Below are 115,343 nucleotides of genomic sequence, written 5' to 3' on the forward strand. Positions count from 1 at the left end.
CGGAGTCCGTCGAGGGCGTCTGGCCGGAGCCCAGCGCCGCGAGCACCCGCAGGCCAGCCCACCCGTCGACCTCGTCAAGCACGATCTTGGCGAAGTCCACGGTGCCGTCACCGCGACCGCGCAGGTGCGCGGCCCCGCCCGACCACCTGATGCTGGCTATGCCGGGGCGGGCTCCCGAGCTGACCGTGGCGTCGGGGAACAGCCGCGTGACCTCGGCCGTGACGAAGGCGAGCGCGCCCACCGCCCGGCCGGTTCGGGCCGTGCGCTCCTGCCAGTCGGGGAGCGCACGGCTGCGAATCCACTCGGCGATGCCCTCGACGTCGTCCACAGCGCGGGTCGTTCCGATGTAGGGGCTGGTGGCCTGTTCGAAGCTCGACCGGGCCTCGAACCTGATGCTGCCGCGGCTGCTGGCGCTGGAGCGGATCTCGCCGTCCAGACACAGCCCGTCCGGGCCTTCAAGCCCGGCGCGGGCGGCGGAACCGGTAGCTACACCGGTCCAGCCGTCACCGAGGAGACGAACGACAGCTCGCGTGATTTGCAGAGCGGTACGGGCCATGATCAAGGGTCCTTCTCTCAGTAGGGGGAGACGGCCGGCCAGGCGGCGCCCGGTCGGCCGTCGAAGCGGGGGTGGTCAGGCAGCGAGGCCGTACCAGAGGCGGTAGGCGTCGGCGGCGGCCGGACCGACGTACCGGGTGAGGACGTCGCCGATGCGCCAGTCGGTCAGCGGGCCGCGTCGTACGGCCTCCGCGTACACCTCGGCCATCGACACGTCCGGCTTGAACTGGTGCTGCACGGCTGCCTCCAGGGCGACGTACCGGGCGGCCAGCGTCAGGCGCAGCCGGGCGGCACGTACCAGGTCCTCGAACCCGGCCAAGATGCAGAAGGTGCACGACAACCTTCGATTGCCCATGTCGTACGCGGGGTGGTACTCGGCGCCGGCCGCCGCGATGCTGCGCCACACGCTCGCCGTGTCGTACGCGTGCACCGGGTTCCACTGGAGTACGATCCGCTTGCCGTTACTCGCGCGCCGGTCGATCGACAGCACTTCCCGCTTCGCGCGGGCCGGCGACTCCTCGGCCCGGAAGCCCATCACCGTCAGCAGCAGCGCGGGCCGGCCGAGGTCCCCGAGGGCAACGGTCACCTCGGTAAACACCACGGCCAGGACGTCGCGCTTGAGCGATGAGGTGCACAGGCGCCGCTTGGCGTCGGGGAACATGCCGCGCGCCTCGACCATGCCGATGAAGCCGCCGGCCCGGGCGCGGACGGTTAGCGGGACGCCGAAGAACGCGGCGTGCCGCTCGACCAGCTCACGGGTTCCCGGCCATTCGGCCTCCCCGAGGTCGGCGTGAACCATCATCACCTGGTCGACGGTGCCGGTCTGCCGGGCCGCGTTCATGACGACGATCGCGGCGGCCAGGCTGTCCTTGCCGCCGGACGTCTGGATCATGGTGCGGTCGGCCAAGGCGAGCAGCACCGCGCCGGCGGCGCGGGCCTTCGGGCAGCGGCGGCACACGGCATCCCGGGTGCCGAGCGCCGCGGCCGCGCCGAGCGCGGTACGCCCGCACAAGGACCGGGTGGGGCCCTGTCCGGGGGAGGGCAGGTGCAGCACGGCGGAGCCCGGGCTCCGCAGCAGGACGGCACAGTTCATCGGAGGTGTCCTCTCGGTGGCCGGGGGTGCTCTCCCCACGGCGGGTTCGTGTCGACGCTGCTCAGCCGACGAGGTAGCGGGCTTCCTCCCGCGCCCACTCGACAGCCTCACCGGCGCCGGGGAACACGAGGCTGCTCGTTTCCAGGCGGACGTCGTCCTCGTCGACTCGGCGGGCGCCGGCGGTGGCCACGTACAAGGTGTGGCCGCCGCCGTACACGTACTCGTCGACGCTCGACCAGTACCGGTCGCAGTTCTCCGCGTCGTCCGCAACGTCCTCGTCGTGGACCCGGACAGCGCGAACGAGCTCACGGTGCGCGCCGTCGTGCAGCAGAGCGGCCCGCAGGCCGTCGACGGGCGGGGCCTCCGCCGGGGCCGGCGTGTACGTCCACCCCTTGGTCAGGTACGCCTCGGCGAGGAACTCGCTGCCGTGCACCCGGCCGGCGACGGCGGGCGGCGCGAGACGGGACAGCGGGCGGACACCAGCCCACAGGCCCGAGGTGGTGACGCCATCGGACCAGCACTGCCACCCCGCCCCGACATGGGTCACGGTGGCGTCGGGAACGACAAGGACCTGCCCGCCCAGCCGGTCGCACTCCTTCGGATGATCGGTGACGATCACGCCCATCTGGCAGGTCAGGACGTAGCGGGCTGGCACGAAGCCCTTGGCGCGGTACATCAGCGGGGCCTTTCAGGATCAGGTGATTCGGGGTGCCCCGAACGGGCGGGGCACCCCGAGCGGTCGACGGACGGTCAGTTGGCGGGGAGGAAGTCGCCGCAGTTGTGGGAGCAGCTGACGTGGTGTTCGCGGGCCCACAGGCCGCAGCGCTCGCACGGCGTGTGGCCGTCCGCGTCGGCGGGCGTCGCCAGGAGTGCCGGGCGCGGTTCGACGGCGCCGTGCCCGTACGGGAACGTCAAGCGGATCGAGCCGTCCGGCTCCAGCGCGGCCGCGCTGCCGAACTTGCCGATCACGGTGCGCAGCTCGGCGGCGAGCCAGGCACCGGACCGCAGCACGCGCCCGTCCACCCGGGGGTGCGGGTGGTCCACGAGGTAGGCCACGGCGGTGGCTTCCTCCGGCCCGGCCGGACGGCCGTCGCCGGGCCGGTACGGATGCAGCGGCAGGTAGCGCGCGGCCAGCGCCCCGGTGGAGACGTACACGGCCCCGGTCTCGGTCACCGCAGCCCGGGTGAACGGTTGCTGCCTCATCTGCTCGCGCACGATGCGCAGCACCAGGCCCCGGGAGAGCATCTGAGGCTCGTCGGCGGCCGGCTGCTCCCAGCGCAGGCCGTTGCGCACCTCGATGAGGAAGTCGCCGAAGGGCAGCTCAGCGGGGACAGGCCACAGTGCGTTCGGGCTGAGCTGACGGCCCGGCATGGAGTCGTAGACGGTGCTCCCGGCGGGGATCGGGTCCGTCTCGGCCGGCGGCGGGAAGGCGGGCTCCGGCTGTCCGAGCCGACCCACGACCCCGGGCAGCGCCCGTTCCGGCTTGCCGGACGTCGTCCTGGTCGGGTCGTGGTAGGGCTCGTTGGCGAGGCTGTCCAGTGCGGCCCGGGCCCGGTCGAGGGCCTTGCCCGCACCGACGACCTCGGCCCGCGACGCCTCCCCGCCCCCGGCGATGTTGAGGAAGTTGGTCGCGTACTCGGCGATCATGCGCATCACGGTCGCGCTCCCGGTGACGACCACCGACCGGGCCCGGCCCCGGGTGACCTCCTCGCTGCTCTCGTACGCCAAGCGCAGCGCCTTGCACATCGGGTCCACGTCGTCGTCACCAAGGATCGCGCCGGTGCCGCTCAGCCACTCGGCGAACGCGCCGGGCAGGCTCACGGCCCGGGTGGCGCTCGCCAGCGCGGTGCGGGCGATCTCCGCGAGCTCCTGGCTGGCCGTGTCCACCGGCGTCCACAGGACCACCGGGTCCTCGTCCTCGTTCGGCTCGAAGCGCCGGAGCAGCCACTCGCCGGTCGGCTTGCCGCCAGCGTCGACGTCGATGTTCATCATGCCGGAGTCGTGTTCCTCCTCGTGGCTGCCCTCGATGCGCACCCGGATGCCGGAGGGGTGGGCGAGGTAGGCGGCGCCGTGCTGCTCGCTGGCGACCCACGCGGGCCCGAGGGCGGCCGACGTGGCACGGACGAGGTCGACCAGGTCGAAGGGCGCTTCGACCCGGTAGAACGGGGCATTCGGCTTGATCAAGCTCACGATCATGGTGCGGGTGTCCTTTCGGCGGGGCGCCGGGGTGCTCTCCCCGACGCTCATAACTGTAACATCGACAATGATTAATTGAACAGGGTGTTGTACGTCACAACACCCCACGCCGTGATGGGAGTTACTCCTCCGGCGTCCACGTGACCAGGCCACCCCCGAGGCGCCACGACCGCACCGCGCCGGCCCCGTTCACCTCCACCCGGGCGAAGTCGAACGACAGCAGCCCCTCCACCTCCAAGGCCGCCCACCTCCGGTCCAGCACCTGGTCGGCCTCCACGCCCCCGCCGGGCAGGGTGACCACCGCCCGCCACCGCGCCCCCCGGCTCGACACCAGCGCACGCGCGCACTGCCGGGCCACGCCTTCGTGCTCCCGCCGCAACTCCAGGAACTCGTTCGGCACCGCGTACGGCGTCCACCGCTCCGCCTCCGGCCCGCCGGCCTGGCGCCGGTACACCTCCCGCTCCCCGAACCACAGCGAACCGTCGCCCCCCATCACCACCGGGATGCGCCGGCGCCCGGCCAACTCCACAGCCTCCGCGACGTGCTCCGCCAGCACGAAGCCCCCCATGCTGGCCTCACCCATGATCCATACGCCGAAGTTCCAACGGCCCAGAATCGGCACCGGCACCGGCAGGACGCTGCGGTCCGCCGCCGTGATCACCCCCGTCTCCCGGTGCTGGGCCTTCCCGCCTTCCACCCGCTGCTCCACCGGGCTGAGCAGCAGCAGCGTCGACCGGTCCGGGGCGTAGCGCACCGCGTACCGGTTCACCACCAGGAACCGTCGCAGCTGCTCCGTCATCGCCAGCCGCTCGGCGGCGACCACGGACGGGTTGTCCTCCAGGGTCGTCGGCCGGAACCACGAGACCCGCACCGTGGCGCCCTCCACCCCGGTCCCCGCCTTCACCGGTTCGGCGAGGAAGCCCGGCCGGCCGCCCCCCTCCCACCGTAGGAACTCCCCCTTCTCCTCCAACAGCCGCGTCGCGGACCGGACACCCGGCCTGACGACGGAACCACCCACAACGACATGATTGGGGAACATGCGGCCTCCAAAACCCCGCCAGAAGCGGGGATCAGCAGTACTTGGGAACGCCCCAGCGCGCGGGTGCGCGAGGGGCCGTGAGCCTGCGGGGGGACGGCCGGCTGGCGGTCGACGGGCCGTCCCCGGCGCAGGCGCCGACCTAGGCGGCGGAGATGGGAGTCAGCTTGCGGGGGGCACCGGGCATGATCGGCGCGGAGTGCGCGGGGGCGTCGGGGTCGGCCTGCGCTGCGGCGTGCTCGGCGAAGGTGGGGTAGACGCGGCCGCAGCCGCCAAGGCACAGGGCCTCGCCGGCGGCGATCAAGCTCTCCTCCTCGAACATCGGCGCGCCGCCGTGGTGGATGAGCGCGGACCAGTGGTCGCAGCAGCCCTCGTGCTGCCAGATGAGCGGGCCTTGCTTGGTCAGGTTCACGGCCATGCGGATGTACCACCTTTCGGCGGGCGCCGGGGCCTGCCCCGATGCCCATCAGATGTGAAGAACGTGTGCTTTTTGCGACTTTTGCGACCGCCCCAACGCGCGCACGCGCACGCGCGAGGCGGTTCGCGGTACGGCGAACCCGGCTGCGGCCAGCGCGAGCGGCAGCAGCCGGTAGAGCGGACCTACGCGGGCAGGCGCAGCAGGTAGCAGTAGAGGTCGCCGTTGACGGTCGGCCCCGCCCACTCCGTGGCCGGCGCGTACCCGAGCTGGTTCAGCACGTTCTCGGCGTCCGCGAGCGTGGCGGCCGGGTGGTCGCCGAACGGACCCGAGACACCGCCGCGTACGTCCCGCAGGATCGTGACCTCGTGTTCGGCCGGGTTGAAGGCGGCGCTGTACCGGATGCCGTCGTGATCGAAGTAGCCGGAGCCGTTCGGGATGAAGGCCGGCCGCCGGGCGTTGAGGGCGTCGGCCAGCGCGGCCGCCAGGGGCGCCGGGTCCAGCGACGCGCTCTCCCCGCACTCGGGCAGTCCGCATGCCGGGTCGGTGCAGCGGTGGAAGACGACCACGACATCGTCTTCCTCGTTGGGCGCGTACAGCTGGCAGTGCAGGGCTTCCAGCTTCTCCCCCTTGGCGGGGAGAACCTCGTCGCAGCCGATCAGCGCGTACGTGATGCCGGGGCCCGATACGAAGATCTGGTCGCCGCCACCGTCCGCCGGTGCCACGGAGGCCGGAAGGCCGGCGGCGTGCTGGGCGGCCAGGATTTGAGCGGTCGCGGGGTGGAGCTGGTCGGGCATTGGGTGTCCTTCCGGTGGCGCCGGGCGCTGCCCCGGCGGGTCGGGGATTGCGCCCCGGGGCTGGATGCCGCCCCAGGGCGCAGCGGGGTTGGTCAGCCGGTGGTGGCGGGCAGCCTGGTCGGTGCGAGCCAGGCGTGCAGGGTGGTGAGCGCAAGCAGCGTGCGGTCCAGCGGTACGCGGTCGAGGCTGACGCGAGCGGTGCCGTCGCCGAGCCGGAGAACGTGGTGGGCGGCGGGGGTGCCGTCCTCGTGGCACACGAAGTGGATGTGGCCGGAGTAGGAGTCGGTGATGCTGCCGGTGCGGCCGTTTGGGCTGCTGGGGCTCTCGTAGCGCCGGGGGTCGGGGTCGAGCGCCCCGTTCACCAGGGTGTCGGCGTCCTGCTCGGGCAGGAGGGCACTGATCCACACGTCGTGGCCGTTGGTGATGACGGTCTCCAGGGAGCGGCCGGGGCCCTCCCACTGGAGGCAGACGCGGCCGGCGATCGGGCCCTCGTACGGGTTGACGATGCCGCCGGGGAAGCGGTCGAGGATCAGCTGCGTGACCGCGTAGTCGAGGTGGGCACGGGCCTCGCTGACGGCGCGTTCGAGGGTGCGGCCGGTGGTCTGCTGCGTCGTGGGCATGGGTGTCCTTTCGGTCCGGCGGGTGCTGCCCCGCCAATGGCCATAACTGTAACAATGAAAATGATCAGCGCAAGACATGCGAGCAAAATCAATGAGATTCATTGTTTGTGTTGCAGTTATGGCGGCTGGGCCCTACGGTGGGAACCACACCGACCGAGCACCACCAGCCCCGGCGGGAGAGCACCCGCCGCCACCGAAAGGACACCCCCGATGCGCAGCACCACCACGCCCGAACCCACCCGCAAGACCCGCCTTCGCCGCCGGCTGCGCCACCTGCGCGAAATCCGACGCGCCATCAAGGCCGTCACCACCAACCCCGTGCGCTCCCTCTCCACCCACCTCATCGCACGCGGCATGCACCCCGACCACGCCCACCGCTACAACGGCGCCGCCACCCGCAAGGCCAACCAGCACGGCCTGCCCTCCGCCGGCATCCTCACCCGCACCATCAACACCCCCAAGGGCCCCCGCCCCCAGGACGTCACCCTCTACACCCCCAACCAGGCAGACGCCCTCCTGGCCATCTACCGGCCCGCGAAGAACCGCCAGAACCGCGACGCGATCAACGCCTTCGACCGGATCGCCGGCGGCCCGCTGCGCCCCGCACACGCCCTCGCCGCCTAGCCCATACCGACCGCCGACCGTCGCCCCAGGGCCGGACACCACCCGGCCCCGCCCCGCCCCGGGAGAACCCCCTCGTGCTGCTGCGCCTGCTCACCATCGCCCTGCTCATCACCCCCACCCCGCTCGCCGACCAGCCCATGCGCGTCGCCATCCACGTCGACGCCGCCGGCGCCATGGCCGTCGTCCGTGTCCTCCCCGAACCGCTCTGCGTCACCGCCAGCGACGCCCTGACCGTCACCCTCGAACACCAGGGCTTCGAGTCCTACGGCGTCAACGCCCCCACTTTCGCCAAGGCGGCCGCGATCGTCCGCCACCTCTACGCCGCCGACCAGGCCCCCGGCCCCGACGACTACCCGCCCGCCGCCGACTGCTGACCCACCCCTCGGGGCCCGGGCCCGCAGCCCCAGGCCCCGAGGGGCGCGACACAACGCCCCGCGGCGCAGCACCCTCCACCCTGCGCCGCCCCGTTCGGAGAGCACCGAACACCCCAGCGAAAGGGCACCCACCATGACCCCGGCCAACGAGATCCAGCCCGGCGCGGTCGTCGAGTACCACGACAACGGCCTGATGCTGATCGCCACCAGCAAGACCGTCAGCAGCCGGTGGGCCGGCCGCCGCCACTACCTCCACGGCGCCGTCCTCACCCTCCCCGCCGCCGGCCCCGGCCTGTGGCGCGTCGGCGGCCCGGCCGACCGCGTGACCACACCCCGGGCCCGCATCGCGGTGCACGAGCAGCGCACCGCCCCCGGCCGATGCCCCTGCACCGCCCACACCCGCTGAGCCGAAGGAGACCGCCCGTGCCGGACTGGACGCGCATGCAGCCCGCCGACTTCGACGCCGACGTCGCGCCGCCGCTGTTCACCGCGCCGGCCGCCGACCGCCCGGTGCCCGCCGTCGCCGACGACTTCGGTACCGAGGCCCTGTTCGGCGCGTCCGTCCCGCCCCGGCCGGCCGCCGCCCCGCCCAAGCCCCGCCCGACCCCGACGCCCGACAACCCGTTGTTCTGACTACCCATCACCCCGAGGACCACGCCATGTCCAACGCCCTGCCGTCCGACCTCGCCAGCCTGGCCGCGCGCCTGCTGCCGTCCGAACTCGCCGCCCTGGTCGAATGCCTGGCCCCGGCCGGCCCCCGCACCGCCAACCCCGGCCCGGACCCCTCGGCGGTCCCGCGCATCGATATCGTCTTCGACCAGGACGACGACGCGGGCGAGACGAACGTCCGGGTGTTCGTCAATGGGTCGCCGATCCACTGGCGAAACCACACGCACAGCGACACCGAACCGCTCGTCCGCTTCCACGTCCTCGACTCCGGGCCGTATGAGGAACTCCAGCCCCACGCGTGGGCGCAGCAGGCTATGGCGGCCGCGCGCCGCGCACCCGAAGCCGTCCGCTCCCACATCGCCGCCCGCGTGCTGGAGTACCACCAGCCCGAGCAGGACGGATGCCCCCTCTGCGTGACCGACGACCCCGGCCCGGCCGGCGCGGGCCTCAGCGCCTTCGGCCTGGAGCGGCTTCCCGTCCCGGAGCTGCGCCGCTTGCGCTACTTCGTCAACGAGAAGCTGGAGGCGTACTACCTCGACGACGTGAAGGCCGCCATGCGCGACGCGTTGAAGGGCATCGAGGTCGCCGGCGTGCCGGTGACGGAGGTCGACATCCCGGCGGAACGGGTGGGCGGCCCGGCCGGCAGGCTTGCCTACGACCGCTCGAAGATCCGGTTCCGGTGCGGCGGCGGCTCCGCCTGGCTGACCATCAACCTCAGCGACTTCCAGCCCCTGCGGGACGCTCTGGGGGCGCTGGTCGGCGTCGCGCCGATCGAGGACGACGAAGACACTGATCCCGATCTGACCTTCGACCTCAGGTGATCGCGGCCGCCGGCTGCGCCCCGCACCTCAGAGCGGGGGCGGGGTCGAGACCTAGGCAAATAATCATTGTCAATGATACAGTTATGCTCGTTGGGGAGAGCACCCCACACCACCGAAAGGACACCCGAATGCCCACGCCCAAGGCCACATCCCAGACCTACAAGCTGCTGATCGACGTCAGCGAGTTCGGCCTCTCCACCACCTCGGACGGCCCGGTCAACCCGCTCAGGCTCGCCCTCACCTACGACGGACAGCCCGGCAAGGACTACAAGCTCACCGCCCATCTGGTCGGCCTCGACGCCGCCGGCGAACTCGTCTACCTCGACCTCCTCAGCCGCCATCCCTACAACCGGCCCGACTGGCTCAACCCGATCCTGCGCGACTTCCAGCCGCACGGATGGGACATCCCCGAGCACCCGGCCGTCTACGGCCCGCTCGCGACGAAGAACTGAGCCAGCCCCGCCCCGGGTGCCCCGCCCCAAGCGGGGCACCCTCCCACCGCTGAGGACCCATCACCGTGAGCACCCACCACGTCGACTTCCACCCGGTCATCGTCGCCAAGACCACCGAGTACCTGCTCGCCCAGCCCGCCCTCACCAGCGAACTGCTGCGCGTCGTCCGCGCCGACCAGGTCAAAGCCGGTGACCTGATCGTCTCCGCGTTCCAGCCCGCCGGCGGCGGCCGCATGCCGGTCGCCGACTACTTCTCCGGCGGCGCCTACGTCGCCCTCCCCGGCCCATACGACCCGACGTGCGGCTGCGGCGTGTGCTGCCTCGACGAGGTGAAGGGCCCCGAAGGCACCGTCGTCCTCACCAGCGGCTACCCGTGGAACGCCTGCGACCCGTGGCCCGCCCACGAGCCGGTCCTGATCCTCCCGTACCCCGGGCAGGCGCTCACCCTCGCCAATCTCGAACGACTGGTCTGCGTGCTCCCGCTCGACCCGATCGACTTCCGCAGCCCGGCCTCCCAGAGCCACTACATGACCAACGGCTGGTACCTCACCGAAGAGGAAACCGCCGCCCTCTGACCCCCGCGCCGGTGCTGCGCCCCGCCCACCCCAGGCAGGGCGCAGCACCGGCCCCGAGGGGCGCGACGCAACCACCCGTGCCCCCGTACACCCATGCCGACGCCCCGGCCCGCCGACGAGGCGACCCCGCCCCCGGGCCGGGCGCCCGGCCCGCACAGCAGAAAGACCACCACCGTGAACACCCACGTCATCGACGCCGCGACCACCACGCTGGCCGACACCCACGCCAAGGGCGAGCCCTACAAGGTCCGGGTCATCTACCGGATCGGCGACGACCCGCAGCTCCACGAACAGCGCTCCCGCATCACCCCCGGCTACTCCACCCTCGCCGACCTCCCGGTGATCATCGCCAACCCCCGCAACTTCACCGCCGCCGACGTGCACGTCGTCGCCGTCCACCACGCTCCGGAGCACACCCGATGACCACCACCCCGGCAGCGCCCGACGCCCGCCTGAACGCCGCACTGCGCGCCGCCGGTGACGAAGCCCTCGCGCTGCTCACCACCTGCCGCCCCGGCCTCACCATCGACCCCACCCGTTCCACCATCACCACCTGCACCGTCGCGACGTGGGACAGCGGCGAGCACAGCGGCACGGTCGCCGTGCAGGCCGGCTGGGACGCGGGGGTCGACGTCATCGGCGTCGACGCGGCCACCGCCGACCGCCTGTGCGCCGTCTACTTCGAGGACACCGAGCACCAGCACCACGACGACGGGCGCGACGGCAACCCGGACCCCGACAGTGTCCGCTACCTGGCCCCCGGGGCGTACGAGCTGCGGCAGTTTGACGACCATCCCGCCGCCGACCTGACCGTCCGCCCGGACGGCCGCTACGACCTGAGCTTCACCGAGCGCAGCATCAGCGGGGCCGCCGCGCTGCTCGCCTGCCTCGACCGGCCGGAAGGCGAACCGCCCACCTCCTGCGTGTGCGACCGCACCGGCCTGTGCATCTGCTGCTGCGACGACGCCCCATCCTGCCCCACCTGCGACCGTTGCCCCTGCGCCTGCTCCTGCACGGCCAGCACCCAGCAGCCGCAGCCGGCCGCCGCGTTCCGCGAGACCATCACCCGCCACGGCCCCGCCCAGCGACCGCAGAGCAAGCCGCTGACCGAACCCGCCGCCCGCGGCCTGGTCGTCCAGGCCGCCTACTGGAACTTCGGCATCGAGCTGTACAGCAACGGCAGGATCGCCCTGAGCCGCCTCGACCGGAAGGGCGCGCCCGCTCTGACCGCCGCGATCGAACCGGCCGCGCCGCTCCGCCGCTCCGCCAACGCCGCCGCCGACCTGCGGCAGATCATCGACAGCAGCGAGACGGGCTGCCGAGTCGACCGCTTCGGCCGCCCGCGCATCGCCCTGCGGGCCACCATCATCGGGCCGAAGCAGACGGCGGTGCTCCTGGAACGGGGGCTCATCGCCACCACCGGCGAGGCGGACGCGCCCGTCGAGGTGACGTTCCTCGGGCACCTCCTCCTGGCCCTCCACGAGCACGACACCACCACGGTCAGCAGCACCACCGGCCACGTCACGGTGACCTGCTCGTGCGGCTGGGCGACGGCCGGTTCCTCCACCGTCCTCGCCCACACGGCCGCCCGCGCCCACCGAGGCGCCCGCCTCGCCGCCGCCATCACCCGCTGACCAGCCGCGAAGGAATAACCATGACCACGCCCACCACGCAGCCGCCCGCCGGCCTTCAGACCGCCGTCGACGTACTGCGCGCGCTCGGCATCGAAGCCCGCATCGACCCGACCAGCGACGGCGGCCACCAGATCACCAGCACCGCGCCCGCCCCCGACTGGAGCAGCGAGGACATGCAGGAGTGCGGGACCTGCGGCTGCTGGCGCAAGGAACACGAGCCGCTGCACGCCGTCGTCGACGCCTGCGACGACTTCACCCCCGAAGACGAACACCGCCACCAGCACTACCAGGACGACGCCGAGTTCGTGCCCGCCAACGGCGAACCGGGCGGCATCCCCGTCCTGCGCGTCGGCGGCGTCGGCACGGCGGCCTTCATCGACCCGGACGGCACCTTCACCATCTCCATCCACACCGACGAAGCGGACAGCGCGCTGCTCACCCAGCCCGGCGACGAACTCCCCATGACCCTGATCGTCAACGGCGTGACCGTCGCCTCGTACTAACCCCTGGACACCACCATGAACCTGCTCGACGTGATCACCTACGACACCATCGCCCAGCACACCGGGTGCACCGCCTACGCGATCACCCCCGGCATCCCCAGTGCCACCGCCACGACGGAGGTGTCCGCGATGCGGCTGCGCCGCTTCCTCGCCGACAGTCTCGACGCCGGCGGCCAGGCGGTCCTGCTGCGTAACTGCGCCGTCCGCTACACCACCGGCGCCGGCCCGGACGCCCAGGAGCACACCGCCACCCCCACCGACACCGACAAGCCGCTGTGCGCCGAGTGCCTGCACTGGAAGAGCGAGCACACCGGCCGCCCCGACGACGACAACACCCCCGGCCACCGCACGAGCTGCACATCGGGCTTCCGCCCGTTCACCCGCCCCGACCGAGTGATCTGCACCCGCTGCTCCCAGCACCGGGCCGAGCACATCGACGCCGGGGTTCTCCAGCCCGAATACGAGGAACTCACCGTCGCCTGCGGCAAGTTCACCACCGAAGACCGGACATAGCCCCGCTCCGGACGGCGACCCGAACCGCCACCCCGCTGCGCCCCGGCCCATCCGCCGGGGCGCAGCAACGCGCCCGCCCCCAACGTCTCGGCCAGCGGCCGCCGGCCGAGACGCAAGCGCCCCCGGACTGCTCCCCTGCACGGACACCGACCAGCAGGGAGCCCCCTTGACCATGCCCACCCCCACCCCCACCGTGACGCCGACCGCCGCCGCGCCGAAGCCCGCCCAGGCCCCCGGCACCGCGCCGCTCACCCTCGGCCTGACCGTGATCGAGACGACCGTCTACGCCCTGGACCTGCCCCTCGACGAAGTCCCGATCGAGCTGATCGAGTTCTACGACGACGAACAGCACGACCTCTCCGACGAACAGCACACCCTCACCGGCTGGCTCAACGACTACCCCGAGCTCTGGCACGACCACCTCGACCCCGCCAAGCACACCCAGACCACCGAGAACCCCGAGGTCGTCAACGTCGACGTACACGGCTGGCCGACCAGCGGGTGACACAAGACGCCGCCGGCCTGCACTCTCCCCGTCACCTCGGGCCGCCCGCGCCCGAGGTGAACGGAGCCCCCACCCTCGTGACCGCGCTGCGCACCCGCCCCCGCAACACCGGCCCCACCCCGGCCGTCCGCACCCTGGTCTACGCCCGGGATGGCCACCAGTGCGTACGGTGCGGCACCGGCAACACCCTGACCATCCAGCACCGCACCAACCGGGCCATGGGCGGCAGCAGCGACCCCGCGATCAACCACCCGACGAACCTCGTCACGGCCTGCCAGGCCTGCAACATGTGGTTCGAGGCGAACCCCGCCGCCTCGTACGCCGCCGGCTGGAAGGTCCGCCGACCCACCGACCCCGCCCACGTCCCCGTGCGGTACCCCACCGGGGAACTGCGCACCCTGGAGACGGACGGCACCTCCCGCACCCTCGGCGTGCCGGTCGTCCTCACCGCCAGGGCCGCCCGGTGAGCGTCCTGCCGTGCATCCGCGCCGCCCACCCGGACGGCGAGTGCCCCCGCCACCAGCTCTGCCCCGGCTGCGGGGAACCGTACGCCGACTGCGCCTGCCCACCCGCCCGGAACAGCGCCGCTACGCTCAGCACCGGCTGGCCATCCCTCGGGCGCGGAACGTCGAACCAGGCACCGGGAAAGGTGAGTTGAGGTGGATGATGCAGCGGCCGCGATGACGGCCGCGTGGGGGATCGGCATCGTGCTGCTGACGCTGGCCGCGCCCGGGGCCGTCCGCCGGACGCCCGCCCTGGCGCTCGCCGTCGACTTCCGGCCCGTCCCGACGTTGCTGCTGCTCGCGATCCTGATCGTGTTCTGGCCCGTCGCCGTGACGGCCCATCTCCTGCCCGGCGGCGCCGACCGTACGCGGCCGCCGCGCACGTAGAACTGTCCGCCACCGACCCGAGGAGCCCCCGCTGCCCGCCACCCGCCTTGCCGCCCGCGCCGCCGCCGCGCTCGCCATCACCGCCACCTGCGCTATCACCTCCCCGCCGGCCGCGCCCCTCACCGACGACCAGCGACTCGTCGCCGCCCTCCCCGCCGCCGTCACCGCCCCCGCCCCCGGCTACGACCGCGACCTGTTCGGCACCTGGGAAGACCTCGACGGCGACGGCTGCAACGCCCGCCAAGCCGCTCTGCTGCGCACCCTCACCGAGCAGGTCACCGCCCCGCAGCGCCCCGCCGAGTGCACGATCGTCCTGTCCGGCCGCCTCACCGACCCCTACAGCGGCACCAGCGTCGTCACCGGCGTCGAGCACATCGACGTCGACCACCGAGTCGCCCTCCAGGACGCGTGGGCGTCCGGCGCGAACACCTGGACCGAGCAGTGGCGCCACCAGTTCAGCAACGACGACGACAACCTGGTCCCCACCCTGCCCGCCGTCAACCGGGGCAAGGGCAGCCGCGGCCCCGATCAGTGGAAGCCCTCGGGCGGCAAGGCCGCCGAGTGCGCCTACGCGGCCGGCTACGCCCGCACGAAGGCCCGCTGGGAGCTCGGGGTCACCGACGCGCAGCGCGCAGCGCTCATGAAGGCCCTCGCCGACTGCCCGATCTGACAGCCCGCCCGGCAGGCCCGCGACACCAGCCAGGGGCATCATTGCTGGTGTTACAGTTAACGGGTCGGTGATGGGGATGCCCCAGCCGCACACTCCACCGTGACTGTGCAGGAGCTCCCACCACCATGACCAAGGTCCCGTTCGTCTACCCCGAGCGCCCCGACTTCGAGCAGGCCCGCAAGGACGCCGCCGACGCCGCCGCAGCCGACCTCGGCGCAATCGCCGACCCCCTGACGCGAGCCCGTCGCGCCGTCGCCATCATCGACCAGGCCGACACCGACATCCCGAAGAACAAGAAGCGGCGGGACCGCGCCGCGCTGTCCCTCTGGGCGTACGAGGGGCACCGCACCCGGGGCCTGGAGCAGAGCATGGGCTGCACCCGCATGCAGTGGAGCCGCATCCAGGCCAGTGCGTTCGGCTGGAAGATCACCGGCGCCGCCACCCCGCCACCCACCCCGAAGGCCGGCCCCGACCGCGTCGAAGCCGCCCGGACCGCCGGCATCGCCGAACTCCCCGTCGACAAGGCGCTCAACGAGGTCGCGAAGTACGGCGTGCTCACCGTGCGGGCCCAGGCCCGCCGCGACGAAGCCGTGAAGTTCCGCGACGCCGCGATCCTCGTGCTCAGCCGCCCCCCGTACTCGATGGGCCACGAGGCCATCGTCGCGGAAGTCGGGATGAGCGCCACCGGCACGGTCGGGGAACGAACGAAGCGAGCAGCCGACGAAGCCAAGCAGGCCGACGCCGAAGCCGCCCACCAGGAAGCCGTCCGCCTGGTCGCCGCCGAACTCGACGGCCTCGCCCCTGCCGACCGCGCCCGCCGCGCCGCCGAGATCGCCCGCACCGCCCAGCAGGAGATCACCGAGTACACCCAGCTGCGCCACCAGGCCGCGCTGTCGCTGTGGGCCTACGGCGGCGGCCGCATCCGCTCAATGCCCCGCGCGCTCGGCTACACCCGTGAGCAGTGGGACGAGGTGTGGACCGCCGCCCTCGGCCAGCACCACGCCGCCGGCCAGGACGCCCCGGAGCCGCCCGTCAACGGCCCCACCCGCGCCCGCATCGCCCACGAGCACGGCATCGCCCAGCTGCCCGTCGATAAAGCGCTCACCGACCTGCAGACCTACCGCCTGCTCATCGAGCAGGCCCGCGCCCGCCACGACGAAGCACAGCGCGCCGGGAAGACCACCGACCAGGTGTAACACTTCCCGCCCCCCGCTCGTACACCACGGTGTGAGGATCACTCCACTCCCTCACCCCTGCTGCTCCTGGGCCACCGCACACCGGTCCGGGAGCAGCAGCGCAACAGCCAGGCCGCGCCCGGACAGCGCCGCCGAGGCAACGGTAAGCAGCACGCCGAAGCCCCCCGGGCAGGGACGCAAGCCGCAGTCGGCGGCAACAGTGCCCGCCATGTCGACCACCGCCGCGCCGCCGCCCACTGCCACCGCCACCGTGCTCGCGGAAACGGCCCGCACTACCAGCCAGGGCGTACGCTCCCGCGACGCCGCGAACATCGCCGGCCTCCTCCTGGACGCCCCCATCACGGCCCGCCGCACCACCGTCAAGACCCTTACCGCGCGCGAACTCGGCTACGTCGTCCGTGAAGTCCGGCGCGAGCAGGGCACCCTGTACGGCCTCTGGCACGACAGCCCATCGGCCTTCGTCGAAGACGTCCTCGGCGAGACGATCTGGTCCAAGCAGCGCGCCGTCCTCGACGCCGTCGCCCGCCACAAGCGCACCGCCGTCCCCGCCGGGTTCGGCGTCGGTAAGACCTGGCTCGCCGGCCGCCTCGTCGCGTGGATGGGCTGTGTCAACCCGCCCGGCAGCGCCGTCATCGTCACCACCGCCACGAGGTTCCGACAGGTCCGGAACCAGCTCTGGCCGCATATCCGCAAGGTCGTCGCCCGCGGTGCCCTCCCCGGCTGGTGCGACACCACCCAGTGGAAGATCCCGGACAGCTGGGGCAACGCCGTGGTGGTGGCCTACGGCTTTACGGCGCCTGAGAACGACGAAGCCGCGATGCAGGGCATCCACGGCACACCGAAGCTGCTCATCGTGGTGGATGAGGCCGGCGGCATCGCCCGCACGATCGGTAACGGCACCAACAACCTCTTGACGGGCGACGCGAGGATGCTCGCCATCGGCAACCCGCCGGCCGACGACCCGCGGAGCTGGTTCGAGCTGCTCTGCGAGGAAGGCGACGACCCCGAGGAGCCGACCACCACCACGATCCCGATCCGGGTCCTCGACTCCCCAGCCATCACCCTGGAACGCGTCCCCTACTGCCAGGACTGCCCACCCGGCGGCGCCCGCCACTCCCTCGCCGAACACCTCCCGAACAACGACTGGGTCGACCGCACGGTCCGCGAGTACGGCGAAGACCACCCCTACGTCCAGGCCAAGGTCTACGCGCGCTTCCCCCGGGGCGGCGCGAACAAGGCGATCCCGCTGTCCTGGATCGAAGCCGCCCAGGACACCGACGACCCCGAAGGCCCCGACTGGGTCCGCCCCGTCGACCTCGGCCTGGTCGGCGAAACCGCCACCCACACCGTCCGCTACGGCTCCTGGGTACGTCTCGGCGTCGACGTCGCCGCGGACGGCGGCGACGAGTGCACCATCTACCGCGCGGTCGGCGACACCCTCGAGCACCGCCACGCCTCCAGCGGCCAGATCAACACCAACCAGGTCGACGTCGCCGAACGCGTCCTCGAAGAGATCCTGAGGGCGCAGCGCCTCGCCGCCGCGCTCCGCTCCCGCGCCCCGGTGCGCGTCAAGGTCGACCGCAACGGCCTCGGACACGGCGTCACCAGCATGCTCCAACGCTGGGGCGAAGAAGGCCGCCACGAAGCCGAGATCGTCGGCGTCATGGTCTCCGAGTCCATTGACCCGGACCGCGAAGACCCCGCGCAGCTGATGCGCCCCCACCGCAAGCGCGACGAGATGTGGATCGCGGGCCGCAGCCTTCTCCAGCCCGACCCCGCCACCGGCAACGCCAAGCTGCGCCTGCGCGTCGACCACGCCTGCGCCGTCCAGCTCTCCTCGCCGAACATGACCACCAACAGCAACGGCGCCGTCGTCATCGAGTCGAAGAAGAGCATGAAGGCCCGAGGGGTCTCCAGTCCCGACCGCGCGGACGGCGCGCTCATGACGGTGTACGAGCCCGAGGATCTGTTCGGCCACCGCCGCATGGGCCTCATCGCGTAGAGCCAGCGGGAACGGCCTCACCGGACGGGCTCGAAAGCCGCTCCGCGCGCTCCGAGCACGGAAGAGCCGCCGGGGCGAGGGCGTGCGCCGATGCGCCGTTGCCTGCGCAGCGGCATCCAGGAGGCCGGTGCGCGCATGGTCATCATCTCGGTGGTCACCAACTCGTATTGTCCGTCGCGGTCTTACCTGCGTCGTGGCTCGTAGCCGCGCGTTGCTGCCTGGGGGCGGCCGACTTGTGGGCACCCCCAGGGTCGTGATCTTGGATCAGCCCGCGGCCAGCAGGTCGCAGACCATCACGGCGTAGAGCGGGGAGTCAATGAAAGGACGGTTCTCGCCGACCTTGCGGTATCCCCAGGACTCGTACAGCGCCTGGAGCCTGGGCCGTACGGTGTCGACGGTCAGGACGGTCATCGCTTCGGTCCGGTCGGCCAGCAGCGCTTGGTGGAGCCTTGGCGAGATGCCTTGCTTCCGCCAGGCGGGGCGCAACATCAATTCGGACACGCCGAAGGTCGCGGTCCGCTCGGGCGTGGGCATGTGGCCGCGCCACCACTCCCGGCCTTCGGCGAGCGGGGCACCGTAGGAGAAGCCGATCGGCTCGTCTCCGTCGTAGGCCACTACGCAGACGAACCCGGCCTTCTCACTCCAGTGGTCAACGAACCACGGGAACTTCTGCACGAACTCCTCGTTGCGTCGGTCGTAGTACGCCTCGGCGTGGACGTCCAGCAGCACTTGGCGCAGGCCCGCGGGCAGGCTGCCCTGTTCGAAGCGGCGGATCTCTATCACGATTGGTGGCTCTCCTCGATGGCGCGGATGGTCTCTCTCCATTCCAGCGTCTCGCGGGAGTCGGGCGCCACTTTGATCAAGCCACGGTGGAAGTCGCCGAGCAGGGAGCGCAGCCGACCTGGTAGCGGATCGTTCCCCATCAAGGCATGGGCTTGAATGGCCGTTGCACAAGCCGGTTCGATCTCGCGCTGGTGGAGCTGCGCGAGTGCCATCCTGGCGGTCACCATCGCGATGTTTCGTCGGAAGCGGGTCGGTGTGCCGGCCAGTGAGCGATGGCACGCGCTCTCAGCCTGGGCATATTCGCCGAGGTGTTCGTGGATGATCCCGCTCAGGCCGTCCAGCTCCGGGCTGCCGAAGAACGCTGCCCAGGATGGGCGGGGTGCGTCGCCAGCGGCGCGGGAGAGGGCGTCGTTCGCGTGCCCGAGAGAGCGCAGGGCTGCCTGCCGGTCGTGGAGGGCGGCGTGGCCGACCGCGACCCGCATGTGGGCGAGCGCGGCGAAGAACGGGTCGCGCCTGACGATGCCGCACGACTGAGCGGCCTGAGCAGCGGCCAGGGCAAGCGGGTACCGGCGCTGCTGGTAGGCCATTAGCGCGGTCGCGTTCCACAGCCGCAGCTGCGCGGTGCTGTCGCCGGACAGCCCAGCCAGAGCCAGCGCCCGGTCCAGATACGGCTGAGCCTGGTCGAACCGGCGGGCGTCCACGCACGACCATGCGGCGGTGGCGGTGTAGTCGGCGGCGACTGCGTACAGCGCGCTGCGTACTCGCTGGCTGGCCGGGCGTTCCTGGAGCTGGGCTGCGGCTTCGGCGCCGGCCAGCGCAGCGCGTTCCAGCTCTTGGTGGCCGCCGCGTTGGTGGTCCAGTTCGGCGAGCGTCCGAAGGCCGGCCCTGAGTCGTTCGACGTCGGAGGTGCTGACGGCGCTGGGCCGTGAGGACAGCCCGGGGATGCCCGCCGCTGCTGCGGCGGCAGGTGCGATGGAGAGGAATCGACGGCGGAGCACGGGGGCCTCCGGCGGGTCGGGGCGCTTAGCGCCCGGGTGGGGTGTGAAGCCGAGCTCTTCGCTCGTGCACCCGAATATTGCCTCTAACGCGGCGCGGGTCTTCGCCTGGGGCGAGCGGGTTTTTCCGGTCACCAGGTTGTGGACCGTCCGTTCGCTGAACGAGCCCAACGTATCTGTGCGCGCGGCGACGTGGTCGTTCATCAGCTTGGCCAGGTCGACCTGCTGCAGTCCTTGCTCGGCCATCCGCTGCCGCAGTAGAAGGTTCTCCCCCATGTACTCACCGTAGCGCCGCTGTCACCTGCGACGCTGCCGCTCCGGCGAAACCCGAAGCAGATTTTCCGGTTCCTCGCGAGCGGAAACCCTGGGCTTTTTCCTGTCCTGCATGGCACAGACGGTCGTTCACTGAGGGTCGGCCGCCACGATCAGCGGCACCCCGAGCGAGCGAAGGCGTCCCCCATGGAGCCGAGACCACGCACCATCAAGTTCACCTTCCCCGCAGAGCGGGAACGTGTCCGCGACGTTCGCCGCTGGGCGCGGAAGGCCCTGGCTGGGCTGGGCCTGGACCCGGACGAGGAGCAGGTGGCCGACGTGCCGCTGGTGCTGTCCGAACTCTGTGGCAACGCCATCGTGCACGCCTGCGGGGGCGACTGCCCGGATGTAACGCTGACCGCCGGCCTGTCGCTGCTGCCCGCTGGCGGACTGCGGGTGGAGGTCGCGGACCCGAGTACGGTGCGGCCCGAGCCTCGGGACGTGGACAAAGACGCCATCAGCGGACGGGGCCTCACCCTCGTCATCACCTACACCGACCGATTTGGGGTGGACGACCTCGGGCCGGACGGCAAGTGCGTCTGGGCCGAGGTCGCCCTCAATGTCGCGTCGCAGACCGCCGAGCCCACGGACACGGCGGCCGCCTGCGTCGGTCAGGACGTCGCTGTGATGGTTGCAGTCCTACGCGCGCACACCACGGTACGGGCCATAAGACCCCAGCCGGAGGTCGGTACGCTGCCCGCCCGCCTCATCCTGCGCCGCCAGATACCGGCGGCGTGAACACCCCCTAGAACCGCCGGTGGCGGCCTGGGTTCCGCCGGACAGGCCGTCACCGGACACCACCCCCCTCTCCGACCCTGGGGGAGGCGGAAGAGTAACGCCGCAGCTCCAACCGGCGTCTTGCTCACCGCTGCCGGCCGCACGCCCATGCCGAGGCGCCGGCCTGTTCGGCTGGTCGTCCATGTCGGGTGGATGGCCGGCGAACCCCGGTGGCCCCGTTGGCGAGGGGGGTCACCGGCGCGAGGGTCGTCCCGGCCTTTTCATTGGGCCGGGACGACCCTCACCTCAAGGACCGCCTGCTGCTGGAGGCGGGCGTGGCCCCGGGGTGGTGCGGCGCACACCCCCTTCGTCGCACCACCCCGGGGCCGAACCCGGGCGACCGGGGTCGAGGGGCATGCTGCCCCGGCTCGCTCGTACCGGCACGTGCCACCCGGCACGGGGCCGGCTTGGTCCGGGACAGGCCAACGGGGGCCTGCCCCGGACCACCCCTACGACTTCGCACCCCCGAGGACTCGCAGTGACCGTTGGGCCGCGCACCGGCGCGTTAATCACCTTCACCCGTGACACCACGATTCGAGCAGGTGTACGGGCTGCCTACGCGGCCCTGACACAGGCATGCCGGGACTCCGGGGACAACGCCCACCACGCCGAGCTGGTGGGTGAGCACCCGCGATACGCCTGGCTACTGCCCCATTCGAACGCCCTCGCCGTCATCCACGACTCCGAGCAGGAGGCGTGCGAGCTTCTTGCCTGCGCCGACCTGCTGCGCGAGTGCAGGGTCCCCGTCGTGCCGGCCTACTACGGCCGTCCCCTCGTGGTCGGCCGCGGCCGCGCGGTCACCTTCTGGCACAACCCCGGACGGTACCGTCCGGCCCCGGGCGCAGCCGCCCGGGTGACGGCCGCCGTGCACGGCATCAAGCCCGCCGGCGCATTGTGGCTGCGCGAGCACCACCCCTTCAACGACCTCCTGGACGGCCTCGAACAGGCCCCGTTGAACGACAGCACCCGCGACTTCCTGTACGAGCACACCGCCAGGGTGCGCACCGACTGGCAGCACGTTAGGTGGCCCACCACCCCCACGGTGATCCTCGCCACCACGGGGCCGGCGCGCTGCCACGACGACGGGGACTACCGCCTGCTCCTGCGCACCCCGCTGCGCCTGGGCCACCGGGAGTGGGACCTTGTCGCGGCCCGCTGGCGCAGCGAGCTGCTGTACGGCCACCTGGAGAACCAGCGCACCTACACCGTCACCTACGCCAGCTGCTCGGGCTCCGCCCTGGCACGGGAGCCGATCGGCTCGTGGCCGGACTACCAGGTGGTGCGCGACGCCGTGGTGCTCACCGAGGTGATGGAGACGGTGCGCGGCGCTCACCAGGACGACCGCACCCGCCAAGCCGCCGAGCATCAGGTGGCGTGCCTGCGCGGTGCCCACCAGGCCCCGTGGCGCTGGGGTACTCGGTGAGCGCCGCCGTGCCGGTGCTGCGCCCGACCAAGCTGCGGCGGCTACCGATCGTCCAGGAGCCGCGGGTCCGCCTGTGCCGCCACTACATCGACCTCACTGAGCGGGAGACGAAGGTGCTGGCGATGCTCGCCGGTGACCTGGACGCCATCGAGATCGCCGACCGGATCGGCGGCAGGCCCGATACCGTCCGCGCCACGGTGTTCACGCTCCGGGAGAAGACCGGCGCCCGGACATGGACGCAGATCGTGGATACGGCCTGCCGCACCGGCCTGCTCATCCCGCCGACCGCCACGTTGATCAGGCCGTTCCCGGAGGAGGTCCTGGAGGCCGTCCAGCTTCTCGCCCAGGGCTTCTCTCATCAGCAGATCGCCAACTATCAGGGCATCCGCAGCCGTACGGCCTGCACCCGTTTGTCGACGGTCCGCTCCCGTACCCGCGTCAGGCACAACCCGGCCGCCGTCTACCTCCTGCACGGCGTTCCCAACTTGCTCGACAGCACCCGCCCCCCTTGCCCGACCTGTACCCGCGAGGGCGCATCGTGAACGAGACCACCCGCCCCGGACCCACACCGGCCCTGACCGCCCGCGATACCTCCCCGGTGCGGCCTGGCTACCCGACCGCCAGGGTTCACCGGCCCGGCGAGCACCTACTCTCCGCCGCTCAGTTGTTCAGAGCGCCCGCGGCCTGCACCGTCGGCTCGCTGTGCGAGGTCTGCCTCACTCCGGTCACCCTTACCCCGTCCGAGGCGAAGCAGTTGACCTGGCTGGCCGCCGACCTCTCCACCCGGCAGATCGCCCGTCACGCCGAGGTCGGTGTCTCGACCGTTCAGGTCTACCTCAGGCGCCTGTCGAGGACGCTCGGTGCCTCGACCTGGCCGCAGGCCGTCGACCACGCATGCCGGACCAACCTCCTCACCCCGCAGCCGACCCGCCTGGCGTACCCCCTGCCCGCCAGGGACCTGGACATTTTCCAGAGCCACGCCAACGGGCGCGCCACCGCCGAGATCGCCGCACAACACGACCTGAACGAATACAGCATCAACCGCTCCCTCGCCCGCACCCGCCGCCGCCTGGGCGCCTCCGGCAGCCCCGCGACCGTCTACCGGCTCCATGCTGCCAAGCTGCTCACCAGGGACCCGGTCTGCCCTGACTGCACGGCAGGAGGGCCTTCGTGACCATCCCGAAGCGCCGGGAGCGTCGATGACCTGGCCGTCGCTGTTCGTGATCGACCCGGCCCAGTACCCGCGTCCACGCAGAACCCCGGCCAGGCGCCCCGTACGCCCCGGCCGTCTGCTGCCGCTGATGATCGCCGGCGCCCCCTGCCCGGCCTGCGGTACGCGGCTCCTGGCCACCCAGCCTGAGGCCCGGCTGCTCGCCCTCACCGCGCACGGGCGCACCCCGTACATGATCGGCCGCCATCTGCGCACCACCAAGGCTGCGGTCGAAGGCGACCTGGAGGCCCTGGCCGCCGCGTTCGACGCGGCCAGCTTGGCGCACATGGTCGACATCAGCTACCGGGCCGGCCTACTGCGCCGGGACCCGGGCTTCCGGCGGCTGGTCTACCCGCCGGCTGACGGCGCCCTGACCGCCCTGCGAGGCATGGCCACGGGCCTGAGCGACAGCGAGATCGGCCGGCAGACCGGGCGCACCGCCCGGGCGGTCAACGAGGGTCTGCGACGGTTCCTCCGCACGCACAGCCTGCATACCCGTCCCGAGGCCGTCCGCCTACTCCACGGCGTCCGCCTGCTGGACGACACCCACCCCTGCCCCTGCCAACACGATCTCAAGGCCACCACACCATGACCCTCACCCAACCCGGACAGGCCATGCTCAAGGGCCTGCCCTGCCCGGACTGCGCCATCACCCTCACCCTGACGCACGGCCAGCACCTGGTACTGACCGAGGTAGCCCACGGCACCCCGACCGAGCGGATCACCCAGCGGCTGCGCGCAGGCCAGAACGCCGTCCGCACAAGCACGGATCGGGATCGCGCCGGCGCCGACGCGATCCGCGACGTCGTGCAGGCGCTCGGGGCCACGGGACGGCCCCACGCGGTCGACGTCGCCTGCCGCACCAAACTCCTGGTCCCGCCCCGGCTGCGCCCGCCGGAGGACGGCATCCCCGAACCGCTGCGGCGTACGGCAGAGCTGCTCGCCGATGGCCTGGAGGTCCGGCCCATCGCGCGCAAGCTCGGCCTCGCCGTGGAAACCGTCAACGCCCGGCTGAAACGCCTCCGCAAAGCACTCGGTGTGGAGAACAGCCCCAACCTGATCTTCTGCCTGCACGCCATCGGAGAGCTCCCGGTTCATCACCCCTGTCCATGCCGTCCGCGCAGGGCCAGGAATCGGTGACGGGTGGCCGCCCCTGCTCCTCCGGGGCGAGCTCGGCGGCGACCAGCTTCGCGCCCACCGGCACCGCCACCCGACGCCGTGCCCAGACGCCGCGGCCGCCCCGCAGGCGGGGGCCGGACCTCGATCCTCACTGAACAACGCCCCTGGCGCCTCCGCCCCGGCGGAGACGAGGTCGTCCCTACTACCGGCGAACCACCACTTCGACCACCACCAAGGACCAGGACCATGTTCTACTCCAAGATCGACCCCCTGTACGCGCCGCGCCGGGTCATCTACGCCCACGCGATGGTCCGAGATGAGGACGGCTACGTCCTCCAGGCGACGGACAGCCCGGTGGCTGACGACAACGCCTGGCACCTGCTGGTCCAGGCCGTCGAGCCCAACCAAGCGCCCCACGAGATCGCGAGGAGCGTCGCGGAGTCGCAGACCGGTCTGACGATTGGCACGTCCACGCTGCTCGTCCTCGACCTCGTCCGGCCCACCAAGGAATCGGCGCAGGCCCTGCATCTCGTCTTCGACTGCGGCCGGTGCACCGAGGACCAGGTCCTCGAACTGGGCCTACCCGAAGGCACGGAGCGCGAGGGCAACATGCGCTGGGTCCACCCGGACACGCTGCGCCGCGGTGACGACCGTCTGCACGCCGCACTGGAACGCCTCACGGACCCCTTCGCCCCGTTCTTCCTGGCAGACGGACAACCGACCACCTGAATCAGAGCGAACAGCCACGTCGAGATCATCCAACTAGCCATCCACAAAGAGGACTTGATGACCGAACCGAATGGTGCTCGTGAGACGCTGCCGCTCGACGTCGTCGCGGCTGACGCCGCGGTCCGCCGAGCCGACGAGATCGCGACCCAGGCCCAGCAGCACCGGCCGCCCGACGATCAGGCCCTCGCCCTCCTGGCTGAGGAACTGATCGGCCACCTCATGCTGCTCCTCACCGCCGCCGCAGCCGAGTACGAGGCGCTGCCCCCGGGCGCGCGGCTACGTCCCGTGGTCGATGGGGCGGCGCGCGCCGCTGGCAGTCTGCTGGCCCGGCCGGGCCCCGCGACCGTCGCGAACGTGCTCGTGCTCGCCGGTGCGTGCCGGTTGCTGCTGGTGTTGCACCTTGCGCGCCAGACCGTCGCAGCTCCGAGGAGGTCGTCGTGATCGCCGATCTGTCCATGCGCGAAGCCATCCGTTGGCTGGGTAAGGAACTCGAGGGTGCGGGATTCCGTGCTTGGGACGCCACGGAGGACGGGGTCCACTACAGGCGGGTCACCGAGGGCGCCGGGTGGTGCTCACCGGCCGGCTGCTGGCCGGAGTCGTGGCCGCCCGGCGCCCTCGGATGTCTGCGCGTCTTCTGGCACCCCGACCCGGCGTACCAGAGGGACTACCGCAACAAGACCATCCCGGCCGGTGCCGCCGAGCACTGGCAGGCGAGCACCGAAGCGCTGCTCGCCGCCTTGCACGGACTCGGCCTCGGGGCTGCGCTGACCGGGCCGCCCCGGACCCCGGACAGGCACAGCTCCGCGGACCTGCTGGTCTGGGAACCGGGGCCCGAAACCCCCTCCGAGTGGCCGCCGCCCGGCGCCTGGGAAGGCGTACCGCCGACCCGCCCGAACTTCGTCGACGGCTGGCGCGGGTGGAAGGACCCCGGTCCCGGCGACGAGGTCGGCCGGGTCCTGCGAGGGCTCACCCGGCGGCGGGAGGCCGAAGGCAGGACGGAGACCGGTCGGGTGTCGGTCGGGGACCACGACAGCGTTCTGTGGCCGCCCGGCGCGCACGCCTGTGCCCGCGTGCTCTGGCATCCGGACAAGGAGTACGCGCGTGCTGTTGACGGATCGCTGACGGCCGCCGCCTTCGAGTACTGGTGCGAGGGCACCCGCCAGCTTCAGGACGACCTGACCACGTTCGGCTACCAGAGCCGTACCGCCTGGACGCACCCTGCGGCGGTGAGGGACTTCGCCGTGGTCGTGGCCTGGCGGGGCGAGCGCCCCTCCTCCTGAGCCCGCGAGGTCCTGCCCGTCCCGGTCCGCTCGCGTCTCGGGCGAGCGGGACCTCGCGGTTGGCGTCGGCGGGTCTCGCAAGGCGAGCCCGGCGGCCCGGCGGACACCGGAAAGCGACGGCGTCGGCACGCTCCGTACGGGTCGGCGTGGGCCGGAGACACGCGCCACGCCGTGTGGCGAGGCCGTGAGCTGCTCGACTCGGAGGATGGGGGTCGACGCCGGTAGGGTCGAGTACTCGATCGCCGCCGTCTGTACCGTCGAGGAGTCCTCCCCGTGGCTGACCAGTTCGCCCACCTGCACGTTCACACCGAGTTCTCGATGCTCGACGGTGCGGCGAAGAACAAGAAGATGCTCGCGGAGGTCGAGCGGCTGGGGATGCCGGCCATCGCCATGTCGGACCACGGCAACATGTTCGGCGCCTACGAGTTCTTCCACGTCTTCAAGGACAGCCCGGTCAAGCCGATCATCGGTATCGAGGCGTACGTCGCGCCGGACACCCGGTTCGGCCGCAAGCCGGTCTTCTGGTCTCCCGGCGGGCGCCGGCCCACGGAGGACGGCGAGGGCGGCAAGGACATCTCCGGCGGCGGCCGGTTCACCCACATGACCATGTGGGCCGAGAACACCGAGGGCCTGCACAACCTGTTCAAGCTGTCCACCAAGGCGTGGAAGGAAGGCCAGTACCCGGCCGGCAAGCCCCGCATGGACCAGGAGCTGATCTCCGGGCTCTCCAAGGGCATCATCGCCACCACCGGCTGCCCGTCCGGCGCCGTGCAGACCCGCCTGCGCCTGGGCCAGCCCGAGGAGGCGCTGCGGGTCGCCTCCGAGTACCAGGACATCTTCGGGAAGGACAACTACTTCCTGGAGCTGATGGACCACGGCCTGGACATCGAGCGGGAGGTCCGCCAGGGCCTGCTCGACATCGCGAAGAAGCTCGGCATCCCGCCGCTGGTGACCAACGACTCCCACTACGTCACCGAGGACCAGGCCGACGCGCACGACAACCTGCTGTGCATCGGCGTCGGCAAGGACAAGGCCGACCCCAACCGCTTCCGCTTCAACGGCTCCGGCTACTACCTCAAGTCCGCGGCCGAGATGTACGGCCTCGACGCCTCCGACGCCTGGCAGGAGGGCTGCGCCAACACCCTGCTGATCGCCGAACGCGTCCAGCCCTACGACGACGTGTTCAAGTACGTCGACCGGATGCCCCAGTTCGACGTCCCCGAAGGCGAGGACCAGGAGTCGTGGCTGCGCAAAGAGGTCGAGCAGGGCCTGGTGATGCGCTACGGGTCGCCGCTGCCGCCCGAGGTCACGGAGCGGTACGAGACCGAGATGAAGGTCATCGGTCCGATGGGCTTCTCCTCCTACTTCCTCGTCGTCGCGGACATCTGCAAGTACGCCCGTGACAACAACATCCCGGTCGGCCCGGGCCGTGGCTCCGCGACCGGCTCGATCGTCGCCTACGCGACCCGCATCACCGAGCTGGACCCGCTGGAGCACGGCTTGTTGTTCGAGCGGTTCCTCAACCCGGAGCGCATCAACCCGCCGGATGTCGACCTCGACTTCGACGACCGCAAGCGCGACCAGATGGTGCGCTACGTCACCGACAAGTACGGCGCCGATTACACCGCGCAGGTTAATACGTTCAGTACGATTAAGGCCAAGGCGGCCGTGAAGGACGCCGGCCGTATCCTCGGCTACCCCTTCGCCATGGGCGACCGGATCAGCAAGGCCATGCCGCCGGACGTCATGGGCAAGGGCGTCCCCCTCAAGGACCTCTTCAACCCCGAGCACTCCAGGTACAGCGAGGGCACCGAGATCCGGTCCCTGTACGAGTCCGAGCCGGACGTCAAGAAGATCATCGACACCGGCCTGGGCATCGAGGGCCTGATCCGCGGTACCGGCGTCCACGCCGCCGCCGTCATCCTCTCCTCCACCCCGTTGGAAGACCTCATCCCGCTCCACATGCGAGCCAAGGACGAGGTGATCATCACCGGCTTCGACTACCCATCGTGTGAAGACATGGGTCTGATCAAGATGGACTTCCTGGGTCTGCGGAACCTGGGCATCATCCAGCACGCGATCGAGACAGTGGAAGCCAACCGCGGCGTCAAGCTCCAGACCGAGACCATCCCGCTCGACGACGTCCCCACCTACGAGCTCCTGGCCAAGGGCGACACCCTCGGCGTGTTCCAGCTCGACGGCGGCCCCATGCGCCAACTCCTGCGCCTCATGGAGCCCACCCGATTCGAAGACATCGCCGCTGTCCTCGCCCTGTACCGGCCCGGCCCGATGGCCGCCAACGCCCATACCAACTACGCGCACCGCAAGAACGGCCGCCAGGACATCACCCCGATCCACCCGGAGCTGGAAAAGGCCCTGGAGCCGATCCTCGGGACGACGTTCCACCTGCTCGTCTACCAAGAGCAGATCATGGCCATCGCCCGAGAGCTGGCCGGCTACTCCCTCGGCGGCGCCGACCTGCTGCGCCGCGCCATGGGTAAGAAGAAGCCGGAGATCCTGGCCAAGGAGTTCGCGAACTTCCAGGCCGGCATGCGGGCCAACAAGTACTCGGACGAGGCGATCCAGGCGCTGTGGGACGTCATGCTGCCGTTCTCCGGCTACGCCTTCAACAAGTCGCACACCGCCGGCTACGGACTCGTGTCCTACTGGACGGCCTACCTCAAGGCGAACTACCCGGCCGAGTACATGGCCGCCCTCCTGACCTCTGTCGACGACGACAAGGACAAGATGGCCGTCTACCTCGCCGACGCCCGCGCGGCGGGCATCAACGTGATGTCGCCGGACGTGAACGAGTCCGTCGCAGACTTCACCGCGATCGGCGAGGACGTCCGCTTCGGCCTGAAGGCGATCCGCAACGTCGGCCTGCCGGTCATCGACTCCCTGGTGGACACCCGCAGGTCCAAGGGCAAGTTCGCCTCGTTCGCGGACTTCCTCGACAAGGTCGAGCTGCCGGTGTGCAACAAGCGCGCCGTCGACTCGCTGATCAAGGCCGGCGCGTTCGACTCCCTCGGCCACACCCGCATGTCGCTCACCAGTGTCGCCGAGAGCGCGATCGACGCGGTGACCGGCGTGAAGAAGGCCCAGGCCCACGGCCAGGACGACCTCTTCGGCAGTCTCGACGCCATGGACGCGGGCCCGACGATCGGCCTGGACTTCGAGCTCACCGACAAGGAGTGGAACCGCAAGCAGCTCCTCTCCCTGGAACGGGAGATGCTCGGCCTGTACGTCTCCAGCCACCCCCTGGACGGCGCCGAACACATCCTCGCCCGCAACCGCGACATCTCGATCGCCGAACTCCTCGGCTCCGGCCGCACCGAGGGCGAGGTCAAACTCTCCGGCCTGATCTCCGGTGTCCAACGGCGCATCAACAAGGCCGGCAACGCCTGGGCGAGCATCGTCCTGGCGGACCGCGACGCCACGCTCGAGGTGCTGTTCTTCCCCAAGACGTACCTGCTCGTCGGAGAACTCCTCGCCGACGACACCGTTGTCACCGTCAAGGGCCGCGTCAACGAGCGCGACGGCGCACTCAGCCTCTTCGGGAGCGAGGTCACCATCTTGGACGTATCGTCCGCTGAGCACGGCAGCAAGCCGCCAGTGATCATCACCGTCCCAGCCGCGCGGATCAACCCCAAGCTGGTCGCCGAGATCAAGCGCTCCCTCCAGGCCCACCCCGGTGACACCCCGATCCGGCTGCGCACCACCAGCTGGGACAAAGACACGGTGTACGAGCTCGGGTTCCTGGTGAACTCGGACAACGCGTTCGCCTCCGAGATCAAGACCCTGCTCGGACCGTCCGCGTGGAGCACCCTGTGAGCACGATCGACGTCCACCTCGGTGACGAACCGCCGCAGTGCATGCGCTGCTTGAGCGATGGCCTGCTGACGGTGAAGTTCCCGCAGACCCGGCCCGGCAGCCTCGGCGCGCACACCGGCGGCAGCATCAGCCACGTGCTCTGCCCCGCCTGCGACCACGACGTGCCCCAGGCAACCGAGCTTCTCGCCCTGTTCACGGTCGACGACCGGATCACCGGGGCGAACAGCCTGCTGTTCACGGAACTCCTCTTGAAGTGGACCGAGCACCTCAACACGCTCACTGTCGACGAGGACCAGCTCGACCGTGAGATCGAGCAGTGGGAGAACGGCGAGCTGTAACGCGTCGGGCTGGTGCCCGCCGGAACGATCCCGGCGGGCACCAGCCCTTAGACGGTGACCCGGTGTACGGGTCAGGCCGCGGCCGACCCCAGGCTCACCCGGGTCTCCGGGCGCAGCGCGAAGTTGTCCTGGACCGCGTTGCAGCCGTTGGCGTCGCCGCCGAGCAGGCCCGCCGCGGCCGCCGCGAGGAACGCGTCGGCGCCCTCGGGGTCGACGCCCAGCGCCGGCGCCTCCACGGTCAGACTCTTCGGCTCGACGACCGGCGCGTCGATCACGGTGGTGCCGGTGACGATGGTGTCGCTCATCTCGGTTCCCTTCTCGAACAGGATGGGTGGTTGGTCGTCACGGTGCCGAGGTGGCCACCACGACGGTGATGCTCTGGCCTTCCTCCACCGGCTGGACCGCGTTGGTCAGCCAGCCGGGGACGATGGTCAGGTTGCCCGGGCGCGGCCGTACGGTGAGCTGCCGCCCCCAGGGCAGACCGGGCATGGCGGTCATCGCGGACCCCGCACGGGGGTCGTAGACCGCCACGGTCCCGGAGTCGATGTGGTTGGGCTCGGTGGCCTCCAGGAACAGCCAGCCGATGAAGTCGCCCGGGGTGCTGCTCTGCGGCAGCTCGTAGCCGGCGTTCCAGACCTGCAGCGACAGGTCGATGCCGCCCGGGCGGCGCCCGCTGAACCCCCCGCCGGTGCCGGCGTCGGACAGGACGCCCATACCGGTGCGGAACAGCTCGTACAGGCCGGCCTCGTCGGCGATCAGGTCGGTGAGCGGCAGCTGCGTCCACGGGCCGTCGCCCTGGTGCAGGGCGCTCGCGGCCGGCCGGACGAGGCCCGCAAGGCTGTGCTGGTGGGAGAGCACGGTGCAGCCCCAGTGCCGGGTCACCGTGGGTGTCTCGACGATGGCGGTCACCGCGGGCCCTCTTCCTTGTTGTAGGCGGCGTTGAAGGCGATGCAGATGCGCAGGGCGTCGCCGTGCAGGGTGGAGCGGACGCTGTGGGGCGCCCAGGACGGGAACGCGACGAGCAGGCCCGGGGTGGGCTTGATCATCTCGATGCCGGGCGAGACCCCCCGGGCGATCGCGCCCGGACGCGGGTCGAGGAGCTGCAGGCAGCCCGCGTCCTCGCCGGCCGCCCCGACGCCGCCGGTCTCGATGTAGTACACGCCGGACCACACCGAGTCGTGGTGGGTGTGCTGGCGGTGGCTGCCGCCGGAGCGGTAGACCACCGCCCAGCCCTCGGCCAGGACCTCGTAGCCCTTCACCGCGCCGGCCGCTTCGTCCCCGAGGTTGGCGCGCACCTGGTCGGTGATGGCCTCCACGATCCGGCGCCGCAGCCAGTCGATCGCCGGGTGCTGCCACTGCAGGATGTTCAGCGACGACTTCTTCGCGCCGATGACCGCGAACTCGTGCGCGGCGCTGTCGCGCTGCTCGGCGGCGAGGATGATCTCCCGCAGCTCGGCGTTCCTGCGGGCCACGGTCTCGGGCCCGTACTCGTCGCCCGCGCGCTGGGTCAGGTCGCCCTGGTAGATCGTGGTCTGCCAGGTGCTGAACGTCGATGCCGCCAGGGCCTCGGCGGTCACGCTGCTCACAGTGCCTCCCGTAGTCGGTTGGTGATGGTGCGGCCGGTGCCGGTCAGGTCGCTGCTCTGGTCGAGGAGCGCGATGCAGCCGCGGCCGTAGTCGCGCAGCGGGCCGAGCTGCTGGTGCTCGCCGGCGGCCGCGTAGAGGCGGATGGTGGCCGCCGCGACGTGGGCGGCGCCGATCACCTCGCGCGGGGCACGGTTAGCGGTGCCGGACGGCAGGACGTGCCGGGCCGCGCCGGGCACCTCGAGGTCCCACAGCTCTTCGATCAGGTAGAGCCACTGGTGGCACATCTCGTGCACGACGAACTCGCGCAGCGCGGCGGTGCTCTCGAAAGCGGCCGGGGCGAGGAAGACGTGCTGCGGCCACAGGAAGGAGGACGCCGACACGGCGCCGTTGCCCGTGGACAGCAGCAGGAACCGGGTCGGCAAGGCCTCGAGCAGCACGGACCAGGCCGGCATCTCGGCGACGATCCCGTCGACCGTGGTGCGGACCGCCTCCTCCTGCCCAGCGGTCAGCGGGCCCGACGGCACCGGGGTGGCGTTGCGGCGCACCCGTACGGCTTCCTGCGGGTCCAGCCACTGGCCGGCCGCCGGATCGGGGGCTTTCGCCAGGCCGCGGCGCGCGGCGTCTCCGGCCCGCCGGGCGCTGACGCCCGCCAGCAGCAGTTCGGCCTGGAAGCCGTCGTCGACGAACGGCACGCCCGCCAGGACATCGATGCTGGGCATGGTCACCGGCGACCACCCACGAGGAACGGCTCCGCGATCGGCCAGGACGGCATGAGGACCTCGGCCGTGAGCGGCAGCAGACGGAACATGTCGGACGCCGCCAGCAACGCGGTCGGCAGGTCGGCGGCGATGTAGCCGACCCCGCGCCGGCGGCCGACCTGGAGGCACGGCAGCGGGTAGGAGCCGTACGGGTCGGAGACGTACATCTCGCTCAGGTCCCGGCGCGCGGCCCGGACCAGGGCGGGGCCGCAGTCCACCCCGTCGTAGCTGTCGTAGCCGAACCGCGGATGGCCGATGTTGAAGTCATCCACGGCGATCACGCCGCGCTGGACGGCGCGCAGTTCCGCGACGAGCGGCCAGCTCTTGCCCCAGTGCGCGTCCAGGTAGACCAGGGGCCGACTGAGTCCGATCATCATCTGGGGCAGCAGCTCGGCGGAGTCACCGACCAGGACCCGGACATTGGGGTGCGCGCGGCAGCGTTCGGCGGTCAGCGCGGCACGACCGGGGTCGACGTCGCAGGTGATGACCGGCAGGTCCGGGTACATGCGGGCCAGGTAGACGGTGGTGTCGCCCAGGCAGCACCCGGTCTCCACGATGCCGTCGACCTGGTACCCGCGGATCAGGTAGTCCAGCTGGAGGGCGACCTGGATGTCGAAGCCCAGCGGGCCGCCTCCGTCCGAGAGCAGCTCAGAACCCGCGCGTTCGACGGTGTAGAAGGTGCGCAGCAGCGTGTTGGTGTCCATCTCGCCTCATTTCCCGCCGAGTTGACGTGGGAGCCAGTGGTTGAGGCCGGCCGGGACGAGCGGGCCGGGGGACCGAGTACAGGGCAAATCCTCGGCTGCGGCAAGTAGTTATCTGTCACCTTGGTGTCACCGCCTGTGGGGTCTTGTGCCGCCCGCAACTCAGTGGTGTGATGGCGCGATGACACGCGGTAGTGAACATCCGCTGGTGTCGGCCCGAAAACTCGGCGGCTGGTCGCAGGACGACCTCGCCCGCGAGATCCGAAAGCGCAAGCAGCAACGCGGACTTGCCTCCAACATGGGGCGCCAGCGTGTCTACTGCTGGGAGAACGGGCACGACCCCACCGACGAATCGCAGCTCTACCTGTCCGAAGTCTTCGACGTCCCCTGGAGCGACGTGAAACGCTACGGCTGGCCCCACTGGCTCCCCGGACAGCACCAGCCCGTCGACCTGGGCTCTGCCCCCGCCGCGACCGTCCTACGCAACGCCATCGACAGCAACCTCACCCGCCGCTCGGCGATCGCCGCCAGCTCGAGCGCCCTCATCGCCCTGTGCACCCAGTGGTCCCAAGACGCCCAAGCCCACCAACTCGACCAAGCCCTCACCGGCGATACCCCCTGCGACACCGGCCTCGTCGACTGGCTGGAGGAAGCCTCCCGCACCCTCACCACCCTGCCCACCGCCGACCGCCAACACACCGTCGAACTGATCGACGCCCACCTCTCCACCGCCACCACACTGATCGAAACCAGCCGCCACGACGCCCCCACCACGCTGCGCCTGCACGCCCTGGCCGCTCGGCTCGGCCAGACCGCCGGCTGGACCCGTTTCGACGTCGGGGAGCACGGCTCCGCCGGACGGCTGTGGGAAGGCGCTCTCCACGCCGCCCACGCCGCGGGCGCCACCGACCTCGGCACCAGCGTCCTCGCGGACTTCGCCTACCAGGCGATCTGGCTGCGCGACCCCAGCACCGCGATCGGGCTTCTCGACCGCACCCTGGACTGCACGACTCACCCCCGAGCACGGGCGCTGCTGCACATCCGCAAGGCTCGAGCCCACGCCATCAGCAGCGACGAAGGCCTCTGCTACCGCTCCCTCCACGCCTGCGAGGAACTCCTCGACACCTCCAGCCCCGACCCGGTCCCGGCCTGGTGCTCCTGGATGTCACCGGCCGACTACCTCATCGATGCCGGCCGCTGCTTCCTCGACTTCGGCGACCTCCGCACCGGGGTGAGCTACATCGACAACGGCCTCGCGGAACTCCAGACGCCCCGCGCGAAGACCAGCGCCATCTTCCAGACCTACCAGGCGGAGGCCCTCGCCCGCGCCGGCGAACCCGAGCACGCGGCCGCCGTCCTCACCGCCTCCCTCGACACCGCCAAGCGCATCGGCGCCACCCGGTGCGTCGAACTCGCCCGCCAGGCCGCCCCCGCCTTCAACGCCTACCGGGACCTCAAGCCGGTCAGCACCGTCCTGGCCCGTCTCCAGAACCCGTAGGACCCCGGCCCCGGGAGCGCTAAGCCGGTCAGCACCGTCCTGGCCCGTCTCCAGAACCCGTAGGACCCCGGCCCCGGGAGCGCTCACCGCCCGGACAACAACTCGCACAACGTCGACCTCGCGACACCCAGCTCCGCGCGCGCACGGGCCTGCGAACCGTGATGATCAACCAGCAACTGCGCGGCGATGCCACGTTGGGCCCGCACGTCCCCGGCGACGGTACCGCGCAGCAACTCGGTCACGGTCGCAGCCGCCCGCGCCCCGGCAAGGGCCTGATCGGTGCCGGCGCCGCCAGGGACGGCGAGGGCCGCGACCAGACGGCGAGCGTGCCGGGCGGCGAGCAGCACCGGCGGCAGCCCGTCCTCACGCACGTGAGGGAGCCGGTAGACGAGCCGGGCGGCGGCGAGTTCGCTGATCTCCTCCAACTCCCCACCCCCGTCGACGCTGAGGTAGCGCCCGCAGCGGGTCACGAACAGCTCGACGCCCGGGCCAGCGACCCGTACGGCGCCGTCGAGGTCGACGACCCGGGCCTGACGCCAGGAGTACTGAGGGCCGACGACGACCTGGAGGCCGCGGCCGGCGGCCGCACCGTCTACCCGCCAGGAACCGGCGGCATCGAGCAGCGTGGTGAAGGTGTCGCCGGCGGCGAGCCGCTCGTGGAGGGCTTCGGCATCGATCGCGACCAGGCCGTCCAGCCGCCGGTCCGGCACGCGGCGGCCCAGGGCCCAGCCGCGGCGGCCAAGCCGCAGGCAGGTGGCGGCCGCTCGCTCGACCGGGGTACGGGCGAGCGATTCGAGGTCGGAGGAGGTGAGCGTGAGGCGCACGGGTCGGTCCTGGTTCGTCGGCGGGTTCGGGGCGGCCCGAACGTAGCTACACCAAGACCGTACGGTCGCGGGGATCTTGGCCGAATCCGACTGCAGACGTCGGCTCGCGCGGCATAGTGCGAGGGTGACCACGACACCGGACCGCACCGACCTGCCCGCCCGCCGACGCCGCCACGCGCGGCTGATCGCCGCCCTGACCACGCTGATCGGCGCCTGTGTCGAGGCCGCGGGCGCGGTGTACGGGCCGATCGCCGGCGCACCGCCCGAGCAGGAGGCCGTGGAGGTGACCCGCCTGCCGTGCATTCAGGTCAGCCTCGCCGCCGCCACCCTGCTTGAGATCGCCCGCAACGAGGACGACACCCGCTGGCCGGCCTCCGTCGTCCGGGAGCGGGAGGAAGCCCGGCGGACGTTCGCCGCGCGGTGCGCCGTGGCACAGGCCCAGGAGCACATCGAGCAGGACGAGCCGCCCGGTGAGCACGGCGTGCAGCTGGCGTCCGCGGAGCAGTTCGCCGCGATGGAGCTGGTGAACGCCGGCGACGAGGTCGCCGCATCCTGGCGGCGCGATCCGGCGGAGGCGGTCGCCCTGGCGCGCGAGCTGGTCGCCGGCGGCGAGCTCACCGTGGAGGAGATCCTTGACCAAGCGGTCGACTCCACCATCGCGACCGGCCTGCTGGCGCTGCAGGAGGCCGCCGCGACGTCCGACCCGAGCATGGCGGCGGAGCTGTGCCTGAGTGCCATCCCCTACATCGTGCTCGCGGTCACCCTGGCCTCCGCCGACCTGGACTGACCAAGGCCCCCGGCTTACCCGAGGAACGGGTTGGGGGAGTTGGCGAGGCCGTCCGCGGTGAGGGTCTCGGTGAGGTGGGCGAGTTGGGGGTGGGTGGAGGCGATGGCGCGCAGAAGGTCCCGGGGGCTGTTGTAGCTGTCGAGGCGGCGGCCGCGACCGCTGGTGAGCAGGGGGCCGGCGTCGGGACGGCTGTACGGAGCTGCCGTACGGCGGTGGAGGAGGTAGTCCTCGACGGCGTGGGCGACGGCGGGCGGAACTTCGCGGGGGCCGCTGAGACCGCCGCCCTTGAGGGTGGCGCGCAGGGTCGTGCGGTGCTGCTCCCTGATCCAGTGGCCGTCGAGGTTGAGGGCGACGGCCTGGTGGGCCCGCAGGCCCATACCGAGGACGAGGTAGCCGAGCGCGCGGGCGCGGTGGGGCAGGAGCGCGTCCGGGTGGCGGACGTAGGCGTCGAGGGCAGCGACGAAGTAGGTGGACTCGGCGCGGGTGAGCGCGGGGCGGCCGCGGGGCAGACCATCGACGGCCGGGCGCAGCCCTCGGGGGACCGGGTTGCCGATGGTGGGCTCGATCTTGCGGGCGTGCCGGTAGAAGCCGCGCAGGACGCTGATGCGCCAGGCTTCCGTACGGGGGCGGTCGGGCGTCTTGGTCCAGGTGCGGATGTCGTCGGAGGTGAGATCCCAGACCTTGGCGGGGCCGAACGCGTTGATCAGGTCGGTGACTTCGCGCTCGTAGTCCTCGCGGGTGGTGTCGCCGTACGGGTTGCTGAGCAGCCAGTCGGCGAGGATGGCGGAGGGGTCGAGGGCACGGGCCATGTGCTTCAGGGTGCCATACGCTGGATCGCGGTGGTCCGGGCTGGGTGCTACGGCGTGCTCTGGGCTTCGGCACGCGGCTGCTGCAGGCCGGGGCCGGCGACGTGCATGCCGTCCTTCTCCACGAGCAGCTTCGGGCAGGCGGGGCAGGAGTAGAGGTTCAGGGAGCCGAGCTAGCGCCAGCCGGCGGCCCACTTGGACTTGCGCCAGGTGCAGGCGGCCTTGTAGGTGGCGCGCTCGTCGTCGGGGTCGACGAGCGCGGGCGGCAGCACTTCGACTACCTACTCCCGAGAATGACTTGTGATAACAGCCCTACTCTCGCCAATTGCCCTGGTGAGCCTTCCGCATCACCGTTCCTACGTGTACGTGAGGGGCGCGCGCGACTCCGGCTGAGTGGGTGGCTGAGGTCCTGGGCTGTTATCACAAGTCGCCTGTGGTGCCCTAGGAGCCGTGGTGGGTGTCCGGCGGGCGGCTCCCACGTCACCCACCGGACACCCCCACCCTCCTGTACGACGATGTGCCCCAAAGCGTTACACCCGCCCGCCGTCCCGAGCGGCACCGCCATGTTCTCGGGTGAGCCCGGTGACCGAGGGCGGCCCGGCTCGTTGACCCTGACGTGGACCACAAGGGACTGGCCGCGGTACGAGGAGTAGCGGTTGTGTCGGCGGCGAAGCTGGCGCTGATCCAGGGCGAGCAGAAGCTGTACTACGAGGAGATGCAGGCCGAGCTCGCCGCCGCCGGCATTGACGAAGAGGCCCTCGACCGCGAACTCGACACCATGCTCGCCGCGGCTCAGGCCGACTACGAGGAGATCAAGCACGTCCGCGCGGCCGTCGACAACGGCACCATGACCCCGCACGAGCGGGACGTCTTCCTCCAGGGGTACCGCGAGCGCGAGGCCGCGCGAGACGAACAGTTGCGCAGGCGCGACGAAGCCCTCGCCGTCATCCAGGAGATCAAGACGCGCTACGGCTGGTCAGAGAGCACCGCCTGATGTCCACCCAGCACGGCCGCTTCGACGCTACATCGGCCCGTTGATGATCATCGACTCCCAGCAGGATGGCGAACACCGGTCCTCCGCCACCTGACTCGTCCCGCGGGCGCACCGGGCTCGGCATCGTGTCGGGCCCGGGCTGACGGCTCAGGCAGCCAGCTTGCGCCCGCGTGCCTTCGCGAAGCGCTCCGCTTCTACACGGTGCACCAGGATGCGTCCGCCCTTGGGGCCCAGCCGCACCGGGCTCGGGCCGTCCGGCCGGCCGACCAGCCCGTAGACGGTGTTCGCCGGCATCCCCGTGGAGTCGGCCAGCTGCTGCACGCTGAACCACTCCACCCCGTCCGCCTGCGGCACACCTACCTCCCGCTGCGGCGCCGGGGCCAGGGCCGGAACCGGGATCTCGGTTCGGGCGAGCTCCACCAGCTCGGTCAGGAAGTCGCTCACCGACACGCCTCGCTCCAGCGCCGTGCTCAGCAGCCACTCCGCGAGCGAGGCCGGCAGCTCGTACGTCATCTGCACCAGCACGCCGGAGGCCGCGCCGTCGTCCAGCCCGTACTGGCGCAGCAGGGCGTTCTTGCTGTCGAGGAGCTGGCGCAGCACCTCCAGGTGCTCGTCGGTGACGGAGTTCGCCGAGAGGGTGGTGAGAGCCATGTCGTCGTGTCCTTCGCAGGTCGTGGGCGCTTACCTGGAAGTACGACAAGTACCGATGATGTGTTACACCGCCCGCCGTCGCCGGGGGTTGCAGGAGGAGTTTCGTGAGCCGGTCGCTTCGGTCGCTGCCGCCCCGACGCCGTAGCAGCCGCACACCGCGGTTGACCCCGGCCAGGCCCGGAGCCGTCTGAACCGGGATCTCTGTGGTTACGAGGTCGTGTGTCCGGCCGAGGCTAGGCTCCGTGTCCATGGACGCTTCTCTCTACCGTATCCGCCCGTTGCACGCAGCCGACATCGATGCGGTTCTGGAGCTGATGCGGATGGCCAATCCTGCCTATGCCACGCAGGACTTGCGGGCGAATCGGCATCTGCTGGAGATCGCCTGTGCGCCGCCGGGTACCGGGCTTCCGGACGACGCCTTGCGGGTCATGGCCGAGGAGATGGCCAGGAGCGCCGCCGGGGTTTCCGTTGACGCGGACACCGTGCACGCCATGCTGAGGAAGGGGAACGCCTCGGGTGATCTGGTGGCGAACGGGCTGATCAGTACGGTGGCGGAGGAACTGGCGGCCGGTTCCGTTGTCGGGGTGGTGAACGCCGGCGCTCCCGGTAAGTGGTCCCACTACGCCTTCACGCAGTTGCCCGAGTCGATGGGCCGCCAGTTGCGCGAGCGGGTGGTGGAGGTGAGTGACATCGCGGTGGCGCCTGCGGCACGGCGGCGAGGGATCGGCCAGGAGCTGATGAACGCCGTCCTCGAAACGGACAGCGAGCGGGCGCAGCGGTGGCGAGTCGCGATCTGGTTCTTTCCCGAGGGAGAGACTGCGGGTGGCTTCCACCGTGCGATGGCCCCCGAGTGGCCGGCCGGGCAGCCGATCGCCTTCCTGGACTCCGCAGGCGGCTATGCCGAGTTCCGCAACATGACCAGAGATCTTCGTGCGTGCGTCGCACCGCTGCACCCGGGTGTGGGCCTGGTCGTAGACCCTGTCACCGGGCGGGCTGCGATCAAGGGTGTTTTCGATCAGCCGTGGCCGTGGGCGGCCACCGGCGGGCACGGAGCCGGGCCGTCGACCCGCGGCTCCAAGGCGGACAGGAAGCGGGAGAAGAAGCTGAGGGGCCGCGCCCGGGGGTAGGGGTTGGTGGTGGCGGGCACCGCGGGGAAGGCCCGGTTCACCCGCCGCCGCACTCCCGGCAGGCCTACGCTGGAGAGCGTGACCACCTCCACCGTCGACACCGTCTCCGCCGTCGCCCGCGAGGCCTGCCTGAGCGCCCTGGCCACCCACACGGCACGGCCGGACGCCGACCCGGGCCGGCGCATCGAGCTGCTGGCCGCCGCTTGGTGGGCGGGTGTGCGGGATCTGGTGGTGCTGGGCGCAGCCGCCGGTTGTACCGTCGACGAGGTCCGGGCCGGGCTGCGGGTCGTCGGGGTCGACCCGGTCGGCGCCAGCGTGCTCGGGTCCCCACGCCCTGCGTACGCGCCGCTTCGTGCCGGGCAGGTGCGGGAGGTGGCGGAGGTGGTGGGCCGGATCGTCGGCCCGGCGTCGCTGCGCACCGATCCGTCGCCAGAGGCGCTGCTGGCGTGGCATCTGCACATCGCGTTGCTGCGTCTGGCCGTCGTCCTGGACGACGCCGCGCCGGTGGAGCGGAGGGCGGAGATGGCCCACGACCTGGTGGAGCGCCTGCGTACCGTGCTGGCCCTGGCCGAGGAGGTCATGGCCGGTCTGCACGGGCGTGAGGAGCTGGCGGCGCTTGCCGAGCGCGATGACGAGGCCGCGGTCGCGGTGGAGGGGCAGGCCGTCGCGGAGGGCGCGACGGTGACCCTGGGGCTTCCGGTCGGGCATTCGATCACCGTCACGGTCTCCCGGCAGCCGTACGGGCGGCCCGGCGCCGGGTACACCACGGTGACGAGCTCCAGCACATTGTTGGACACCCTCTCGCGGGTCGACGGCGCCGAGCACCTGCAGTTGCGGCACGCTCTCGACACGATCGCCCGGGTGTTCACCGGCCGCCTGGCCGCCGATGCCCGCGAGCCGGGCTGACCGGAGCGGGACCGGCACCTCGGTGTCCCGCCGGTCGTTGAGCGGGTCATGGGTGCACAGGGACTCGGCCGGCGGCTGGATCTGGCGGTGCCGCGCGGTTCGGCAGGCGCGCGGCGTACGGCGGCCGGGCGCCTCGAGGACGTTCCGGACGAGCAGGTGCCCGTCGACCGGTTGCTGGTCCGGGCCCGCGAGCGGCGTCTGCACCGCGCCGCGCTGACCGCCGCCGCCCGGCTGCTCCCCGTGGTCCCTGACCGGGACGGCGGTCGCTGACTGCGGCCGCTCCGGGTTCGGGCACGGCGGGTGCCCCGGGGTTCCCGGGGCACCCGGGTGGTCAGGTACCGGTGGAAGGGCTGGGAGGGGCCGCCGGGGGCTCCTCCTGCTCCTGCCTGCGGGCGGGGGCCGGCAGGTCTACGGGGAAGTCGAAGTCGACGATGCGGCTCCGGCTGTCGTAGAGGGCGAGGCCGGTCCGCAGGTCGATGCTGGCGGTGGTCTTGTCCTCGCCCCCGCGCGTGAGCGGGACGACGACGTCGGGAACCGGCCCCCTGGTGGCCGCTTGCGTCGGTGCGAGCCAGTCCTGGACCCGCCGGGCCAGGTCCGGGTCGGTGCTCGTGGCGGCGCACAGGTCGTCGTCCGCGAGGTGTTCCCAGCCGCCGGCATCGGCTGCGCCGGAGACGACCTGTGCGAGGTGGTGGGCGACGGGGGTGTAGCTGCCCGCCAGCTCGGTCCAGCAGGACAGCCCGTCGTACAGCTCGTCCACGCTGGCGGGATCCCACCGGGTGGGGTCGGCGGTGAGGCCGGGGCCCAGGCCCCGGATGAGGTCGCGCATCTCGCGGGTCTGCCGCAGGTCCTGCGGTGCGGCGTACAGGGTGGTCGGCGTGGCCCCGCCCCAGTCGCGCGCGGACTCCTGGTGCTCGGTGTCGAGCCGGTGCAGCGCCACCAGCAAGGAGGCCACCGCCCGGCGCCCGGCCCTCGCCAGCGCTTGGACGATCAGCTCGACGCTCCCGGCCTCGGGGTGCACCACCGGGTCCAGCGGACCGCGGACACCGGCCAGGACGTCGTACTCCTGGTCCTCGAAGGCGCCCTCGGCGTCCGGGTCCACGGCGTAGCGGCCGTCGCCGAGGTGGTGCCAGCCCTGGCCGTGGGCGTCGATCAGCCGGTGCGGGAAGCCGCCGTCGTAGGTGGTGAAGGCGCCGTGCGGGTCGGGGAGCAGGGAGGGATGGACGTCGTTGCGGACCAGCGCGTGGACCGGGAGCCGTTCCATCAGCCCCTGGGCCATGCCGGGCGGGGTCGGGACCCACTGGACCCAGCGTCCGGTCTGCGGGATGAGAGCGCGCCGGGTGAGCTCGGCGCGGATCGAGCGGTGGGCGTCGGTGATCATCAGCTGGGGGTCGTCCCACGGGCGGCGCACCCCGAGGGCGACCAGCCAGGTGGCGGTGACGTGGCCGGGCGGGGCCGGCTCGTCGTGGTCCAGCGGCATGATGATGGGCAGCGGGCCGTAGACGTCCGCGGTGGCGCGGTACCAGTGGCCGTCGCGGACCAGGAAGCGGCAGCCGGCCTGCACCGCCTGGGCGGCCTCGCGGGGGCCGTCGCGCCAGCCCTCCGGGGCCTCGGGGACGACGGCGGTCAGCAGGAACGGCACCGTGACGGCCTCGTGCCGGTGGCCGTAGGGGTCGTCGGCCGGGCGGGCGCCGGCGGGCGGGATGTGCGGGTTGCCGTAGGTCGTCCACTCCAGGCCCGCGTACCGGCCCGGCGCCGGTTCCCAGGCCGCCGGGGTCTGGGCGGTGGGGTCCGGGAGGAGGTCGGTGTAGCGCTCGGTGGCGCCGGCATCCTGCTTCGCGCGGGCGCGGCGGGCGCCGTAGCTGCGGGTCTTCTTCGGGGACATGGTGGTCTCGATCCTGGCGGGCCTGCCCACGCGCTCCCCGCCCGGTACCAGGGCACACCACAGGAGGCACGGGCGTCCAGGAAGCAGGTCCCTGATGACCCCTTCGTCGTCGGCGCCCGGCGTCCCGGCGTGGGCGGGGATCGGGCAGCGACTGGGCGGTGCGTGTCCAGCCGACGGCAGACTATCCCCTCCAAGGCCGGTATGCGGTCTCCTCGGGTGAGTTCAGCGCCGGGGGCGCGCGGTGACCTGGCGCAGCCAGGACTCGGCGCCGGCCGCGGCGGCGCGTTCACGGTTCGGGTAGTGGTCGTGGCGGTTGGGGGTGTTGCCGTGGGCCCAGGCGTTCCAGCCGTTGCGGCGCAGGTGCCGGTAGGCGGGGTGGAGGTGGCAGATGACGGTGCCGTCGGCGGTGACGAGGTGCCAGGTTCCGTTCTCGCGGTAGTCCGCGTCCTTGACGAGGTCGGCGGTGTCCAGCAGGGCGATTGCCTTCGCGCGGGTCAGCCGGGGCCGCTTCTCGTTCTTCGCTGACACGGTGGTGGCCGGATCCTGCGAGGTGGAGGCGTCACGTGACGGCTGCTTTCCGCCGGGTGGACGCCGGTCCGGGTCGGGGCCGTCCGCACCGGTGGCGTCCTTGGCCATCCGCACCCAGTCGTCGCCGAACACCCCGCCGGACTGTTCCCAGCGGGTGATGGGGGCCGCGCCGCGCAGGTTCTCCGGGAGACGGCCGACCTCTTCGAGGGGCGGCGGCACGGTCCGGGAGGTGTCACGTGACGGCTCGACCAGGGGCAGGACGGCGACGGTGGGGACCGGGGTGGTGTCGTCCCAGTCGGTGTCGGGATGAGCCGCGCGGGCCCGGGTTACCAGGGCCCGCGCGTTGACGGCGATCACGTCCAGGTCCACCGGGTCGGCGGCCACCCCCGCACCCAGGGCGGTAGCGGTGCGCCCGGCCGCCAGCGTGAGGGCATCGGCCAGCTGGCGGGCCGGGATGTCGACGGTGCGCTGGTCCTCGCGCCCGGCGGCGGTGCGCCGGCGCCAGGCCGCCGTGCGGTGCGCCTTCGAGCAGTACCTGCTGTCGCTGCGCACGCCCTCGGGGATCGGCCCCTCGCAGTACTCGCAGCGCCTCTCCTCGTACGACACCCGACACCCCTTCGCCTATGCGTCTCGTGACGGCTAAGCGTACGGCCCGGTTCCCCGGGCCCTGGCCGGCTTTCGGTACCGCGATGCGCTTCGGCGCGGGGCATGCTCGCTCATCCGGGTGACATCCGGACGACCGGCTGGCGGGAGCGGCCTGCCGTGTGGAGTACTGGGCCGGTGTGAACGCTCGCGCGGCCGCGCGGGCCGATACGGTCCGGGACGAGGGGGAGGCGGCATGCCCAGGAGGACGGTCCTGGCCGTCGTCGTGCTCGCCGTGCTGACCACGGCGGCCCTGCCGGCCGGCGCCGTCCACGGCGAAGGCGCACTACCGGTGGGCCGGGAGGTGGTGCAGCGTCAGGAGGCCCTCGATCGGCTCGCCGACCAGATCACGGCGGCGGTGCCGGAGAACCGGCGCGCCGACATCCCGGGCTACGCGGGCCTGACCGTCGACCCGGAGCAGGGGCTGCTCACGGTGTACTGGCACGGCGACGTCCCCGAGCGCGTCACCCGCCTGATCGCGCACCCCCCGGCCGGGATCACCGCACAGGTCCGGCCGGCGCCGTACACACTCGGCCGGCTGCGGGCGGCGCGGGACCGCCTGGTCGCGGCGGCCACCGCCGGTGAGCCGGGCGCGGACTGGAACTCGGCGGCTCCGGTACCCGACGGCACCGGACTGGCCGTCACCTACGCCCCCGCAGTGGGGGCGGCCGCCGTCCGGACGCCGGGCGGTGCGGCCGAACGCGAGCGGGTCGCGGCCCGGGCCGCCGACCTCGCCGGGCTCCCCGTGGCCGCCATGCCCGCCGTCACCCCGCAGGCCACCGGGACCCGGCACAACGACGCCAGCCCCTGGAGCAGGCGCGGGGCATCATCAGCGCGGGCGGCGGCAGCACGGTCACCTGCAAGTGGGGTACCGACACGGCGGCGAGGAACGTCACCTGCTGGGACACGGTCGTCTTTGTGCCGATCGGTCCGGTCGTCGACAAGTTCGGCCTCTCCCTTGCCTGACACCATGCGGAAGGACGGCACCATCATGGTGAACGCGATCACCGGCCGGCTCACGGCCACCCTCGGCGTGCTCGCCCTCGCCTGCGGCGCGGCCGCCGCCGTTCCCGGACCAGTACCCAGGGGCCAAGCCCTGCGCGAGCTCCAGCAGGCCATCCACCAGGCCGGTATCGGCCCCGCGACCTGGCACGTCGACACCGTCTCTGCCCAGCCCGGCGATTACGTCCAGACCGTCGAGGTCATCGGCAGCGTGGACGACGCCCGCCGGGCCCTCGACGCGCGCTTCCCCGGCCAGACCCGGGTGGTCCACGGGCACGTCACCTCGGACCTGGTCTGGCGCAACGGCCACGACTACCCCCTCGAAGGCGAACTCCAGGCGCTGAATCGACCCGACTTCCAGATCTTCAAGACCGGTGCGGCGCCCGACGGCCGCACCACGGTCGGCGTCGTCGGCGACCTCGACGCAGCCCGCGCCTACCTCACCGCCCACTACCCGGGCCGCACGAGCGTCCACGACAACACCGCGCGCTGAACCCTCTTCACCAGCCGTCCGGCCGAAGCCCGCCGCGCGACGGAGGGTTTCGGCCGGACGTTGACCGGCCTGGTCAGTCGAGCACGCGGATCTCCCGCCACGTGCGGGGCAGGATCAGCACGTCGATCTCGTCCTCGTAGCCGACGTCCTCACGGTCGAAGCGCAGCACGGGCGTCAGCTCGCCGGGTGCGGGCAGCGGCTGTTCGGCCCGGATCCGCCCGGTGATGCTGTACTGCTCGCCGAGGAACTCCACCCGGCGGCCGAGCAGCGCCGCCCAGTCGTAGTCGGCGGGGATCACCGGCAGCGTCCGGCAGGTCGGCGGGTTGTGCCAGCGGGCGCTGAACCGGCCCTCGGGGTAGGGGGTGCCGCACGTCTGGCAGCGGGTGTAGTCGGCGCTGAGGTCCTTCTCGCGCTCGCACCAGCCACAGCCGGGGCGGTGCTCGTCGTGGTCGTGGTAGTGATCCTGCTCGCGGCGCTGGTCGGCGCCCGACCAGTCGTCGCCTTCGGCGCAGTAGCAGGCGTCGCACGTGGTGCAGGAGCCGCAGCCGCTGCACTGCGAGCGCAGGTGGTGCCCGCAGACGTGGTTGACGTCGTCGGACGGGTCGCCGGTCCAGGCGGGCACTGCCGGGCCGTCACCGGGCAACGCGGCAACGCGCCGGTTGTTGGGCGTGGGCATATCCGATCTCCGTTCGAAGGCGGGACACGGTCCGGGCCGGCGGCCGCACGGTACGCGTGCGGCCCGCGGCCCCGGGAAGTAGGCGCTGGCGGCAACCAGGTGCTTCCAGGTACCACGCAATGACAGGGCCGGCGTCTGGTGGGGACGGTGGGGATGCCGTTGCAGCACCCCCGGGCGCCTACTCGGTGACGGCGCGTCCGGCATCCCAGGAACGGCGGCAGTACCGCCCGTCAGTCCCGCAGGTCGGTAGGGGCGCCGCGGCCGGGACTGGCCTCCCGTAGGCCTACGGCCCCCTCCAACGCCTCGGCGGCGAGCGCTGCGAACGGCTTGCCCGGTGCCATGTGGCGAATCACCGTGGACGGCGAGACCCCCGGCCACGAACCCGGCCGCGGCAGGACCGCGCGGGCCTCCGCACCTACGCGCGGCTGGACAACCAGACCCAAGCTGCGGACGAGGCCCTGCTCGGCACTGGGGGTTCAGGTGTAGGCGCTCACCGGCCCTCCTCCGCCCGCAGCATCAGCCAGACGATCCGGCCGATCTCGTGCAGCCCGTGGTGGAGCTCCAGGCGGTCACGGCCGGACAGCCGCAGTACCCGGGTCTCCTGACCCGCCTCCTCCAGCTCGACGCTCTGGTAGGCGTCGCCGTCGGTCAGCCGGACGGTGATCCGGCGCCCGGGGCCGAGCACCAACTCCGCGGTGAGCGAGGCGACGACCGCCAGGCCCTCCCGGCGGCAGGAGTCGACCATCCCCCGGTGCCTGGCCTCGCGCTGCGTCTTGGGCACGTTCTCCACCAGGTGCTCGCGCACGTGGGTGGTCGTCCGGTGCAGGTGGTCCAGCGCGTGCTCGGCGTCGGCCAGCCGGTTCGCGCGCGCGCGCGGCGTGAGCAGCGCGCTGAACGCGCTGAGCGCGATCGACAGGTGGGCTCCCGCCTCCGCCAGCGGCGGCGCATCCTCCATCCGGCCGGCGGGCGAGAACACCTCGCTCGCGTGCCGGGACAGCTCCCGCAGCGCGGCCGGGTCGAGCGGCGCCGGCGGGGACAGCTTCCCCGGCACCGCGGTGGTCTGGTAGGTCGTCATCGGCTTCCCTTCGATGGTGGTTGGTGGTGGTGGGTCGATACCTGTCTCTAACGGTGCTGGGGGTTCAGAAACAGGTGCTGGCCAGCGGTCAGCACGGGGTAGTGCGCGGGGTCGGTGGTGGTGAAGCGTTCGGCGAGCGCCTGGACGACGGCGGCCACGGCCTGGTTGTCGCCGGTGATGCGAGTCCGGGTGATGCCCGGCAGCGGGGCCGGGTGGTCGTGGCGGGGTCGGCGTTCAGACATGGCGGGTCACCGGGATGTTCGGGCCGAGGGTGTCCAGGCGCTCGTCCACCCGCCGGGTCGCCTCGGCCAGCCGGCCCTTGTGCGGCTGCTCGGTCAGGCGGCCGGTGCTGGTACGGCACGGCTGCCCCTCGCCCTGGCCGCACGTGCTGTTGTCACAGGCGACCAGCAGCACCTCGGCGCGGATCGCCGCCTCCCGCTCGACGGCCCGGCGCTCGGCGGCCGCCCGCGACTCCACGAAGTGCACACCGTCCATCCCGGCCGGGAAGGTGGTGGTCTCGGTGCGCAGCCAGCGGGCCATGGGGTGGTCGTCGGGGACCTGGCGGCCGCGGTGGGCGAGCAGGAGCAGCTGCTTGTAGGTGGGGACGACGGCGGGCGGGTAGGTGTTCGGGGACGGGGCGGGGTTCTCCTCCTGGCGGGCGGCCGCGCCCCAGGCGCGGCCGTCGTCGAAGCGGGTGGCGAGGGGGAGGTCGCCGGCGGTGATGGCGGCTAGGCGTTGCGCGGTGGCGGCGTCCCCGTCGAGTGTCTTGGCGGTGCGGCGCAGGTCCTCGATGAGGTCGGCGAGTTCGACCGGCGCGTCGGGGGTCTCGGCGGCGTAGGCGATCTGGCGCAGGAGGACGGCAGCGGAGGAGACGTGTCCGGCGATCTCCTCCAGGGTGATGCGGCGTCCGGCGCGCAGGTGCGCGGTGTCGGCCGGGTCGGTGCTGGACTGCTGGGCGGAGGTGGTGGTGGTCACGGCGGGCTCCGTCTCGTCGGCCGGAAGGGCAGGGTGGGGACGGGTCACATGAACCTCGCCCGGGCCACGACCGCGACGGCCCGGGCTTCAAGGCTGCCGTCCTCCGGGCTGCCGGGGCCGGCGACCAGGACGTGCTCCGTACGGTCGATCAGGTCCCACCAGCTGTCGGGCAGGCTCACCTGCTCGGCGGCCCGCCACAGCACCTCATCGTCGAAGCCCTCGTCGTCGACGAGGACGAGTTCCTCCAGCGAGCGGGTGGGGATGTTCAGGCGCAGGCGCCAGCTGGTGTCCACCATCGGAAGGCGGGAGCCGTCCCAGGCGTTCCAGCCGGTACGCTCGCGCAGGTCGGCCAGGCCAGCGGCCGGGGACTCGGGGTAGAGGGTGAGCATTGGCAGCGGGGGCTGCCCGGGCAGGGTGATTTGGCCGAGCATCACGCCGTAGAAGGCGTTGGCGGGTTCGCCGTCGTCGTCCAGGCCGAGGTCGTCTGGGGTGACGATCTGGAGGCCGGGCGCGCCGTTCCCCTCTCCTTCGACGTGGTCGACGCCGGCTGCCCAGTGGTCGAGAGCGTCGTCGAGGACGGCGGTGGCGTCGCTGGTGGTCATCCTCTCCAGCAGATCCAGGGCGGCCTGGGCGTTCTCCTGCTCGTCCGACCCGGCGGCGCGCGCCGTGGTCCACCAGGCCCTGGTGGGCTCGGAGGCGAACATGCCGGGGCCTCCGGCAAGGCGGGTGAGGGGGTTGTCGAAGGCGGCCGCGGCGAGCACCGCGACGGTGGGCCGGTTCGCGACGAGCTTGGTGATCATCGACGCCTGGCAGGGCTGGCAGCCGGCCCTGCACGCCCCGACAAGGGCGGTCGCGAGGCGGGTGTTGACCGGCCGCCCTGCCGCATGCGGCAGGGTACTCAGCCTGTTCAGGTCGGGGCCGGGGTGCTTGTGGCCGGTGCCGTTAGCTGCGGCCGACAACGACATGCCGGTGGCCGCCTTGCGCTTGCGGGCAGCCTGCTTCCGGGAACGGTTCTGCTTGGGCATCGCGGTCTACTTCCAGCGCGCACAGCGAGAAGGGGCAACGGTCCCGCGAACCGGACCCCAGCGCGCGAAGGACTCAGCGAGCAGGGCGGGTGGACCATGTTGAGCTGACGACGTGTGCGGTGCGGGAGTACCAGTCCGCGGACTGCGCTCCTACCACCTTGGCCGCTGTGCCGCCCGTTCGCGGGCCGTACGGCGGGACTCCGGCCCTCACACGCGGCCGTCACGGCACCATGGCCGCACCGACCACGTTAGCAGCCCCACCAGGCTGCTCCGCAAGTACCTTTCTCCTACAGGAGTAGGCGAGTTGGGCTGGCTCCTGCGTACACCTTCGGCTAACTCCCGCACCTGCTGAGAGGCCGGGGGCCGGCGCGTATGCGCCGAGCCCCCGACCCGCGCGGACGGTAGCCCTCCAGGGGCAGCTTCTCCCGCTGCCCGCACTGGCCACTCGCATCCGCGCCGAGGTCGTTCTACCGGGGCAGACGCGTTACGTCGCGCACTGCACCACATCCACTCGCACGAGTGAACATCTCCGGCCCGGTTGGAGGGCGACAGTAGACTCCCGCAGAGTGGAGCGGTTGCGGCATGAAGGCCCGCGAGTCAAGCCTGCCTTCGGGCCTGGCCGACAGGCAGACCTGGCGCCCCTAAGGTCGAACTCATGGCCGCAGAAACAGCGTTGATCAACTCCTCGCTTCTTCCGGCGGGCCCGGCGGGGCGGGTGACGTCCAGGTCGGGGTTCGCGTCGTCCGTGCAGTAGACCTCGATGCGGAAGGGCTCCCCGGTCGTCGGTGACCTCGACACCTTCTCCGCCCGCCCTCGGTTTCTCGCCCACGACCGCACTTCCCGCGCCGGGCGTCCAGATTGGCGTCCGGTAGACCCAGCGCTACGGTGCCCATCGGCAAGGCCAGCCGTTTGCGCATCCACGGCTGCTACCTGGTGTCATTTTGGAAGGCCGCAGGTCAGGAGATTGATCGCATGCGAAGACTATAGGCAACCCTACAGAGTTTTGAAGCATCATCAATTGGCTATAGAATCAGCCGCGTTACTGCCATTCCGAGGGCTATCCCCTCGACCCTTCCCGATGATCTTGGGTTCCCTCCGGACCCGGGGGCCCGGGCGCAGCCCCATGCGCCCACCCATCAAGGAAGGGGAGCAGCGTTCCATGACTGGACAGCCGAAGGACGACCCGAACACCGGACACGAGCCGGGGCAGGAGAAGCCGGACGACCAGCAGGAACGCCGCGCTCGAATGTGGGGTGCGATCGTCATCGAGGCGCTCAGGCTGGCGGCGGAGATCTTCCGCTGGCTCTGAGTGCGGTCGTGCGGCCCGGGGTGCCTCCCGGGCCGCACGAGTGGTGATCCGCCGCGCCGTGCGCGGTCCGCGGCCGCCCGGTTGCTTCCTGAATGAGGAGCCGGGCGGCTTCACCATGCCTCCGAAGGATTTCACCCCCGGAAGTCTTCTAGTTAGGTCAAACCGGAAAAGATCCCGGAGTCCTAATAATGAACTTCGAACCGTCGACTAAAACATTCGATTTCAATCCGCGTCCTCGACGTTCGAAAGTCAATTAGTCGAGAATCTAGAGCAATCGGATTCGTTAGGTTCTTTCGATGACCTAAATCTCAATCTATCACGGCAGAGAACGGGTCGATGGCTTCGGTGAGCGATCGCCAGGGCTTGCAAACCGCCGCCGGCGGGCGGACAGAGGGGCGCGGAAGTGTCTCACGTGAGACGCTTCCGCGATGGGCACACCTTCCGACGGCGCTGGAGCTCCACGGCCAGGACGAGGAAGCCGAGCTCGGCGCATGCATCCTAGGAACGTTCCGGGCAGCGATTTCCCCCGCTCAAGGCCCTCGGGACCAGTTGGTCCCGAGGGCGGCCGGCGAACCGCGCCGGACACGGTGGCGGGCCTGGCGCCTGGGCGCCGCCTCACGCGAGGCGGTGATGTCCCCGCCCTGGCGGCCCGACCCTCCCTCTCCGCCCGTCCGTCACGCGTTAACGAGCGTTAGCCTCGTATATGTGGCAATATACGAGGCAACCGCTGTGAGAAGCTCTCCCTCGCCAGTTCCCCTCGCGCGAGAAGGTGCCCCAGTGGAACCGCAGCACACCCCGAACGAAGCCGGCGACGGCGCCGAGCCCGACTTCGACCGTTACGCCGGCAGCCTCGCCGAGATCATGGAGCGCGCGCTCGACGCCCTGGAGGCCGAGCACGACCAACTCCTCGACCTGACCCACGAACAGCGCCAGGACGACGAGGCCGTACTGAGCAGGCTGGAGGACGTGACCTGGCCCACCCGAACCGACACCGCGTAGCCCGGGGCGGTGTGCCCAGGGGCCCGCCACCATGGCCCCGGACACCGAACTGCGCCACCTTCGCAGACGTTCCGCACCGCTCAACCGCATGGAAGACTGACCACCAACAACCGTGCCTTGCAACGAACTTCACGCCACGCCAAGGAGACCGACATGACGTACGACGACTTCGAGGACCATGCCGAGGTCGAGGCCCAGACCCGGCGCCGGCAGGCTACCGACCTGGAGCACATCGCCAGCTACTACGGGCTGGAGCACCGGCTGGGTATCCGGGTCGCGCTCGGCGGCCGGGTCCGCCACGGCGGCCGCGAGGGCGTCATCGTGGACACCGCCGGACAGCGGCTGCGGGTGATGTTCTACGGGGCCGAGGAGTCCAGCATCTGCCACGTCACCTGGGCGATGGAGTACGAGACGGCAACCGGCTGGATCGCGGCCGCCCCCGTCCCGGACCCGTGGGCCGCCAGCACGGCCGCCGCATGAGCGCGACGCCGACTCCCCGCGGCAACCAGACGTGAGCACCGAACTCGACGTCCTGGACGGCGAACTCATCGACGGCGACGACAGCGGGCCGCTGCCGGCCGTCGTCGCCGAAGAGCACGGGATCGACGTCAGCGGCTTCGACCGCGACACGGTGCTGGTGGCCGGCCAGCCGCTGCCGGTCAAGTTCGTCGCGCCCGCGTACACCGCGCCCGACTTCGTCATCAGCGAGGAGATCGCGCAGCTTCTCGCCGAGTCGACAGTGCCCAACACCGACAGCAACCACCGGGCGCGGGTGCGGGTGTTCCAGCGCTGGTGCGCCGAGCGCGGCCGCGTCGCGCTGCCCTGCACCACGGCGACGCTGATCGAGTACACCGGCTGGATGATCCTCAGCGGCGCCTACGCCCCCAACTCCGTCTCGGACTACCACAGTTCGGTAGTCACCTGGCAGGAGCGAAAGACCCCCGGGCACACCCGGCCCGGCACCATCCAGACCAGCAAGATGATCGCCGCGTTCCGCGCGCGGTGGTCGACGAAGAAGACCGAGAAGCAGTCGCCCGCGATCCTCGAAGCCGACCTCGAAGAGATGCTCGCCGTCTGCGACGAAGACCCGCGCCGCGGCGCCCGCCTGCGGGACGCTGCCCTGCTCACCATGGGCTGGCACCTGCTCAGCCGCCGCATCGAGCTGGCGCACCTGCTCCCGCTCCACGCCGGCCTGGAGAGGGACGGCATCGCGATTCGCCTCATCGACCGCAAGACCCGTCACGACGGATCGGCGTTCGAGACGTGGCTGCCGGCCCGCGACGACGCCCCGCACCTGTGCCCGGTACGGCGGCTGCGGGCCTGGCTGGAGTACCGCCGGATCGTCCATGTGCCCCAGGACCGGGCGCTCTTCGCCGCGCTCGACAAGGCCGGCCGCCCTCAGGTTCGCCTCACTCCGCAGACCCGCCCCAAGCACCCGGGCGGCCGGCCCAAGGACGACCACGAGATCACCGACGAGGAGTGGACGACCTTGTCCTACCTGTCGGGTGAAGCCGTCAACACGATCATCAAGGCCCGAGCCACGAGCGCCTACCTCCGGGTGGCCGGCCTCCCCGAGGAGCAGCGCATCGCCCTCGGCTACAACGCGCTGCTCGACGCCGCCACCGCGAAGGCCGTCACCGCCCACGGTGTCCGAGCTGGCGGAGCTTCCGCGCTGCGCGAGGCCGGCGTCTCCGAGGACCAGATCGCCGAGATGGGCGACTGGCGCAAGGACAGCGCGGCGATGCGCCGCTACTTCCGCAGGATCAGGGCACGGCTGCAGAACCCGTGGGCCTCCGCCCGGGTCGAGCGGCTGGAGCAGCGGGAACGGATCGCCGGCAGTGGCAGATAGGCAACGGTGCTCTGAGTGGGTCGAGGCGTTCGACGGGCCTGGCCGGAAGGTTGACACGCCACCTGATGCAGAGCAGCACCGGCATACGGCTACGCTCAGTGCGACCGCACGTGTGGTGCCCCGCTTCTTGCCAAGCGGGGCACCTGGGCCGCATCACCCGGAATCAGCAAGGAGAGAGCGATGACGACCACCAGTTCCGAGGGTATCCCGCGATCGGAGGCGCTGGCAGCGGCGGCCGCCGATCTGGTCTTTGAGCCCGTGGATGAGGGCTCGGAGGAGACCCCGACCGCGGAACAGCAGGCCGGGCTGATCTTGAAGAACGCGAAGAAGCTCGCCGCGCAGAAAGCTGCTCGCGCCACCCTGGCGTGGCTGGCCCAGGGCAAGAAGAAAAAGGTCATCGCCGTTGGCGGGCTCAAGGGCGGTGTTGGGAAGTCGACGATGGCGATCTATCTCGCACTCGTCTACGCCGTTCACTACGGCCTCAAGGTGCTGCTCGTCGACGCCGACCCGCAGTCCCAGACGGCCTACGACTGGTACCGGATCACGAAGAAGAAGGGCGATCCGCTGCCGTTCGACATCGAGACGTGGCCGCACGCCCGCGTCGGCGATCGCATCATGGAGGACACCGACGGCTACGACGTCGTGGTGGTCGACTGCGGTGGTGAGTCGGCCGACATCTTCGGCTCTGCGGTGGCTGTCTGCGACCAGGTTCTCTTCATCACCTCGCCCCGCAAGGCCGAGATGCGCCGCATCAAGGGCTCGCTGGACGGCGCGCTGTCCGCAGCCAAGCACGTGGGCCGCCTGGCCGAGATCGAAGCGTTCGTCGCGTTCACCCGGGTCAAGAGCTCCCGCGTCTCCCACAACACGGCGGCCCGGGAGAAGATCAAGAACCACGGCTACGACCTCCTCCCCGCCGAGATCCCCGATCACGTGGAGTACGAGGACGCCATGGAGACCTGCCCGAAGGACCTGGGGCACTACCTGCCGCTGGTCGAGACCCTGGAGATGACTGCCTGATGGCCCGCCTTGGAGACTTCGACCTCAACGACTCCAGCGAGGCTGCTTCCCCGCACGCCAACGACGGAGGCGGAAAGTCGAACGCCAACCGCTTGCCCGCTCCGCGAACCGCGGAGCTGCCCGATCCTGAGTCCAAGCCGATTGAGCAGCTTGCGGTCTGCGAGCGGGGCATCGCCGCCGCGAAGGCCCGCTGGCAGCAGGCGAACAACGACGCGATGGCCGCGTTCGTCGACGAGGCAGGCCCCTATCTGACCTGGGTCCACGAGCACAAGCTCCACAAGTACCTCAAGGGCCCGGACGGCAAGCCCTACGGGTCCTTCGAGCGGTACCTCAGGACCGAGCACGACATCTCCCGATCCAGCGGCTACCGGATCACTCGAACGATCCCGCTCCTTCGCGCCCTGAAATCCGCCGAGAACCCTGTCGCAGACCTGTCGGTTCGACAGACCGAGGTGCTGCATCCCCTTCGCAAGCAGGAGGGAGCGGAGGCTGTTGTCACCGTCTGGGACCTGGCCTGGGGGTCGAAGAAGGGCGCCGTGCCGACCCCTGACGAGCTCTCGAAGGCCATCGAGATCCTTGACCTCAAGCTCGCCAAGTCGGATGACCCTGCCGAGCTCCCGCCGTCCGCGAAGCCCGGTGTGGTGGACCGCGCGGAGAAACTGCTCGCTCCTGCCGCGGTCCGCGAGGCCGTACAGGCGAACCCCGAGCGAGTCCTACTGCTGTTCCAGACCCTGCAGCTGGCGCTCAAGGAGGCCGGTCACCTTCCGGTGAGCTGACTCGGTTTTTGTGCCACATGTGGCACAGTTTCGGGCCGCCCCGCACCCCACGGTGCGGGGCGGCCTGCTGTCTTCGCCTGGGCGGTGTAACACTTTTCGGCCCCGGGCCGTACGTGTCTGTGAGGGGTGCTGGAGTGGAGCCGAAACCTCTCGACCGACGATCGAGGGGAAGCTGTGGGCACGTCCGACTCCACGAAGAACACGAATCCGGCCGACCACGAGTGGGTGGTGGCCGCCGAGCTGCCAGTATCGGAGGACGTCGCCCGGTATGCCGACTTCCGAGGGAGCTTCCTCGCCAGGGCTCAGCAGCGGGTGACCGCGCTGGAGGTGTACTGCAAGGGGTGCCGGCGGCCTTACGAGGACGTGGCCGATGAGGAGTGCGTCGCTCTGATCGACAACCGGCACCTGATCGGTGGGGATCAGCGGGTGCGGGCGAAGCGGCTGCCGACGCCGCCGGCTCCGGTTGGTGCTCGGCTCATCCCGGGGCACACGTACAGCCGTCGCGGTGTCGAGGCGTACGTGGCCCGGGTGGTGTGAGGGAGCGACGCAAGCAGCACGGGTGCCTACGGTCCGCCGGGTGACGACTCCTTCGGCCCCACAGCCTTCTTCGCCCTCGCCAACGCCGCCGGGGTTCCCACCTCGGGAGCTTGTCGGGCTGCTCCTGGTGGTCGTCGGCACGATGGCCTTCACCGCGTTGGCGTTCGTGGTGCACCCGTTGTGCGGGTGGGCCGTGATCTCGGCGCTGACGGTGGTGGCCGGGCTGTGGCTGGCCAGCGAGGATGCCTGATGAGGCGCCGGATCGCTCCGGGGCTGCGCCGTCTGGTTGGCCGCCCGGCCCAGCCAGCGGCGTTGGAGTCGAAGGGCTGGAACGGATCGTGGGCGTCGCTGCCCGGGATCACCGCCGAGTACGGCACGGAGGGCCGGGCGGACGGCTGGGACTTGGAGCGAGTCGTCACCGAGGGGTACGAGCAGGGCGTCTGGGTCTTCAAGGCCGTGGAGACCATCGCCGGGCACCAGGCGCGCCGGCCGTTCTCGATCGGCCGGGGGGAGAAGCCGGGCGAACACAGCGAGGTCATGAGCGACCACCCGCTCTACCGAGTGCTGAACGGCAGGGCGAATCCGCTGGAGACCGGCCGGGTCTTCCGAAAGCGGCTCAGCGCCCAGGTACTTCTGTCGAAGCGGGGCGCCTTCGTCGAGGTCACGAAGTCTCGGCTGGGGACGATCACCCGCCTCGATCTTCTCCCGCCGGATCGGGTGCGGCCCGTACCGGACCCGAGCGGCGACTACATCTCGCACTTCGAGCTGACGACCCGAGCAGGGCGGCTGCGAGAGCTCGCCCCGGAGCGCGTGCGCTGGGTGAGGGAGCCGCACCCCACCGACCCGTTCTCGGGGATTACCCCGCTTGAGGCCGCCGGCATCAGCGTCGACCTGGACCACCTAGCCCGGCTCTACAACGTCACCTTCCTGCGCCGAGATGGTCGCCCAGGCGGGATCGTGGGCGTCGACTTGAAGGGCGCGACCGAGCGCCAGCTGGACCGGATCGAAGCCCGCTTCTCGCCCGGCGTCGACCACGCCGGTCAGCTCGCGGTGATCGGCACCGGCCCCGGCGGAGTGCAGTTCATCGACACCTCCGCCAAGCCGCGCGACATGGCGTACAAGGAGCTGGCGGGCACCAGCAAGGACGAGATCCTGGCCGCCTTCGGTGTCTCGGAGGCCATGTTCGGCAACAGCGCCGGCAAGACCTACGCCAACGCAGAGCAGGACGAGTTCACCTTCTGGACGATCACCGAGATTCCCCACCTGGACTTGATCGCCTCGGCGTTCCTGCCGGACCTCGACATCGACGAGGGATGGCAGCCGTTCATCGACACCTCCGACGTGGAGGTGCTGAATCTTCCCCGCCGGGAACGGTTGAAGATCCTGCGGGAGGAGTGGACAGCCGGGCTGATCTCCGCGGACGAGTACCGCGAGGCGGCCGGCCGGGCCGCGGTCGACAATGCCCAGACGAGGGCGCTGTGGTTCAGCCCGCAGAAGGCTCCGGTGCCGACTCGTCCGGAGGACGCTGCGGTGCTCGGCATCGGCGGCGGTCAGGCTCCGGGCGAGCCGTCCGCCTTGCCCAGCGGTGCCGCACAGACGAACGGCCAGCCTCCCGAGCAACAGGGCGGGGCAGCCGCAGCCGCCGTCGAGCAAGCACGTGGTGCCGTTGGCCAGCGTGGTGGTGACGCTGTTACCGCTGTCGAAGCCGCGCGCGGCCCGGCACCGTCCACCACGCCGGGCAACGCCGCAGCGGCCGTGTCTCAGGCTCGGGAGGCGGCCGGGACCAGCGCGCCCGGCGGGGCCCGGGCAGCCGTCGAGCAAGCCCAAGGCGCAACCGAGCAGCAGCGGGTGGCCGGTCCGGCTGCGGCGGCGGTGGTCGCCGCGCAGGAGACGAAGGCGCTCCAGGGCTCGGACGGCGCGCCCGACGTGACGGGCTGGGAGGTCCCGGAGTCGGAAGCCGAGCGGTTGCGCGCAGCCGCCAGCGCGGCCCTGGATGCGCTGCTCGCACGTCAGGCCGAGGTCGTCGCGGCCCGATTGCGGTCCCCCAAGGTCCGCGGCCGGACCAGGTACTGGCAGCCCGGTCCGTACGACGTCGACAGCCGTTCCGGCGAGGCTCCCATCGATGCGGCGAAGGTCGTCGTCCCGGAGCGGTGGGTGGAGGAGACCGTCTCCACGTTGGAGCCCCTCGTCGCCTTGGCAGTACAGGCGACCGCCGCGGAGTGCATCGCCGCGCTCACCGGCGAGCCCGCGAGCCCGGCGGTCCTCCGCTCGGCTTCCGGCGGGCTTCACGCCGCTGCGCTGGACGCCGTGACGCTGGGTGCGGCCGCTGTCCGGGCGTTCCTCACAGATGTTGCGGACGCGATCACCACGGTGCAGGAGGACCACCCGGGCCTGACCCTGGAGCAGTTGGTCGGCCACGTCCGGGGGGTGTTCGGCAGGTCCGCCCGCCCGCTGTCCGATGGCGCCGCTCATGCCATCGCGGCGGCTGCGGTCAACGGCGCGGCCGAGGCGTCCGCCGCTGCGTGCGGGCCGCAAGTCGTCCGCGCGTGGATCAGCCGTGGGGACGAGAGGGTGCGACCGGCGCACCAGGAGCTGGACGGCCAGACCTTGCCGGTGCTGGAGCCGTTTGTCGCGGCCGGCTACCCGCTTCGGTACCCGGGCGATCCGATCGCTCCGCCGGAGCTGATCCGCAACTGCCGCTGCCGGCTCCGCTACCGGGCTGAGCCGCTGCTCGTCGATGAGGGAGCCGATGATGTCCGCTGATCTGCTGTGGGGTCTGCTGCTTGGGGCCGGAGCCATCGCCGAGGCGTACGGGCTGTGGAGTCGAAAGGAAGGCGACACCCTTTCCGAGCGCACCCGAGCCTGGTTCCGCGTTCGGACGAAGCCCGGCCGGGCCGTGTTCACCGTGGCCTGGTGCGGCTTCTCGGCATGGTTCCTGATTCACATCCTCACCGAATCGATGTGAGCCAGGTCCGCAGTCGAATTTCGTGCCACATGTGGCACGGTTTTCGCGGCGGGGCAGCGGCCCAGCTCTTTTGTGCCACATGTGGCACAGAATCGGCGGCGGGCGCTGTCCCGCTGGTCGTGTCGCAGCGAGGGCGCGACGTTAGCGGTCGCGGGTGTGCATGGTCCGCCGCATGCCGCACGACGAGAACCGCACCGCTCCCGCCGGCCTTGAGGTCAAGGTCACCCGCCGGCCCTGGAATCCCGCTCTGCACCCGCGCGACAGCAAGGGGCGGTTCGTGGAGACGGGCGGCATCGCCCGTCTGTGGGGCGGCGGTCTGGCCCGAGTGCTGCGGGCGCTGGCAGGCGACAAGGTGCTCGTCGAACGGCTGGACAGCGGCGAGCGGGAGAAGCTCTACGCGAACCGGCTGACGATGGTGTCCCGTCCGGACGGCAGCGCGCCGACCGCGAGCGAGGACAAGGTCCTGGCAGAGGACGCCAAGCGCGAGGTTCAGACGTCGACGGGCGGCCGCGGCGACGGCATCACGAAGCCGGACGCAGGCGACCCCCGGGTGCAGGTGAAGCCACACGACAAGGGCGACGACGAGCAGCACATCTCGGACGAGAAGCCGACCGTCACGAGCACGGTGGAGTCGTGGCTGCGCGGCGATGTCCGCCCGCTGGCGGCCGACGCCGAGCAGCCGCAGGACGCCCGGGTACGCGCGGAGGCTGCCCGCGAGCGCGCGGGCACGATCTCATCGGCGCAGCTGACCGAGTCCGGCCGGCACATGGTGGGCCAGGAGAACGGGCGGTGGCGGGTCTACGAGGCCGCGACCGGGCGTGTGCACGAGCGTCAGCACGGCAGCAAGCGGGAGGCCCTGCGGGCTGCAGAGGACCTCGAGTCCGGTCCGATCCACCGGCAGGAGGGCTGGCAGTCCTACACCCGGGAGGAGCTGGAGCGGGCGGCGGAGAAGGCCGGCCCGCCGAAGGGCCCGGCGCGGGAGCAGCCGGGGCACCGGCGGGCCGCGGCTCGGGAGATCAAGCCGGGCGAGTTCGTCGTGGCTGGCAACCCGAACGCGGACAGTGGCTGGTACACCCGGCGGGTCCTGGATGTGAAGCGGGACGGCGACAAGACGACGTTGACGTGGGAGGGCCACGGCGGACGGAAGGAGACGCTGGCCGTCGTCAACGGCGGCGCTGCGGACGGGTTCGAACTGGTCGGTCACCCGTACTCGCACGAGCAGTGGGAACGGGATCACGGCAGCAAGGTGCCGTCCGCGCGGATCGAGGCGGAGGCCCGTGCTCGGCACCGGCAGGCCGCCACACCGGAGGCGCAGGGTTCAGGGCACGACGGCGCTGACGCCCGGGCCGACATGCTGGAGAGCGGGCGGCGCCGCGACGGCCACGACGACAGCGGAGACCAGGAGCAGGACGCCCCGGAGCAGCACGGAGCACGGAGTGGTGGGTGGCTGCCGGCCGGGCAGGCTGCGCCGCGCCGGTTCCGCACCGTCCGCGACGTGCGCTACCACTGGGACGACGGGTCCGACCCGACGAGCGCCGACAGCGCCCAGGCCGACAAGGACCGGCAGAGCGCCTTCAAGGTCGTGCAGCTGACCAGCAACGAGCAGCTGTCGACCAACGGCCGGTTCATGGTCACCCGCACTCCCAAGGGCAAGTACGTGGTGCACCACTCGGGCACCGGCATCCTGGTCCAGAGTCGCTACGGGGACGGCAGCGGCAACAAGCGGAGCCTGTTCTCGACGAAGCGCGAGGCCCTGCTGGTGGCGAACGCCGCCGAGCAGGTCCACAACGATCGCGGTGAGCTGTTCGACTGGGATGCGCCTCATCTGCGGGACCGGCTGGACGACCAGGAGTTCGTCGACGCCTTCGACCGCGCGATCAAGGACGCCCGCGAGCTGGAGAATGACGAGGGCCGCGGTGCGGCCGTCAGGAATCGAGGAGGGGACCAGGGTGAACCCGTACGGGCAGATCGCGAAGGCGTACTGGGAGACGTACCGGCCGGCGGCGACGGCGGAGATGGGGCCGGACGCGACGGCGTTCTTCGAGCGGATCGGCGAGGAGGTGGAGACGCAGATCGGGGAGAGCTGGGAGGACATCTTCGACGATCTGGAGTCGACCGGCGAGACGGCGGATCGGATCGGGCTGGTGAACATGGCGAGGATGCGGGCTCGGGAGGGGGCGCTGCACGAGCTGATCTACAGCGTGCCGAAGGAGGTCGGGACGGAGGATCTGGACATGCCGAGGGTGTCGCTGCCGCCGATCGCGGTCGTGTAGTCCTCGGGTCGCCTGAGGAGGAGGAGAACGCTCCGACTTGGCGGCCGCCGGCGGACGGCCGGAGTCTGGTTCCGTCCGCGGTGCCCGCTCGGGTGAAGGCGAACATCGAGGCGGTCCGCGTCCTGCGGCGTCTGGAGGCCGAGCAGCGGCCGGCGACGCCGCAGGAGCAGGCCGTGCTGGCGCGCTGGTCCGGGTGGGGTGCGACCCCGCAGGTGTTCGTGGACTCGCCGTCTGGGGAGTTCGCGCCGCTGGCGCGGGAGCTGCGTTCGCTGCTGTCCGACGAGGACTGGGAGCGCGCGGCCGACAGCACGATGAACGCGCACTACACCGACCCGCAGATCGTGCAGTCGGTCTGGGGGGCGCTGCGCGGCCTCGGGTTCGACGGCGGGGAGGTCCTGGAGCCGGGTGCCGGGTCGGGGAACTTCATCGGGAACGCGCCCGAGAGCGCGCACGTGACCGGTGTCGAGGTGGACCCGATCACCGCCGGCATCGCGAAGGCTCTGTACCCGCATGCGGAGATCCGCGCGGAGGGCTTCGAGAAGACCCACCTGCCGGACGGCACCTTCGACGCGACCGTGGGCAACGTGCCGTTCGGCGCGTACGAGGTCGTGGACCTGCGGCACAACAAGGGCAACCATCGCATCCACAACGCGTTCATCCTCAAGTCGCTGGACCTGACCCGCCCGGGCGGCATCGTCGCCGTAGTCACCTCCAGGTTCACGATGGACGGCAGCTCGGTGCGTGCCGAGGACGCGCGCATGGAGATGGCGCGCAAGGCCGATCTGCTCGGCGCGATCCGCCTGCCGTCCGGCACGCACCGGCGCACCGCCGGCACGGACGTCGTCACGGACCTGCTGATCTTCCGGCGCCGTGATGGCGAGAAGGAGTTCACGACCGGCCGGGACCGGAAGCGGGCGATCAAGCCGCTGGAGGAGCGCGGTCCCGTGGACCCGCCGATGTGGGTGCACTCCGCGCCTGCCGAGGGGCTGCCCGGCCAGGACCCGGAGGAGCCGGTTGCGTCGAAGGACCGGGTCTTCCTCAACCCGTACTTCGCCGACAACCCGGACCGGGTCCTCGGGCAGATGGCGATCGGCCATGGCCTGAACCGGGCGAACGACCTGCGGGTGGACGGAGACGGCCACCTCGCCCCGGCGCTGGAGCGGGCGCTCAAGGACGTCGTCGACCGGGCGAAGGCCGATGGTCTGGCGTACCGGAAGGACAGTGCCGAGCGGCGCAAGCCGCGGCTGCTGGAGCCCGGCTCGAACCGGGTGGACGGGCACGTGCAGGTCGAAGAGGACGGCACGCTGACTCAGGTCCGGGACGGTCAGGTCCATCCGTTCGACGTGCCGAAGAGCCAGGCGGAGGAGGCCAAGGCCCTCCTGGGGCTGCGTGACGCCCTCAAGGCGCTGGTCGCCGCCGAGAACGCGCCGGAGAACGACGAGCCGCTGATCGAGCGGCTGCGTGCGGACCTCAAGGCCCGCTACGACGCGTACCACCAGCAGCACGGGGCGATCAACAGGTTCGAGTGGAAGGTCCGCAAGGCCACCGACCCGGAGACCGGCGAGCAGATCGACAAGGCGGTCCGTCACCGGCCGCCGCGCGGTGGCCTGTTCACCAAGGACCCGACGATGTCGATCGTCAAGGCGCTGGACTCCTTCGACGCCGAGAACGGCACCAGCAGCCCCGCGTCGATCTTCACCCGCCGTGCGGGCCGGCACCGGACTCTGCCGGAGACTGCGGACTCCCCGCAGGACGCCGCCGTGCTGGTGCACGAGCGAATAGGTCACCTGGACCTGGATGAGCTCGCGAAGGTCATGCGGACCACGCCGGACGAGGCGCGGGCTCGGCTGCTGGCGGCCCGCTCCGTTGACCCGGTCACCGGCGAGGAGATGCCGCTCGTCTTCGAGCTGCCCGGCGACGGCGACCTGGAGATGGCCGCCGACTACCTGTCGGGCAACGTCCGGGCCAAGCTCAACGAAGCCAACGACCGGGCCGGCACCGACCCGCGGTTCCGGGTCAACGTCGAGCACCTGGAGCAGGTGCTGCCGCCGGACATTCCCGCCGGTGAGATCGACGCTCCGCTTGGCGCCTCATGGCTCGGCGCCAAGCCCGTGCAGGCGTTTCTCAACGAGCTGATGCCCGAGCCGGTCAAGGTCGAGTACCAGGGCGGCTCGCTGTGGAAGGTCGAGGCGAACAACCGGGTCAAGGGCTCGACCGCCGCCCGGACGACGTGGGGCACCGAGGACTACCCCGCTACCACGCTGGTCGAAGCGATCCTCACCAACCGCAAGATCCAGGTCCGCCGGCGCAACGAGGACGGCTCCAGCTACGTCGACACCGACGCGACCGACCTCGCCCAGGCGAAGGCCGAGGAGATCGCCGAGCGGTTCCAGGACTGGCTGTGGGAGGACCCCAAGCGGGCGGCCGAGATCAAGAAGGTCTACAACGACACCCACAACAACCTCGCGCTGCGCTCCTACGACGGCCAGCGGCGGACCATGCCGGGCCTGGCGGAGAACTTCAAGCCGCACGACCACCAGCACGCCGCGGTCGCCCGGATGGTCAACGAGCCGGCCGTGCTGCTCGCCCACGAGGTCGGCGCCGGCAAGACCGCCGAGATGGCCATGGGCGTCATGGAGCTGCGGCGTCTGGGCCTGGCCAGCAAGCCGGTCATCGTCGTGCCCGGGCACATGCTGCAGCAGTTCCACGACGAGTTCCTGGAGCTGTACCCGGATGCGAAGCTGCTCGCGGCCGGCTCGGACGACCTGACCGGGCGTAAGCGCCGGGAGTTCATCGCCCGTGTCGCGACCACCGACGCCGACGCGGTGATCCTCACGCAGCGGGCCTTCGAGTCGATCGACATGCGCCCCGAGCCGCAGCTCGCCTACATCGAGCGGGAGAAGGCGTCCCTCAAGCGGGCCCTGGCCCGGGCGAAGGGCGAACGCAACGTCTCGGAAGCGGACCGGCCGGCGGGCGGCCGCGAGACGCGGATGGTCAAGGAGATCCGCAAGAGGCTCAAGAACCTCGAAGCGAAGATCGAGAAGAAGACCTCCGCGATGAAGGACCGTGCCGGTCTGTCCTTCGAGGACACCGGCATCGACTACGTCGTCGTCGACGAGGCGCACCACTACAAGAACCTCGCGACGAACAGCTCCATCCCCGGCGCCGCCATCGAGGGCTCCAACCGGGCCTCCGACCTCGACATGAAGCTCGACTACCTGCGCGGCAAGACCAAGTCGGGCCGGGTCGTCACCTTCGCTACCGCCACGCCGATCTCGAACTCGGTGACCGAGGCGCACACCATGCTGCGCTACCTGCGGCCGGACCTGCTGGAGAAGGCCCGCATCCGCGACTTCGACGAGTTCGCCTCCACCTACGGCAAGATCGTCAACGGGGTGGAGCTGGCCGCGGACGGCTCCGGCTTCCGTGAGGTGTCCCGCTTCTCGGCGTTCCGCAACATGCCGGAGCTGCTCCGGATCTGGAAGACCGTCGCGGACGTGAAGACCGCCGATGACCTGGATCTCGACGTCCCCAAGCTGTCGACCGGCCGGGCCATCACCGTGAAGGTCGAGCCGACCGAGGCGATGCTCGCCTACCAGGAGTCCCTCGCCCGGCGCGCGGCCGCGGTGAAGAGCGGCATGGTCGAGCCGACCGAAGACAACATGCTCAAGATCAGCTCGGACGGCCGGAAGGTCTCCCTCGATCCGCGCATGGTCGGCCTCGACGAGGCCGGGAACAAGCTGCGCACCGCCGCCGACAACATCCACCGGATCTACGAGTCCACCAAGGACACCGAGTACCCGACCAGCAAGGACGACCCGACACCGCACCCCACCAAGGGTGGGCTGCAGATCGTGTTCCTGGACATGGGCACCCCCCAGGACCCGAACAAGAAGAAGCGCAAGGGGAAGAAGGGGGCGCCGGCCGACCTGGAGGAGCTGGACGAGAGCCCGTTCCCCGCCTACGCCGAACTCAAGGCGCTGATCGCCGAACGCGGCATCCCCGAGGAGAAGATCCGCTTCATCCACGAGGCGAAGAACGACGCCGAGAAGGCGAGGCTCTTCGCCGATGCCCGCAACGGCAAGATCGCCGTCCTGATCGGCTCCACCACGAAGATGGGCGTCGGCACGAACGTCCAGTTGCGCGCGACCGCGTTGCACCACCTCGACTGCCCGTGGCGGCCGGCCGACCTGGAGCAGCGTAACGGCCGCATCATCCGCCAGGGCAATGTCAACCCCGAGATCAGCATCTTCCAGTACGTCACCGAGCAGTCCTTCGACGGCTTCTCGTGGCAGACCGTGGCCCGGAAGGCGAAGTTCATCCGGCAGCTGATGAAGGGCAACCTCACCGACCGCACGGTGGAGGACATCCCGGACGGCGTCTTCAACGCTGAGCAGGTCACCGCGATGGCGACCGGCAACCCCTACCTTCTGGAGCAGGCGAACGTTCGCGCGTCGCTGGGGCTGCTGACCCGCCAGCACAAGGCGTACCTGCGGGCGATCGACGGCGCCCGCGCCACCATCCATCAGACCGACGATCTGCGAGAGCGCACCGCGGGCCTGGTCACCAAGCTGCAGGCCGTCTCCGGGCGCAAGCGCGTCACCCGCGGTGACGCGTTCAACGCCACCCTCGGCGGGAAGAAGCTGACCAGCCGCAAGGAGGCGAGCGCCGCGCTGGCACGTCTGGCCGGCGAGGTCATAGCCGAGGGCCGGCAGAGCCCGTGGGAGCAGCACGCGCAGGTGTCGCTGGGTGAGGTCGGCGGCGTCGACGTCGTGGCCAAGTTCCGGGTCGGCTACCACGCGGGCGCCCGGGTCTACGTCGCCGACATCTCCATGCCGGACGTGCCGGGAAGCCGCCGCTCGTACACCCAGGACATGCTGGACGCGCAGTCGCTGACCCCGATCACCCGCCTTGAGGACTCCCTCGCCGGCACCGAGGCGAACATCGAGGCCGCCGAGAGCTTCCTGCGGCAGGAGGAACGGAACGCGGCCGTCGCCACCGAGCGGTTGAAGAAGCCGTTCGAGAAGGCCGACGAGCTGGAGACCGCGCAGCAGCGCTCCCGTCTGGTGAACGCGATCATCAGCGCCCAGTCCAAGCCGCTCAGCAGCGACGCCAACGAGCGCGCCGCACAGCGCCGCCGGATCGACGCGCTGGAGCAGCAGCTTCGGGACGCCCGAATCCGGGCTGGCGAGCGCCCGGAGGAGGCCGACGATCCGGCCGCGGTGCAGGACGTGGACGTCATGCCGCGCACTCCGGCTCCGCCGGTGGTCACCACCGACGTGAACGGCCGGACCACCGTCTCGTGGCCGGACCGCGAGGCGACGAAGGCACGACGCGACCAGGCGAAGCGGGAGCGGGCGCAGCAGGCCACCGAGAAGCGGGCCGCCGGCCGTCCCGGGGACGACGCTCCGGAGGAGCTGACTCCGCAGAGCGTGCAGGCCGATCTGGCGTCGATCGCCCCTGACCCGCCGCTCCCTCGTGACGGGGAGCAGCGGGCGGTCCGTCCGGACGCTGCTCGCCCGCACGCGGCGGCTGGTCCTGCGCGGCCCGCGGGAGAGTCTGAGGGTGGGGCTCCTACTCCTGAGGGGACCGAGCGGGACCCAAAGAGCAGCGCGGCCCCGGCGGCCCGGGACGGGCGGGCGCATCCGTCGACCTTGACGGACGAGCAGATCGCCGACGAGGTGGCGTCGCTGGAGCCGGATCTCCTCGGGGACGGCGAGGTCGGATCCGAGGACGTCGCGCGGCACTCGCTGCTGTCCACCGAGCAGGCCCGCCGCCGTAAGAAGGCGAAGACGGATGCGCCAGCCGGCCCGGGCGGCAGCTGGCAGGAGATGCAGGCCGAGCAGGCCAGCGGCGAGGACGCCGGGCTGTTCGGCGCCGCCGACGTGCGGGCAGCACAGCCGACTCAGCAGGTGGCCGACGAGTTCGGCACGCCGGACATGTTCGCCGACGCCGAAGGCGCTACCGACCGGCTTAGGGCCTCTCGTCTGCGCCGGGGCGACCGGTACGTCGCGGACGACGGCACGGTGGCGGAGGTCGCCGACGAGCCCGAGCAGCTCGGCAAGAACGGCAACGGCGGGGTACAGGTGCGTACCACCGATGGCCGGACCCTGATGCACCGGCCCGAGCACACGTTCCGCCGCGCGGACGGCGCCACCCCGTCCGGGCAGCGCCCTGCCGGCGCGGCCGAGAGGAGCAACGGCGGCAAGGCGCCCGAGCCGCAGGCGGCAACGCAGTCCGCGCCCGAGACGAACGCCGCGAGCACCCCGGAGAACAGCGACGCCAACGACGCGCCGACGTCCGGCGCCCCGGACGCTCCACCGGCGCCCGCCGCCGGTGAGGACGGTCAGGTGCGCCGGTACGAAACCGGCGAGGAGATCGTCACTCCGGACGGCTCCGGCTGGTACGTGAGCCCGACCGAGGACGGCCAGCACTTCGTCAGCGTCCAGGGCCGCTACGCCATCCACCCCGACCATGACGTTCACCGCCCGGGCGAGCAGCCGCCCGCACAGGCCGCCAGCCTCGCGGCCGCAACCGAGGCCGCTGCCGAGGAACGGCAGGCGAAGCTCGATCAGGCATCGACTCCCGAGGGCCTGGCCGTGAACTACGGCGGCCGGCTCCACAGCCTCGACCAGGAGGCCGGGCACGGATGGATCGCCGACGAGGACGGCAACACCATCGGCTGGGTGCGCTCGCGTCCGGATGAGGAGGGCCGCACCGCCTGGTGGGGACAGGACGCGCGCGGCGGCGCGCCCGAGAGCATGACCTGGCACGACAAGATGCCCGCAAAGGCCGGCATCCCGCCGATCCGGGTGGCGACCCACGTCGCGCAGGGCATCGACCTGAACCGCGGCGATCGGCGAGCGGGCCACTCTTCTCCGTTGGCGACGGGCAGCGTCTGGAAGGAAGTCACGCTCACCGAGGCGCAGGTGCGCGAGCTGGCCCAGCTCGCACAGCCCGACCCCGAGGAGCCGATCGGCTGGAAGCCCGGCGTCTTCCGCCGCTACCAGATGCGCTCGGACCAGATGCGGACCCTGCGCGACGCCGCCCGGGCGGCCGCCGACCAGGCTGACACCACCACCGCTGCCGGACGGCGCCGGCAGAAGGTGCTGCACAACGCGGCCGACAAGCTGGACAGCGAGGCGTACGAGACGGACCGCACGCAGGCCACCCTGCCCCGGCCCGGCGAGCCCGACCCGTTCGCCCAGCCGTACTCGCCGCCTGTCCGGGACGCCGACCCGGTCACGACCGACGCGACGGTGCCGAAGGCGGAGTCTGCGGTGTCGAGCGGTACCGAGCAGCGCGTGCCGCTGGACCCCGAGCAGGTGCAGGCGGACCTGGCCTCGCTCCGTCCCGGCGAGCCGCATGCCCCGGCTGCCGGAAGCAGTGGAGAGGGGCACTCGGGGGCACCTTCGTCGCAGCACGGGGCGGGGCGGCCGATGGTCGGCGACCGGCCGGTGACGGGGATGAACCAGCAGGAGCTGGACGACGAGCTGTCGGATCTCGACGCGGCCGTGCAGGCGACGGAGAACTCAACCGACCCGCTGGCTCTCGCATGGCGGCGTCGGGCCGAGCTGCGCCGGTGGGAGGTGCAGCGGGAGCTCAACCGCAAGACGGTCGTCGAGAAGCCGGCTGACCGTGGGGAGGAGATCGAGAACCGGCTGGCGGGCCAGGGGCTGCGCGCCGACGAGGGCGAGGGCCGCAACGTCGAGCGGATCGAGGATATGCCGGCGGCGAAGCCCGGCTCGCCTTCGGATGCCGACTGGGAGCAGATCGACGCCGCGGCGGCGGAGCAGGAGGAGTACCCGCCGACTCCAGAGCAGACGCTGATCCACGAGGCGGTGGCCCGGCGCGGCCTGAACACCGCGGTGATGGCGCTCGCGGGCACCGGCAAGTCGTCGACGCTCAAGCAGTTGTCGCGGCGGATGCCGGGCAAGCGCATCGCCTACCTCGCGTTCAACCGGTCGGTGGCGGAGGAGGCGAAGCAGGCCAAGGCCAAGGGCGAGTACGCGGACAACGTCACCCCGCAGACCGCGAACGGCATGGCCTTCCAGGCGGTCAACAAGCGGTACCAGGACGCTGGGCGGGACCTCGGGAAGAGGTTGCCGCAGGACGGCGACGGCGGCGCGAAGCGCCAGACCGCCCAGACCGTGGCCGATCTGATGCGGGTGTACGACTGGGTGGAGTACGCGCCCGGGAAGTCGTTGAAGCCGTCGTCGGCCGCCTACCAGGCCCGTGACCTGGTCTCGCGGTGGTGCCAGTCCTCCGATGAGGAGATGGGCCCGCAGCACCTGAGCCTGCCGCCGTGGATCGAGGAGGAGCACCGCGAGGCGCTGTTCGAGGCGTTGAAGCCGATCGCGGAGCGGACGTGGGAGGACATTCTCGACCCGCACGGCAAGCTGACGTACGACCAGGACTACATCGTCAAGCAGTGGGCGCTGTCCGGGTTCAAGGTCGACACGGACGTGATCTTCTTCGACGAGGCTCAGGACGTTAGCCCGGTCCTCGACGGGGTCGTGCGCGCCGCGATGAAGCAGGGCGTGCAGGTCGTCGCGGTCGGCGACTCCAACCAGTCGATCTACGGGTTCCGTGGCGCCACCGACGCGCTCGCCCGCTTCCCCGTCGACGCGCGGCTGACCCTGACCCAGTCGTTCCGCTTCGGCCCGCAGATCGCCGAGGCCGGCAACCGGTTCCTTCGCCTGTCCGGCACCGAGATGCGCCTCAAGGGCCTGCCCGGCAAGGAGTCGCGGATCACGGAGCTGGGTCCGGACGACGTCGACGCGGTGCTGTGCCGCACCAACGCCACCGCGGTGATCGAGGCGATCGACGCGCTGGACCGCGGCAAGCGGGTCGCCGTCGCGGGCGGCCTGGACGAGATCCGCAAGTTCGTCGAGGCCGCCCGGCAGCTCCAGGCCGGCGAGAAGACCAACCACAAGGACCTCGCCAACTTCGCCGCGTGGGACGACGTGGTCGAGTACGTCGAGCAGGAGTCCGAGGCGGCCGGGTCGATGCGCACCCTGGTCCAGCTGATCGAGAACGACACGGACGGCAAACTCGACCGACTGCTTGAGTCGGGAGGCCTGGCCTCCGACATCCGTGTCAGCGACGACGGCGAGCGGCTGTGGATCTCCGGTACCAGGTTCGGCGACCCGGACCACGAGGCGTTCACGCGCTGGTTGAAGGACCCGAAGGCCAACGGCTTCGGCAAGCTCGCCTGGGACGACCAGTCGAAGCGCTGGTACTACCAGCCCGGCACCCACACGGTGACCAACCGCAAGTCCGGCCGAAGCTGGACGGTGAAGAACCCGGCCGGCAACCGCGACGCCGCGATCGCCGCCGTGAAGGCGTACATCGAGCAGCACAGCCGCGCCCCCGAGGATGGCGAGGGCGGCATCGTCGGCGAGCACCAGGACCCGGACGTGGTGATCTCCACCGCCCACAAGTCGAAGGGGCTGGAGTGGCGGCGGGTGCGGATCGCCGGCGACTTCCGCGGCCCGGAGATGGACGACAGCGGTAAGTACGACCTGACGACAATGCCCAGCGACGAGGACCTGAGGTTGTCGTACGTCGCGGTCACCCGCGCCACCGAGGCCCTCGACGCCGGGGGCCTGGGCTGGGTGTGGGAGGTGACCCGCTCCGAAGACCCGATGGAGGCGCCGGACACCGACTACCCGCGGGACTGGACGCGCGAGGACTTCACCCCCGGAGACACCGTGCTGTACGTCTCGGAGGACGGCGAGCGAGTGCTCACCGGCGACGTCGTGAAGGCCGACAACGTGCTGACGGTCCGCGACCCGCAGACGGGCCACACCTCCACGATCTCCATGCAGCAGGTGCGCAGGCGCAACGGCGAGCCGCAGCCGCGCGCCGACGTCGCCTCAGACGATGACCTCCAGGCGGCGATCGATTCCGGCCGCTACACGCCGCCGGGGAGCAGCCCGGCCGTGGTGGAGCAGCACGGCCTGGGAGCGGGCGGCGCCCTGGGGGACCGTTCGGGCCTGGCGGCCCCCGCCGGCGATGACGTCGATGCGCGATCCGCTGGCTCCGCCGGGGTGGGCGCTGGGGCGGCGGAGCAGTTGGCGGACACCGACTGGACGGATGCTCAGCGGTCATGGAATGAGAACTGGAGCAAGAAGCCGGAGCCGAACCCGGATTGGGTCCGGTACGCGAAGCGAAGCCTGGCGACGAGCGCACCCGACTCCACCGACCCGGCGTTCGTGCGTCGTCAGTCCAAGAACCCGACGATGAAGTTCAGCCCGATGGGGCGCTTCTGGGTCTGGACTGAGGACGACGGAAAGACCTGGTCGATCACTACCCGGGACCTCGGTGAGTACGTCGGCGACCCTGAGGTGAGCAAGGTAGCCGGCACTGAGGAGGACGCCCACCAGCTCGCTCTTGCCTTCGAGTCGATCAAGGACGGCAAGGGCACGACGCTGGGACTCTCGTGGGATATCTCCCGACACGCCGACGAGGTGCGGGACATCAACGGGGTGTCGTACGCGCAGCGGATGCGCCAGGCCCGCGCACGGTTCGATGCTGACCGGGGGACCCCCTCTGAGGCGGCCGCGGGCGAGGCACCGCAGCAGCTCGGTGAGCATGTGAAATTGTCCCCGGAACAGGTTGATGCGGATCTTCGCTCCCTCACGCCGGAGGGTGCGCCCGCCGATTCCCCCGCTGCCGGCGACCAGCCGGTTCTGGCCGCGCCCGAACGCCTGCACGGGCCGGTGGATGCGGCCGCCGGGACGCTGCCGGGCCCGGGAGACACCGCCTCCTACCCGACCCATCATGAGGGCGTCACGCTCAACCGCTTTCGGCCCGATGGCGACTTCTACGACCTGTGGCAGGACGGCCGGCTGATCAGCCGCTTGTCCAGCCACGAGGGCCGGTACTACCCGTACCACCCGTACGGGATCACCGGCCGGAAGAAGCGTCGGGGCTACAAGGGACCGTTCACCTTCGACACCCTGCAAGAGGCTATCGACCTGGCGGTGGAGAACGATCGGCTCGACGGTCCGGTGCCCACGGATGCGCCGGAGTGGCACCTCCAGGGCCTCGCGAAGTACCACGTACGGACCTTCCCGCCGCTCGGCCGGCTCGAGGGCAACGAGGAAGCACGCCGCCTTCATGCTGCTGCCGTACGCGCGCTGACGTCGCTTGCGGAAGGCCACAGCGACAGCGGGAGCGTACCCGAGGACCTGCGCACCATTCGCGACGCTGACCGGGAGCTCTCCCGCCTGCACGGCGGTCCGGACAATCCCTTCGGCCAGAACCAATTCGCCACGGTCTTCGCGGCGATGAGGCCTGAGGACCGGTACCACCGTGCCTCCGGCGAGCCGAGCCCGCAGGACATCGAACGGGCGCAGCAGGAGTTCGCCAAGTTCGTTGCGGAGGAGCAGGCACATGTCCGTGGCACGGACGCGCCGGAGATGTCCTCACCTTCGACCGAGCACCAGCACGACCCGCGCGGCGGGGTCTCCGGCGCGCACGAGGGCGCGGCTACGACGCAGCGGGAGGGGCAGGAGGGTTCCAAGCAGGATCGCCGCCGGCGGGAGGACCAGGAGGACGGCCGGAGCGGGGCTTCGGCTGACCGGGAGAACCATCAGGAGCGGGGCGTCGACGCGGGCCGTGCGCCGCAGCGTGAGCACCGTGATCGTGAGGCGAACCGCCGTACGCTCGACGACGGCACGGCCGCCGAGCAGCGAGACCGTGAGCGCGACGCCGAGCACGACACCGGTGAGGAGGACGGGGGCAACGACCGGGAGCGTTCTCGTCGTCGGCGGCGGGGACGGCGTGGCCGTCCTGACGGGACGAACGTCGGCGGGCCCGACCTCGACGGGCTGGGGGCGCCGGACGTCCCGCTGATCGGCGCGCCCCTGCCGAAGGGTTCCCCTGCATCTGGCGGGCACGAGACCGCGGGTGAAGGTGTTCGGGCCGGGCGTGGCGGCCATCCGGGCGGTTCCCGTCGCTCGGCGGGCAGGTCGGTTCGGCGGGCGGGGAAGGTACAGCCGCCGGCCGGTGTCGTGGCGAGCCGCTGGAACCCGGAGGAGGGCGGGCAGGTACCCGACGTCGTCGGGCGTCTGGCTGCTGCCGCCGGCGGACACCCGGACGACGCCAAGGAGTGGAATGCGCTGCTGGGTGAAGCCAGCGCGGCGGCGCCGCTCGCCCAGTTCGACGCGAACGTTGAGCACTTCCTTGCCGAGCACGACGGTCCGATGCGGGAGTTCCTTGCCGAGCGGGCCCGCCTGCTGCGGGCCGAAGCTGAAGCGGCCGGCCAGCGCGCGACAGCGGACTACCTGGAGCGGCTTCGCGCCGCCGACAGCCCCGCCGCTGGGGAGGCCGTCTACTTCGGGTCTTACCGTGGTGACGGGCGCCGGGGCGGTCCGGGCATCATCGGTGAAGGCCGGTACTACGAGGAGCTGCGGGAGGCATTCACCCGCCAGCGCGCCCAGGCCCGGGAGGAGGCTGAACGGCGGGACCTGGACGCGGATGCGGTGGAGCGGTTCCTGCTGCACGCGGACGGCGCCGACCCGGACCAGCCCGCGGCGATCAGCGCGCACAGCGTCGAGGAGCCGCTGAACGTCGCCCGGCACGACGCGTTCTACGCGATGGTGGCCAACCTGCCGGAAGCGGTCCGGCGTGAGCGGTTCCCCGGCACGCTTGAGGAGCACGAGCGGCGCAGCGCCCTGGTCGAGGCCGCGTTGCAGGAGCCTGACTCAGCAGAGCGGCCGGACGGCGCCGGTACGCACACAGCAGCGCCGGCAGACGGGCCCGCAGCAGCCGAGGACGCGGGCGCCGTCGAGGAGGGGCTCGCGCGGGTGCGGGAGCGGTTCACCGGCGGCGAGGGCATCCCCGGCAGCGCGAAGAACCGAGCCTACGTGGCGCGGCTCGGCGCGAACCCGACGCTGGGGGTCTCCCCCGGCGGCGGGGTGGCGTACTGGTCGAAGGACGGCGGACGCACCTGGGAGTTCGGCCACGCCCGTACGGGCGCCACGATCGGTTCACGTGACGGCAACTCAGTGGAGGGCAGCCGGGAGGACGCGGCCGCCATGGCGGCCCGCTACGAGGGGCTGGTCGACGCCGAAGGCCAGCCGTTCCCGTGGGACGCGCCGGATGCGCAGGCGGCCGGGCGGGGCTGGCGGGACGCCGAGGGCCGGCGGATCGGCGAGGCGATGCGGGCCGCGCGCGACGAGCACACCGCACCCCAGGACCGTGAGGAAGTACGCGACTCTGCACAGGAGTTGGCGGAGCAGCCCGATCCCGACCTGCCAACGATGGACGGCAGCGGCCAGAAGCTTCCGGACGATCTGACGGGCGTTGACGAAGGCGTGTTGGAGGCGCACCTGGCCGTGCTGAGCGACCAGGTCGCGGCGGCCGGTGATTGGGGCAACCCGGAGCTGCACCGGGTCGCCGACGAGCTGGACCGGCGCGCCGCCGAGCGTGGGGACTACTGGCGAGCGCTCGCCCCGCTGGCCGCGCAGGCGTCCGACGCCCCTCCGGCCGATGACGCGGCGCGGGCGGCCGAGGAACAGCTGATGGATCAGCTGGCCGGCCTGTATCCGACGAAGGAGACCCGCCGGGAGTACCTGGAGCGGGTGGAGGCGGAGCGGCAGCGGCTTCGTCACCAGTACGACAACGAGTACCAGCCCACGATCAGGTCGGCGGTCGAGGACTACACCAAGGGCTACCTGGTGCGCCGGGAGTCGGCGCAGAAGGCGCGGGCGGCTCGGGTCAAGCAGGAGGCCGAGGACGCGCGGGCGGCCGCGGAGGGACGGCCGTCGCGGCGGGTCGCGAACGGTCTGCGGATCGACGACCCGGACTACATGCTGTTCGAGGCCCCGCAGTCCGTCTTCGACAAGCACGCCTCGGACGAGCTGCGCGAGTGGATCGAGTACCACAACAGCGGCGACCGGCCGATGTCGTTCTCCCGGTACTACCAGCAGCACCTGGCCGGTGAGCGGCGCGCCCGAGCTCAGTGGCAGGAGGAACAGGAGGCCGCGCGGGCCGCCGGGCCGGACGAGCCGGCCTCGCCGCCGGTCGCGGGCGCTCTGGACGGTGGGGCAAGTCAGCGGCCTCGAGGTGCGGACGCGCCGGCGGCCGCGGGCGCCGCGACCGTCCTGCCGGAGCCGGAGCAGCGGCCGTCTGCGGACGTCCCGGCGGCTGGGCAGCGGCCCGGGGCCGAGCAGCAGGACGGTGTCGACCGCTCGAAGCGGGTGAAAGACCAGGGCGCACCCGATCCGATCGGTGGCCGGCCCGCGCAGTGGGTAGCCGTCGAGCAGCTGCGTGCGGGCGACGTTGCCCGGGTCGAGGGCAGCGACGAGAACGGCAGCCCGGTCGGCCGCTCCGGATGGGTGCTGGGCCGACGCGAGGCGGTGATCACCCGCGGTGGCCGGACGATTCGCGGCCACGAGGTCACTGTGGGAGACGACGCGGAAGGCACCTCGGGCCGGCGCGGGGTGGTATTCGTCTCCGCCGGTGAGCAGGCCGCCCGGGCCGACGCGCTGACCGAGCAGGGCTCCATGCTGACCGGCGCGCAACTGGAGGCGATGAACGGTCGGTTGGACGGCGACCACCCCACCGACCGCAACGGCGTGGGGCTGTTCCCCGGCTCACTGGTGCGCAGCCCCGGCGACAGGGAGGGCATGGTGACCGGAGTGACCGCCTCGGCAGCGTCTGTGCGCTACGAAGGACGGCGCCACGACCAGGACGCCGCCCCGGGGGAACTGGAGGTCGTCGACGGCGGCGCTGCCCGCCCGGCCGGCTGGACGCCGGACGGGCAGCACATCAAGCCGGGCCAGATCGCTGTCGACCCGGACACCCGTCAGCCGGTCGGCGTGGTGCAGGCCGTGGACGGCGACGCCGTCGAGGTGGCGACACCGCAGGGCGTCGAACTCGCCGATGGCGGGTCGTTGACCGTGGCGCGCGGCGCGCAGCCGGACGAGGCCGGGCCCGCCATCGTGGCGCTGCGGCCGGTGCCGGCCGGGGAGCTGGCCCAGGGGGACGTCGTGTTGGTGGACGACGCCGGCCGCAAGACGCCGGTGAAGGTGGTCGGTCAGCCGGTCCGCGACGGTGAGCACGTCGTCGTGGACTACGAGGAGGTCGAGACCGGAACGCGCGGGCAGCTGCGGGCCGACCGGGCGCTGCTGCTGCCGCGTGCCAGCGGCGCCTCCGGACAGCCGGCCGATCTGTCGCCGCAAGAGGCCGTCACCGGGATCGACGACACCCGGCGGGTCACCCCCGCGGGTGCCGCGCCGCAGGCCGATGCCGGGATCGTCCCCCAGCTGACGCCTTCTGAGCGGGCGCGGATTCACGCCCTCGGGCTCGGCGAGGCAGACGAGCCCGACGCGCGGGAGGCAGCCGAGCGGATCAAGGCCGGGCAGCCGGTGACCGCCGAGCAGGCCCGGGCCCTCGAGGAGGCACTGCGTCAGCACGCCGATCCGCGCACCGGGGAGGGCCGGACGGCCGGACGTGCAGCAGACCGACTCGCGCAGGCCGCCGGCGGTCGGCCGCAGGAGCAGGGTCGAGTGCCGGTGCGGGGAACGGCCGGGGACCTGGTGCCCGGTGACGTGGTCGCGGTGCCGCAGGGCGACGGCACGTCGACGCCGGTGGTGGTGACCGATTCCCGGCCGGGGCCGGGTGGCACCCGGGCGGTGACGGTCGAGGACGCCTACGGTCTCGCGGAGGAGGAAGTGCTGCCGGCCTCGGCTCCGGTTCACCACCTGCCGGCACCGCAGGCGACCGCGCCGGCGGGCGGGGCGAAGCCCACCGAGGCTGCACCAGCAGCTCCCTCGGGCACGCCAGCGGCGCGGCCGAGGACCGGCGACGTCGTCGCCGCCCGCGCGCGGGACGCAGTCGACGCCGTTGTGGAGGCTGCGGTGGAGGGCGCGGTGCCGGGCACCATCCACGCGTTGCGGCAGTCCGTCGCCGAGCGGCTGGCCCCCGGCGCTGCCCGCAGCGGTGAGCGGCGCGCGGCCGCCGACGCCGCTGAGGCGCTTCGCCAACTTGGGCTGGACGAAGCCGCGCACGCCCATGCCGAGCAGGCCGTACGGCACGCCGCACAGAAGGCGCGGGAGGCCGCGGTGAAGGCGGTGCTGCGCACCCTCAACGACCTGGAGCCGCTGGACGGGGAGAGCGAGGAGGAGACGGCGCAGCGCGCGGTGCGGCTGCTGCGCCGCATCCCCGAGGCGATCGACCCGACCACGTTCGCGCTGGTGGCCATGGCCCGCTCCTACCGGGCCGCAGGCGGCAACTCGGGTTCTGCGTCTGGGGCCGCGGCCGCCGGCCGGGGCGAGGCGGCGGCTTCGGCCGGGCAGCGCGCCGGCCAGACGGCGTCGTCGTTCGCCGGGCGGGCGGTGGGCTCCGCGCTGGGAGCAGCGCTGTCCGTGCTGAGCCGCCGGCACCTGGACCAGCAGCAGGTCGAGCAGATCGTGCAGCGCACAGTCCAGGCGATGGCAGCGGGCCAGGAGCAGGTGGCGCGGGAGATCGTGGACGGCGTGCCGGCCGAGGCCCGGCCCGGGCTGTTCTCCCGGGTGATGGCCGCGCTGGTGCGCTTGGCCCGCCGGGTCGCGGTCTGGCTGCGGGAGGTGCTGCGCAAGGTTGCCACGATGTGGCGGGGCGAGGACGGGGAGCGTCTCCAGCGGGTGCGGGAGCGGCTGGCGCGGCGGCTTCGGTGGTGGCCGGAGACGCGGGAGATCGAGGCGGACATCGCGGCCGCCGCCGGCGAGACCGGCGGGAGCACGGAGGCTGGCGCGGATCTGACGCCGTGGCTGGCCATGCTGCCGGCCGGTCGGTTCGGCCAGGTCGAGCGGACGGTCGGCCGCTGGGAGACGGCGAGCACCGCCGGCCTCGAGGCCGGGCGGCTGCCCGAGGCTGTCGAAGAGCGGCGGTGGACGGCGGACCGGGCGGTGGACGGCGGACCGGGCCCGGAAGCGCTGCGGCATCTGGCCGCCGTCCTGGGCGCGGGCGAGGCCCTGGATGCTGCGGTCACCGACCAAATGCGTCAGGTGGCGCCGGAGTTGGGGGCTGATCCGCACGGGCGGCTCCGGTCGGTTCACCAGTACGCGCAGACCGCGACCCGGCGCGCTGAGCGGATCGCCGCCGAGGCCGCTGCCGGCAGCCGGGACGCTGAGCTGGAGCTGGACAGCGCTCGGGCGGAGGCCCAGCAGGCGGTGGTGGACGAGCAGCGCGCCCAGGCGGCGTACGCGGCCGCGCTGCGCGACGCCGCCCAGCACACGCTCGGCCGGGTCCGGCAGCTCGGCACCGGCGGCGGTCTGCGGGCGAGCGGCGAGGGCGGGGAGCGGCTGCGCGGCCTGGAGGCGTTCCTGCCCGCCGACTGGCTGGCGGCGGCCGGCCCGCTCACCGTCAGCACGGGCGCGCGCCGCGGCTCCTACCACCCCCAGAGCCGGCACCTGACCGTGGGCGAGAGCGACGCGACCGCCCTGCACGCGCTGGCGCACCACCTGCAGCACTCGATCCCGGAGCTGGCCGCCGCGGAGGAGGCGTACCACTGGGTGCGCACATCCCGGGGCGAGGTCGGGGCGCGGGAGCGGGCTCCGCAGGTCCGGCTGGCCCAGTGGTTCCCCGGCCGCGGGCACCACCCGCGGGCGACCGCCCGGCAGGGTGGCTGGGCGGACATGTTCACCGGTTCGGAGCCGGCGGACGGCCGGTCCTGGGAGGTGTTGCCGACCGCGCTGGAGGCGATGTTCAGCGGCTCGACGTGGTACTTGGACGACGACCTGCGTCAGTGGCTGCTCGGCGTGATGAGCACGCTGGGACGGCGGGCGTGAGCGGATCGGAGGCAACGGCGATGTTGCGGGTGACGGGCGTGCTACCCGGTGGGCAGGTGTACGAGGTGAAGATCACCGGCCAGGCCGAGCGGCCGGTGATCGGCTCCCGGCTGGTGGCCGCGATGGTGGAGGCAGCGCAGCGCAGCGGGGCGCTGGTGCGGCCGTCGCCGACCGAGGCCCCCCTCGTAGTGGACGGCGCGGACTCGAGGTCGGTGTTGGCGCTGCTGGAGGAGCGCAGCAGCCGCATCCTCGGGATCCACGGGATGGTACCGAGACCCGAGGAGGTGCACGTCGCCGGAACGGTGTACTGAGCGGCCGGGCTTTACCGCGGTAAAGCCGAGGCCAGCCCGGGCGCACACGACAGAGCGCTCGCCCCGGCTTGTTCCTTGGGCGGAGAAAGGGAGCCACGCTAAGGTCCATGCAGGACCTCGGGAGGACCTGTTGACCGGTAACGACGCCGACGCCCCGGCGCAACGCCTTGCATTCAGCGGCCACTACAGCATGGTGAACCGTGGCACGCTCGAAAAAGTGACGGCAGCACGTTTGTCTGCAAGTCAACTCGAACTCTTCATGGGCATTCTCGCCGGTGCGGTTGACCTGCGCCAAGGCCCGCTTCCCCCGCAGGTACATCGTGACCTGGCCAAGCTGCAGGAGCACGAGCTGATCGTCAGGACAGCTCAGGGCTACGAGATCAGCCCGAATGTAGCCCGCTCACGACCGGCGAGCTAAGGGTGCTCGGCGAGACACAAGCTCGTCTCGCCGAGCACCCTCGCCGTTGTGCGCACCTATCGAATCTCCGTGAAGTCCCTCCAGCCGGACGGCCCGGTGCCGTCCGGCCCGCAGCCGACCGACCAGGAGCCCGAGAATCAGGAACCGGCTGACGATGGCCGGCAGTGGGCGGGCGATCCGTACGACGAGGGCGACGAGACGTTGCCCGACGACCCGGCAGTGGCGGCCCGCTTCTCCGCCCCAGGCGGTGAGGAAGCATGGCTGGAGCGTATCGCGGACGGCACGCTGATTGGATGGCTGCGCGATCCGTCCGGCCAGGTCTACCGTTACTCGGATGCCGATGCCTGGGCCGTGGACGTGGACGACGCCGGCATGGCCCCATCCGGTGGCGGCTCCCCGACCGACGAGCAGCCCGAAGTCGATGACCTGCCGAAGGACGGGGCGGAGCCGGACGGTGGCGGCCAGGGTGGCGAGCTCCCCGACGAGTTCCGGAAGTAGAAGAGGGTCGACGTGGAGGTTCAGGATCTGCCTGGCCGTGCTGCGGCTGTCCAGGCAGCTGCGGAGGGTGCAGCGGCTGCGAAGGCGGGCGAGACGGCGACGAACTGCCCGTACTCGGAGATCGGTGACTTCGCCGAGCGGTACCGGCGCCGTTTCTGGCTGCGCGGGTTCCAAGACGCCGGCGGCACGCTGCCTGAGCAGCAGGACGGCGGGGCAGGCGGCACCGGGTGACTGCGCGACGGTAAGGGCACGGAGGGGGCACGGTCGCGGGGCTCGCCGTCCCCGCCCCGAGGAAGTGCCCTGTGCCGCCGCGTCCACCAGCCCGGCCCCGTCGTCTGCAGGGCATCGTCCGAGCGATCTGCGCCGTCACCGGGGTGCAGGACGAGGTCGGGGACGTCATCCTCCCCGGGGCGTTCACCCGCACCCTGGCTGCCCGGCCCGTCAAACCCGTGTTCAGCCATGAGTGGAGGGACCCGATCGGGGTCTGCCACCGGGTCGAGGAGTGGCTGCCCGGCGACCCCCGGCTCCCGAAGACCACCCCGATGGGCAAGCCCTGGCCGAAGGACGCCGGCGCTCTGGTCGCCGACGTCGGCCACAACCTACGCACCAGCCGCGGCCGCGACGTCTTCGAGCAGGTGAAGCAGTGGCACGAGGAGGGCGGCGGAGCCCAGTGGTCGATCGGCTACGTCGTCCCCAAGGGCGGCGCCACCAAGCGCGCCAGGGTGCGGATCATCCACGACCTCGACCTGTACGAGGTCTCTCCGGTGCTGCACGGTGCGCACCCGCTCACCATGGCGCTGGAGATCAAGGGCAACCCGGCCGGCCAACCCCAGGGCTTGGAGTACAAGCCGACCGGGCCGCACGGGGAGCCTCAGGCCGGTCAGGGCGTGATGATCGCCTTGTACCCGCCGCAGGAGGTCGCCGCCGCGCTCGCGCACCCGCAGGGCACCGTGTCCGGCGATCTGCACGTCACCCTCGCCTACCTCGGCCAGGCCGACGCACTGGGCGGGCACCCGGACGACCTGCCCGACCTGATTCGCGCGGCCACCGCAGGCGCCCCACAGCTCGAAGGCCAGCTCGGCGGGATCGGCCGCTTCCCCCCGGGCGAGGACGGCGTGCCGGTGTGGGTGCCCGTCGACGTGCCCGGCCTGACGGAACTGCAGCAGCGAATTGTTTCCGCGCTGTCCGGCTCCGTCTTCAACGAAGCCCTCCGCACCGACCACGGCTTCACCCCGCATCTGACGCTCGGCTACGACCTTCCCGACGATGCCCCGGCTGTCGATGCGACGCCGGTCACCTTCGACGAGCTGTTCGTCGTCCGCGGTACCGACCGCGTCAGCATCCCGCTGGGACGCCCCGAGGAACAGGTCGACGCTGAACCGGACGCTGCCCCCGCATCCCCCACACAGTCGCTACCGGGGGCGGTGGGGCCGGCGGTCGAGGCGAAGAGCGCCCGCCAGGCCGTCGCCGCCGCGAAGGACGTCGCCGCACGACTCGGAAGCCTTGAGGTGAAGACCGCTCACCGGGCCGTCGCCGAAGCCAAGTCGCTGATCAGCCAGATCCAGGAGAAGAGCATGCAGCCGCCGATGGCCGGATCGTACGAGGAGCAGCAGTCCCACCTACGGGATGCGCTCCAGGTGCTGTTCCTACCCAACCAGGAAGCCAGCGCCGACGCGGCGTGGGTGTGCATCGAGGCGACGTTCCCCGACCGCGTGATCGCGACCGTGGCCCGGCCCGAGCCCGGCGAGACGATCACCTACTCCGTGCCGTACCAGAGCGCTGGCGGTGACGTCGTCCTTGGCGCTCCGCAGCGGGTGGAGCTGACGGTCGTCGCCGTCGACACCGACGACCCGGACGGCGACGAGGAGGTCGAGGAGGAAGCCGAACCCGAGGAGGCCGTCGAAGCCCGGTTCCTGCAGCCAGCTGCCGGCCGGCTCGCTGACGCCACCTCGGCGATCGCTGTGGCCGACGTCGAACCCGAGCAGCTGGAGAACCTCCGCCCGGCCGTCGAGCGCCTGCTGCGCACCCTGGCCCGTAAGGGCATGCCCATCGGCGAGGGCAACGACGAACCCGACGACGACTTCGGCGACGACTGGGGCCTGTACGACCACCTCGACGACGAGCAGGACCAGGACGACGGCGAAGGCGGCGCGCCCGTTCCGGCGATGGTTCCGCCCGAGGCTCCGGGCTCTGCGCCGGTGGCCACCCTCCCGGGCAGCGCACAGCCGGGTAGCGAGGTCCCAGTCCAGGACCGCGAGGAGGAGGTCACTTTGAACCCGGATGAGGTCGAGGCTCAGCTCAAGGCGTTGGCGGCCTGACCGAACGCCGTCGTGCTGCTGTGCCCGGTACCTCGGGTACGGCAGCACGCGACGTTAGACCCTCATCTCCCTTCCACTGACCCGGACGTTTCGGGTCGTCCCGGTGCTGGCCGGGCGAGCGACGCGCGCCAACCGTTCGCACCAGCACTTGGAAGGCTTCGTGAGCACCGCCACCGCCGACATACCCCTCAAGACCCTCATCGACGAACTCGCCACCCGCCAGGTCGAGGCCCGCCGTATCTCCGAGACGTTCAAGGTCGACGAGAAGGGCCGTTTCACTGTCAGCTCCGAGCAGAACTCCGCGTACCGCAAGGTCATTCAGGAGGCGCAGGAGCTCAAGTCCCTGATCGACGCGCGCAAGTCCGCCGACGACATCGCCGGCTACCTGGACTCCCCCGAGAGCCCGTCCGCTGCCGGCCAGTTCTACGGCAGCCCCCAGGGCCCCGAGGTGAAGTCCCTCGGCGAGCTCTTCACCGAGTCGGACGCCTTCGAGCGCGCCCGCGAGCGCGGCTTCGAGGGCTCCTCCCAGATCCGCGCCGGTCTGGAGGGCAAGTCCATCTGGGCCCTGTCCGCCGGCACCATCACCCACAACAGCTTCGGCGGCGCACAGAACGTCGGCATCAGCGAGCTGGCCCGCCGCAAGTCCCGCATCCGCGACCTCTTCCCCAAGGCCACCACCAAGGCGTCCGTCCTGTACGGCATCCGAGAGACCGGCTGGACCAACAACGCCGCGCAGATCCGCCAGCGAACCGCCGCAGACGGTGTCTCCCCGGCAGCCGGCCTGCCGACCGACCAGTGGGGCCGCGCCCCGGAGTCGAGGCTCGACTTCAAGCCGGTGATGTACCCGGTGAGCGAGATCGCCCACGTTCTCCACGCCCACAAGAACATCCTGTCCGACGAACCGCGGCTCAGGTCGTTCATCAACAACAGGATGATTGAGGGGGTGAAGTATCGCGAAGACTACGACCTCCTCCACAGCGCCGGCGACGGCGAGAAGCTGACCGGTCTGTTCAACGTCCCTGGCGTCCAGGAGTACGCCGCAGTCCAGACGGACAAGCGCAGCGTGCAGGTCCGCCGAGCCATCACCAAGGGCATCCTCGCCGAGTACGAGATGACTGGCCTGGTAATCTCCCCGAACCTTTGGGAGGAGCTGGAGCTCGAGACCGACAACAACGGCGCCTTCCGCCTCGCGATCGCCGTCGCGGTCGGTGCCGAGAAGAAGGTCTGGCGCCTCAACGTCGTCGACACCACGGCCATGGCCGACGACAAGTTCCTGGTCGGTGCCTTCGGCACCGGCGCCCAGCTCTACGACCGCGAGTCCGTCTCCGTCACCGTCTCCAGCGAGAACGGCCTCAACTTCGAGAACGGCGTCATTACGATCCGCGCCGACGAGCGCGTCGCCCTAGAGGTCCCCCGCCCCGAGTCCTTCGTCGTCGGTACTTGGGCGTAGCCGCCCAAGCCGGTCCGGGGGCCGCTGCACTCCTCGGCACGGAACCACGATCGGTCGGTCGTGGTTCCATGCCGAAACGTTCACAAGCACCTCGCCGGCCCGGGGCCGCTGCACTCCCCGGCACGGAACCACGATCGGTCGGTCGTGGTTCCGTGCCGAAACGTTCATATCGACGAGGCCGGCCCGGCCGTCAGGATGGCCACGCCGACCACGACCGGTGGGTCGTGGTTCCATGCCGAAACGTTCACAAGCACCTCGCCGACCCGGGGCCGCTGCACTCCCCGGCACGGAACCACGATCGGTCGGTCGTGGTTCCGTGCCGAAACGTTCATAAGCACGAAGGGTTGTTGATCCGCAGTGGATCAACAACCCTTCGCACCTCCTACATCGTTCAGTCCACAAGCCGAAGGGCCCGCGCCTGCCCGTGGGCTGTCGGCGTCAGCCGGAAGAACTTGACCTGGGCTCGCCCACCGGACTGCTCCAGCCATCCCGCATCGACGAGCTGCTGTCGGATGCGCGAGAACATGGTCGGAGTCCATCCCACGATGCCCGCCAGGTCCTTTGCAGACTGCTCGATCACGCCGTTCCGGCCGACGAGCTCCGGATCGTTGTACAGCACGATCATCAGGCGCTGATTCGCGGTCAGGTTGTGGGTTCGCCTCAGCAACTCCCCGAACGACATGCTCCTGCTCCCATGCAGCGCAACCGTCTGAGCGCTCATCGGTCCTCCCACCACTCTCGAACTCTCGGGGCCAACCCAGGGATGTCCGGGGGGTTGAAGCGCTTCACCGCTTCACGCTGATCGTAGCCCGGGCCGTGGAACGCGATGTAGGGCGTAATCCGGTACAACTTCGAGTTTCCGAACGTGCCCACCGCGACCAAGATCCGGTGCTTGAGGAGTTTGCGGCTGATCCGGCCGATGGCATCCGCCGTCATGCCGACTTCCTTGCCGATGTCCGCCCCCGTCATCACCACGGGCTCCATGCCCTCTGGCGACGTTCCGATCCACCACAGGACCATGAACTTCTCGCCCGGGGTGAACTTGTTGCTGCGGCAGATGGCGCGGACGCGTTCCTTGTCGACGTTCGCGTGTCCGGAGTAGAACGCGAACGGAGCAAAGGGGAGAAGTTCCCCGTTCTCGTCTGCTGGCGCGCGTCGACGCCGTGCGGCGGCAGCCACGTGGTCCCCTCCTTCCTCGGGCATAGGTCTTGGACCCTGCCGCGGTCGGCCGCAGCGGATCAGATGGCCTAAAAGTACATGACCGAAACGTCACTGAGCCAACTTCAGGGGGCGCTCACGACCTCGTGTTGCGCCTTCCTTCCAGGGACATCCGCAGATGTACTTTTCGGCACTGAACCACGATCGTACAGTCGTGGTTCAAGGACTTCTTGATCGTGGGACCCTGATCTCTTGATCTGGATACCGCGAGGCTCTGATCACTTCACCACGCTCCTATGGCCAGCCTTGGCAGCCCCTCGATCGGGGTAGCAGATCTGGTGATCGTGGCTTCGAAAGGCATTTCCGCAGGTCAGCGCCTTACTGCGGTCTTCTGCCTCTTCTGCAACTGAACGACGACGGGGACGTGCGCGCGTCTCGCGGTGGCTAGCCATTCGGCTGCGGGTCCTTGCGTGCTGACAGCAACAGCAGCCCGGGGGCAACCCGCCATTGCGTACCGCTGCTCGGCCGCGGACGGCCTCCCAGCTCCCGGGTCACCTTAGCGACGTGCTAGTCGACTTCCCTCTCGGGCGGCGCGCATTCAGTGGTTCGTGTCTACAGCAACCACTGAGCAGCCACGCGGGACTGTTGTTGGTAGGCAGCAGCTCAGCCGATTCATACACCACTGGCTGGAGCAACCACCTGGACCGAGGGCAAGGGAGCACCGCCCGGAAGCCGGCGGACATCGCCGCCAAGGCGGTGTCCGCCGGCTGAGGACGGAGCGGACTGCGGCAGCGTAAGGGGTCTGGGGACCCGCGGTCCCCAGCGGGGGTCCGGGGGCTGGCCCCCGGGAGGGAAACTTCCGCACCCTCAGTGACCACCGCCCAAGACGCGCGAACACGGCAGGTGCTCGCGAGGAGGTGACGGAAGGCATTACCGGGGGCCAGCATCTTGCTGGCATAACCAACTCCTAGCAGGAAGTGAGCGATGGGCCTCTACACCGCGGGCGGCGCCCGCATCACGAAGGCCGGCTTCCCGGCTACCCCAGTCCCGGACCGGATGATGACCGTCACCGAGCGGATCTACGCGACCCGCCGCTACGCCGAGGGCGACCGCAAGCCCGAGGGCGCGATTCGCACGATCGCCTTCCAGCCCGGCGCCCAGATCCGGGAGTCAGACATCGCGAAGCTGTTCCCGCTGCCGACCATGACGTCGGTCCTGCCGTCCAACGGCCCGGCCGCTGGCGGAACCGTGGTGACGATCACGGGCACGAACCTGGACGGCACCAGCGCCGTCACGTTCGGCGGTACGGCGGGCACCGCGCTGACGATCGTCTCCGACACCGTGGTGAAGGTGACCGCCCCGGCCAAGGCAGCAGGCGCGGTCGATGTCGTCCTGACCGACGACGGGGGCACCGTGACCAAGGTGGGCGGGTTCACCTACTCCTGACGCGAGCCGGTGGTGGCCGGCTCGGCGCGACACAAGCCGTCCCGGCCGCCACCCTGCTGAGGCCCGAACAGCCCCATGGTGAAGGGAACCAGCTGATGACAACCACCCCGCGCAGCCGCAAGACCGCGGCGGCCACGGAACCGGTCGATCCGGACGGCACCGTGGCGGAGGCCAGCACGCTCGTCCCGGCGGCCGCCCCGCTGGAGCCTCCGGTTGGACCTGAACCGGCCGTCGCGCCGGAGACCGGGATTCCGGAGCGCGTTCCGGTCGCGGAGGTGCTTCCGGAGACGATCGACGGCCTGATCGTCGACTCGCAGACCCGCCGCCCGCCCACCGACCTGAACAGCCTGTTCGAGAGGATCACCCCGCACGGCAGCACCCTGGTCAGCACTGCCCGCCTAGTCGAGAACCGGATCGACGAGTACGGCCGCACCCGCACCACGCTGCTGGCCGCGCAGGGGGCCAACCTGTCCGAGACGGTCGTCGAGCTTCTGCTGCAGCGTCTGCGAGACCAGGCCAGCGTCCGCCACGCGATCGGCGAGTAGACCGCGGTGTCGATGCTCGACTGGCAGGCCACGTACGGCGGCGCCACGTTCGACCCGACCGTCGCCGGTGGCACCGTCACCTCGCTCACCCTGCACGCGAACCCCGAGCGCACCGGCCAGCCCGCTGCTGTCGCGGCCGCGACAGCGCTGAAACCCGGCACGTTCCGCTTCGTCATCCCGGACACCCTGGCCGCCGGCCGCTACTGGGGAACCGTCGTCTTCACCCCGGCCGCCGGCGAACCCGCCAGCACGGACCGGACGATCCGCGTTGACCTGCCCACCGGCAGCGGCCTGGTCACCTCTCCCGAAGCGGTCGCCGACCACGCAGGTATCCCGCTGCCGCTCACCGAGGCGCAGCGCGACGGCTTGCGGACCGCGATCGAGGACGCGCAGGCCGACGTGGAGGCGTACCTCGCGCGTTCGCTGGTGCCGCGCTCGGCCACGCTGCACGGTGTCCGCCCGGCGCCTGGGACGGACCTGGGGATGTGGCAGGCGTGGGCGCACTGCGGGCCGGACGACGACTTCGCGGTGGACGGCTGGACGGTGCTGCCGGACGGCACGTACGACGTGCGGCTTCTTGTCGGCCTGGACGGAGCGGCCGAGCGGCCGATCCGGCGCTTCGTCACCGCGCATGCCGCCGAGGCGATCCGCAACTCCCCGGGTTCGGGCGGTGCAGCCGGCGGGCGCCGGGTGTCGTCGTTGTCGGCGGAGGGGCAGTCGATCAGCTACGAGGCCGCGCCGAGCGCCGGCCAGGCCGGGGCGCTGCCGGTTCTGGTCACGCTGGACGGCTACCGGCAGCCGCCGGTGTACGTGCGGCCCCGGCCGGCGGCCGCGCCGTGGCCGTACGGGGGGATGACGTCGTTGTGGCGGTGATCCTGGCGAATCGGCGCTTCACCGTGTATGTCGCCGAGCACCCCTGGGACCGTGACGCGCACGGCCTGCCGGTGCCACCGAGGCCCGGCACGACAGCGGCCTCGGGACCGGCGCTGCCCGGCGCGGCGGTGGTGCAGGCGGACGGGTCGTGGTCGCTGCGCGCCGACCCGCGGCACTGGCCGCTTCGCCCTGGGGACCGGCTCGTCGACGGCCCAGAGTCCTGGACGATCACGACGGCCCGGCTGTGCGCCGTCGCGGCGGACGGCGCAGCCGACTACATCGCGATCACCGCGGCCCTCGACCCGCCGCTGGTGCCCTGATGGCCCGGTTCGAGGCGGTGCCGGGGCTCGAGGCGATAGTCGCGGCGATGGTGGCGCCCGAGGTCGGCCGCATCGCCGACCAGGTCGCCGACCGGGCCAAGCGCCTCGCCCCGCCCACGAAGCAGTGGGTGACCGTCGCCGACGACCGGGTCCGCCACACCCACGTGCAGACCGAGGGGCAGAGCGTCCCGAACAACCTGCGCTTCGTGGTGCCGTCGATGGACTGGGACCGCAAGCACCGCGGTGTCGGCGAGTACACGTACATGAAGGGGCCGCGCGACGAGAGCAGCCGAGCCGTCGCGAACCTCAAGAACTGCCGCTGCACAACTACCCTTGACCCCATGGGAGTTGCCCATGGCATTAACAGCGGCCAGCCGGTGACGGCCGGGAACCGGGTGACGGTCACCGTGGTCTGCGAGGGGGAACTCGTCGTCCAGGCCGAGTTCGGCGACGTCTACCCAGGCGGGCTGGTCGCCACGGGCACCCACTTCATGGCCCGAGCCGTCAACGAGGCCGCCCTCAAGTACCGGTAGAGCGCGCGACGCAAAGGTCCGGACCGTGCACAGTGCACCGCCATGGCAACCAACACCAGCAGCAAGAACACCCTGGCCACCGCCGAGCAGCCGGCCGCGAGCCGCGAGCCGGACCCGCAGACTGTGGTCGGCCCGCCACTCGGCGACGGCCAGGCCCCGGAGAAGGTCCGGCTCTCCCACCACCTGTTCATCTCCGGGCGCGACTACCTGCCCGGCACCGACATGTGGGTAGCCCCGGACTACGCCCGCCAGCTGCACGCCAACGGCTACGTCGCGCGCCGCTGATGACGGAACCGGCGCTCCTGCAGAAGGTCGCGGCCGCCGACCCGGTCGCCGCCGCCCTGGCCCACCTGCGCCAGCACCCGGCCGTGGTGGAGGCGTTCAGCGGCCCCGGCCACGTCTCCGGCCTGGTCGAAGCGCCTTGGCCACGGCTGCGGGTCACCTCGGGCCCGGGCGGTGACCTTCGCGGGCTGCGCTGGGAAACCGCCGGCGAGGTCACGATCGAAGTCATCTCCGACCCGGCCGGCTGGCCCGGCTCCGCCGAACTGCGCCGCCTCACCCTGCTGGCGGCCGGCGCCCTGATGGACCTGCCCGAAACCGACCCGCCGCCAACCGGACCGGTGGTCAGCCACGTCGCCACCAGCGGCCCGCTCGCCTTCACCGAGCTCACCTCAGGGGCGATCCGCTACAGCATCTCCCTCCAGGTCGTCGTACACCCCTGACCCGGCGCCAGGGCGCGACACAAGCCCCGTCCGGACCGCACCGTCTCCTCGCCGCAGCCACCCTGACCGCGAGGAGCCACCCCCTATGAGCGCGAAGACCAACTCCGCCGAGACCGTCGTCCCGGGCCGGCTCTACCTCTACCTCGCGCCGGTCGGCACCGCCGCGCCCGCCGACGCCAGCATCGCTCTCGCGGCCGGCTGGCGCTCGGTCGGCCACACCACCGAGGACTCCCTCAAGTTCAAGGAGGAGCCGAACTTCGAGAGCTTGAAGTCCGCGCAGTCGGACTTCCCCGTGCGCCAGTTCCAGACCGCGGACGCGGTCACGGTGGAGATGGACCTGCTCCAGTGGTCCGCGCCGAACTTCAAGGCCGTCTACGGCGGCGGCACGATCACCGAGATCACCCCGACCGGAACCGGCACCGCGAAGCACTACAAGTTCGTGCCCCCGCGCATCGGCGAGCGCACCGACGTGGCCGCGCTGCTCGAAGCCGTCGACGGCGGCAAGCACTACCGGTTCGTATTCCCGCGCGCCATGCAGCTCGAAGGCGTCGCCAACGACCTCTCCAAGGGCTCTGGTTCGAAGCTGCCGCTGCGCCTGGGCGTCCTGGGCGGCGACGACACCGACGCCTGGTACATGCTCACCGACGACCCGGCTTTCAAGGAGTCCTGACGGCAGCGGTCGCCACAAGCCTCCGGGCTGTGCGACCGTCCCCGCCGACCACCGCCCCACCCGCTGGGAGAGGACCCCCCTTGAGCGACTTCCTGATCGACCTCGACGCGCCGAAGCGCGAGGTCACCCACCCCAACGGCATCTCGGTCCTGCTCGGCGGCGAGAGCTTCCTCTTCCCCGCCGAGCTGCCGCTCGACGCGCTCGACCCGCTGCTCGCCAACAACCTCGACCTGCCGGGCCTCGCCGCGCAGGTCATCGCGGACGAGAAGAACAACAACATCGCCGGCGGCATCGTCGACCTGCTGCTCACCCGCCCGCACCTGCCGCGCACCTTCCTCGCGGCGCTGCGCGACGTCTACCTACTACTCCTCGGGGTTGAGCAGTTCGAGCGTTTCACCGCCCAGCGGCCCAGCATCGCCGACTACGTGCGGCTGACGAGGGCCCTGATCAAGGCCTACGGCGTGAGCCTGGGAAAGCTCTCCGGGTCGCCGACCTCGCCCGCAGCAGGTGGGACGACCTCGAGTACGACCTCGCCCACTACCACCGGCGAGACGCCCGCGACCTCTGGCGCCGCCCCGGCGACCCCGCCTTCCTCGGAGTCCGCCGCCTCGTAGTGCTCCTCGACGGGTTGCCCGAGCAGGCCCGCACGCGCCGCGCCCCGGGCGAGCGCGCCTGGTGGGGCTTCCAGGAGGAACTCCTCGCCCAGCTCGTCGAGCTGACCTCGGTCTACGCCGCCGACCGGCGGCTCGCCGAACCCTTGGCCGTCCCCCGGCCGAACACCGTCCGCGCCGCGGACACAGCACCATCACCGCCGTCGTCCGGCACGTCAGGTCTGCGCCAGCTGCTTGACGCGGCCTCGCTCCGAGGAAGGGTCCAGCATGGCTGAGGGTCAGCTCGCCGGGCGCCTCGTCGTGCAGGTCGAGGCCACGGCCGCCGGGTTCGCCCGCAGCCTGCGCACCAAGGTCGAGGAAGCGGCCGAAGGCGTCAAGGCCAGCATCGGTGTCGACGTCGACGGCGAGGGACTGCGCGAGCGACTTAAGGCCGTCGTCGAGGAGGCATCCGCCGGGCTGCGCGCCAAGGTCAAGCTCGCCGTGGATCGCGAGCACCTGCGCGGTGACATGGAACGCGCTGTCGACGGCGCTGCCGAAGGCGTCCGCGCGAAGGTCAGTCCGGACGGCGAGCACTTCCGCCGGGAGCTGACCCGCGTCGTCTCCGAGGCGACCGGCGAGCAGGGTGCCCGCATGCGGCTGCGCCCTGACATCGACCCCCGAGGGCTGGTCGACGCGGTGCGGCGCCGGGTCCGCGAGGCGGACGGCGACGTCGCGCAGGGCGGCGGGATCAAGATCCCGTTCCAGTTGCCCGGCCGTGCCATGTTCATGGGCGCGATCCTGACGCTCGTCCAGCCCGCGGTCGGCGCGCTGGCGCAGCTCGGCGCTGGCCTGACCGCCATGGTCGGCTCGGCGTGGCCAGCGGTGAACACCCTCGCAGCGATCCCTGGCATCTTGGCCGCGCTCGGCGTCGGTCTGCTCAGCACGAAGGCCCTGTTTGGCGGTGTCGGCACCGCCGCGCAGGCGTACGGGCAGAAACTCGCGGCGGTGCGCGACGGCACCACGATGAGCGCCGGCGAGTTCCAGAAGATGACGGCGGCGATCAACGCCGTCCCGCCGCCCGTACGGGAAAGTATCCAGGCCCTCCTCGGCTTCCAGGACGTCTGGAAGAGCATCAAGCAGGACACGCAGAAACGTCTCTTCTTCGACCAGGCGCGCGACATCACCGCGTTCGGCTCGATCGTTCTGCCGCTCGTCCGCACCCAGCTCACCGGTGTCGCCGACATCGGCAACCGCTTTTTCACCGACGCGGCCCGGTGGGCTCGAAACCCCGTGTTCCGGGCCGACGCCGCCGAGATCGTCCGCAGCAACACCAGGGTGCTGGGGACGATGGGCTCGGCCATAAAGGACCTCGGCCACGCCACCGAGGACACGCTCGTGGCCGGCGGCCCGTTTGTCGAGCGCCTGGCCGAAGCGACCCGCCGCGGCACCCAATGGGCGCGCACCGCCGTCGCCGCCGCTCGCGAGAACGGCTCCCTCAACCGGGCAATGAACGAGGGCGCCGACGTCGCGGCCTCCCTCGGCCGCTCGATGCGCAGCCTCGGCAAGGGCTTCGGCGGCATGTTCGCCGCCGGCCGGGAGCCCGGCAACTCCCTGCTCGCCGGGATGGAACGCCAGCTCGACAAGTTCGACAAGTGGTCGCACTCCGACGCCGGCAAGAACCGCCTCAAGGACTACTTCGACCAGGCGCTGCCCGGCGCCCGCGAGACGATCGGCCTGGTCGGAGACCTCGGCAAGGGCCTCGCCCACATGGGTGCGGACGACCGGATCGCTGCGTTCGTCTCCCAGATCCGCACCCAACTCCTGCCCGCGCTCGGCGCGCTGTTCCGCGGACTCGGCTCGCTGGGGCCGCACGTCCTCGGGGTGCTGTCCAACATCGCCGAGATCATCGGCCGCCTCGCCTCCGGCGCGGCCGCCTTCGCCCCGCTGCTGGCCGTCTTCTCCGGCCTGGCCAACGTGGTCGCGGTGCTGCTGCGCACCGTCCCGGGCCTGTCCACCGCCCTCGGCGGATTGCTGGTCGTCATGCTCGGCATCAAGGCCGTGCAGGGCATCAACGGCATGTTCTCCGTCGCGAACACCAACGCCACCGGGCTGGGCCGCACCACTACCGGCCTGATCGGCACCTTCCGTGGCCTGAACGAGCAGATCGCACTCCAGCAGTGGCACGCCGAACGCTCCGGGGTCTCTCTCGGGCGAGTCGGCGCCGCCGTCGCCGTACTGCAGTCCAATGTGCCGCGCCTGGGCGCCACGGTCCCCACCATCGACGCGATGAACCGCGCTTTCCTCGACACCCGCTCGGCGGCCGGCGAAGCGCAGACGCGCATCACCGGCGTCGGCAGCGCCGTCTCGGTCGGCCTCAAGGGTGCATGGTCCGGCCTCGTGAACTTCATGGGCGGACCGATGGGCATGGCCGTCGCCGGCCTTGGGATCGGCCTCGGACTGCTGGCGAACTGGCACCAGAGGGCCGCAGCCGCCGCCGCCGACCAGAAGCGCTCCCAGCAGCAGCTGTCCACCGCGTTGAAGGAGACCAACGGCGCCGTCACCACCGACGTGCGCACCACCGCCGCCAAGCTCCTCCAGGACCAGAAGGTCCTCGGCGGCCAGGAGAAGCTCCTCGACGTCATGGCCAAGGTCAAGGTCGGCCTGCCCGAGATGACCAACGCCTACCTCGGGCTCAACGGCGGCCTCAAGCAGCTCTCCAAGACCATGGACGAGCAGGCCGAAGCCGCCATCAAAGCGTACCGGGGGAAGCCGACCGACGACCTCAAGAACAAGGCCCGCGACGCCGAGAACGCCGCGACGGCCCTGCATGAGCTCCTCAAGGTCCAGGAGAGCGAGGCCCAGCAGACCAAGGACGCCGCCAACGCAGCCGGTGGACTCGAACGCTCCGGCCTGGTGTACGAGAAGCTCAAGGGACTGGTCGGGCAGTTCAGCAACGCCACCGTGGACGCGACCGCCCGCACCGACGCACTCAAGTCCGCCCTCGACCTCCTCGCAGGCGGCACCTTGTCGTTCAAGGACGCGCAGGCCCGCGCGGACGGCGCGGTGCTCTCCGCCCTCCAGGCGTCCAAGAACGCTACCGACGAGCGCAACACCGCCCTCAAGGAGGGCACCTCCTACCTCAAGGGCTGGGGCTCGGCGCTGGTGGAGACGGACGGCTCGCTCAAGACCAGCGTCGAGAACGGCCACCAGCTCTACCAGTCAATGACGTCGATCCGAGACGCCACGCTCGACTCCACCCGCGCCGCCTACGACCTGGCGATCAGCCAGAAGAAGACCGTCCCCGAGGCCCTTCAGGCCGCCAAGGCGGAGATGGCCCGCCTGTACGAGTCCGCCGTCAAGACCGCGATGGGCTACGGCCTCACGCGGGAGCAGGCGGAGAAGGCCGCCGCCGCGATGGGCCTGGTGCCCGACCGGGTCACTACCCTGCTCGCCGCCAGCGGCGTCGACTCCGTCCTCGCCCAGCTCGCCGGCGTCCAGGCCGAGTACGCCAAGGTGCCCGGCAGCAAGCAGATCACCGTCCAGGCGATGACCGACGAGGCGAAGACGCTGCTCCAGGACCTGGGCTACACCGTCATCACCCTGCCGGACGGGCAGGTCCAGATCACCACCACGTCGGCGACGGCGAACGCCGAACTCAACTCGATCATGAAGACCCTCGCCGGGTTCCCAGCCGGGCAGAAGATCGACGTGGATGTGCCCACCCTCAAAGCGATGGGTGAACTGCAGTCCATCCAGGACAAATTGAGCGCCACCCCGGGACAGAAGAGCATCACCGTCGAGGCCCCGTCCGATCGGGCCATCTACGAACTCCAGAACATCGGGTTCAAGGTCGAGCGGCTGCCGGACCACCAAGTCCGCATTTCTGCGCCGAGCACCGAGGTCTCGCAGAGCGTGTCCGCCATCCAGAGCATCATCAACACGCTGCGCGGACGCACCGTCAACGTCGACGTCCAGTACAACTACCCCTCCGGCCCGCCCCGCAGCAACCAGGCAGACGGCGGCATCCTCACTGGCTTCGCCAACGGCGGCATCCGCGGCCGCGTCCAGGCGTTCGCCCGCGGCACCGAAAAGCACATCGCGCAGATCGCCCGCCCCGGTGAGTGGCGCGTGTGGGCCGAGCCGGAGACCGGCGGCGAGGCTTACATCCCGCTCAGCCCCGCCAAGCGCCACCGCTCCGAGCAGATCCTCGCCCGAGTCGCCGACATGTTCGGCGGCCACATCGTCTACAACGCGGCCGGCGCCCTGCGCCAACCCGCCCTCACCGCCGCCGACCTCTACCGCAGCTCCCAGTACACCGTGCGCTCCACCCCCGCCGCGCAGGCATCCGCCCTCGTCGGCGGAGACCTGATCATCACCCGCTCCGACCGCGAGAGCAGCGGCGACGCCCTCCAAGGCGCCATGTTCCAGCTCCGCCGAGCCCGCCTGGGAGGCGTCCATGGCGTTCTTGCGTGAGGGCCAGTTCAACCTGCTCTACGACGGAGACGGCCTCCACCCGGGCGCAGACCTGCTGTTCGGCACCCTCAACACCGGCATCTACCTCCTCAGCGAGCCGACCTTCGACCGCGCCGAACCGACCCTCGGGGACGCGGCCCTGCCGCTGGAAGACGGAGTGCGCTTCGGCCAGGACACTACCTCCACCACCACGGTGAGCTTCGAGCTAGCCGTCGACACCGTCTACGCCGCCAGCACCCCGGCCGGCCGGCACACCACCAACCTAGCCGCCGTCGACTCCCTGCTCGCCGCCTGGGACGCCGCCGCCGTACGCCGCCGCATGGGCGCCGTCGCCGTGCTGCGCACCATGCAGGGCGGACGCATCCGCCGCGCCTACGGCCGCCCCCGCAGCATCGCTCCGGCCAACACCCGCTTCACCCGCCAGGGCAGCACCACCCTCGTCGCCACGTTCGCCGTCGCGGACGGCCGCTGGTACGACGACGCCGAGGAATCGACCACCCCCACCGCCGCGCCGGCACCGATCCGCGGCCTCACCTCGCCGCTGACCGCCGCCCTGTCCCAGCGCATCCCCGCGCCCCCGCAGCCGCCCGGCGCACTGCCGGTCGGCGGCACCCTGCCGACCTGGCCCGTCACCACCTTCTACGGCCCGGGCCGCAACCCGGCGCTCACCTTCTACGGGCCTTCCCGCACCCCGCAGGGCGACCTGAGCCAGCGCATCACGATCGGCCTGGACCTGATGCTCGGCGACGGCGAGTGGGTCACCGTCGACCCCCGCCCCTGGGCCCGCACCGTGCTGCGCAACGGCACCGCCAGCGTCGCCGGCGCCCTCACCCGCAGCACCCCGCGAATGCAGGACATGCTCCTCGCCCCCGGCCTCCAGCACGCCCGCTACACCATCGCCGACGACACCGGCACCTCCCGCGCCACCGTCGCCTGGCGGCCTGCCCACCGCTTCTACTAACCCACCCGAAGGAGCGTCACCGTGTCCTGGGACTCCGTGCCGTGGTTTCTTGAAGGCTCCGCCGAGCACTCCAGCGCGATCGCCCGGCTGCTCGCCTACAACGCGGTCGGCGGCGCCGAAGGCGTCATCGGCCCCGCAGACCTGCGCGTACGGGCGCTCGCCGCCCCCGGCCAGCAGGTCGAGGTCCTCACCGGCGCCTGCTCCATCCTCAACCGCGCCGCCGGCGCCCAGTACGAGGCGTACGCCGGCCGGATGATCAGCATCGACAAGATCCCGATCACCCCCACCGGCCCCACTCCGCGCTCCGATCTGATCATCGCCCGCGTCGAGAACCCCTACCTGATGGGCGAGACCTGGCAACAACCCTCCAACCCCGCAGCGGGCCCGTACATCTTCACCCGGGTGATCTCAGGAGTCCCGGCCGGCACCACCTCGGTCCGGCAAGTCCGCCCCGGCGATTCCGCGATCGCCCTGGCCCGCATCGACTTGCCGCCGAACACCAGCAGCGTCCTGCCCGCCCACATCAAGGACCTACGCCGCGTCGCTCGCCCCCGCACCGACGACCGCATCTACACCGTCATCGGCTGCGGCTACTCCTATATCGAGCCGACCGACCGCACCCCGAAGAACTGGCCCGAACAGGCGAACTGGACCATCGACATCCCGGAGTGGGCGGTCACCGCGATCATCACCACCAACCTCAGCGGCCTGCGCCTGTCCAACAACAACGTGTACGCCCAGATGCGTCACGTCTTCGCCGGCATAGCCGGGTCGAACAGTGAGCTCGACGACGACGGCGGTGGCGGCTTCCGCCGGGCCGACAAGCTCCTCGCGGACAGGTACTCGATTCCCGCCGCCCTACGCGGCACCACCCAGCCACTGCTCGTCCAGACAACGGCCCTCGACCCCGGGCGCATCGACGTCAACAGCAGTACCCAGCTGATCTGCCGCGTGCAGTTCCAGGAAGCCGCCGCCCAGGACGGCGCGTAGATGGCTTGGCGCTTCATCGCCCTGCGCGTCCTGACCGGGCAGATCCTTGACTGGGACGTACCGCTCACCCTCACCAGCGCCCCCACCCGCCAGCTGTCCGGGCCCGGTGGCATGACCGGGCACATCGAGCCCGAGTACGCGCGTCTGATCGCCGCGGACGGCCGTCCCCTGCTCCAGGAGTGGGACACCGCCGTGTTCGCCGAGATCGAGGGCCAGATCCGCGGCGGCGGCCTGATCGTCAAGTGCATGCCCGAGAACGGCAAGTGGGTGATCGAGTGCGCTGGATATACCGCTTACCCGCACGGCCTGCCCTACGAGGGCCTGATCCAGTCAGGCATGCTCATCACCCCACCCGATCCCAACGCCGGCCTCGACAAGAACCACGACGGGTACATCGACTTCACCGACCCGCCGCGATCCGTCCAGGTCCCGCCCCCGCCCCCGCCCTACTGCGGACCCCGGATCGACGCCTACGACGCCGTCCGCGAGCTCTGGGCACACCTGCAGTCCTACGACAACGGGCACCTGGGCCTGGCCGTCGACCAGCACAAGGCCGACATCTTCCTCGGCGCCGACGACGGCTCCGACCCGTACGAACTCGCCTGGTGGGACACCCCGGACAGCGGCACCGCCATCGACAACATCTTCCTGCAGCACAACCTCGACTACCTCGAAGAACATGTCTGGTCCACCGCCACCGGCAACGACCGCACCATCGTCCACCGCCTGCGCCTGGGCGCCCCACGCCTCGGCCGAAAGCGCGACGACCTGCGCTTCGCGGACGGCGAGAACATCTCCGCCACCGCCACACCCCGCGCCATGGGCGAGGACTTCGCCAACGAGGTCATGGTCCTCGGCCGCGGCGAAGGCGCCACCAAGACGCGCCTTCAACTCGCCCGTCCGGACGGCCGGCTGCGCCGCGTCCACGTCGTCGTCGACAAGGCCGCCACCAACGAAGCCGCTCTTCGCGCCCGGGGCAACCGCGAGCTCCAGTCCAGGACACAAGCCATCTACGTGCCGATGCTCGAAGTCCGTGATCACCCCAACGCGCCCATTGGCTCCTGGTCGCCCGGTGACGACATCCTCGTCCAGACCCACGTCCCGTGGGTGGGCGACATCCAGGTCTGGCACCGCATCACCGCCGACGAACTGCGCACGGACGGCACCGCGGTGCTGACCCTCAAACGCTCCGACGCGCTGGGCTGATCATCAACCTCGTCCCGGCAAGGGGGTACCGCCGCTTGACCAGCGCACTCGACCAGGCCGTTCAGCAACGCGAACTGGCCGCCTTCCTCAAGAACCTCGACCAGCGGCTCACCAACATCGAACGCGCCGCCCAGCTCCCGTACAGCGCTGCCCGCGGGCAGCTACAGGTCATCGACGACGACGGCAGGGTGATCAGCACCGTCGGCCGCCAGACGGACGGCACGGTCGGCGTCACCGTGGCTGTCTCCCCGCCGCCGCCGACCCCGCTCGCCCCGCTCGTCGAAGCCGCGAAGGCCGCCCTGAAAGTCACCTGGGACGGCCAATGGGCGGACGCCTACACCGCTCCGCTCAACCTCTCCCACCTCGAAGTCCACGCCGGAAGCACCCCCGACTTCACCCTCGAACCCCAAAGCATCGTTGCCACCCTCGCCGCCGCCGGCGCCAGCATCACCCTGGCCACCACCACCTACAGCTCCCGATGGCTCCGCCTCGTCGCGGTCAACGCCGCAGGCGCCCGAGGGCCGGCCAGCGCCGCGACCCAGGGCACCCCCCTCAAAGTCGTCACCGACGACCTGATCAACGGCATCATCGGCGAACTCCAGCTCGCCAACAGCGCCGTCACCGCGGCCAAGGTCGCCACCGGCGCGATCAACTCCGACGCCCTCCAGGCATCCGCAGTGACCACCACGAAGATCGCTGTTGATGCCGTCAGCGCTGGCAAGATCGCTGCCGAAGCGGTTACCGCCCGGGAGATCAAGGCACTGTCGGTCAGCGCCGACAAGCTTGCCGCGAACTCGGTGACGGCCGGCAAGATCGCGGCGGGCTCGGTGACCGCCGCGTCGCTGTCCGCCGATGCGATCGACGGGCGGACCATCCGAGGCGTGACGATCACCGGCGGCACCGTCACGGGCGGCACCCTCCAGACAAGCGAGACCGGACGACGGGTGCTGCTGTCTCCGGCGGACCCGGTCGAGGGTCGTGCTGCCCCTTCCATGCTGCTGTACTCCGGGGCCACGGCCGAGCAGCAACCGGCGCGTCTTACTGCGGAGGTCCGTACCACGCCGGACGGGGCCGTTCCGATGACCCGGTTGACCGGTCCCCAGCTCACCGCTGACGGCAACCACACCCCGAGGCTGTGGCTGAACTCGGGCGCGCCCGGCACGGGCTACCCCGCCCGAGGCAGCTGGGCGCTAGGCGTCGCGGGTGAGTACGGGATGGCCGGTGAAGCGGTGATCTCGGGAGCCGCCGGCGACACGACGAACGCCGCGTCCATCCAGATGAGCGTGCGGCGCAGCACCAGCGGCTACAAGACCGCCCTCACCCAGCTGAACCCGGAGACATGGTTCACGCAGCTGGCCGACCAGGTCGCCGCGATGGACCTGAGCAAGGACGGCCTGACCGTCCGGGCGCTCTTGGGCGAGGTGCTGCTGCAGACCGGCACCGGGCTGCGTCTCCAGGGCGGCAACGTCGACGTCGGCAGCGGCCTGGTGAAGAACGACAGCAAGTGGGCGCCGATCACCCTCAAGCAGGGCTGCACGCAGCTCAGCGGCTGGCAGACGATCGGTGTGAAGCAACTCCCAGACGGGATGGTCGCGCTGCGGGGGATCGTCTCCGTGCCGGCCGGCGTGACATCCGGCGTCATCGGCACCATCGACGACCCCGCCCTCCGGCCCAAGGCAGGCGAAACCTTCCGGGCCATTACCCCGAACAACACGGGCGGCAATCTCTTTGCCCAGCCGAACGGCAATTTGGAGCTCTGGAACGGCAACGGCGCGCTCGGCGGCTGGCTCTCACTCAGCGGGGTGCAGTGGTCCAGCATCGACTGACAGCCGGTACGACGCGACGCAACCTCCTCGTCCCGTCAACCTAATTCCCCGCGCGGGCCGAAGCCTCATCCTCAGGCCCCGGTCCGCGCGGCACCACCACCGAAGCCCGAGGAAGGCCCAGCACTTGGCGACCACCGAGACGATCACCGCGGTCGCCACCCCGGTGTGTGCGCTCCTCGGCGTGGTCGCCAGCGGCTGGCTTGCCGCCCGCCAGGCCAGCCGCAAGGCCGTCGCCGAAGAGCACGCCGCCGAAGCGGCCGCCGAGGTCTCCGCCGAGACCGCCGAAGCCGCGGCCGCGGCCTCCGCCGCCGACGCCCTCCAAGCCGGCTTCGTCACCCTGTACACAGAGCACCGTGCCGAGCGCGCCGAACTCCGTGGCCGGATCAGCGCGCTGGAAGCCGGCCAAGCCCGGCAAGCAGAGAAGCTCGACCGCATGGCCGAGGACCACCGCCGTTGGCGCGATGCCGCGATCCGCTACATCCGGCTCCTGCGTGCCCAACTTGCCTCCCTCGGAGCCGCCCACCCCGCCCCCGACGAGCCGATCCGCGCCGACCTGGAACCCTGAGCACACGACACAAACCCGCGCAGGCCGCCACCGTGCCCACCCGCAACCACCCCACCGGAAGGCACACCTTGAACCTCAACAACCTGGTCGTCCACAGCGCCGGTTACGGCGTGGCAGTCGGCTCCGTCCTCCCGCTCCTGGCCGCCGTCGTGCTGCGCCCGCACTGGTCCCCAAAGGTGAAGACCCTGATCGTCACCATCCTCGCGGCGCTCTCCGGCGCCGCGACCGTCGCCGCTCAGGGCGGGTTCAGCAACCCAGTCAGCCCGGGCGCCCTGCTCGCCGCCGGCGCCGCCGTGATCGCCGCTTCCGAGATCTCCTACGCCGCCCTGTGGCACCGCTACGGCATCGCCCCCAAGATCGAGGCCTCGACCAGCCCCACCCCGCCAGCCCGCATCGACCTGACGAACCTGGCGTTCGACACCTCGGACGACACCCTGAACCGGCTCAAGCAGCGGCTGAGCGACCCGGACCGAGGGAGCGATTCCTGAATCCGAACGACAGCCCGTAGCATTCCAGACCAGGCGGCCCGCCACCCATCCACCGTCGAGGCGAAAGCCCCCGCGAAGAACACGACCCGGGTTTCCGGGGGTGTCCTTTCGGCGCGGGGACAACGAAGTAGCCAAGCCCACCGGCCGTGCCCTCGAGCGCGGCCGGGACCGGGGAGCGCAGCTACGCGGTGATCCGGCACACGGCGGACGGGACCGGCGGGCCGCCGCCCACAAACCCGGCACTGGAAAGGCACCAGCACGTGACCGCGACACCGAACCAGATGGCGGCCGCCCTCGCGGCGGCCCCCGATGAGGCGTTCGCGGACATACTGGTCGACTTCGTGACCCGCCCGAAGGCCGACCCCGAACTGGCCGCCGTCTTCCACAGCCCCGAGGTCGTCACCCGTGTCGCCCGGACGATCGAGCGGCTGCTCACCAACCACCACGTGCCCCAACACGACAACGAGTCCCGCAACGCCTACACCGAGCGTGCCCGCCGCCTGCGCACCGCCCTGGAAGAAGAACTGCAGCTCGCCCAGGTGATCGCGGCCGGTGACGCCGCCCGGGCGAGCGGCCGACTCGACCGCGGCCGCAACCCCGCGCAGCGCGCCCGCCGGCGGCTGGCCGACATGTTCCCCGCCGAGTACACCCGGCTGCGCCGCGAGGAGGAAGCCGCGGCAGCCCGGGGGCGCCGTACAGCGAAGAAGGTCCGCCGTACGGCGCCCAGGCCGTAGAACGTCGCTGTGGGCGCCGTCAACTCCCCGCCCACACCGACGGTTGCTACTGCCGCGTTGCCGCGCCGATGATCTCGGCGGCTTCCCGGGCCGGTGCCCGAGTGCCGAGTGCCGCGTACCGGTCTGCGACGTCGTCGAACCCCTTGTCGCGCAGCGCGGTGACGACGACCGGCCGCCACTGGCGCAGGTGCGCGGCCAGCCGTGACGGCGGCAGCTGCCCGGCGGTGCTGCCGGGGGGAGCCAGGTCGGTTAGGTGCCTGTCGACGCTGATCCCGAGCACCATCGCCTGGGCGGCTGCCTCGTCGCGCAGCATCTGCGCCGGGTTCGGCCGCTCCTGAACCGGCTGCTCGATCCCGGCTTGATCGGCCTCGGAGCTGTGCTGTTCAGCAGCCGGAGCGTCACCGAGGGCGGTGGCGGCCGGCGTCGAGCCGTGAGGCGCAGGCGCTTCCCCCTCGGCCTGCTGCTCCGACGCGTCCGCCGAAGATTGCTGCTGGGGGCTGTGCTGCGCGCAGCGCAGGCCGGCCGGGTACGGGCGGACCTGGTCGGTCGACGTGGAGCAGGCCGGGACGGCGCAGCGCGGCGGCTCGCCCTCGGGGCCGCCCGGGCCGCCGGCGGCGGGCCCAGGCTGTGGGGCCTTCACCTCGGTGGCGCCCGCCAGGACGTTGAGCGCGCGCTCGATGGCGTCGGACGCGGAGACCGGCCCGTCCTTGCCGGTGACCTTGCGGCGGCTGAGGGTCTCGTGGCCGTAGAACGCGGTGAGGCGGTGCAGGTACTCGGGGTTCCGGGTGCCAAAGGACAGCATGATCAGCTTGCCCAACTGCTCGCTGGACGGGTCGTCCGGCAGGTCGTCGAGCACGTCGAGCTGTTCGGCCTGCTCGCGGAAGAAGGCGCCCGGGTTCGGCGCCACGTAGGTGGAGCGGGCGACCCGCTCGTGCATCCTGAGGTCGCGGAACAGCTTGTCGACGCTGAACCCGGGCAGGGGGCGGATGAGCGCGGTGCTCAGGTCGGGGTTGAGCGACCGTACGCCGGTGAGGAACGCCGAGTCCCGGCCCCGCAGTTGGACGACGGCCGTGCACTCGAAGGGCAGCGACCGCTCCGCCTTGACCTTCCACACCCGGTCCCGGGTGGGCTTGTCCCCGTCGAAGAGGACCACGTCCTCCAGGCGGGCCAGGAGCAGCACCGGCCCGTCGTGGTACTTGAGGGTGTTGATGACGTCCTTGAAGCGGGACTTGGCCTTCTGCCACTGGTCGGCGGTGATGGTCAGCTCGCTGTTCGGCGGCGCGCCCCTCTCGTTGGCCCGCCGCCGGGAAACCTCCGTCTGCTCGTCGCACAGCAGCTCCCAGAGCATGGTGACGGAGTCCACCACGATCATGTTCGGCTTGCTGTCCTCGTCGCGCGGCTGGTGTACGGCGTAGCGGACGGCGTCGAGGATGTCCAGGTAGCTGCCGTCATGGCGGACGATCTTGTACGGGCCGAGTTCCTTGTACTCGTGGGCGGTGTCCTCGCCAATTTCTACCCAGTACGTTCGGCCGATCAGGTCGGACGTGGACGCCAGGGCGGCTTCGTAGCTCTTGCCGCTCTTCTCCACGCCGGTCAGGAGCAGGCGGGGCCAGGCCGGGAGGCCACTGGGCTCGTCGACTTCGCGGTTGAGGCGGCGCGGCGGGACTAGGAGCGTCACGCGGGTGTCCTTTCGGTTGTCCGGGTTGCTGGCCCGGTGATGCTGCCGGGTTCGGCAGCCTTGCATCCCTTCCTTAACTGTATCATGAACAATGATTAGTTTGAGTGGAGTGTTCTCGAGACCGGCCGGTCGACCGGCTCCCTAACCTGAGGGTCGAGTGCCGACCGCGCGGCCGCGTACCAGGCATCGAGCAACTCCGCCGTGCCCGCCACATCCGGATCGCCCGGCTCGCCCGGCCCGCGCGCTGCCGCCGCCTCTGGGGCGGCCCACCGCGCGGCCGCCGCCTCGTAGCGGACCTGCGCGACCTCGGGGTCGAGCAGAAGCGCCTCGCCAAGCTCGTCCCAGCCGGCACCGTCGAGCCGCGCGGCGATCACCGTCCGGTCCAACGCCTCCAGGGCCAGCAGCCGCAGGTGGCGTGCCTCACGAATCCGGTCATGGGTCGGCCTGACTGTGGAGGTCTCGCCGACCAGGGCAGCGGCGAACTGGGCGACCTCGCGTTGAGCGACCGCCGTCGCCACCTTGGCGCGGGCCGCCGGATCGTACTCGGGCATGGGGGACCGTCCTCTCGCATCCTCCCTGCGCACCCTAGCCACCCTGGTGAGCGGTCGGCGGCGCGGCGCCCGCGGTCGGCGGTTCACCAGCGCACCGGCTGGCGCCGGTCCGGCCGCACGAATTGCAGCGCCGTCGCGCTCTCCCCGAGCCGGGAGACGATCCGGTCCCCGAGGATCTTCGCGATCTGCGCCGAGTGCAGGTTAGTGCCGATAGCGGTCGGCAGCCCGGAGGCGATCCGGGCGGACAGCAGGTCCCCGGTCGCCTGCCGTACGGCCTCGGTCGCCTGACCGTCCATCTCGCCGCATAGCTCGTCGAGGATCAGCAGTCCGGCACGGTCGTGGAACTCCCGGACCTGCAGTTGGGTCAGCCCGGGAGGCGCGCCGTCCGGGCGCAGCCAGCGCACGTAGTCGCCGTGGCGCACGTAACGCGTCATGACCCCCGCGCTCACCGCCAGCGACCCCAGCGCGATCAGCGCCGCCGTCTTGCCGGAGCCAACGTTGCCGAACGCGACCAGGTGCTGCTTGGTGTCGAGACCAGCCGCCAGACGCTGCACCCAGTAGGCGAGCACCTCGGGGTGCTGGTCGGCATCGAGGAGCACGTGCCCGTCTGGCAGCCCGTCCGGCGGCACCGTGACGTGGTGCCGCAGGTAGGCGCGGTGCCGCGCCCGGTCGAGGCTCTTGAACCAAGCCGTCGCGTAGATGCCCTGCCGGTACTCGTCCGGCTGCTCCCACACCGCGCCGTCCTGCGCCGGGACCGCGCCGCGGGCGCGCTGCTCCGCCGTCCCCCGGGCCATCAGCGCGCGAGCCTCACGGATTGCCAGAGCCTTGACTGTGGTGCTGTGGTCCGCGTCCGTGAGCTCCCGCCCGAGCACCAACTCGGCCATCGAGGTCACCGTGCTGCTGCTCTTCATCGGCTGTCCAGCGCGCTCAGCACAACATCGACCGCCGAGTCCGCGGCCGGCTGCTCGGCCCGCGGGTGCGAAGCGGCGTCGTCGTACATCGGCGTCGCGGCGCGCCGGCCCGGCACGGCGGCCTTGCCAGCGGCCGTGCCGAGGGCTCCCTGCCACTGCTGCGCAGACGGGACATGCCGTCCGCAGTCGAGCAGGGCCGCCCAGATCTGCTGCTTGGTGTAGCCCGCGTCGGCGGCGCGCTTGATCATGCCCATCAGCATCATGAAGCCGTTCTTGCTGCCGGCCCATGGCCCGAACTGCGCCTGGGCGTGGTCCCACCAAGCCGTCGCGCCGTCGCGTGCGAGCTGGTCAAGCACCTGGTCCTGTTCGGCCTGTGCCGCGCGGCGTTCGGCGTCCTGCTGCTTCTTCGACTTCGGGCGGGGCGGCTTGCCGTCCCCGCCGTCCGGCTTGCCCGGCCCCGCGCCGGCCGGAGAGGGCACGTCGACGCCTCCCGCGCCTTGGGGCGGGTTACCGGGGAGGTTTATAGGGGTTGTTTGGGGGTCTTGAAGTCCCCCCTCCCAGGACTGTGAGTCCCCCCTGCCAGGACTCTCAGTCCCCCCTGCGCCCTTCGGATTCAGGGGGGACTGAGAGTCCGTGGACTTCAAGTCCCCCCTCGCGGCGGTCTCCTCGTCGACGGGGCGCTTCCTGCCGAAGTCGGCCCGCCGGACCCGGGCCGGCGCCGGCGTGATGTCCGGCCGCGACCGGGCGCTCAGCGGCGCCAGTCCCCTCTGCCGCCGCTCCTCGTTCACCCGGTCGATCCGGTGCCCGAACCACGAGTGCGGGATCAGCAGGTCGTACACCACAGGGCGGTAGCGCTCCGGTATGTGCCGGGCCGCGCTCTGATCGCCCTCGCCGAGCAGACCGCGCTGCTGGAGCTGCTTGAGCTTGCGCCCCACCGTCTTCTCGTCACACAGCGCTGCCTTCGCCAACGTGGCCTGCGACGGGAACGCGTTGCAGCCGTCCGAGTCCGCGCGCTCGGCGAGCGTGACCAGGATCAGCCGCTCGAACGTGTCCGCGGTCGGGCTGTCCTTGAGCGCCCACAGCATCGGCTCCAGGCTCACCGGGCCACCTCCAGGAGGCGGTAGGTGGTGACGGTCGTACGGGAGCGCCGGTGCCGTGCCCGGGCCAGCAGGCCGGAGCGCACCAGCTCGCCCAGCAGCGGCCGAGCCTGGTACGGGCTCAGGTCGGCGGCCGCCGCCGCGCCGGAGCACGCGGTGTCGCCCGCTGTCCGAAGCGCGATCGCGGACAGCAGGCGGAACGCGGGGGCGGACAGGCCCACGTCGAGCGCGGCGCGCTGCTGGCGGCAGTGCGTGCAGCAGGACGCCGGGGCAGTGGGCGACGGCCGGCGGGCCGCTTCGGGCAAGGCGGTGCTCAAGAGTGTCATCCTCAGGTGGAGCCCGGCCGGGTTCGGGTCCCGGCCGGGCAGATGGTTCTGTGCGGCCAGGTCAGGCGGCGAGCGCCTGCTGTCCCTTGCGCGTGGCGGCGGCGCGGCGGCGGCGGATCTTGCGCCGCTCGTCCTGCGTGGTTCCGGCCCGTACGCCCTCGTCCCGCCCCGCCGGGGTGGCGAGGGCGGCTTCCATGCACTCGTCGTTGTGCGGGCAGAACGCGCAGGTCGCCTTCGCCAAGGCGATGCCCTTGGTGTCCTTCGCCGAAGGGAACATCACGTCCGGGTCGACGCGGAGGCAGACCGCCTTCGGGAACTGCATGACTGGGAACATCAGACCTCGGCCCCCTGCCCGAGCTGGAGGGCGGTGGTCATCAGTTCGGCCACGGCGCCGTCGCGCAGGTACTCCATCACCTGGTCGCGGCCGTCCGGGGCCCAGAACGGGGCGACGCTCGACGGCGCAGGGGAGGGCTTCCAGGCCAGGCCGGGCAGCACCTCGCCGGTGTCCTTGTGGATGATCGCGCCGCTCTCCTTGTCGTGGACGGCCGCGTTGATGAGCGCCTGCTCGAAGGCGCCGATGATCGTCGCCTCCCACCCGGCGTGCTCGGGGTGGTTCAGGTGTACCCAGTCGGTGAGCGCCGCCCGGTCGGAGACGACCACCGTGCCGGGGGTCTTGGGCTCCCGCACCGTCCAGGTGACGACCTTGCTGCCGCCGATGCTGGTGGAGATCGACTTCACGCCGTTGCTCTTGTGCTGAGCGAGCACCGCGGAGTCGAGGTCGGTCTTCGCCACCGCGGCGAGCTCCGTGAAGCGGCTGGCCATCTGGTTCAGCACGGTGGCCCGCTGGCTGAGCTCGGCGAGCGTGGGCGCTGTGGCCTCGGGTTCCTGCTGCTCCGTCACGCGGGTGTCCTTTCGGTGAGTCCGGGTGCTCTCCCGGACGTGCTCGTGCCGGGCCGTACACCTGGGGGTACGACGAACCGTCCCCGGGCGTTACAGACCCCGGCCGGCTGGGCTGCCCCAACACCGAATAACTGTAACATAAGCAATGATTAGCGAGAGACGTTAGGCCCCGACCCCACTACCGTCCGGGCCGGCCATGGACGGACCGCCACCGCGCGCACCGGCGAACCACCCCACGGCCACGGACTCGCCCCCGCCCGGGAACAAGGGAGCGGGTCCGGAGCAACACCGGTCGCGGGGGCGACGGCTGACGGCCTCCTGGTTGCCCCACACAGTGAGCGGGGCGCGCGGTTGGAACCCGCGGTCACCACTGAGCCCCGCCCCCGCGACCGCCCGACCCGCCACGAGAAGAGGGCCCGTGACCACGCCACCCGTCCAGGCACCGCGCTGGATCGCCTACATGCCGCTCCAGGCCCTCACCCCCGCCACCCGCAACCCCAAGCTCCACGAACTCCCGCTCATCAAGGCCAGCATCCGCGAGCACGGCTTCGTCGACCCCGTCCTGATCGACGAGCGCACCGGGCGCAGCATCGCGGGCCACGGCCGCCACGAAGCCCTCGTCGAGATGTACGCAGACGGCGAACCCGTCCCGGACGGCGTTCTCCTCGACGACGACGGTTCCTGGCTGCTGCCCGTCACCCGCGGCTGGTCCTCCCGCACCGACGCCGAAGCCGACGCGCTGATCATCAAGCTCAACCGCATCACCGCGCAGGCGGACTGGGACCGCCGCATGCTCGCCGGCATGCTCGAAGACCTCGTCACCGCCGACGCCAGCCTCTTCGACTCCCTCGCCTACACCGACGACGAGATGGAGACTCTGCTGCGTGCGGCCCCCGCCGAGGCCTTCGGCGAAGAACCCGCCCTCGCGCTCACCCCCGACCTCGGGGACGACACCTCCTTCAACGACGACGACAACGAGGAAGGCCCGCGCCTCGTCCGCTGCCCGACCTGCGGCGACCAGTTCACGCCCCGCCGAAGCTGACCCACCACCGCCCCGTGACCCGCCGTAAGCCCCGCCACGGCCCGGCCGCCCCCCAGGGGAGCGGCCGCGGCCGCCGGCGCCTGCTCACCCCCGACACCGAGCACAAGCTCATCGAAGCCACCCGCCAGGGCATGCCCGTTGAGACCGCGGCCGCCGTCGCCGGAGTCCACAAGGCGTCCTTCCTGCGCTGGCTCGCTCGCGGCCGCGAGGAAGCCGACCGCCGCCGCCAGGGCGAACCGGCCCAGCCCGGCGAAGACGACTACCTCGCCCTTCACGAACGCATCGAGCAGGCCCGAGAACTGGCCCAAGCTGGCGCGGTCGTCCAGCTCCGCCGCCTCATCAACGGCGGCTTCGTCATCAAGGAGACGACCCGCAAGGCCCGGGACCCGGAGACCGGCCAGATCATTGAGGAGACCGTCACCGACCGCGCCGCACCCGACTTCAAGGCCATCAGCTTCTACCTGGAACGGCAGCACCGTACCCACTGGGGCAAGGACCAGGCTCCCGAGGAGACCACCACCACCGCCCCGGCTGAGGAGGTCGACGCCGAGCAGCTCGCCGACCGTCTGGCTGTCACCCTCCACGCCCTGGAGTACCCACCCGAGCTGGCCCCCGACAGCCCGAGACACTAGCCCCCGCCGGCCGCGACGCTGCGCCTCTCACCATCACGAAGGGGCGCAGCATGACCGACACGCTCTACCCGGGCGCCGACCGCTCGCAGTGGTTCGCCGATCACTACCCGGGCAGCTACATGAACCCCCGGTGCGGCGTTCTGCACACCACCGAGGGAACCGGCTGGCCCGACTACAGCGGCGGAGCCGAAGCACCCCACGTCACCGCGAAGCCCGACTTCGCCGCCCGCCGCCTGCTCTTCCGCCAGCACTTCCCGTTCGACCACTCCGCCCGCGCCCTCGTCAACGCTCCCGGCGGCGTCGAAACCAACACCGCCGGCGCTGTGCAGATCGAGCTGATCGGCACCTGTGACCCCGCCACCCACCGCCGCTGGACAGCCCAGGGCATCCAGCACATCTTCTGGCCCGAGGCCCCGGACTGGGCGCTGCGCGACCTCGCCGCGTTCATGGCCTGGCACCGCGAGCACAACGGCATCCCGCTCGACGGCCCCGCCCAGTGGGCCCCCTATCCGGATTCCTACGGCCGCAACGGCGTCCGCCTCTCCTTCGCCGGGTGGAACTCCTTCCGCGGCTGGTGCGGCCACCAGCACGTCCCGGAGAACGACCACGGCGACCCCGGCAACCTCGACTTCGCCACCCTGCTCACCCTCGCCGGTGCGGGCTCCGGAAACACCACGCCGCCGAGCACCACCCGACGCGTCGTCATCTGGGCCGGAGCCACCCTCTCCGCCATCGCCGCGCTCGCCGGCATCACCCTCGGGCACCTGCTCGACGCGAACCCGCAGATCATCGACCCCAACCAGGTCAAGCCGGGCCAGAGCATCACTCTGCCCGACGACGCCAAGCCCGTCACCCCGCCCGGCGGAACAACCAGCGAGCCCCGCCCCGACCCGCAGCCGGACCCGCAGCCCACCCGCCCCTCGGGCTCGCTCGCGCCGGGCGCGCGCGGCCCCGAGGTCCAGGAGCTGCAGCACCAGCTCAACCGGCTCGGCTACCAGCTGCCCGCCACCGGCTACTACGGGCCGCAGACGGCGGCCGCGGTGAACGACGTGATTGGCAAGCACCCGGGGCTCGGCCGCGCGGACGGCGTCGCCGGCCCCCGCACTCGCGCCAAGATCACCGCCCTCGCCGCGGGGACGGCCACCGGGAGCAGCGGCCGTACGACGGCCGGCTCGCTCGCGCCGGGCGCGCGCGGTTCCGAGGTTCAGGAGCTGCAGCACCAGCTCAACCGGATCGGCTACCAGCTGCCCGCCACCGGCTACTACGGGCCGCTCACCACCAACGCCGTCAACGACTTCGTCCGCCTCAACCCCAGCCTCCGCCCGGCGGACGGCGTCGCTGGCCCGAAGACCCGCGCCCGGATCGCCAACGCCGCCCTCGGAACCCAGGCCAACCAGACGGCCAGCCTCAAGCCGGGGGCGCGCGGTGCCGAGGTGAAGACTCTCCAGACGCAGCTCAACCGGATCGGTCACCGTCTGCCGGTGACCGGCTACTTCGGGCCGCAGACGGCGGCCGCGGTGAACGACGTGATCCGCAAGCACGCGGGGCTCGGTCGCGCGGACGGCGTCGCAGGCCCCCGCACCCGTGCCAAGATCGCCGCCCTCGCGGCCCGCTGAGACCGGAGGAGAACAAGCCCGTGGCAGGAGAGACCGCCATCACCCTCGTCGGCAACCTCGTCGACGACCCCGACCTGCGCTTCACCCCCTCCGGAGCAGCGGTCGCGAAGTTCCGCATCGCGTCCACCCCGCGCACCTTCGACCGCCAGAGCAACGAGTGGAAGGACGGCGAGAGCCTCTTCCTCACCTGCAACGTCTGGCGTCAGCAGGCCGAACACGCAGCCGAGTCCCTCCAGCGCGGCATGCGCGTCATCGTGCAGGGCCGGCTGAGGCAGCGCTCGTACGAGACCACCGCGGGGGAGAAGCGCACCGTCTTCGAGGTCGAGGTCGAAGAGGTCGGCCCGAGCCTGCGTTCGGCGACCGCCAAGGTCGCCCGGGCCAGCCGGCCCGGTCCGGCGGCGACCGACGCCGACCCCTGGAGCGCCCCGTCCTCTGCCAGTTCCTCAGCGGACTGGCCGCAGAGCCCTCCGCCGCCCTTCTAGGAAGTCGTCTCCCGAGGGGGCCGTTGACGGCGGCCGGCCGGTCGGTGGCCCCGTCAGCAGCAGGCTCTCCACCGGCGTCTCAGACACCTCATCGGGAGGCGGCGCGTCGTCGACCGGCTTCGACGTGCCGGCCGGGTCCGTGTGGTCCGCGGGTACGGGCAGCCCTGCTGGGGCCTCAGCCCCGGGGGGCAGCGGCTGCCCGCTCTCCGCCGGGGGCGTCGGGGACGGCGTGGCGGACGGTGACAACGTTCCGGTGCTCGGCTTCGGTGAGGGGCGAGGAGCCTCCGGTGGCGGCTCCGGGGACTTGGCGCCACCGGCCGGGTTTGGAGCGTCGGATGGCTTGGCCGGCGGAGGTGGCGGAACAGGCCTGGCTGGCGGGGACACCGCCTGGTCGACGCCGAGCATCGTGGTGACCAGCGACCCATCGGCCGACGCGGTCACTCGGGCCGATGCTGGCGGCTCCGTCTCGCCGCCCAGCACCAGGTGGACCGCGGCGAACAACCCAGGCGCGTTCGGCGTCGACGCAAGCGGATCAAGGCGGCTCGACGCCACCCCCAGAGTGCCGAACGCCAGAGCCGCCAGCCGATCCGGCATCTTGACCGTCAGGCCCGCCGTCACCGGGCGTGTCTGGTTCCGGGCGGCCTCGACGATCAGCCCCTGGTACTCCTGCAGCCGGGCCGCGTCCGAACCCCACAACGCGAACCTCGACACCACGCTCAGATTGTCCAGGGTCTTCTGCGATCCGCTCTCCTGCGCCCACGCCGCGGCATCGGCGTTGCTGTGAAACGCCATCATGTAGATCCGCTCAGTTCCGTAACTGAACGTGTAGGCAACCGAGTTGGGTGATACCGCGGCCTCGCTGTACATGACCAGCTGATCGACGTCCGTACACCGGGCCTGCAGAGGGCCCAAGCTTGTGCAGCGCATCTGCCCGGCAGCGGCGAACTGCCGAAACGCCGGGTCGCCCGCGAAGGCGGACAGCGTGGAGGTGGGGTTGGGCGCCCGATCCAGTACGACGGCGGGCCGGCTCGTGTGCTGCCCGACCGCGTAGCCGACGCCGACGCCGACCGCGGCGATGACGGCGGCGAGCAGTATCTGGCCCACAGCGACGGAACGGCGCCGTCTGGGCACACGCGGCACAATCTCCCGGTCGGAGCGCGCCGGGGCGCGCCGGTCGACGGGCGGCGGCGACTCCCCGACGCCCATCAGCCGGTCCATGGTCGGCAGATCGGGGAGCTGGGTCCGCACCATCGCGCGGATCTGGTCGGGGTGAAGGTGCGGGAAGTCCGCCCGTAGCGCAGCCTGGACGGCGAGGACGGCGGAGTCGAACGTCTGGGCCGGGCGGATGACCACGAGTGGCTGGTCGCCTTCGATGATCAGCGTGGCGTCGGCGTCGATCCTCGACGAGACGACGATCACCGGGGGGCGAAGCTGCATGTCTACCTATCGTGAGCAGCCAGATCGTGGCGTTCGGCCATGAACTGGGCTACCTGCGCCGCGATTTCGGGCAGGTCCTTGTCGCTGATGGCCTCGACGGACCGGGCGGCGACGACGCGCATCCCGTCGACGCTGACCGTGCCGACCTCAGCGGGCTGAACGGCCATCTCCTCGGCAGGGAGTGGGGTAGCCCTGGCCTCGGAGTCGACGGAGGCGGGCGGCTCGAAGCTCTCGTCCACGGCGGCGAACATCGCGTCCAGGCCCCGCAGGTAGGCTGCCTCGCTCAGCGGCTCTGCCGGGTGCAGCGCGTTCGCGGCGGCCGCGGCACGCCGGGTAGCCCGATCGTGCACGCCGGCACCGTCGCCGGAGAGGGTCCGACACAGCCTGTCGACATGAGCGCGTCGCATCTCAGGTCCAATCTCGTCGCCTTACACCCTGATCACTTCACGCACAGCACCTTCCTCTGCGCGCGGAGCCGGCACAAGAGGAGGTTCAGCCAGCCTGTGAGCTGCAGCGTCTTCCGGCAGGATCTGTGAGAGTTTACGCAGGCCGCGCGTAAGCAGCACACGTACTGCGCCTTCCGTCGTCGGGCGCAGCCGCGTGCTGAGCACCTGAGCGGTCTGGGCGGTGCTCAGCCCGACGCACACCCGAAGGTACACCGCTTCGCGCTGGCGCTCGGGCAGCTTCGCCAGACAGCCCTTCAACATGGCCGCGACCTCGCGCCGTTCCGCCGAACGCTCGGGAGCCTCGTCCTCCGATGGAACGTCGGCGGCCAGCGGGGTCGAGCTGAGAATTTCCTGGGTGCGCCGGCCGGCCGCCCGATAGTGATCGACGACCAGGTTCCTGCTGATGGTGAACAGCCACGGCACGAAGCCGCCCGAGCGGCTGTTGTACTGCCCGATCGAGCGGGCCACCCGTACCCACGTCTCCTGCGCGAGGTCTTCCGCGGTCGCCATGTTGTCCACCCGGGCGCGGATGTCGCGTACGACCGGGTCACGCAGCGCCGCGTACAGGGTGCCCAGCGCGGCCTTACGTCCCTCCGGGTTGGTCGCCGCGGCCGCGGCCCGGGCACACCGCTCGATCTCGTCGAGGTCGCCGGAGTCCCGCGACACGGGCTGAGAGGTGGACAGGAGCACGGGACCGCCCTCGGCTGGGATGCTGATAGATCGATTGGTTGTCTATTGTCGATGTTGCACTTATGGTCGACTGGTGTCGGCCGTGGTGGCCGGCCAGTCGCAGTGCATCTCGGCTCTGTGGCTCAGACCGAAAGTGGGTGACCCGATGGCGGGCGCTACTTCTTCCCCGGCGCGGGGCCTGCTCGTGCGGCTCCCGGCCGGCTGCTGGCTCACGCTGGCCGACGCCGCCTATGCGGCCGCGGGCCAGGGTGCCGCGGTCGCCCGGTGCGGCGACTCCTACCTGGTGGACGGCGTTCCTCTGGCGTCCGCGATCCGGCACGGTCGTCGCTCGGGAAGGGTGGTCACGCGCAGCGACGGGGCGTTCCTGCGGAAGTGGTGAGCTGGGACGGAGGGGGGGCGCCGGCCTTGAGGCGGCGCTTTCTCCCCGGCCGGACGGAACGCGCAAGAATGTCGACACCCCCGTGGTTGCTATGTGCACTTGCCGGGCTACCCCGGCCCCCTCACTATAGTGCGGCCTACCGTCAAGTCACTACATACTTCCTGTTCACGACCTCATTGTGACTGAGTGTCCACGATCAAAGAGGCGCACTTTAATGACTGTGGGTATAGTTAGGGCAGTTGTGAATAGCGGAAAGCGGTACTGTCTGTGAGCGAATCGGCATCTGGTCCCACCATGTCGAGGGCGGAAAAGATCGCCCAGCGACTGAATCACCTCATCATGGTGGAAAACGACCGGCGCGCGAACCGGACCCCGCCGCAGACCCCGGTGGCCATCCCCGAACTCGCCGAGCGCTCCAAGGGCGTCCTGTCCGAGACCCAGCTGCGCTACCTCAAGCGCGGGTACGGCGCGAACGGCTCCCCGGTCAACCCGACCGTCGAAACCCTCGACGCGCTCGGCAGGATCTTCGGGCTCGCCAACGGCGCCAGCTACTTCACCGCCGAGGACACACAGGCCGTCGACAAGCAGCTCGACGCCCTTAACGCCCTCGCCAGACTCCGCAACCCCTCAGGCGCCGTCGACGGCGGAACGCCGGACGCCGGCCTCGGCTTCATGCA

Annotated in this window: 113 protein-coding genes (1 of these 113 running past the window's edge); 76 read left to right on the forward strand and 37 right to left on the reverse strand. The window is 71.4% G+C overall.

Annotation, left to right across the window (positions count from 1 at the left end; genetic code table 11):
* From ABT015_RS23435 to ABT015_RS23470, 8 genes are all read right to left on the reverse strand, one after another.
* A partial coding sequence (locus ABT015_RS23435; RefSeq protein WP_350882099.1) for a hypothetical protein occupies nt 1-556 on the reverse strand: 556 nt, incomplete at its 3' end.
* A 75-nt stretch (nt 557-631) separates the two neighbouring features.
* Nucleotides 632-1,648: a phosphoadenosine phosphosulfate reductase domain-containing protein gene (locus ABT015_RS23440; RefSeq protein WP_350882101.1), complete on the reverse strand. Its 1,017-nt coding sequence runs from the start codon at nt 1,646-1,648 to the stop codon at nt 632-634.
* Between the two features lie 61 nt (nt 1,649-1,709).
* Nucleotides 1,710-2,324, reverse strand: coding sequence for a hypothetical protein (locus ABT015_RS23445; protein ID WP_350882103.1), 615 nt, complete (start codon nt 2,322-2,324; stop codon nt 1,710-1,712).
* A gap of 74 nt (nt 2,325-2,398) precedes the next feature.
* On the reverse strand, nt 2,399-3,844 hold the full coding sequence (locus ABT015_RS23450; protein ID WP_350882105.1) for a hypothetical protein: 1,446 nt from the start codon (nt 3,842-3,844) through the stop codon (nt 2,399-2,401).
* A 121-nt stretch (nt 3,845-3,965) separates the two neighbouring features.
* Nucleotides 3,966-4,862, reverse strand: a complete 897-nt coding sequence (locus ABT015_RS23455; protein ID WP_350882107.1) for a hypothetical protein — start codon at nt 4,860-4,862, stop codon at nt 3,966-3,968.
* A 160-nt stretch (nt 4,863-5,022) separates the two neighbouring features.
* Complete coding sequence (locus tag ABT015_RS23460) at nt 5,023-5,298, reverse strand: hypothetical protein (RefSeq protein WP_350882109.1); 276 nt, start codon at nt 5,296-5,298, stop codon at nt 5,023-5,025.
* Between the two features lie 182 nt (nt 5,299-5,480).
* Entirely contained in the window at nt 5,481-6,092 is a 612-nt protein-coding gene (locus ABT015_RS23465; protein WP_350882111.1) for a hypothetical protein, read from the reverse strand.
* A 92-nt stretch (nt 6,093-6,184) separates the two neighbouring features.
* Nucleotides 6,185-6,712 (reverse strand): hypothetical protein, encoded by a 528-nt coding sequence (locus ABT015_RS23470; protein WP_350882113.1) that lies wholly within the window; start codon nt 6,710-6,712, stop codon nt 6,185-6,187.
* 210 nt (nt 6,713-6,922) lie between these two features.
* Between ABT015_RS23470 and ABT015_RS23475 the strand changes: the two genes are divergently transcribed.
* From ABT015_RS23475 to ABT015_RS23555, 17 genes are all read left to right on the forward strand, one after another.
* Nucleotides 6,923-7,336 (forward strand): hypothetical protein, encoded by a 414-nt coding sequence (locus ABT015_RS23475; RefSeq protein ID WP_350882115.1) that lies wholly within the window; start codon nt 6,923-6,925, stop codon nt 7,334-7,336.
* A gap of 74 nt (nt 7,337-7,410) precedes the next feature.
* Nucleotides 7,411-7,710, forward strand: coding sequence for a hypothetical protein (locus ABT015_RS23480; RefSeq protein WP_350882117.1), 300 nt, complete (start codon nt 7,411-7,413; stop codon nt 7,708-7,710).
* 133 nt (nt 7,711-7,843) lie between these two features.
* Complete coding sequence (locus tag ABT015_RS23485) at nt 7,844-8,116, forward strand: hypothetical protein (protein WP_350882119.1); 273 nt, start codon at nt 7,844-7,846, stop codon at nt 8,114-8,116.
* Nucleotides 8,117-8,133: 17 nt separating this feature from the next.
* Nucleotides 8,134-8,343: a hypothetical protein gene (locus tag ABT015_RS23490; RefSeq protein WP_350882120.1), complete on the forward strand. Its 210-nt coding sequence runs from the start codon at nt 8,134-8,136 to the stop codon at nt 8,341-8,343.
* A gap of 26 nt (nt 8,344-8,369) precedes the next feature.
* Nucleotides 8,370-9,200, forward strand: coding sequence for a hypothetical protein (locus ABT015_RS23495; protein ID WP_350882121.1), 831 nt, complete (start codon nt 8,370-8,372; stop codon nt 9,198-9,200).
* 128 nt (nt 9,201-9,328) lie between these two features.
* Nucleotides 9,329-9,652: a hypothetical protein gene (locus ABT015_RS23500; protein ID WP_350882123.1), complete on the forward strand. Its 324-nt coding sequence runs from the start codon at nt 9,329-9,331 to the stop codon at nt 9,650-9,652.
* Nucleotides 9,653-9,717: 65 nt separating this feature from the next.
* Nucleotides 9,718-10,227, forward strand: coding sequence for a hypothetical protein (locus ABT015_RS23505; protein ID WP_350882125.1), 510 nt, complete (start codon nt 9,718-9,720; stop codon nt 10,225-10,227).
* A gap of 93 nt (nt 10,228-10,320) precedes the next feature.
* Nucleotides 10,321-10,650 carry a hypothetical protein gene (locus tag ABT015_RS23510; RefSeq protein ID WP_350882127.1) on the forward strand — a complete coding sequence of 110 codons (330 nt, stop codon included), beginning with the start codon at nt 10,321-10,323 and terminating at the stop codon, nt 10,648-10,650.
* Nucleotides 10,647-11,861, forward strand: a complete 1,215-nt coding sequence (locus tag ABT015_RS23515) for a hypothetical protein (RefSeq protein ID WP_350882129.1) — start codon at nt 10,647-10,649, stop codon at nt 11,859-11,861. Before ABT015_RS23510 ends, ABT015_RS23515 begins: the two co-directional genes overlap by 4 nt.
* 20 nt (nt 11,862-11,881) lie before the next feature.
* Complete coding sequence (locus tag ABT015_RS23520; RefSeq protein ID WP_350882131.1) at nt 11,882-12,364, forward strand: hypothetical protein; 483 nt, start codon at nt 11,882-11,884, stop codon at nt 12,362-12,364.
* Nucleotides 12,365-12,379: 15 nt separating this feature from the next.
* The gene (locus ABT015_RS23525) at nt 12,380-12,877 is read left to right on the forward strand and encodes a hypothetical protein (RefSeq protein WP_350882133.1); all 498 of its coding nucleotides are present in this window, start codon (nt 12,380-12,382) and stop codon (nt 12,875-12,877) included.
* 172 nt (nt 12,878-13,049) lie between these two features.
* On the forward strand, nt 13,050-13,382 hold the full coding sequence (locus ABT015_RS23530) for a hypothetical protein (protein WP_350882135.1): 333 nt from the start codon (nt 13,050-13,052) through the stop codon (nt 13,380-13,382).
* A 77-nt stretch (nt 13,383-13,459) separates the two neighbouring features.
* Nucleotides 13,460-13,849, forward strand: coding sequence for an HNH endonuclease (locus tag ABT015_RS23535; protein WP_350882137.1), 390 nt, complete (start codon nt 13,460-13,462; stop codon nt 13,847-13,849).
* Between the two features lie 192 nt (nt 13,850-14,041).
* Nucleotides 14,042-14,272, forward strand: coding sequence for a hypothetical protein (locus ABT015_RS23540; RefSeq protein ID WP_350882139.1), 231 nt, complete (start codon nt 14,042-14,044; stop codon nt 14,270-14,272).
* 250 nt (nt 14,273-14,522) lie between these two features.
* Entirely contained in the window at nt 14,523-14,942 is a 420-nt protein-coding gene (locus ABT015_RS23545) for a GmrSD restriction endonuclease domain-containing protein (RefSeq protein WP_350882329.1), read from the forward strand.
* A gap of 125 nt (nt 14,943-15,067) precedes the next feature.
* On the forward strand, nt 15,068-16,138 hold the full coding sequence (locus tag ABT015_RS23550; RefSeq protein WP_350882141.1) for a hypothetical protein: 1,071 nt from the start codon (nt 15,068-15,070) through the stop codon (nt 16,136-16,138).
* Nucleotides 16,139-16,346: 208 nt separating this feature from the next.
* Entirely contained in the window at nt 16,347-18,140 is a 1,794-nt protein-coding gene (locus ABT015_RS23555; protein WP_350882143.1) for a hypothetical protein, read from the forward strand.
* A gap of 264 nt (nt 18,141-18,404) precedes the next feature.
* Here the strand turns inward: ABT015_RS23555 and ABT015_RS23560 are convergent, their stop codons facing one another.
* Both ABT015_RS23560 and ABT015_RS23565 read right to left on the reverse strand, forming a co-directional pair.
* Nucleotides 18,405-18,965, reverse strand: coding sequence for a GNAT family N-acetyltransferase (locus ABT015_RS23560; RefSeq protein ID WP_350882145.1), 561 nt, complete (start codon nt 18,963-18,965; stop codon nt 18,405-18,407).
* Complete coding sequence (locus tag ABT015_RS23565) at nt 18,920-20,194, reverse strand: NsdA family TPR-like regulatory protein (RefSeq protein ID WP_350882147.1); 1,275 nt, start codon at nt 20,192-20,194, stop codon at nt 18,920-18,922. The genes ABT015_RS23560 and ABT015_RS23565 overlap by 46 nt, the downstream gene beginning before the upstream one ends.
* Nucleotides 20,195-20,377: 183 nt before the next feature.
* On the opposite strand from ABT015_RS23565, the gene ABT015_RS23570 reads away from it, so the two are divergent.
* From ABT015_RS23570 to ABT015_RS23620, 11 genes are all read left to right on the forward strand, one after another.
* Nucleotides 20,378-20,968, forward strand: coding sequence for an ATP-binding protein (locus tag ABT015_RS23570; RefSeq protein WP_350882149.1), 591 nt, complete (start codon nt 20,378-20,380; stop codon nt 20,966-20,968).
* Between the two features lie 517 nt (nt 20,969-21,485).
* Nucleotides 21,486-22,430, forward strand: coding sequence for a hypothetical protein (locus ABT015_RS23575; protein WP_350882151.1), 945 nt, complete (start codon nt 21,486-21,488; stop codon nt 22,428-22,430).
* Between the two features lie 8 nt (nt 22,431-22,438).
* Nucleotides 22,439-22,972, forward strand: coding sequence for a LuxR C-terminal-related transcriptional regulator (locus tag ABT015_RS23580; RefSeq protein ID WP_350882153.1), 534 nt, complete (start codon nt 22,439-22,441; stop codon nt 22,970-22,972).
* A 122-nt stretch (nt 22,973-23,094) separates the two neighbouring features.
* Nucleotides 23,095-23,604, forward strand: a complete 510-nt coding sequence (locus ABT015_RS23585; protein ID WP_350882155.1) for a LuxR C-terminal-related transcriptional regulator — start codon at nt 23,095-23,097, stop codon at nt 23,602-23,604.
* Nucleotides 23,605-23,629: 25 nt separating this feature from the next.
* Nucleotides 23,630-24,232: a hypothetical protein gene (locus tag ABT015_RS23590; RefSeq protein WP_350882157.1), complete on the forward strand. Its 603-nt coding sequence runs from the start codon at nt 23,630-23,632 to the stop codon at nt 24,230-24,232.
* A complete protein-coding gene (locus tag ABT015_RS23595) occupies nt 24,229-24,780 on the forward strand; it encodes a helix-turn-helix transcriptional regulator (protein WP_350882159.1) in 552 nt (183 codons plus the stop codon). Before ABT015_RS23590 ends, ABT015_RS23595 begins: the two co-directional genes overlap by 4 nt.
* 225 nt (nt 24,781-25,005) lie before the next feature.
* Nucleotides 25,006-25,488 carry an NUDIX hydrolase gene (locus tag ABT015_RS23600; RefSeq protein WP_350882161.1) on the forward strand — a complete coding sequence of 161 codons (483 nt, stop codon included), beginning with the start codon at nt 25,006-25,008 and terminating at the stop codon, nt 25,486-25,488.
* Between the two features lie 57 nt (nt 25,489-25,545).
* A complete protein-coding gene (locus tag ABT015_RS23605; RefSeq protein ID WP_350882163.1) occupies nt 25,546-25,929 on the forward strand; it encodes a hypothetical protein in 384 nt (127 codons plus the stop codon).
* Nucleotides 25,926-26,768: a hypothetical protein gene (locus tag ABT015_RS23610; RefSeq protein WP_350882165.1), complete on the forward strand. Its 843-nt coding sequence runs from the start codon at nt 25,926-25,928 to the stop codon at nt 26,766-26,768. The genes ABT015_RS23605 and ABT015_RS23610 overlap by 4 nt, the downstream gene beginning before the upstream one ends.
* 273 nt (nt 26,769-27,041) lie before the next feature.
* Nucleotides 27,042-30,602: a DNA polymerase III subunit alpha gene (gene dnaE, locus ABT015_RS23615; protein WP_350882167.1), complete on the forward strand. Its 3,561-nt coding sequence runs from the start codon at nt 27,042-27,044 to the stop codon at nt 30,600-30,602.
* The gene (locus tag ABT015_RS23620) at nt 30,599-30,940 is read left to right on the forward strand and encodes a DUF6300 family protein (protein WP_350882169.1); all 342 of its coding nucleotides are present in this window, start codon (nt 30,599-30,601) and stop codon (nt 30,938-30,940) included. Before dnaE ends, ABT015_RS23620 begins: the two co-directional genes overlap by 4 nt.
* Before the next feature lie 71 nt (nt 30,941-31,011).
* Here ABT015_RS23620 and ABT015_RS23625 read toward each other — a convergent pair whose 3' ends face one another.
* Genes ABT015_RS23625 through ABT015_RS23645 form a run of 5 tightly spaced genes read right to left on the reverse strand, consistent with a single transcriptional unit; the run spans nt 31,012 to nt 33,988 of the window.
* Nucleotides 31,012-31,245: a hypothetical protein gene (locus ABT015_RS23625; protein ID WP_350882171.1), complete on the reverse strand. Its 234-nt coding sequence runs from the start codon at nt 31,243-31,245 to the stop codon at nt 31,012-31,014.
* A 37-nt stretch (nt 31,246-31,282) separates the two neighbouring features.
* Entirely contained in the window at nt 31,283-31,849 is a 567-nt protein-coding gene (locus ABT015_RS23630) for a hypothetical protein (protein WP_350882173.1), read from the reverse strand.
* Nucleotides 31,846-32,526: a putative 2OG-Fe(II) oxygenase gene (locus ABT015_RS23635; RefSeq protein WP_350882175.1), complete on the reverse strand. Its 681-nt coding sequence runs from the start codon at nt 32,524-32,526 to the stop codon at nt 31,846-31,848. Before ABT015_RS23635 ends, ABT015_RS23630 begins: the two co-directional genes overlap by 4 nt.
* Entirely contained in the window at nt 32,523-33,245 is a 723-nt protein-coding gene (locus ABT015_RS23640; RefSeq protein WP_350882177.1) for an aKG-HExxH-type peptide beta-hydroxylase, read from the reverse strand. The genes ABT015_RS23635 and ABT015_RS23640 overlap by 4 nt, the downstream gene beginning before the upstream one ends.
* Nucleotides 33,246-33,247: 2 nt before the next feature.
* Nucleotides 33,248-33,988, reverse strand: a complete 741-nt coding sequence (locus ABT015_RS23645; RefSeq protein WP_350882179.1) for an O-methyltransferase — start codon at nt 33,986-33,988, stop codon at nt 33,248-33,250.
* A gap of 205 nt (nt 33,989-34,193) precedes the next feature.
* Between ABT015_RS23645 and ABT015_RS23650 the strand changes: the two genes are divergently transcribed.
* On the forward strand, nt 34,194-35,483 hold the full coding sequence (locus ABT015_RS23650) for a helix-turn-helix transcriptional regulator (protein ID WP_350882181.1): 1,290 nt from the start codon (nt 34,194-34,196) through the stop codon (nt 35,481-35,483).
* 83 nt (nt 35,484-35,566) lie between these two features.
* Here ABT015_RS23650 and ABT015_RS23655 read toward each other — a convergent pair whose 3' ends face one another.
* Entirely contained in the window at nt 35,567-36,307 is a 741-nt protein-coding gene (locus tag ABT015_RS23655) for a hypothetical protein (protein ID WP_350882183.1), read from the reverse strand.
* A gap of 124 nt (nt 36,308-36,431) precedes the next feature.
* On the opposite strand from ABT015_RS23655, the gene ABT015_RS23660 reads away from it, so the two are divergent.
* Nucleotides 36,432-37,094 carry a hypothetical protein gene (locus ABT015_RS23660; RefSeq protein ID WP_350882185.1) on the forward strand — a complete coding sequence of 221 codons (663 nt, stop codon included), beginning with the start codon at nt 36,432-36,434 and terminating at the stop codon, nt 37,092-37,094.
* A 14-nt stretch (nt 37,095-37,108) separates the two neighbouring features.
* Here ABT015_RS23660 and ABT015_RS23665 read toward each other — a convergent pair whose 3' ends face one another.
* Complete coding sequence (locus ABT015_RS23665; protein ID WP_350882187.1) at nt 37,109-37,903, reverse strand: site-specific integrase; 795 nt, start codon at nt 37,901-37,903, stop codon at nt 37,109-37,111.
* Nucleotides 37,904-38,558: 655 nt separating this feature from the next.
* Here ABT015_RS23665 and ABT015_RS23670 point away from each other — a divergent pair.
* On the forward strand, nt 38,559-38,894 hold the full coding sequence (locus ABT015_RS23670) for a hypothetical protein (RefSeq protein ID WP_350882189.1): 336 nt from the start codon (nt 38,559-38,561) through the stop codon (nt 38,892-38,894).
* Between the two features lie 147 nt (nt 38,895-39,041).
* Here ABT015_RS23670 and ABT015_RS23675 read toward each other — a convergent pair whose 3' ends face one another.
* Nucleotides 39,042-39,545 carry a helix-turn-helix transcriptional regulator gene (locus ABT015_RS23675; protein WP_350882191.1) on the reverse strand — a complete coding sequence of 168 codons (504 nt, stop codon included), beginning with the start codon at nt 39,543-39,545 and terminating at the stop codon, nt 39,042-39,044.
* A gap of 248 nt (nt 39,546-39,793) precedes the next feature.
* Between ABT015_RS23675 and ABT015_RS23680 the strand changes: the two genes are divergently transcribed.
* From ABT015_RS23680 to ABT015_RS23690, 3 genes are all read left to right on the forward strand, one after another.
* Complete coding sequence (locus tag ABT015_RS23680) at nt 39,794-40,672, forward strand: GNAT family N-acetyltransferase (RefSeq protein WP_350882193.1); 879 nt, start codon at nt 39,794-39,796, stop codon at nt 40,670-40,672.
* A gap of 78 nt (nt 40,673-40,750) precedes the next feature.
* Nucleotides 40,751-41,578, forward strand: coding sequence for a hypothetical protein (locus tag ABT015_RS23685; protein ID WP_350882195.1), 828 nt, complete (start codon nt 40,751-40,753; stop codon nt 41,576-41,578).
* 48 nt (nt 41,579-41,626) lie between these two features.
* The gene (locus tag ABT015_RS23690; RefSeq protein ID WP_350882197.1) at nt 41,627-41,848 is read left to right on the forward strand and encodes a hypothetical protein; all 222 of its coding nucleotides are present in this window, start codon (nt 41,627-41,629) and stop codon (nt 41,846-41,848) included.
* A 61-nt stretch (nt 41,849-41,909) separates the two neighbouring features.
* Here ABT015_RS23690 and ABT015_RS23695 read toward each other — a convergent pair whose 3' ends face one another.
* On the reverse strand, nt 41,910-43,460 hold the full coding sequence (locus ABT015_RS23695) for a hypothetical protein (protein ID WP_350882199.1): 1,551 nt from the start codon (nt 43,458-43,460) through the stop codon (nt 41,910-41,912).
* Nucleotides 43,461-43,682: 222 nt separating this feature from the next.
* A complete protein-coding gene (locus ABT015_RS23700; RefSeq protein ID WP_350882201.1) occupies nt 43,683-44,594 on the reverse strand; it encodes a hypothetical protein in 912 nt (303 codons plus the stop codon).
* 232 nt (nt 44,595-44,826) lie between these two features.
* Here ABT015_RS23700 and ABT015_RS23705 point away from each other — a divergent pair, with 232 nt between their 5' ends.
* Nucleotides 44,827-46,125 (forward strand): hypothetical protein, encoded by a 1,299-nt coding sequence (locus ABT015_RS23705; protein WP_350882203.1) that lies wholly within the window; start codon nt 44,827-44,829, stop codon nt 46,123-46,125.
* 73 nt (nt 46,126-46,198) lie between these two features.
* Here ABT015_RS23705 and ABT015_RS23710 read toward each other — a convergent pair whose 3' ends face one another.
* The 5 genes from ABT015_RS23710 to ABT015_RS23730 all read right to left on the reverse strand — a co-directional run bounded on the left by ABT015_RS23710 (nt 46,199) and on the right by ABT015_RS23730 (nt 49,876).
* Nucleotides 46,199-46,801: a hypothetical protein gene (locus tag ABT015_RS23710; RefSeq protein WP_350882205.1), complete on the reverse strand. Its 603-nt coding sequence runs from the start codon at nt 46,799-46,801 to the stop codon at nt 46,199-46,201.
* 490 nt (nt 46,802-47,291) lie between these two features.
* Complete coding sequence (locus ABT015_RS23715; protein WP_350882207.1) at nt 47,292-47,876, reverse strand: hypothetical protein; 585 nt, start codon at nt 47,874-47,876, stop codon at nt 47,292-47,294.
* A gap of 47 nt (nt 47,877-47,923) precedes the next feature.
* Nucleotides 47,924-48,118 carry a hypothetical protein gene (locus ABT015_RS23720; RefSeq protein WP_350882209.1) on the reverse strand — a complete coding sequence of 65 codons (195 nt, stop codon included), beginning with the start codon at nt 48,116-48,118 and terminating at the stop codon, nt 47,924-47,926.
* Entirely contained in the window at nt 48,111-48,851 is a 741-nt protein-coding gene (locus ABT015_RS23725; protein ID WP_350882211.1) for a zinc finger domain-containing protein, read from the reverse strand. The genes ABT015_RS23720 and ABT015_RS23725 overlap by 8 nt, the downstream gene beginning before the upstream one ends.
* 44 nt (nt 48,852-48,895) lie before the next feature.
* Nucleotides 48,896-49,876: a hypothetical protein gene (locus tag ABT015_RS23730; RefSeq protein WP_350882213.1), complete on the reverse strand. Its 981-nt coding sequence runs from the start codon at nt 49,874-49,876 to the stop codon at nt 48,896-48,898.
* Between the two features lie 1,159 nt (nt 49,877-51,035).
* Here ABT015_RS23730 and ABT015_RS23735 point away from each other — a divergent pair.
* The 17 genes from ABT015_RS23735 (at nt 51,036) to ABT015_RS23815 (ending at nt 84,379) form a co-directional block, all read left to right on the forward strand.
* Complete coding sequence (locus ABT015_RS23735) at nt 51,036-51,185, forward strand: hypothetical protein (protein WP_350882215.1); 150 nt, start codon at nt 51,036-51,038, stop codon at nt 51,183-51,185.
* 777 nt (nt 51,186-51,962) lie between these two features.
* Nucleotides 51,963-52,184, forward strand: a complete 222-nt coding sequence (locus ABT015_RS23740) for a hypothetical protein (RefSeq protein WP_350882217.1) — start codon at nt 51,963-51,965, stop codon at nt 52,182-52,184.
* 153 nt (nt 52,185-52,337) lie between these two features.
* Complete coding sequence (locus ABT015_RS23745) at nt 52,338-52,664, forward strand: hypothetical protein (RefSeq protein WP_350882219.1); 327 nt, start codon at nt 52,338-52,340, stop codon at nt 52,662-52,664.
* Nucleotides 52,665-52,695: 31 nt separating this feature from the next.
* Nucleotides 52,696-54,033, forward strand: coding sequence for a site-specific integrase (locus tag ABT015_RS23750; protein WP_350882221.1), 1,338 nt, complete (start codon nt 52,696-52,698; stop codon nt 54,031-54,033).
* Nucleotides 54,034-54,213: 180 nt separating this feature from the next.
* Nucleotides 54,214-55,050, forward strand: a complete 837-nt coding sequence (locus ABT015_RS23755) for a nucleotide-binding protein (protein WP_350882223.1) — start codon at nt 54,214-54,216, stop codon at nt 55,048-55,050.
* A complete protein-coding gene (locus ABT015_RS23760; RefSeq protein ID WP_350882225.1) occupies nt 55,050-55,826 on the forward strand; it encodes a hypothetical protein in 777 nt (258 codons plus the stop codon). The genes ABT015_RS23755 and ABT015_RS23760 overlap by 1 nt, the downstream gene beginning before the upstream one ends.
* Nucleotides 55,827-56,000: 174 nt before the next feature.
* The gene (locus ABT015_RS23765) at nt 56,001-56,363 is read left to right on the forward strand and encodes a hypothetical protein (protein WP_350882227.1); all 363 of its coding nucleotides are present in this window, start codon (nt 56,001-56,003) and stop codon (nt 56,361-56,363) included.
* Between the two features lie 127 nt (nt 56,364-56,490).
* A complete protein-coding gene (locus ABT015_RS23770; protein ID WP_350882229.1) occupies nt 56,491-56,613 on the forward strand; it encodes a hypothetical protein in 123 nt (40 codons plus the stop codon).
* On the forward strand, nt 56,613-59,126 hold the full coding sequence (locus tag ABT015_RS23775) for a phage portal protein (protein WP_350882231.1): 2,514 nt from the start codon (nt 56,613-56,615) through the stop codon (nt 59,124-59,126). Before ABT015_RS23770 ends, ABT015_RS23775 begins: the two co-directional genes overlap by 1 nt.
* Complete coding sequence (locus ABT015_RS23780; protein WP_350882233.1) at nt 59,116-59,328, forward strand: hypothetical protein; 213 nt, start codon at nt 59,116-59,118, stop codon at nt 59,326-59,328. Before ABT015_RS23775 ends, ABT015_RS23780 begins: the two co-directional genes overlap by 11 nt.
* A 172-nt stretch (nt 59,329-59,500) precedes the next feature.
* Nucleotides 59,501-79,384: a helicase-like domain-containing protein gene (locus ABT015_RS23785; RefSeq protein WP_350882235.1), complete on the forward strand. Its 19,884-nt coding sequence runs from the start codon at nt 59,501-59,503 to the stop codon at nt 79,382-79,384.
* Nucleotides 79,381-79,695 carry a hypothetical protein gene (locus ABT015_RS23790; protein WP_350882237.1) on the forward strand — a complete coding sequence of 105 codons (315 nt, stop codon included), beginning with the start codon at nt 79,381-79,383 and terminating at the stop codon, nt 79,693-79,695. Before ABT015_RS23785 ends, ABT015_RS23790 begins: the two co-directional genes overlap by 4 nt.
* 130 nt (nt 79,696-79,825) lie before the next feature.
* Nucleotides 79,826-80,113, forward strand: a complete 288-nt coding sequence (locus ABT015_RS23795) for a hypothetical protein (RefSeq protein ID WP_350882239.1) — start codon at nt 79,826-79,828, stop codon at nt 80,111-80,113.
* A 69-nt stretch (nt 80,114-80,182) separates the two neighbouring features.
* The gene (locus tag ABT015_RS23800) at nt 80,183-80,611 is read left to right on the forward strand and encodes a hypothetical protein (RefSeq protein WP_350882241.1); all 429 of its coding nucleotides are present in this window, start codon (nt 80,183-80,185) and stop codon (nt 80,609-80,611) included.
* 12 nt (nt 80,612-80,623) lie between these two features.
* On the forward strand, nt 80,624-80,842 hold the full coding sequence (locus tag ABT015_RS23805; RefSeq protein WP_350882243.1) for an Rmf/CrpP family protein: 219 nt from the start codon (nt 80,624-80,626) through the stop codon (nt 80,840-80,842).
* Nucleotides 80,843-80,985: 143 nt separating this feature from the next.
* Nucleotides 80,986-82,929, forward strand: coding sequence for a 2'-5' RNA ligase family protein (locus ABT015_RS23810; RefSeq protein WP_350882245.1), 1,944 nt, complete (start codon nt 80,986-80,988; stop codon nt 82,927-82,929).
* A 160-nt stretch (nt 82,930-83,089) separates the two neighbouring features.
* Nucleotides 83,090-84,379, forward strand: coding sequence for a phage major capsid protein (locus tag ABT015_RS23815; RefSeq protein ID WP_350882247.1), 1,290 nt, complete (start codon nt 83,090-83,092; stop codon nt 84,377-84,379).
* 391 nt (nt 84,380-84,770) lie between these two features.
* Here ABT015_RS23815 and ABT015_RS23820 read toward each other — a convergent pair whose 3' ends face one another.
* Together ABT015_RS23820 and ABT015_RS23825 are read right to left on the reverse strand one after the other, a co-directional pair.
* A complete protein-coding gene (locus ABT015_RS23820; RefSeq protein ID WP_350882249.1) occupies nt 84,771-85,100 on the reverse strand; it encodes a cyclic nucleotide-binding domain-containing protein in 330 nt (109 codons plus the stop codon).
* Nucleotides 85,097-85,558 carry a MarR family transcriptional regulator gene (locus tag ABT015_RS23825; protein WP_350882251.1) on the reverse strand — a complete coding sequence of 154 codons (462 nt, stop codon included), beginning with the start codon at nt 85,556-85,558 and terminating at the stop codon, nt 85,097-85,099. Before ABT015_RS23825 ends, ABT015_RS23820 begins: the two co-directional genes overlap by 4 nt.
* A gap of 963 nt (nt 85,559-86,521) precedes the next feature.
* Between ABT015_RS23825 and ABT015_RS23830 the strand changes: the two genes are divergently transcribed.
* The 18 genes from ABT015_RS23830 to ABT015_RS23915 all read left to right on the forward strand — a co-directional run bounded on the left by ABT015_RS23830 (nt 86,522) and on the right by ABT015_RS23915 (nt 102,479).
* Nucleotides 86,522-86,983: an IPT/TIG domain-containing protein gene (locus tag ABT015_RS23830; protein ID WP_350882253.1), complete on the forward strand. Its 462-nt coding sequence runs from the start codon at nt 86,522-86,524 to the stop codon at nt 86,981-86,983.
* A gap of 95 nt (nt 86,984-87,078) precedes the next feature.
* Complete coding sequence (locus tag ABT015_RS23835; protein ID WP_350882255.1) at nt 87,079-87,528, forward strand: hypothetical protein; 450 nt, start codon at nt 87,079-87,081, stop codon at nt 87,526-87,528.
* A gap of 6 nt (nt 87,529-87,534) precedes the next feature.
* Nucleotides 87,535-88,401: a hypothetical protein gene (locus tag ABT015_RS23840; protein WP_350882257.1), complete on the forward strand. Its 867-nt coding sequence runs from the start codon at nt 87,535-87,537 to the stop codon at nt 88,399-88,401.
* Nucleotides 88,392-88,721, forward strand: a complete 330-nt coding sequence (locus ABT015_RS23845) for a hypothetical protein (protein ID WP_350882259.1) — start codon at nt 88,392-88,394, stop codon at nt 88,719-88,721. Before ABT015_RS23840 ends, ABT015_RS23845 begins: the two co-directional genes overlap by 10 nt.
* Complete coding sequence (locus ABT015_RS23850) at nt 88,721-89,254, forward strand: putative phage head morphogenesis protein (protein ID WP_350882261.1); 534 nt, start codon at nt 88,721-88,723, stop codon at nt 89,252-89,254. The genes ABT015_RS23845 and ABT015_RS23850 overlap by 1 nt, the downstream gene beginning before the upstream one ends.
* A gap of 42 nt (nt 89,255-89,296) precedes the next feature.
* A complete protein-coding gene (locus ABT015_RS23855; protein ID WP_350882263.1) occupies nt 89,297-89,539 on the forward strand; it encodes a hypothetical protein in 243 nt (80 codons plus the stop codon).
* Nucleotides 89,539-89,976 (forward strand): hypothetical protein, encoded by a 438-nt coding sequence (locus tag ABT015_RS23860; RefSeq protein ID WP_350882265.1) that lies wholly within the window; start codon nt 89,539-89,541, stop codon nt 89,974-89,976. Before ABT015_RS23855 ends, ABT015_RS23860 begins: the two co-directional genes overlap by 1 nt.
* 85 nt (nt 89,977-90,061) lie before the next feature.
* Nucleotides 90,062-90,646, forward strand: a complete 585-nt coding sequence (locus ABT015_RS23865) for a phage tail tube protein (RefSeq protein ID WP_350882267.1) — start codon at nt 90,062-90,064, stop codon at nt 90,644-90,646.
* Between the two features lie 80 nt (nt 90,647-90,726).
* Complete coding sequence (locus tag ABT015_RS23870; RefSeq protein WP_350882269.1) at nt 90,727-91,260, forward strand: hypothetical protein; 534 nt, start codon at nt 90,727-90,729, stop codon at nt 91,258-91,260.
* Between the two features lie 14 nt (nt 91,261-91,274).
* Nucleotides 91,275-91,532, forward strand: coding sequence for a hypothetical protein (locus ABT015_RS23875; protein ID WP_350882271.1), 258 nt, complete (start codon nt 91,275-91,277; stop codon nt 91,530-91,532).
* Entirely contained in the window at nt 91,525-95,709 is a 4,185-nt protein-coding gene (locus ABT015_RS23880) for a hypothetical protein (protein WP_350882273.1), read from the forward strand. The genes ABT015_RS23875 and ABT015_RS23880 overlap by 8 nt, the downstream gene beginning before the upstream one ends.
* The gene (locus ABT015_RS23885) at nt 95,693-96,670 is read left to right on the forward strand and encodes a hypothetical protein (protein WP_350882275.1); all 978 of its coding nucleotides are present in this window, start codon (nt 95,693-95,695) and stop codon (nt 96,668-96,670) included. The genes ABT015_RS23880 and ABT015_RS23885 overlap by 17 nt, the downstream gene beginning before the upstream one ends.
* 21 nt (nt 96,671-96,691) lie before the next feature.
* Nucleotides 96,692-97,660: a hypothetical protein gene (locus tag ABT015_RS23890; protein ID WP_350882276.1), complete on the forward strand. Its 969-nt coding sequence runs from the start codon at nt 96,692-96,694 to the stop codon at nt 97,658-97,660.
* Nucleotides 97,661-98,866: a hypothetical protein gene (locus ABT015_RS23895; RefSeq protein WP_350882278.1), complete on the forward strand. Its 1,206-nt coding sequence runs from the start codon at nt 97,661-97,663 to the stop codon at nt 98,864-98,866.
* A 35-nt stretch (nt 98,867-98,901) separates the two neighbouring features.
* Entirely contained in the window at nt 98,902-100,692 is a 1,791-nt protein-coding gene (locus ABT015_RS23900; protein WP_350882280.1) for a hypothetical protein, read from the forward strand.
* Nucleotides 100,693-100,816: 124 nt separating this feature from the next.
* Nucleotides 100,817-101,257, forward strand: a complete 441-nt coding sequence (locus tag ABT015_RS23905) for a hypothetical protein (RefSeq protein WP_350882282.1) — start codon at nt 100,817-100,819, stop codon at nt 101,255-101,257.
* A 68-nt stretch (nt 101,258-101,325) separates the two neighbouring features.
* The gene (locus ABT015_RS23910) at nt 101,326-101,745 is read left to right on the forward strand and encodes a hypothetical protein (RefSeq protein ID WP_350882284.1); all 420 of its coding nucleotides are present in this window, start codon (nt 101,326-101,328) and stop codon (nt 101,743-101,745) included.
* Nucleotides 101,746-102,005: 260 nt separating this feature from the next.
* Nucleotides 102,006-102,479 (forward strand): hypothetical protein, encoded by a 474-nt coding sequence (locus ABT015_RS23915; protein ID WP_350882286.1) that lies wholly within the window; start codon nt 102,006-102,008, stop codon nt 102,477-102,479.
* Nucleotides 102,480-102,525: 46 nt separating this feature from the next.
* On the opposite strand, the gene ABT015_RS23920 is transcribed toward ABT015_RS23915, so the two are convergent.
* The 7 genes from ABT015_RS23920 to ABT015_RS23950 all read right to left on the reverse strand — a co-directional run bounded on the left by ABT015_RS23920 (nt 102,526) and on the right by ABT015_RS23950 (nt 107,942).
* The gene (locus ABT015_RS23920) at nt 102,526-104,157 is read right to left on the reverse strand and encodes a DEAD/DEAH box helicase family protein (protein WP_350882288.1); all 1,632 of its coding nucleotides are present in this window, start codon (nt 104,155-104,157) and stop codon (nt 102,526-102,528) included.
* Between the two features lie 95 nt (nt 104,158-104,252).
* Nucleotides 104,253-104,708 (reverse strand): hypothetical protein, encoded by a 456-nt coding sequence (locus ABT015_RS23925; protein ID WP_350882290.1) that lies wholly within the window; start codon nt 104,706-104,708, stop codon nt 104,253-104,255.
* An 83-nt stretch (nt 104,709-104,791) separates the two neighbouring features.
* Nucleotides 104,792-105,619: an ATP-binding protein gene (locus ABT015_RS23930; protein WP_350882292.1), complete on the reverse strand. Its 828-nt coding sequence runs from the start codon at nt 105,617-105,619 to the stop codon at nt 104,792-104,794.
* Nucleotides 105,616-106,719: a helix-turn-helix domain-containing protein gene (locus tag ABT015_RS23935; RefSeq protein ID WP_350882294.1), complete on the reverse strand. Its 1,104-nt coding sequence runs from the start codon at nt 106,717-106,719 to the stop codon at nt 105,616-105,618. Before ABT015_RS23935 ends, ABT015_RS23930 begins: the two co-directional genes overlap by 4 nt.
* Nucleotides 106,716-107,033, reverse strand: a complete 318-nt coding sequence (locus ABT015_RS23940; protein ID WP_350882296.1) for a hypothetical protein — start codon at nt 107,031-107,033, stop codon at nt 106,716-106,718. The genes ABT015_RS23935 and ABT015_RS23940 overlap by 4 nt, the downstream gene beginning before the upstream one ends.
* Nucleotides 107,034-107,103: 70 nt before the next feature.
* Nucleotides 107,104-107,364: a WhiB family transcriptional regulator gene (locus ABT015_RS23945; protein WP_350882298.1), complete on the reverse strand. Its 261-nt coding sequence runs from the start codon at nt 107,362-107,364 to the stop codon at nt 107,104-107,106.
* Between the two features lie 11 nt (nt 107,365-107,375).
* Nucleotides 107,376-107,942 carry a hypothetical protein gene (locus ABT015_RS23950; protein ID WP_350882300.1) on the reverse strand — a complete coding sequence of 189 codons (567 nt, stop codon included), beginning with the start codon at nt 107,940-107,942 and terminating at the stop codon, nt 107,376-107,378.
* A 418-nt stretch (nt 107,943-108,360) separates the two neighbouring features.
* Here ABT015_RS23950 and ABT015_RS23955 point away from each other — a divergent pair, with 418 nt between their 5' ends.
* Genes ABT015_RS23955 through ABT015_RS23970 form a run of 4 tightly spaced genes read left to right on the forward strand, consistent with a single transcriptional unit; the run spans nt 108,361 to nt 111,714 of the window.
* Nucleotides 108,361-108,984 carry a ParB N-terminal domain-containing protein gene (locus ABT015_RS23955; RefSeq protein WP_350882302.1) on the forward strand — a complete coding sequence of 208 codons (624 nt, stop codon included), beginning with the start codon at nt 108,361-108,363 and terminating at the stop codon, nt 108,982-108,984.
* 14 nt (nt 108,985-108,998) lie between these two features.
* Complete coding sequence (locus ABT015_RS23960) at nt 108,999-109,616, forward strand: hypothetical protein (protein ID WP_350882304.1); 618 nt, start codon at nt 108,999-109,001, stop codon at nt 109,614-109,616.
* 50 nt (nt 109,617-109,666) lie between these two features.
* Nucleotides 109,667-111,232: a peptidoglycan-binding protein gene (locus ABT015_RS23965; protein WP_350882306.1), complete on the forward strand. Its 1,566-nt coding sequence runs from the start codon at nt 109,667-109,669 to the stop codon at nt 111,230-111,232.
* 20 nt (nt 111,233-111,252) lie between these two features.
* Nucleotides 111,253-111,714 (forward strand): single-stranded DNA-binding protein, encoded by a 462-nt coding sequence (locus ABT015_RS23970; protein ID WP_350882308.1) that lies wholly within the window; start codon nt 111,253-111,255, stop codon nt 111,712-111,714.
* Here the strand turns inward: ABT015_RS23970 and ABT015_RS23975 are convergent.
* The 3 genes from ABT015_RS23975 to ABT015_RS23985 form a co-directional block, all read right to left on the reverse strand.
* A complete protein-coding gene (locus ABT015_RS23975) occupies nt 111,676-113,151 on the reverse strand; it encodes a hypothetical protein (RefSeq protein WP_350882310.1) in 1,476 nt (491 codons plus the stop codon). The genes ABT015_RS23970 and ABT015_RS23975 overlap by 39 nt on opposite strands.
* Nucleotides 113,152-113,153: 2 nt before the next feature.
* A complete protein-coding gene (locus tag ABT015_RS23980; protein ID WP_350882312.1) occupies nt 113,154-113,501 on the reverse strand; it encodes a hypothetical protein in 348 nt (115 codons plus the stop codon).
* A 78-nt stretch (nt 113,502-113,579) separates the two neighbouring features.
* Nucleotides 113,580-114,287 (reverse strand): RNA polymerase sigma factor, encoded by a 708-nt coding sequence (locus tag ABT015_RS23985; RefSeq protein ID WP_350882314.1) that lies wholly within the window; start codon nt 114,285-114,287, stop codon nt 113,580-113,582.
* Between the two features lie 73 nt (nt 114,288-114,360).
* Between ABT015_RS23985 and ABT015_RS23990 the strand changes: the two genes are divergently transcribed.
* Nucleotides 114,361-114,666, forward strand: coding sequence for a hypothetical protein (locus tag ABT015_RS23990; protein ID WP_350882316.1), 306 nt, complete (start codon nt 114,361-114,363; stop codon nt 114,664-114,666).
* Nucleotides 114,667-115,005: 339 nt separating this feature from the next.
* Nucleotides 115,006-115,343: the 5' portion of a hypothetical protein gene (locus tag ABT015_RS23995; RefSeq protein ID WP_350882318.1), read on the forward strand. It continues 112 nt past the right edge of the window; the window shows 338 of its 450 coding nt (coding positions 1-338); it begins with the start codon at nt 115,006-115,008; its stop codon lies off the right edge, out of view.

Source organism: Kitasatospora sp. NPDC094016, assembly GCF_040304045.1.
GTDB lineage: Bacteria > Actinomycetota > Actinomycetes > Streptomycetales > Streptomycetaceae > Kitasatospora.

Excerpts from the sequence above, each read along its gene's own strand:
- ABT015_RS23775 (WP_350882231.1), top strand. The coding sequence starts at position 56,613 with ATGAGGCGCCGGATCGCTCCGGGGCTGCGCCGTCTGGTTGGCCGCCCG.
- ABT015_RS23510 (WP_350882127.1), top strand. The coding sequence starts at position 10,321 with ATGCCGACGCCCCGGCCCGCCGACGAGGCGACCCCGCCCCCGGGCCGG.
- ABT015_RS23485 (WP_350882119.1), top strand. The coding sequence starts at position 7,844 with ATGACCCCGGCCAACGAGATCCAGCCCGGCGCGGTCGTCGAGTACCAC.
- ABT015_RS23735 (WP_350882215.1), top strand. The coding sequence starts at position 51,036 with ATGACTGGACAGCCGAAGGACGACCCGAACACCGGACACGAGCCGGGG.
- ABT015_RS23600 (WP_350882161.1), top strand. The coding sequence starts at position 25,006 with ATGTTCTACTCCAAGATCGACCCCCTGTACGCGCCGCGCCGGGTCATC.
- ABT015_RS23555 (WP_350882143.1), top strand. The coding sequence starts at position 16,347 with ATGTCGACCACCGCCGCGCCGCCGCCCACTGCCACCGCCACCGTGCTC.
- ABT015_RS23445 (WP_350882103.1), bottom strand. The coding sequence starts at position 2,324 with ATGTACCGCGCCAAGGGCTTCGTGCCAGCCCGCTACGTCCTGACCTGC.
- ABT015_RS23595 (WP_350882159.1), top strand. The coding sequence starts at position 24,229 with ATGACCCTCACCCAACCCGGACAGGCCATGCTCAAGGGCCTGCCCTGC.
- ABT015_RS23465 (WP_350882111.1), bottom strand. The coding sequence starts at position 6,092 with ATGCCCGACCAGCTCCACCCCGCGACCGCTCAAATCCTGGCCGCCCAG.
- ABT015_RS23675 (WP_350882191.1), bottom strand. The coding sequence starts at position 39,545 with ATGGCTCTCACCACCCTCTCGGCGAACTCCGTCACCGACGAGCACCTG.
- ABT015_RS23925 (WP_350882290.1), bottom strand. The coding sequence starts at position 104,708 with ATGCCCGAGTACGATCCGGCGGCCCGCGCCAAGGTGGCGACGGCGGTC.
- ABT015_RS23560 (WP_350882145.1), bottom strand. The coding sequence starts at position 18,965 with ATGGAGAGAGACCATCCGCGCCATCGAGGAGAGCCACCAATCGTGATA.
- ABT015_RS23835 (WP_350882255.1), top strand. The coding sequence starts at position 87,079 with ATGACAACCACCCCGCGCAGCCGCAAGACCGCGGCGGCCACGGAACCG.
- ABT015_RS23830 (WP_350882253.1), top strand. The coding sequence starts at position 86,522 with ATGGGCCTCTACACCGCGGGCGGCGCCCGCATCACGAAGGCCGGCTTC.
- ABT015_RS23440 (WP_350882101.1), bottom strand. The coding sequence starts at position 1,648 with ATGAACTGTGCCGTCCTGCTGCGGAGCCCGGGCTCCGCCGTGCTGCAC.
- ABT015_RS23745 (WP_350882219.1), top strand. The coding sequence starts at position 52,338 with ATGACGTACGACGACTTCGAGGACCATGCCGAGGTCGAGGCCCAGACC.
- ABT015_RS23965 (WP_350882306.1), top strand. The coding sequence starts at position 109,667 with ATGACCGACACGCTCTACCCGGGCGCCGACCGCTCGCAGTGGTTCGCC.
- ABT015_RS23500 (WP_350882123.1), top strand. The coding sequence starts at position 9,329 with ATGCCCACGCCCAAGGCCACATCCCAGACCTACAAGCTGCTGATCGAC.
- ABT015_RS23450 (WP_350882105.1), bottom strand. The coding sequence starts at position 3,844 with ATGATCGTGAGCTTGATCAAGCCGAATGCCCCGTTCTACCGGGTCGAA.
- ABT015_RS23705 (WP_350882203.1), top strand. The coding sequence starts at position 44,827 with ATGCCCAGGAGGACGGTCCTGGCCGTCGTCGTGCTCGCCGTGCTGACC.
- ABT015_RS23525 (WP_350882133.1), top strand. The coding sequence starts at position 12,380 with ATGAACCTGCTCGACGTGATCACCTACGACACCATCGCCCAGCACACC.
- ABT015_RS23730 (WP_350882213.1), bottom strand. The coding sequence starts at position 49,876 with ATGCCCAAGCAGAACCGTTCCCGGAAGCAGGCTGCCCGCAAGCGCAAG.
- ABT015_RS23975 (WP_350882310.1), bottom strand. The coding sequence starts at position 113,151 with ATGCAGCTTCGCCCCCCGGTGATCGTCGTCTCGTCGAGGATCGACGCC.
- ABT015_RS23625 (WP_350882171.1), bottom strand. The coding sequence starts at position 31,245 with ATGAGCGACACCATCGTCACCGGCACCACCGTGATCGACGCGCCGGTC.
- ABT015_RS23855 (WP_350882263.1), top strand. The coding sequence starts at position 89,297 with ATGGCAACCAACACCAGCAGCAAGAACACCCTGGCCACCGCCGAGCAG.
- ABT015_RS23695 (WP_350882199.1), bottom strand. The coding sequence starts at position 43,460 with ATGTCCCCGAAGAAGACCCGCAGCTACGGCGCCCGCCGCGCCCGCGCG.
- ABT015_RS23665 (WP_350882187.1), bottom strand. The coding sequence starts at position 37,903 with ATGGCCCGTGCCCTCGACCCCTCCGCCATCCTCGCCGACTGGCTGCTC.
- ABT015_RS23590 (WP_350882157.1), top strand. The coding sequence starts at position 23,630 with ATGACCTGGCCGTCGCTGTTCGTGATCGACCCGGCCCAGTACCCGCGT.
- ABT015_RS23720 (WP_350882209.1), bottom strand. The coding sequence starts at position 48,118 with ATGTCTGAACGCCGACCCCGCCACGACCACCCGGCCCCGCTGCCGGGC.
- ABT015_RS23515 (WP_350882129.1), top strand. The coding sequence starts at position 10,647 with ATGACCACCACCCCGGCAGCGCCCGACGCCCGCCTGAACGCCGCACTG.
- ABT015_RS23495 (WP_350882121.1), top strand. The coding sequence starts at position 8,370 with ATGTCCAACGCCCTGCCGTCCGACCTCGCCAGCCTGGCCGCGCGCCTG.
- ABT015_RS23460 (WP_350882109.1), bottom strand. The coding sequence starts at position 5,298 with ATGGCCGTGAACCTGACCAAGCAAGGCCCGCTCATCTGGCAGCACGAG.
- ABT015_RS23690 (WP_350882197.1), top strand. The coding sequence starts at position 41,627 with ATGGGTGCACAGGGACTCGGCCGGCGGCTGGATCTGGCGGTGCCGCGC.
- ABT015_RS23865 (WP_350882267.1), top strand. The coding sequence starts at position 90,062 with ATGAGCGCGAAGACCAACTCCGCCGAGACCGTCGTCCCGGGCCGGCTC.
- ABT015_RS23570 (WP_350882149.1), top strand. The coding sequence starts at position 20,378 with ATGGAGCCGAGACCACGCACCATCAAGTTCACCTTCCCCGCAGAGCGG.
- ABT015_RS23715 (WP_350882207.1), bottom strand. The coding sequence starts at position 47,876 with ATGACGACCTACCAGACCACCGCGGTGCCGGGGAAGCTGTCCCCGCCG.
- ABT015_RS23565 (WP_350882147.1), bottom strand. The coding sequence starts at position 20,194 with ATGGGGGAGAACCTTCTACTGCGGCAGCGGATGGCCGAGCAAGGACTG.
- ABT015_RS23605 (WP_350882163.1), top strand. The coding sequence starts at position 25,546 with ATGACCGAACCGAATGGTGCTCGTGAGACGCTGCCGCTCGACGTCGTC.
- ABT015_RS23520 (WP_350882131.1), top strand. The coding sequence starts at position 11,882 with ATGACCACGCCCACCACGCAGCCGCCCGCCGGCCTTCAGACCGCCGTC.
- ABT015_RS23710 (WP_350882205.1), bottom strand. The coding sequence starts at position 46,801 with ATGCCCACGCCCAACAACCGGCGCGTTGCCGCGTTGCCCGGTGACGGC.
- ABT015_RS23645 (WP_350882179.1), bottom strand. The coding sequence starts at position 33,988 with ATGGACACCAACACGCTGCTGCGCACCTTCTACACCGTCGAACGCGCG.
- ABT015_RS23785 (WP_350882235.1), top strand. The coding sequence starts at position 59,501 with ATGCCGCACGACGAGAACCGCACCGCTCCCGCCGGCCTTGAGGTCAAG.
- ABT015_RS23930 (WP_350882292.1), bottom strand. The coding sequence starts at position 105,619 with ATGAAGAGCAGCAGCACGGTGACCTCGATGGCCGAGTTGGTGCTCGGG.
- ABT015_RS23885 (WP_350882275.1), top strand. The coding sequence starts at position 95,693 with ATGGCGTTCTTGCGTGAGGGCCAGTTCAACCTGCTCTACGACGGAGAC.
- ABT015_RS23475 (WP_350882115.1), top strand. The coding sequence starts at position 6,923 with ATGCGCAGCACCACCACGCCCGAACCCACCCGCAAGACCCGCCTTCGC.
- ABT015_RS23470 (WP_350882113.1), bottom strand. The coding sequence starts at position 6,712 with ATGCCCACGACGCAGCAGACCACCGGCCGCACCCTCGAACGCGCCGTC.
- ABT015_RS23550 (WP_350882141.1), top strand. The coding sequence starts at position 15,068 with ATGACCAAGGTCCCGTTCGTCTACCCCGAGCGCCCCGACTTCGAGCAG.
- ABT015_RS23880 (WP_350882273.1), top strand. The coding sequence starts at position 91,525 with ATGGCTGAGGGTCAGCTCGCCGGGCGCCTCGTCGTGCAGGTCGAGGCC.
- ABT015_RS23760 (WP_350882225.1), top strand. The coding sequence starts at position 55,050 with ATGGCCCGCCTTGGAGACTTCGACCTCAACGACTCCAGCGAGGCTGCT.
- ABT015_RS23895 (WP_350882278.1), top strand. The coding sequence starts at position 97,661 with ATGGCTTGGCGCTTCATCGCCCTGCGCGTCCTGACCGGGCAGATCCTT.
- ABT015_RS23945 (WP_350882298.1), bottom strand. The coding sequence starts at position 107,364 with ATGCAGTTCCCGAAGGCGGTCTGCCTCCGCGTCGACCCGGACGTGATG.
- ABT015_RS23850 (WP_350882261.1), top strand. The coding sequence starts at position 88,721 with ATGGCCCGGTTCGAGGCGGTGCCGGGGCTCGAGGCGATAGTCGCGGCG.
- ABT015_RS23680 (WP_350882193.1), top strand. The coding sequence starts at position 39,794 with ATGGACGCTTCTCTCTACCGTATCCGCCCGTTGCACGCAGCCGACATC.
- ABT015_RS23860 (WP_350882265.1), top strand. The coding sequence starts at position 89,539 with ATGACGGAACCGGCGCTCCTGCAGAAGGTCGCGGCCGCCGACCCGGTC.
- ABT015_RS23820 (WP_350882249.1), bottom strand. The coding sequence starts at position 85,100 with ATGAGCGCTCAGACGGTTGCGCTGCATGGGAGCAGGAGCATGTCGTTC.
- ABT015_RS23640 (WP_350882177.1), bottom strand. The coding sequence starts at position 33,245 with ATGCCCAGCATCGATGTCCTGGCGGGCGTGCCGTTCGTCGACGACGGC.
- ABT015_RS23530 (WP_350882135.1), top strand. The coding sequence starts at position 13,050 with ATGCCCACCCCCACCCCCACCGTGACGCCGACCGCCGCCGCGCCGAAG.
- ABT015_RS23780 (WP_350882233.1), top strand. The coding sequence starts at position 59,116 with ATGTCCGCTGATCTGCTGTGGGGTCTGCTGCTTGGGGCCGGAGCCATC.
- ABT015_RS23755 (WP_350882223.1), top strand. The coding sequence starts at position 54,214 with ATGACGACCACCAGTTCCGAGGGTATCCCGCGATCGGAGGCGCTGGCA.